This is a genomic window from Azospirillum canadense (assembly GCF_025961225.1).
Taxonomy (GTDB): domain Bacteria; phylum Pseudomonadota; class Alphaproteobacteria; order Azospirillales; family Azospirillaceae; genus Azospirillum; species Azospirillum canadense.
Genome location: NZ_JAOQNG010000001.1, coordinates 1,662,501 through 1,772,633 on the forward strand (window position 1 = coordinate 1,662,501; position 110,133 = coordinate 1,772,633).

General features: G+C 67.0%; 115 protein-coding genes, 4 tRNA genes and 1 riboswitch (2 of these 120 running past the window's edge). Of the genes, 59 read left to right on the forward strand and 60 right to left on the reverse strand.

The window, feature by feature from the left end; translation table 11 throughout:
* On the reverse strand, positions 1-178 hold the 5' portion of the coding sequence (locus M2351_RS07850; RefSeq protein WP_264655546.1) for a hypothetical protein. Its footprint begins 74 nt before the window's first position; 178 of the gene's 252 nt are visible here — the first part of the coding sequence; its start codon is at positions 176-178; its stop codon lies beyond the left edge, outside the window.
* 212 nt (positions 179-390) lie between these two features.
* Between M2351_RS07850 and M2351_RS07855 the strand changes: the two genes are divergently transcribed.
* Positions 391-1,590 (forward strand): IS256 family transposase, encoded by a 1,200-nt coding sequence (locus M2351_RS07855; RefSeq protein ID WP_264654291.1) that lies wholly within the window; start codon positions 391-393, stop codon positions 1,588-1,590.
* A gap of 10 nt (positions 1,591-1,600) precedes the next feature.
* Here the strand turns inward: M2351_RS07855 and M2351_RS07860 are convergent, their stop codons facing one another.
* A complete protein-coding gene (locus tag M2351_RS07860) occupies positions 1,601-2,164 on the reverse strand; it encodes a hypothetical protein (protein WP_264655547.1) in 564 nt (187 codons plus the stop codon).
* A gap of 95 nt (positions 2,165-2,259) precedes the next feature.
* Here M2351_RS07860 and M2351_RS07865 point away from each other — a divergent pair, with 95 nt between their 5' ends.
* The 9 genes from M2351_RS07865 to M2351_RS07905 all read left to right on the forward strand — a co-directional run bounded on the left by M2351_RS07865 (position 2,260) and on the right by M2351_RS07905 (position 10,285).
* Entirely contained in the window at positions 2,260-3,030 is a 771-nt protein-coding gene (locus M2351_RS07865; protein WP_264656851.1) for an SDR family oxidoreductase, read from the forward strand.
* 342 nt (positions 3,031-3,372) lie between these two features.
* Positions 3,373-5,376, forward strand: a complete 2,004-nt coding sequence (uvrC, locus tag M2351_RS07870) for an excinuclease ABC subunit UvrC (RefSeq protein WP_264655548.1) — start codon at positions 3,373-3,375, stop codon at positions 5,374-5,376.
* A gap of 48 nt (positions 5,377-5,424) precedes the next feature.
* Positions 5,425-6,036 carry a CDP-diacylglycerol--glycerol-3-phosphate 3-phosphatidyltransferase gene (pgsA, locus tag M2351_RS07875; protein ID WP_264655549.1) on the forward strand — a complete coding sequence of 204 codons (612 nt, stop codon included), beginning with the start codon at positions 5,425-5,427 and terminating at the stop codon, positions 6,034-6,036.
* A gap of 124 nt (positions 6,037-6,160) precedes the next feature.
* Positions 6,161-6,673 (forward strand): molybdopterin-guanine dinucleotide biosynthesis protein B, encoded by a 513-nt coding sequence (gene mobB, locus M2351_RS07880; protein WP_264655550.1) that lies wholly within the window; start codon positions 6,161-6,163, stop codon positions 6,671-6,673.
* Between the two features lie 167 nt (positions 6,674-6,840).
* Positions 6,841-8,106 (forward strand): molybdopterin molybdotransferase MoeA, encoded by a 1,266-nt coding sequence (moeA, locus tag M2351_RS07885; protein WP_264655551.1) that lies wholly within the window; start codon positions 6,841-6,843, stop codon positions 8,104-8,106.
* A complete protein-coding gene (moaD, locus tag M2351_RS07890) occupies positions 8,106-8,357 on the forward strand; it encodes a molybdopterin converting factor subunit 1 (RefSeq protein ID WP_209773993.1) in 252 nt (83 codons plus the stop codon). The genes moeA and moaD overlap by 1 nt, the downstream gene beginning before the upstream one ends.
* 14 nt (positions 8,358-8,371) lie before the next feature.
* Positions 8,372-8,830, forward strand: coding sequence for a molybdopterin synthase catalytic subunit MoaE (gene moaE / locus M2351_RS07895; RefSeq protein WP_264655552.1), 459 nt, complete (start codon positions 8,372-8,374; stop codon positions 8,828-8,830).
* Positions 8,831-8,930: 100 nt separating this feature from the next.
* Entirely contained in the window at positions 8,931-9,578 is a 648-nt protein-coding gene (locus M2351_RS07900) for an MORN repeat-containing protein (protein WP_264655553.1), read from the forward strand.
* Positions 9,579-9,652: 74 nt separating this feature from the next.
* Positions 9,653-10,285, forward strand: coding sequence for a LysE family translocator (locus M2351_RS07905; RefSeq protein WP_264655554.1), 633 nt, complete (start codon positions 9,653-9,655; stop codon positions 10,283-10,285).
* A 4-nt stretch (positions 10,286-10,289) separates the two neighbouring features.
* Here the strand turns inward: M2351_RS07905 and M2351_RS07910 are convergent, their stop codons facing one another.
* The gene (locus M2351_RS07910) at positions 10,290-11,462 is read right to left on the reverse strand and encodes an alpha/beta hydrolase (protein WP_264655555.1); all 1,173 of its coding nucleotides are present in this window, start codon (positions 11,460-11,462) and stop codon (positions 10,290-10,292) included.
* Between the two features lie 188 nt (positions 11,463-11,650).
* Between M2351_RS07910 and M2351_RS07915 the strand changes: the two genes are divergently transcribed.
* Complete coding sequence (locus M2351_RS07915) at positions 11,651-12,121, forward strand: hypothetical protein (protein WP_264655556.1); 471 nt, start codon at positions 11,651-11,653, stop codon at positions 12,119-12,121.
* On the opposite strand, the gene M2351_RS07920 is transcribed toward M2351_RS07915, so the two are convergent.
* Complete coding sequence (locus tag M2351_RS07920; RefSeq protein ID WP_264655557.1) at positions 12,099-12,689, reverse strand: GNAT family N-acetyltransferase; 591 nt, start codon at positions 12,687-12,689, stop codon at positions 12,099-12,101. The genes M2351_RS07915 and M2351_RS07920 overlap by 23 nt on opposite strands.
* A gap of 139 nt (positions 12,690-12,828) precedes the next feature.
* On the opposite strand from M2351_RS07920, the gene M2351_RS07925 reads away from it, so the two are divergent.
* Together M2351_RS07925 and M2351_RS07930 are read left to right on the forward strand one after the other, a co-directional pair.
* The gene (locus M2351_RS07925) at positions 12,829-13,896 is read left to right on the forward strand and encodes a glycosyltransferase family protein (protein ID WP_264655558.1); all 1,068 of its coding nucleotides are present in this window, start codon (positions 12,829-12,831) and stop codon (positions 13,894-13,896) included.
* Between the two features lie 210 nt (positions 13,897-14,106).
* Entirely contained in the window at positions 14,107-14,280 is a 174-nt protein-coding gene (locus tag M2351_RS07930; protein WP_264655559.1) for a hypothetical protein, read from the forward strand.
* Between the two features lie 231 nt (positions 14,281-14,511).
* Here the strand turns inward: M2351_RS07930 and M2351_RS07935 are convergent, their stop codons facing one another.
* Both M2351_RS07935 and rpoH read right to left on the reverse strand, forming a co-directional pair.
* Entirely contained in the window at positions 14,512-15,858 is a 1,347-nt protein-coding gene (locus M2351_RS07935; RefSeq protein WP_264655560.1) for a globin-coupled sensor protein, read from the reverse strand.
* Between the two features lie 231 nt (positions 15,859-16,089).
* Positions 16,090-16,980, reverse strand: coding sequence for an RNA polymerase sigma factor RpoH (gene rpoH, locus M2351_RS07940; RefSeq protein WP_264655561.1), 891 nt, complete (start codon positions 16,978-16,980; stop codon positions 16,090-16,092).
* Positions 16,981-17,485: 505 nt separating this feature from the next.
* Here rpoH and M2351_RS07945 point away from each other — a divergent pair.
* The gene (locus M2351_RS07945) at positions 17,486-18,007 is read left to right on the forward strand and encodes a GNAT family N-acetyltransferase (protein ID WP_264655562.1); all 522 of its coding nucleotides are present in this window, start codon (positions 17,486-17,488) and stop codon (positions 18,005-18,007) included.
* 210 nt (positions 18,008-18,217) lie between these two features.
* On the opposite strand, the gene M2351_RS07950 is transcribed toward M2351_RS07945, so the two are convergent.
* Both M2351_RS07950 and M2351_RS07955 read right to left on the reverse strand, forming a co-directional pair.
* Positions 18,218-18,628 (reverse strand): MucR family transcriptional regulator, encoded by a 411-nt coding sequence (locus M2351_RS07950; RefSeq protein WP_264655563.1) that lies wholly within the window; start codon positions 18,626-18,628, stop codon positions 18,218-18,220.
* 58 nt (positions 18,629-18,686) lie between these two features.
* Positions 18,687-18,962 (reverse strand): HU family DNA-binding protein, encoded by a 276-nt coding sequence (locus M2351_RS07955; protein ID WP_209769052.1) that lies wholly within the window; start codon positions 18,960-18,962, stop codon positions 18,687-18,689.
* Between the two features lie 363 nt (positions 18,963-19,325).
* Between M2351_RS07955 and M2351_RS07960 the strand changes: the two genes are divergently transcribed.
* A complete protein-coding gene (locus M2351_RS07960) occupies positions 19,326-20,318 on the forward strand; it encodes a TerC family protein (protein ID WP_264655564.1) in 993 nt (330 codons plus the stop codon).
* Positions 20,319-20,363: 45 nt separating this feature from the next.
* On the opposite strand, the gene M2351_RS07965 is transcribed toward M2351_RS07960, so the two are convergent.
* The gene (locus M2351_RS07965; protein WP_264655565.1) at positions 20,364-20,831 is read right to left on the reverse strand and encodes an HAD family hydrolase; all 468 of its coding nucleotides are present in this window, start codon (positions 20,829-20,831) and stop codon (positions 20,364-20,366) included.
* A gap of 88 nt (positions 20,832-20,919) precedes the next feature.
* Between M2351_RS07965 and M2351_RS07970 the strand changes: the two genes are divergently transcribed.
* Together M2351_RS07970 and M2351_RS07975 are read left to right on the forward strand one after the other, a co-directional pair.
* Positions 20,920-22,017, forward strand: coding sequence for a polysaccharide pyruvyl transferase family protein (locus tag M2351_RS07970; protein ID WP_264655566.1), 1,098 nt, complete (start codon positions 20,920-20,922; stop codon positions 22,015-22,017).
* 29 nt (positions 22,018-22,046) lie between these two features.
* Positions 22,047-23,471 (forward strand): FAD-dependent oxidoreductase, encoded by a 1,425-nt coding sequence (locus M2351_RS07975; RefSeq protein ID WP_264655567.1) that lies wholly within the window; start codon positions 22,047-22,049, stop codon positions 23,469-23,471.
* A 34-nt stretch (positions 23,472-23,505) separates the two neighbouring features.
* Here M2351_RS07975 and M2351_RS07980 read toward each other — a convergent pair whose 3' ends face one another.
* A complete protein-coding gene (locus M2351_RS07980) occupies positions 23,506-24,432 on the reverse strand; it encodes a hypothetical protein (RefSeq protein ID WP_264655568.1) in 927 nt (308 codons plus the stop codon).
* 156 nt (positions 24,433-24,588) lie between these two features.
* The gene (locus tag M2351_RS07985; protein ID WP_264655569.1) at positions 24,589-25,872 is read right to left on the reverse strand and encodes an NAD(P)/FAD-dependent oxidoreductase; all 1,284 of its coding nucleotides are present in this window, start codon (positions 25,870-25,872) and stop codon (positions 24,589-24,591) included.
* Positions 25,873-26,056: 184 nt separating this feature from the next.
* On the opposite strand from M2351_RS07985, the gene M2351_RS07990 reads away from it, so the two are divergent.
* The 8 genes from M2351_RS07990 (at position 26,057) to M2351_RS08025 (ending at position 34,538) form a co-directional block, all read left to right on the forward strand.
* Complete coding sequence (locus tag M2351_RS07990; protein ID WP_264655570.1) at positions 26,057-27,400, forward strand: glutamine synthetase family protein; 1,344 nt, start codon at positions 26,057-26,059, stop codon at positions 27,398-27,400.
* Between the two features lie 190 nt (positions 27,401-27,590).
* Positions 27,591-28,691, forward strand: a complete 1,101-nt coding sequence (locus M2351_RS07995; protein ID WP_264655571.1) for an extracellular solute-binding protein — start codon at positions 27,591-27,593, stop codon at positions 28,689-28,691.
* Between the two features lie 97 nt (positions 28,692-28,788).
* Positions 28,789-29,940 (forward strand): ABC transporter ATP-binding protein, encoded by a 1,152-nt coding sequence (locus M2351_RS08000; protein ID WP_264655572.1) that lies wholly within the window; start codon positions 28,789-28,791, stop codon positions 29,938-29,940.
* Entirely contained in the window at positions 29,937-30,860 is a 924-nt protein-coding gene (locus M2351_RS08005; RefSeq protein ID WP_264655573.1) for an ABC transporter permease subunit, read from the forward strand. Before M2351_RS08000 ends, M2351_RS08005 begins: the two co-directional genes overlap by 4 nt.
* Positions 30,857-31,690, forward strand: a complete 834-nt coding sequence (locus M2351_RS08010) for an ABC transporter permease subunit (RefSeq protein ID WP_264655574.1) — start codon at positions 30,857-30,859, stop codon at positions 31,688-31,690. Before M2351_RS08005 ends, M2351_RS08010 begins: the two co-directional genes overlap by 4 nt.
* Positions 31,691-32,088: 398 nt before the next feature.
* Positions 32,089-33,105, forward strand: coding sequence for an agmatine deiminase family protein (locus tag M2351_RS08015; RefSeq protein ID WP_264655575.1), 1,017 nt, complete (start codon positions 32,089-32,091; stop codon positions 33,103-33,105).
* A gap of 131 nt (positions 33,106-33,236) precedes the next feature.
* Positions 33,237-33,536 (forward strand): hypothetical protein, encoded by a 300-nt coding sequence (locus M2351_RS08020; RefSeq protein WP_264655576.1) that lies wholly within the window; start codon positions 33,237-33,239, stop codon positions 33,534-33,536.
* A gap of 174 nt (positions 33,537-33,710) precedes the next feature.
* On the forward strand, positions 33,711-34,538 hold the full coding sequence (locus M2351_RS08025) for a PP2C family protein-serine/threonine phosphatase (RefSeq protein WP_264655577.1): 828 nt from the start codon (positions 33,711-33,713) through the stop codon (positions 34,536-34,538).
* A gap of 33 nt (positions 34,539-34,571) precedes the next feature.
* On the opposite strand, the gene M2351_RS08030 is transcribed toward M2351_RS08025, so the two are convergent.
* Positions 34,572-35,438, reverse strand: a complete 867-nt coding sequence (locus M2351_RS08030; RefSeq protein ID WP_264655578.1) for a DUF4384 domain-containing protein — start codon at positions 35,436-35,438, stop codon at positions 34,572-34,574.
* A 240-nt stretch (positions 35,439-35,678) separates the two neighbouring features.
* On the opposite strand from M2351_RS08030, the gene M2351_RS08035 reads away from it, so the two are divergent.
* Positions 35,679-36,854, forward strand: a complete 1,176-nt coding sequence (locus M2351_RS08035) for a hypothetical protein (RefSeq protein ID WP_264655579.1) — start codon at positions 35,679-35,681, stop codon at positions 36,852-36,854.
* Positions 36,855-36,860: 6 nt separating this feature from the next.
* Here M2351_RS08035 and M2351_RS08040 read toward each other — a convergent pair whose 3' ends face one another.
* The 14 genes from M2351_RS08040 to M2351_RS08105 form a co-directional block, all read right to left on the reverse strand.
* Entirely contained in the window at positions 36,861-37,658 is a 798-nt protein-coding gene (locus M2351_RS08040) for an MBL fold metallo-hydrolase (RefSeq protein ID WP_264655580.1), read from the reverse strand.
* Positions 37,655-38,452 carry a TatD family hydrolase gene (locus tag M2351_RS08045; protein WP_264655581.1) on the reverse strand — a complete coding sequence of 266 codons (798 nt, stop codon included), beginning with the start codon at positions 38,450-38,452 and terminating at the stop codon, positions 37,655-37,657. Before M2351_RS08045 ends, M2351_RS08040 begins: the two co-directional genes overlap by 4 nt.
* Before the next feature lie 6 nt (positions 38,453-38,458).
* Positions 38,459-40,009 carry a methionine--tRNA ligase gene (metG, locus tag M2351_RS08050; RefSeq protein ID WP_264655582.1) on the reverse strand — a complete coding sequence of 517 codons (1,551 nt, stop codon included), beginning with the start codon at positions 40,007-40,009 and terminating at the stop codon, positions 38,459-38,461.
* A gap of 81 nt (positions 40,010-40,090) precedes the next feature.
* Positions 40,091-41,209: a DNA polymerase III subunit delta' gene (locus tag M2351_RS08055; RefSeq protein ID WP_264655583.1), complete on the reverse strand. Its 1,119-nt coding sequence runs from the start codon at positions 41,207-41,209 to the stop codon at positions 40,091-40,093.
* Between the two features lie 102 nt (positions 41,210-41,311).
* Positions 41,312-41,767 carry a DUF2147 domain-containing protein gene (locus tag M2351_RS08060; RefSeq protein ID WP_264655584.1) on the reverse strand — a complete coding sequence of 152 codons (456 nt, stop codon included), beginning with the start codon at positions 41,765-41,767 and terminating at the stop codon, positions 41,312-41,314.
* A gap of 28 nt (positions 41,768-41,795) precedes the next feature.
* Positions 41,796-42,440, reverse strand: a complete 645-nt coding sequence (gene tmk, locus M2351_RS08065) for a dTMP kinase (RefSeq protein WP_264656852.1) — start codon at positions 42,438-42,440, stop codon at positions 41,796-41,798.
* Between the two features lie 5 nt (positions 42,441-42,445).
* The gene (locus tag M2351_RS08070; protein WP_264655585.1) at positions 42,446-43,642 is read right to left on the reverse strand and encodes a D-alanyl-D-alanine carboxypeptidase family protein; all 1,197 of its coding nucleotides are present in this window, start codon (positions 43,640-43,642) and stop codon (positions 42,446-42,448) included.
* Positions 43,643-43,685: 43 nt separating this feature from the next.
* On the reverse strand, positions 43,686-44,636 hold the full coding sequence (locus tag M2351_RS08075) for a septal ring lytic transglycosylase RlpA family protein (RefSeq protein ID WP_264655586.1): 951 nt from the start codon (positions 44,634-44,636) through the stop codon (positions 43,686-43,688).
* Positions 44,637-44,752: 116 nt separating this feature from the next.
* Positions 44,753-45,451: a YdcF family protein gene (locus tag M2351_RS08080; protein WP_264655587.1), complete on the reverse strand. Its 699-nt coding sequence runs from the start codon at positions 45,449-45,451 to the stop codon at positions 44,753-44,755.
* A gap of 299 nt (positions 45,452-45,750) precedes the next feature.
* Positions 45,751-48,417 carry a valine--tRNA ligase gene (locus M2351_RS08085; RefSeq protein ID WP_264655588.1) on the reverse strand — a complete coding sequence of 889 codons (2,667 nt, stop codon included), beginning with the start codon at positions 48,415-48,417 and terminating at the stop codon, positions 45,751-45,753.
* 58 nt (positions 48,418-48,475) lie between these two features.
* Positions 48,476-49,171, reverse strand: coding sequence for a DUF2497 domain-containing protein (locus M2351_RS08090; RefSeq protein WP_264655589.1), 696 nt, complete (start codon positions 49,169-49,171; stop codon positions 48,476-48,478).
* 97 nt (positions 49,172-49,268) lie between these two features.
* On the reverse strand, positions 49,269-50,678 hold the full coding sequence (locus tag M2351_RS08095; protein WP_264655590.1) for a TolC family outer membrane protein: 1,410 nt from the start codon (positions 50,676-50,678) through the stop codon (positions 49,269-49,271).
* 2 nt (positions 50,679-50,680) lie between these two features.
* A complete protein-coding gene (locus M2351_RS08100; protein WP_264655591.1) occupies positions 50,681-51,007 on the reverse strand; it encodes a rhodanese-like domain-containing protein in 327 nt (108 codons plus the stop codon).
* Positions 51,008-51,101: 94 nt separating this feature from the next.
* Positions 51,102-51,758: a protein-L-isoaspartate O-methyltransferase family protein gene (locus M2351_RS08105; RefSeq protein WP_264655592.1), complete on the reverse strand. Its 657-nt coding sequence runs from the start codon at positions 51,756-51,758 to the stop codon at positions 51,102-51,104.
* Positions 51,759-52,008: 250 nt separating this feature from the next.
* On the opposite strand from M2351_RS08105, the gene M2351_RS08110 reads away from it, so the two are divergent.
* The 3 genes from M2351_RS08110 (at position 52,009) to M2351_RS08120 (ending at position 52,746) form a co-directional block, all read left to right on the forward strand.
* Positions 52,009-52,082, forward strand: a tRNA-Cys gene (locus M2351_RS08110).
* Positions 52,083-52,271: 189 nt separating this feature from the next.
* Positions 52,272-52,347, forward strand: a tRNA-Asn gene (locus tag M2351_RS08115).
* Between the two features lie 189 nt (positions 52,348-52,536).
* On the forward strand, positions 52,537-52,746 hold the full coding sequence (locus M2351_RS08120) for a hypothetical protein (RefSeq protein WP_264655593.1): 210 nt from the start codon (positions 52,537-52,539) through the stop codon (positions 52,744-52,746).
* A gap of 32 nt (positions 52,747-52,778) precedes the next feature.
* Here the strand turns inward: M2351_RS08120 and M2351_RS08125 are convergent, their stop codons facing one another.
* Positions 52,779-53,015, reverse strand: coding sequence for a hypothetical protein (locus tag M2351_RS08125; protein ID WP_264655594.1), 237 nt, complete (start codon positions 53,013-53,015; stop codon positions 52,779-52,781).
* Between the two features lie 144 nt (positions 53,016-53,159).
* The gene (locus M2351_RS08130) at positions 53,160-53,336 is read right to left on the reverse strand and encodes a hypothetical protein (protein ID WP_264655595.1); all 177 of its coding nucleotides are present in this window, start codon (positions 53,334-53,336) and stop codon (positions 53,160-53,162) included.
* 189 nt (positions 53,337-53,525) lie between these two features.
* Here M2351_RS08130 and M2351_RS08135 point away from each other — a divergent pair, with 189 nt between their 5' ends.
* From M2351_RS08135 to M2351_RS08170, 8 genes are all read left to right on the forward strand, one after another.
* The gene (locus tag M2351_RS08135; protein WP_264655596.1) at positions 53,526-54,557 is read left to right on the forward strand and encodes a S1C family serine protease; all 1,032 of its coding nucleotides are present in this window, start codon (positions 53,526-53,528) and stop codon (positions 54,555-54,557) included.
* Between the two features lie 88 nt (positions 54,558-54,645).
* On the forward strand, positions 54,646-55,272 hold the full coding sequence (locus M2351_RS08140) for an NUDIX domain-containing protein (RefSeq protein WP_264655597.1): 627 nt from the start codon (positions 54,646-54,648) through the stop codon (positions 55,270-55,272).
* Positions 55,273-55,390: 118 nt separating this feature from the next.
* The gene (locus tag M2351_RS08145; RefSeq protein WP_264655598.1) at positions 55,391-56,395 is read left to right on the forward strand and encodes a cysteine synthase A; all 1,005 of its coding nucleotides are present in this window, start codon (positions 55,391-55,393) and stop codon (positions 56,393-56,395) included.
* Between the two features lie 27 nt (positions 56,396-56,422).
* Complete coding sequence (locus tag M2351_RS08150) at positions 56,423-57,130, forward strand: alanyl-tRNA editing protein (protein ID WP_264655599.1); 708 nt, start codon at positions 56,423-56,425, stop codon at positions 57,128-57,130.
* A gap of 26 nt (positions 57,131-57,156) precedes the next feature.
* Entirely contained in the window at positions 57,157-58,029 is an 873-nt protein-coding gene (sseA, locus tag M2351_RS08155; RefSeq protein WP_264655600.1) for a 3-mercaptopyruvate sulfurtransferase, read from the forward strand.
* Between the two features lie 2 nt (positions 58,030-58,031).
* Complete coding sequence (locus tag M2351_RS08160) at positions 58,032-58,484, forward strand: GNAT family acetyltransferase (protein WP_264655601.1); 453 nt, start codon at positions 58,032-58,034, stop codon at positions 58,482-58,484.
* Positions 58,460-59,092 (forward strand): GNAT family N-acetyltransferase, encoded by a 633-nt coding sequence (locus tag M2351_RS08165; RefSeq protein ID WP_264655602.1) that lies wholly within the window; start codon positions 58,460-58,462, stop codon positions 59,090-59,092. The genes M2351_RS08160 and M2351_RS08165 overlap by 25 nt, the downstream gene beginning before the upstream one ends.
* A gap of 92 nt (positions 59,093-59,184) precedes the next feature.
* Positions 59,185-60,087, forward strand: a complete 903-nt coding sequence (locus M2351_RS08170) for a DMT family transporter (RefSeq protein ID WP_264655603.1) — start codon at positions 59,185-59,187, stop codon at positions 60,085-60,087.
* A gap of 7 nt (positions 60,088-60,094) precedes the next feature.
* Here the strand turns inward: M2351_RS08170 and hisC are convergent, their stop codons facing one another.
* From hisC to M2351_RS08195, 5 genes are all read right to left on the reverse strand, one after another.
* Complete coding sequence (gene hisC, locus M2351_RS08175; RefSeq protein ID WP_264655604.1) at positions 60,095-61,183, reverse strand: histidinol-phosphate transaminase; 1,089 nt, start codon at positions 61,181-61,183, stop codon at positions 60,095-60,097.
* A 129-nt stretch (positions 61,184-61,312) separates the two neighbouring features.
* Positions 61,313-62,095 (reverse strand): amino acid ABC transporter ATP-binding protein, encoded by a 783-nt coding sequence (locus M2351_RS08180; RefSeq protein ID WP_319801876.1) that lies wholly within the window; start codon positions 62,093-62,095, stop codon positions 61,313-61,315.
* A 20-nt stretch (positions 62,096-62,115) separates the two neighbouring features.
* Positions 62,116-63,219: an amino acid ABC transporter permease gene (locus M2351_RS08185; RefSeq protein WP_264655605.1), complete on the reverse strand. Its 1,104-nt coding sequence runs from the start codon at positions 63,217-63,219 to the stop codon at positions 62,116-62,118.
* Between the two features lie 5 nt (positions 63,220-63,224).
* A complete protein-coding gene (locus M2351_RS08190) occupies positions 63,225-64,421 on the reverse strand; it encodes an amino acid ABC transporter permease (protein WP_264655606.1) in 1,197 nt (398 codons plus the stop codon).
* Positions 64,422-64,618: 197 nt separating this feature from the next.
* Positions 64,619-65,641 carry an amino acid ABC transporter substrate-binding protein gene (locus M2351_RS08195; RefSeq protein WP_264655607.1) on the reverse strand — a complete coding sequence of 341 codons (1,023 nt, stop codon included), beginning with the start codon at positions 65,639-65,641 and terminating at the stop codon, positions 64,619-64,621.
* Positions 65,642-65,895: 254 nt separating this feature from the next.
* Here M2351_RS08195 and metC point away from each other — a divergent pair, with 254 nt between their 5' ends.
* A complete protein-coding gene (gene metC / locus M2351_RS08200) occupies positions 65,896-67,074 on the forward strand; it encodes a cystathionine beta-lyase (protein ID WP_264655608.1) in 1,179 nt (392 codons plus the stop codon).
* A 36-nt stretch (positions 67,075-67,110) separates the two neighbouring features.
* Positions 67,111-67,524, forward strand: a complete 414-nt coding sequence (gene hisI, locus M2351_RS08205) for a phosphoribosyl-AMP cyclohydrolase (RefSeq protein WP_264655609.1) — start codon at positions 67,111-67,113, stop codon at positions 67,522-67,524.
* Between the two features lie 470 nt (positions 67,525-67,994).
* Here hisI and M2351_RS08210 read toward each other — a convergent pair whose 3' ends face one another.
* From M2351_RS08210 to M2351_RS08225, 4 genes are all read right to left on the reverse strand, one after another.
* Positions 67,995-68,267, reverse strand: a complete 273-nt coding sequence (locus M2351_RS08210) for a DUF6460 domain-containing protein (RefSeq protein WP_264655610.1) — start codon at positions 68,265-68,267, stop codon at positions 67,995-67,997.
* Positions 68,268-68,765: 498 nt separating this feature from the next.
* Positions 68,766-68,842: transfer RNA gene (locus M2351_RS08215), tRNA-Arg, on the reverse strand.
* A gap of 11 nt (positions 68,843-68,853) precedes the next feature.
* Positions 68,854-69,150 (reverse strand): ETC complex I subunit, encoded by a 297-nt coding sequence (locus M2351_RS08220; RefSeq protein WP_264655611.1) that lies wholly within the window; start codon positions 69,148-69,150, stop codon positions 68,854-68,856.
* Between the two features lie 50 nt (positions 69,151-69,200).
* Positions 69,201-69,277 (reverse strand) — tRNA-Pro (locus M2351_RS08225).
* 161 nt (positions 69,278-69,438) lie between these two features.
* Between M2351_RS08225 and M2351_RS08230 the strand changes: the two genes are divergently transcribed.
* Positions 69,439-69,951, forward strand: a complete 513-nt coding sequence (locus M2351_RS08230; RefSeq protein ID WP_264655612.1) for a hypothetical protein — start codon at positions 69,439-69,441, stop codon at positions 69,949-69,951.
* Here the strand turns inward: M2351_RS08230 and M2351_RS08235 are convergent.
* The 7 genes from M2351_RS08235 to M2351_RS08265 all read right to left on the reverse strand — a co-directional run bounded on the left by M2351_RS08235 (position 69,913) and on the right by M2351_RS08265 (position 76,567).
* Positions 69,913-71,145, reverse strand: a complete 1,233-nt coding sequence (locus M2351_RS08235; protein WP_264655613.1) for an ABC transporter permease — start codon at positions 71,143-71,145, stop codon at positions 69,913-69,915. The genes M2351_RS08230 and M2351_RS08235 overlap by 39 nt on opposite strands.
* A complete protein-coding gene (locus M2351_RS08240) occupies positions 71,142-71,873 on the reverse strand; it encodes an ABC transporter ATP-binding protein (protein ID WP_264655614.1) in 732 nt (243 codons plus the stop codon). The genes M2351_RS08235 and M2351_RS08240 overlap by 4 nt, the downstream gene beginning before the upstream one ends.
* Positions 71,863-73,500, reverse strand: a complete 1,638-nt coding sequence (locus M2351_RS08245; protein ID WP_264655615.1) for an HlyD family secretion protein — start codon at positions 73,498-73,500, stop codon at positions 71,863-71,865. The genes M2351_RS08240 and M2351_RS08245 overlap by 11 nt, the downstream gene beginning before the upstream one ends.
* A 101-nt stretch (positions 73,501-73,601) precedes the next feature.
* On the reverse strand, positions 73,602-74,075 hold the full coding sequence (locus tag M2351_RS08250) for a DUF192 domain-containing protein (RefSeq protein ID WP_264655616.1): 474 nt from the start codon (positions 74,073-74,075) through the stop codon (positions 73,602-73,604).
* A gap of 82 nt (positions 74,076-74,157) precedes the next feature.
* Complete coding sequence (locus M2351_RS08255; RefSeq protein WP_264655617.1) at positions 74,158-74,712, reverse strand: hypothetical protein; 555 nt, start codon at positions 74,710-74,712, stop codon at positions 74,158-74,160.
* Positions 74,709-75,284 (reverse strand): hypothetical protein, encoded by a 576-nt coding sequence (locus tag M2351_RS08260; protein ID WP_264655618.1) that lies wholly within the window; start codon positions 75,282-75,284, stop codon positions 74,709-74,711. Before M2351_RS08260 ends, M2351_RS08255 begins: the two co-directional genes overlap by 4 nt.
* 143 nt (positions 75,285-75,427) lie before the next feature.
* A complete protein-coding gene (locus tag M2351_RS08265; RefSeq protein WP_264655619.1) occupies positions 75,428-76,567 on the reverse strand; it encodes an acetoin utilization protein AcuC in 1,140 nt (379 codons plus the stop codon).
* 101 nt (positions 76,568-76,668) lie between these two features.
* Here M2351_RS08265 and M2351_RS08270 point away from each other — a divergent pair, with 101 nt between their 5' ends.
* From M2351_RS08270 to M2351_RS08290, 5 genes are all read left to right on the forward strand, one after another.
* Positions 76,669-77,427 (forward strand): DUF1194 domain-containing protein, encoded by a 759-nt coding sequence (locus M2351_RS08270; protein ID WP_264655620.1) that lies wholly within the window; start codon positions 76,669-76,671, stop codon positions 77,425-77,427.
* 37 nt (positions 77,428-77,464) lie between these two features.
* Positions 77,465-77,571: riboswitch (TPP riboswitch) on the forward strand.
* Positions 77,565-78,344 carry an ABC transporter ATP-binding protein gene (locus tag M2351_RS08275; RefSeq protein ID WP_264655621.1) on the forward strand — a complete coding sequence of 260 codons (780 nt, stop codon included), beginning with the start codon at positions 77,565-77,567 and terminating at the stop codon, positions 78,342-78,344. (Overlaps the previous riboswitch by 7 nt.)
* Positions 78,341-79,102 carry an ABC transporter permease gene (locus tag M2351_RS08280; RefSeq protein WP_264655622.1) on the forward strand — a complete coding sequence of 254 codons (762 nt, stop codon included), beginning with the start codon at positions 78,341-78,343 and terminating at the stop codon, positions 79,100-79,102. Before M2351_RS08275 ends, M2351_RS08280 begins: the two co-directional genes overlap by 4 nt.
* 4 nt (positions 79,103-79,106) lie before the next feature.
* On the forward strand, positions 79,107-80,051 hold the full coding sequence (locus M2351_RS08285) for an ABC transporter substrate-binding protein (RefSeq protein ID WP_264655623.1): 945 nt from the start codon (positions 79,107-79,109) through the stop codon (positions 80,049-80,051).
* A gap of 152 nt (positions 80,052-80,203) precedes the next feature.
* A complete protein-coding gene (locus tag M2351_RS08290; RefSeq protein WP_264655624.1) occupies positions 80,204-81,028 on the forward strand; it encodes a universal stress protein in 825 nt (274 codons plus the stop codon).
* Between the two features lie 16 nt (positions 81,029-81,044).
* On the opposite strand, the gene M2351_RS08295 is transcribed toward M2351_RS08290, so the two are convergent.
* From M2351_RS08295 to M2351_RS08330, 8 genes are all read right to left on the reverse strand, one after another.
* Positions 81,045-82,019 (reverse strand): branched-chain amino acid ABC transporter permease, encoded by a 975-nt coding sequence (locus M2351_RS08295; RefSeq protein ID WP_264655625.1) that lies wholly within the window; start codon positions 82,017-82,019, stop codon positions 81,045-81,047.
* A gap of 3 nt (positions 82,020-82,022) precedes the next feature.
* The gene (locus tag M2351_RS08300; RefSeq protein WP_264655626.1) at positions 82,023-82,910 is read right to left on the reverse strand and encodes a branched-chain amino acid ABC transporter permease; all 888 of its coding nucleotides are present in this window, start codon (positions 82,908-82,910) and stop codon (positions 82,023-82,025) included.
* A 91-nt stretch (positions 82,911-83,001) separates the two neighbouring features.
* Complete coding sequence (locus M2351_RS08305) at positions 83,002-84,219, reverse strand: ABC transporter substrate-binding protein (RefSeq protein WP_264655627.1); 1,218 nt, start codon at positions 84,217-84,219, stop codon at positions 83,002-83,004.
* A 61-nt stretch (positions 84,220-84,280) separates the two neighbouring features.
* The gene (locus M2351_RS08310; protein ID WP_264655628.1) at positions 84,281-85,003 is read right to left on the reverse strand and encodes an ABC transporter ATP-binding protein; all 723 of its coding nucleotides are present in this window, start codon (positions 85,001-85,003) and stop codon (positions 84,281-84,283) included.
* Positions 84,996-85,751 carry an ABC transporter ATP-binding protein gene (locus tag M2351_RS08315; protein WP_264655629.1) on the reverse strand — a complete coding sequence of 252 codons (756 nt, stop codon included), beginning with the start codon at positions 85,749-85,751 and terminating at the stop codon, positions 84,996-84,998. Before M2351_RS08315 ends, M2351_RS08310 begins: the two co-directional genes overlap by 8 nt.
* A gap of 101 nt (positions 85,752-85,852) precedes the next feature.
* Entirely contained in the window at positions 85,853-87,142 is a 1,290-nt protein-coding gene (locus M2351_RS08320; protein ID WP_264655630.1) for a cation:proton antiporter, read from the reverse strand.
* Positions 87,143-87,400: 258 nt separating this feature from the next.
* Positions 87,401-87,874 carry a MarR family winged helix-turn-helix transcriptional regulator gene (locus M2351_RS08325; protein WP_014240398.1) on the reverse strand — a complete coding sequence of 158 codons (474 nt, stop codon included), beginning with the start codon at positions 87,872-87,874 and terminating at the stop codon, positions 87,401-87,403.
* A 538-nt stretch (positions 87,875-88,412) separates the two neighbouring features.
* Positions 88,413-89,474: an enoyl-CoA hydratase/isomerase family protein gene (locus M2351_RS08330; RefSeq protein WP_264655631.1), complete on the reverse strand. Its 1,062-nt coding sequence runs from the start codon at positions 89,472-89,474 to the stop codon at positions 88,413-88,415.
* A gap of 254 nt (positions 89,475-89,728) precedes the next feature.
* Between M2351_RS08330 and M2351_RS08335 the strand changes: the two genes are divergently transcribed.
* Genes M2351_RS08335 through hemB form a run of 3 tightly spaced genes read left to right on the forward strand, consistent with a single transcriptional unit; the run spans position 89,729 to position 92,577 of the window.
* A complete protein-coding gene (locus M2351_RS08335; RefSeq protein ID WP_264655632.1) occupies positions 89,729-90,637 on the forward strand; it encodes a diacylglycerol/lipid kinase family protein in 909 nt (302 codons plus the stop codon).
* A 17-nt stretch (positions 90,638-90,654) separates the two neighbouring features.
* Positions 90,655-91,503 (forward strand): metallophosphoesterase family protein, encoded by an 849-nt coding sequence (locus tag M2351_RS08340; protein WP_264655633.1) that lies wholly within the window; start codon positions 90,655-90,657, stop codon positions 91,501-91,503.
* 60 nt (positions 91,504-91,563) lie between these two features.
* Positions 91,564-92,577 (forward strand): porphobilinogen synthase, encoded by a 1,014-nt coding sequence (gene hemB, locus M2351_RS08345; RefSeq protein WP_264655634.1) that lies wholly within the window; start codon positions 91,564-91,566, stop codon positions 92,575-92,577.
* Positions 92,578-92,583: 6 nt separating this feature from the next.
* Here hemB and M2351_RS08350 read toward each other — a convergent pair whose 3' ends face one another.
* From M2351_RS08350 to dapA, 3 genes are all read right to left on the reverse strand, one after another.
* Positions 92,584-93,612 carry a methyltransferase gene (locus M2351_RS08350; RefSeq protein ID WP_264655635.1) on the reverse strand — a complete coding sequence of 343 codons (1,029 nt, stop codon included), beginning with the start codon at positions 93,610-93,612 and terminating at the stop codon, positions 92,584-92,586.
* Between the two features lie 114 nt (positions 93,613-93,726).
* Positions 93,727-94,203: an SsrA-binding protein SmpB gene (smpB, locus tag M2351_RS08355; protein WP_264655636.1), complete on the reverse strand. Its 477-nt coding sequence runs from the start codon at positions 94,201-94,203 to the stop codon at positions 93,727-93,729.
* A 34-nt stretch (positions 94,204-94,237) separates the two neighbouring features.
* Positions 94,238-95,113, reverse strand: a complete 876-nt coding sequence (gene dapA, locus M2351_RS08360; RefSeq protein ID WP_264655637.1) for a 4-hydroxy-tetrahydrodipicolinate synthase — start codon at positions 95,111-95,113, stop codon at positions 94,238-94,240.
* 30 nt (positions 95,114-95,143) lie between these two features.
* On the opposite strand from dapA, the gene M2351_RS08365 reads away from it, so the two are divergent.
* Positions 95,144-97,168, forward strand: a complete 2,025-nt coding sequence (locus M2351_RS08365) for a lytic transglycosylase domain-containing protein (RefSeq protein ID WP_264655638.1) — start codon at positions 95,144-95,146, stop codon at positions 97,166-97,168.
* Between the two features lie 328 nt (positions 97,169-97,496).
* Positions 97,497-97,724: a hypothetical protein gene (locus tag M2351_RS08370; RefSeq protein WP_264655639.1), complete on the forward strand. Its 228-nt coding sequence runs from the start codon at positions 97,497-97,499 to the stop codon at positions 97,722-97,724.
* A gap of 34 nt (positions 97,725-97,758) precedes the next feature.
* Here M2351_RS08370 and mltG read toward each other — a convergent pair whose 3' ends face one another.
* The 5 genes from mltG to fabD form a co-directional block, all read right to left on the reverse strand.
* Positions 97,759-98,751 (reverse strand): endolytic transglycosylase MltG, encoded by a 993-nt coding sequence (mltG, locus tag M2351_RS08375; protein ID WP_264655640.1) that lies wholly within the window; start codon positions 98,749-98,751, stop codon positions 97,759-97,761.
* A gap of 28 nt (positions 98,752-98,779) precedes the next feature.
* Entirely contained in the window at positions 98,780-100,042 is a 1,263-nt protein-coding gene (gene fabF / locus M2351_RS08380) for a beta-ketoacyl-ACP synthase II (protein WP_264655641.1), read from the reverse strand.
* Between the two features lie 88 nt (positions 100,043-100,130).
* Positions 100,131-100,370 (reverse strand): acyl carrier protein, encoded by a 240-nt coding sequence (locus M2351_RS08385; RefSeq protein WP_014240383.1) that lies wholly within the window; start codon positions 100,368-100,370, stop codon positions 100,131-100,133.
* Between the two features lie 172 nt (positions 100,371-100,542).
* The gene (gene fabG / locus M2351_RS08390) at positions 100,543-101,280 is read right to left on the reverse strand and encodes a 3-oxoacyl-[acyl-carrier-protein] reductase (RefSeq protein WP_264655642.1); all 738 of its coding nucleotides are present in this window, start codon (positions 101,278-101,280) and stop codon (positions 100,543-100,545) included.
* An 8-nt stretch (positions 101,281-101,288) separates the two neighbouring features.
* Complete coding sequence (gene fabD / locus M2351_RS08395) at positions 101,289-102,230, reverse strand: ACP S-malonyltransferase (protein ID WP_264655643.1); 942 nt, start codon at positions 102,228-102,230, stop codon at positions 101,289-101,291.
* 378 nt (positions 102,231-102,608) lie between these two features.
* Between fabD and rpsF the strand changes: the two genes are divergently transcribed.
* The 9 genes from rpsF to M2351_RS08440 form a co-directional block, all read left to right on the forward strand.
* On the forward strand, positions 102,609-103,046 hold the full coding sequence (rpsF, locus tag M2351_RS08400; protein WP_264655644.1) for a 30S ribosomal protein S6: 438 nt from the start codon (positions 102,609-102,611) through the stop codon (positions 103,044-103,046).
* Entirely contained in the window at positions 103,047-103,319 is a 273-nt protein-coding gene (gene rpsR, locus M2351_RS08405) for a 30S ribosomal protein S18 (protein WP_014240379.1), read from the forward strand.
* 39 nt (positions 103,320-103,358) lie between these two features.
* Positions 103,359-104,315 (forward strand): YybS family protein, encoded by a 957-nt coding sequence (locus M2351_RS08410; RefSeq protein WP_264655645.1) that lies wholly within the window; start codon positions 103,359-103,361, stop codon positions 104,313-104,315.
* A complete protein-coding gene (rplI, locus tag M2351_RS08415; protein WP_264655646.1) occupies positions 104,315-104,881 on the forward strand; it encodes a 50S ribosomal protein L9 in 567 nt (188 codons plus the stop codon). Before M2351_RS08410 ends, rplI begins: the two co-directional genes overlap by 1 nt.
* Before the next feature lie 239 nt (positions 104,882-105,120).
* Positions 105,121-106,380 carry an SAM-dependent methyltransferase gene (locus M2351_RS08420; RefSeq protein ID WP_264655647.1) on the forward strand — a complete coding sequence of 420 codons (1,260 nt, stop codon included), beginning with the start codon at positions 105,121-105,123 and terminating at the stop codon, positions 106,378-106,380.
* A gap of 176 nt (positions 106,381-106,556) precedes the next feature.
* Positions 106,557-108,089: a replicative DNA helicase gene (locus M2351_RS08425; protein WP_264655648.1), complete on the forward strand. Its 1,533-nt coding sequence runs from the start codon at positions 106,557-106,559 to the stop codon at positions 108,087-108,089.
* Positions 108,067-109,200: an alanine racemase gene (gene alr / locus M2351_RS08430; RefSeq protein ID WP_264655649.1), complete on the forward strand. Its 1,134-nt coding sequence runs from the start codon at positions 108,067-108,069 to the stop codon at positions 109,198-109,200. Before M2351_RS08425 ends, alr begins: the two co-directional genes overlap by 23 nt.
* On the forward strand, positions 109,200-109,976 hold the full coding sequence (locus tag M2351_RS08435; protein ID WP_264655650.1) for an MlaE family ABC transporter permease: 777 nt from the start codon (positions 109,200-109,202) through the stop codon (positions 109,974-109,976). The genes alr and M2351_RS08435 overlap by 1 nt, the downstream gene beginning before the upstream one ends.
* 10 nt (positions 109,977-109,986) lie before the next feature.
* Positions 109,987-110,133 carry the beginning of an ABC transporter ATP-binding protein gene (locus tag M2351_RS08440; RefSeq protein WP_264655651.1) on the forward strand. The gene runs 657 nt beyond the window's last position, so the window shows 147 of its 804 coding nt (coding positions 1-147); it begins with the start codon at positions 109,987-109,989; its stop codon lies off the right edge, out of view.

Consider the following 110,133-nt stretch of genomic DNA (forward strand, 5'->3'; position numbering starts at 1 on the left):
CCTCCGGGGCTGGGGCAATGTCCCAGATCCAGTGGAGGTCAGGTTCCGGGAGGCGCATACCCCAAAGCGAGTCCTCCCGCCTGATCACTCGCCCATCCTTCAGCCACAGGCTTTCCGTATCGGAAAACAGCACCGGCCGGTCGGCGACGCTGGCAAGCCAAGTCAGGTGGCTGCGCATCAGCACTTGGGCGAATGCAGCCCGCACGCCGGCCGGTATGGCTGGATGCTTCGATCGCGTCCCACCGCGTGGTGTCTGAGGCGTGAGGCTGGCCCGCCGGAGCGCTCCCCCATAGCTGGCGCAGGCGGGCCGGCCGTTCGGGAGCGGCGGTCACCGTGTTCTTCGGCTAAGTTGAGGTTGCTTAACGACCATCAACCAAGACGGAGACCACGATGACCGAGGACAGGATCGCTCTTCAGGAGCTGATTGGGAAGAGCGCCGATGCCGACTTTCTGCGCGAGATGGTCGGCTTCGCCGCCCAGCGCCTGATGGAGCTGGAGGTGGAGAGCCTGTGCGGCGCCGGGTATGGCGAACGCAGCGAGGACCGCCAGACCAAGCGCAACGGCTACCGGGAGCGGACCTGGGAGACGCGCGCCGGGGCCATCGACCTGCGCATCCCCAAGCTGCGGCGCGGCTCCTACTTCCCGGCCTTCCTGGAGCCGCGCCGCACCGCGGAGAAGGCGCTAATCGCGGTGATTCAGGAGGCCTACGTGCAGGGCATCTCGACGCGCAACGTCGATGATCTGGTCAAGGCGATGGGCATGACCGGCATCTCCAAGAGCCAGGTCAGCCGCCTGTGCCAGGACATCGACGAGCGCGTGCAGGCGTTCCTGAACCGGCCGCTGGAAGGCGACTGGCCCTTTGTGTGGCTGGATGCGACCTACGTGAAAGTGCGCCAGGACGGCCGCATCGTCTCGCTCGCCGCCATACTGGCCATCGGCGTCAACAGCGATGGCCGGCGCGAGGTGCTGGGGCTCGGCCTCGGGCTGTCGGAAGCCGAGACCTTCTGGACCGATTTCCTGCGCACCCTCACCCGCCGGGGCCTACGCGGCGTAAAGCTGGTGATCGCCGATGCGCATCTCGGGCTGAAGGCCGCCGCTTCCAAGGTGCTGGGCGCCACACTTCAACGCTGTCGTGTTCATTGCATGAGGAATCTCCTCGCCTGCGTCGGCAAGGCGCACCAGACGATGGTCGCGGCCACCATTCGCACCGCCTTTGCCCAGGAGACCGCTGAGGCGGCGCATGAGCAGTGGCGCCGGGTGGCCGACAGCCTGCGGCCGCGCTTTTCCAAGCTGGCGGCGCTGATGGACGAGGCGGAGTTCGACGTGCTGGCCTACATGAAGTACCCCAAGGACCTGCGCACCAAATTGCACAGCACGAATCCTCTGGAGCGGCTGAATGGCGAGATCAAGCGGCGCACCAACGTCGTCGGCATCTTCCCTGGCGAAGGGGCGGTTGTGCGCCTCGTCGGCGCCTTGCTGCTGGAGCAGCATGATGAATGGGCGGTGGCCCGGCGCTACATGACCATGGAAAGCCTGGCCGAGCTGTGCCACCCTCACACCCCTGATCCGCTGTCCATCGCAGCGGAGTAGACCGGCGGCCTCAACCCGCCGAAGAGCACAGAGGCCCCCTCAGACACCACGCCTCGGGGCACGATCGATGCTTCCGTTCGATCACATCCAGCGGCATGATCGGAAGCTGCGACAGAAGGTTGCAGGACACGGCAAAGGCAAACCGCTCACCGGGGAGGTTGGGCGGGGCCGGATCGGGCAAGGAAAGGCTCCCCGGCGGCATCCGGTCAAGCGCTGCCAGCGCGCCGGTGACGTCGGCGGTCAGCAGACGGACATGGCCGAACCGGCGCGCCGCCCGGCGGACGGACCAAGTGTGGAGCATGTCCACGAGCACCACCTCGTCAAACCGTTCCGCAAGCAGGGGAAGCGGAACCTCAATCAGCCGGCCCGAACCCGCGACCAACGCCCGCCCCCCTTTCGGCAGATCACGGATTGCGTCGGCGATGAAGCGGTGGCAGCACGCGACGTGTGGCTCCCAAACCGCTCGCTGACGCCGGTGTCGGGCGCCAAGCGCGACCATCTCGCCCAGATAGCCGTGGCGGCGCGCCAGGAACGGGCAGGGGGTGGTCAGGTATTCCAGCGCTTCGCGAAGCAAGCTCCGTCATCTCCCCCTGCTTGTGAACCGGTGCACGATCCGGCTTTGGAAACTGGCCCCTTGACCGGAAACCGATGCAGGGTACCTATGGCGGCATGGTCGAGATCAAGAGGAAAGCGGCCCTGGTCACAGGAGCCGGAAAGCGGATCGGGCGAGCCATCGCGCTCGATCTCGCGGCCCAGGGTTGGGCGGTTGGGGTTCATTACCTGAATTCCCGAAAGGACGCCGATGCCGTCGTCACCGAGATCGCGGAGCGTGGCGGTATCGCCGCGGCGTTCCACGCCGATCTTGAGCGCGAATCGGACGTGCAGACGCTCGTGCCGGCGGTCCTGGAACGGCTGGGCGCGCTGACCCTGCTCGTCAACAACGCCTCGCGCTTTGAACGGGACGATGTGGTGGATGTGACGCGAGAGTCCTGGGACCGCCACATGGAATCGAACCTCCGCGCGCCTTTCGTGCTCAGCCAAGCCTTCGCGGCGCAACTGCCAGCTGACGCGCGCGGCCTGATCGTGAACATCTTGGACCAGCGGGTCTGGAATCTGACCCCGCATTTCATCAGCTACACGCTGTCGAAGGCCGGCCTGTGGACGCTGACGCAGACGCTCGCCCTGGCTTTGGCCCCGCGCATCCGGGTCAATGGCATCGGGCCCGGCCCAACCCTGCGCAGCGTGCGCCAGACGGAAGAGGAGTTCGCGGACCAGCGCGATTCGACGCCGTTGCAGCGCGGCACGTCGCCGGAGGAAATCTGCGCCGCCCTGCGTTTCCTGATCCATGCGCCGGCAGTGACTGGGCAGATGATCGCGCTGGACGGAGGTGAGCATTTGGGATGGGCGCAACCCAGCCGTGGTTTTGTCCCGATCGAGTAAACCGGTGGTGCAGAGCGCCGCGCGACCGCGCCTTTTACACAGAGGCGGCGCGTTCCGCAAGAGGCGCTAGTGGCCGCGCTGCATTTTTCTGTTGAGAGACAGAACCGCATCCCTAGCCGGAATGATATGCAATGAAATCAATGGGTTGCAAATGGAGCTTAAAAATTAGGCAGATGCCAGGAACCCCTTGCGCCGCCTCGCTCCAAACAAGGTAACCCGCAGGTTATCGACACACTTATCCACAAGAGTCGTGGATATCCATCCGGCACCCACCCCATTGGATTTAACTCTTCCGGCGAGGGGACGGTTGACCCAGCCGGCTTGCTCAACGACATTCGGACCATGGCCGACACCGCACCCGAACACACGGAACTCGCCCTTACCGAGCCTTCCGCCGAGACCCTGTCGCCGGACACTCCAGCGCCGTATGCCGATGTGCCGGACACCGGGGCGCAGCCGGACGCCACCTCGACAGCGCGCACGCGCCGCCGCCCGGCCGATCTGGCCCGCGGCGTGGAGGTGATCCGCGAGCACCTGAAGACCCTTCCGCAGACGCCCGGCGTCTACCGGATGCTCGCCGGCGACTCTACCGTGCTGTATGTCGGCAAGGCGAAGAACCTGAAGCGCCGGGTGTTCAACTACACCCAGGTCAACCGCCTGCCCGTGCGCCTCCAGCGTATGGTGTCGGAAACGGAAACCATGGAGTTCGTCACGACCCACACGGAGGTCGAGGCGCTCCTCCTCGAATCGAACCTGATCAAGCGGCTGATGCCGCGCTACAACGTGCTGCTGCGGGACGACAAGACCTTCCCGCACATCATGATCACCAAGGACCACGACTATCCCCAGCTGACCAAGCACCGCGGCGCGCGGTCGCGCGACGCCGACTATTTCGGGCCCTTCGCGTCAGCCGGCGCGGTCAACCGGACCATCACCGCCCTGCAGCGCGCCTTCCTGCTGCGCAACTGCGCCGACACGGTGTTCGCGGCGCGCACGCGGCCCTGCCTGCAGTACCAGATCAAACGCTGCACCGCGCCCTGCGTCGGCCGTGTCAGCCCGGAGGAATACCAGGCACAGGTCAACCAAGCGCGCGCCTTCCTGTCGGGCAAGAGCCGCGACATCCAGACGGAGTTCGCGGCCCGGATGACCGAGGCGGCGGAGGCCATGGACTATGAGACGGCAGCGCGCTACCGCGACCGTATCCGCGCGCTGACGGCGGTCCAGGCCCACCAGGACATCAACGTCGAGGGCGTAATCGAGGATGCGGACGTCATCGCCGCCTATGCGGAGGGCGGGGTGACCTGCATCCAGGTCTTCTTCTTCCGCGGCGGGCGGAACTACGGCAACCGCGCCTATTTCCCCAGCCATGACAAGTCCGCCGAGACCGAGGAAGTGCTGGCCGCCTTCATCGCCCAGTTCTACGAGAACAAGGCGGCTCCCGGCCTCGTGCTGGTCAGCCACGAGCTGCCGGAGTTGGACCTGTTGACCGAGGCGCTGTCGCTCCGCGCCGGCCACAAGGTGGAGTTGGCCGAACCGAAGCGCGGCGACAAGCGCCGGATCGTCGAGCACGCGCTGACCAACGCGCGGGAGGCGCACGGGCGGCGGCTGGCCGAAAGCTCCTCCCAGGCGCGGCTGCTGGACGGCGTGGCGGCGGTCTTCGGACTGGACGGCCCGCCGCAGCGCGTCGAGGTCTACGATAACTCGCACGTCCAGGGGGCGCACGCCATCGGCGCCATGATCGTGGCGGGGCCGGAGGGCTTCATCAAGAACGCCTACCGCAAGTTCAACATCAAGACGGAAGGGGCGGCCGGCGACGACTTCGCGATGATGCGCGAGGTGATGGCCCGCCGCTTCGGCCGCGCGGTCAAGGAGGATCCGGAGCGCACCCAGGGCACATGGCCCGACCTCGTCCTGATCGACGGAGGGCAGGGGCAGCTGAACGTGGCGCTGGAGGTGCTGGCGGAACTCGGCATCGACGACGTGCCGATGGTGGGCATCGCCAAGGGGCCCGACCGCGACGCCGGGCGGGAGCGATTCTTCATGCCCGACCGCGCGCCCTTCCAGATGGAAATGCGCGACCCCGTCCTGTATTTCCTGCAACGCCTGCGCGACGAGGCGCACCGTTTCGCCATCGGAACCCACCGGGCCAAGCGGACCAAGGCGCTCGGCAAGTCGATGATCGACGAGATCCCGGGAATCGGCCCTTCGCGCAAGAAGGCGTTGCTGCACCATTTCGGCAGCGCGGTCGCCGTGTCACGCGCCGGGTTGGCTGACCTGGAAGCCGTGGAAGGGATCAGCAAGGCCGTTGCGAAAAAGATATACGATCATTTCCATTCCGATGGTTAGAATGAGTCCGCCCGGCCCGCGACCCATCCGCTTTTCGAGTTCCGATCGATGCTGACCAGCCTGCCAAACCTCCTCACCCTGTCACGCATTGTGGTGATTCCCGTGGTGGTCGGGCTGTTCTACGTGCCGGAGGCTTGGGCGGCCTACACGGCCTGTGGGCTGTTCGCGGCGGCCTGCATCACTGACTATTTCGACGGCTATCTTGCCCGTGCGTGGGAGCAGGAAAGCGTCATCGGCAAGTTCCTCGATCCCATCGCGGACAAGCTGCTGGTCGCCGCGACGCTGATCATGCTGGTCGCCTTCAAGCGTCTGGCCGGCGTGTCGGTCCTGGCCGCCGTGGTCATCCTGCTGCGCGAGGTGCTGGTCTCCGGCCTGCGGGAGTATCTGGCGGGCCTGAACGTCGGTGTCCCGGTGACCTGGCTCGCCAAGTGGAAGACGACGATCCAGATGGTCGCGCTGGGCTTCCTGATCGTCGGCGACTATGGCCCGGTGGACATCCCGGTCACCCTTATCGGCACGCTGGGCTTGTGGGTGGCGGCAATCCTTACCTTCGTGACCGGCTGGGACTACATGCGCGCCGGGCTGAAGCACATGATGGCGCACCAACCGGTGAAGACCCCGAAGGGTTCCCCCGCCAACCCCGCGCGCACGCCGGGCTGAGCCTTTTCCATCCCGCGGCATTCCCCCGAAAAGGTTTGTCCGTTCGCAGGCCCGCGTGTTTCTGCTATGTGACGCCCAACAGCCCCGGGACCACGGGGCGGCATGCGGGAGGATAGGGGCTTCCATGAAGATGTTCGGCCTGACGGGGTGGAGCGGCAGCGGCAAGACGACCCTGATCGTCCGCCTGATCCCCGCGCTGATCCGCCGCGGCCTGACCGTCTCGACGATGAAGCACGCCCACAAGGGCTTCGACATCGATCATCCGGGCAAGGACAGTCACAACCACCGGATGGCGGGTGCGACCGAGGTCCTGGTCAGCTCGCCCCGGCGCTGGGCGCTGATGCATGAGATCCGGAACGACGAGCCGGAACTGACGCTGGACGAACTTCTGCCGAAGATATCGCCCGTCGACCTGCTGCTGATCGAAGGCTTCAAGCGGGAGCCGCACGAGAAGATCGAAGTGTGGCGTGAGGCGGTCGGCAAGTCCCTGATCGCCCGCGACGATCCTTCCATCGTCGCGGTCGCCAGCGACGGGCCGGTGCCGAAATCGCCGGTCCCGGTGCTCGACCTCAACGATGAGGAAGCCGTGGCTGCCTTCATCGTGGAACGATGCGGGCTAAAGGGCAGGGTGGTCTAGTAACCAGGGAGTGTGGTGAGGTTTCCGGCAAACCACAGAGACACGGAGACACAGAGGGGTGCCTTCTCTGTGTCTCCGTGTCTCTGTGGTGAATTCCCGAGCCTTATTCCGCACAACGCCGTACAACGGCCTTCGCAGCGGTAGTACCCGCGGATTAGAGTGATCCCATGGCTCAGCTCAGCAACGATTGCTTCGCCTTCGGCGGCGAGATGATGGCGGTGGACAAGGCGCTCGCCCTTCTGGCGGAGCGGGTCGGCCCCGTGGCGGGGATCGAATCCGTCGGGCTTGCCGAGGCGTTGGGGCGGGTGCTGGCGGAGGATGTGGTGGCGCCCTTTGACGTGCCGCCGCACGACAATTCCGCCGTGGACGGCTACGCCGTTTTTTTCGACGACTTGGCGCCGGATGAGAAGACGGTTCTGCCGGTGACGGGCCGCGTCGCCGCCGGCCACGCGCTTGGCCGGGACGGACGGCACGGCGAGGCGGTGCGCATCTTCACTGGCGCGCCCATGCCCGCCGGATTCGACACCGTGCTGATGCAGGAAGACTGCCAAGCGGACGGCGACCCCGAGGGCGGGCAGGTTGCGATTCCCGCGGGCATCAAGCGCGGCGCGAACCGCCGCCTGGCCGGCGAGGATATGCGCAAGGACACCACCGTGCTCGCCGCGGGCCGGCGGTTGCGGCCGGAGGATGTCGGGCTGCTGGCATCGCTCGGGCGGCGGGAGGTCGCGGTGCGCCAGCGCCTGCGCGTCGCCGTCTTCTCCACCGGCGACGAGGTGCGGGAGCCGGGGGTGCCGCTCGACGCCGGCTGCATCTACGACGCCAACCGCTTCGCCCTGATCGCCGCGCTGCGCCAGCTTGGCTGTGCGGTGACGGATCTCGGCATCCTGCCCGACCGGCGCGAGGCGATCCGCGACGCGCTGGGCGACGCGGCGGAGCGGCACGACGCGCTGATCACGTCGGGCGGCATGTCCACGGGGGAGGAAGACCACGTCAAGGCGGCGGTGGAGGCGCAAGGGGCGCTGCACTTCTGGCGGCTCGCCATCAAGCCGGGGCGCCCGGTGGCGCTGGGCACCGTCAAGGGCTCGGTCTTCGTCGGCCTGCCGGGCAACCCGGTGGCGGTGATGGTCACCTTCCTGCGCATCGCGCGGCCGATCCTGCTGCGCCTGATGGGGGCGGCCGAGGACGCGCCGGCCTTGTTCCCGCTGCGCGCCGGATTTACCTACAAGAAGAAGGCCGGCCGCAGGGAGTATGTGCGGGCGACGCTCGCGCGGTCTGCGGACGGCGTCCTGACCGCGGTCAAGCACCCGCGCGACGGGGCCGGTATCCTGTCCTCCATGGTCGAGGCCGACGGGCTGGTCGAGCTGCCGGAGGACATCACCCGCGTCGAGCCCGGCATGGCCGTGGATTTCCTGCCTTTCAGTGAGGTTCGGTGATGAAGGTCCTCTATTTCGCCTGGCTGCGGTCCAAGATCGGCGTGGCGACCGAAACGTTCGATCCGCCGGCGGAGGTGACGGACGTCGGCACGCTGGTGGAGTGGCTGAAGACCCGCAGCCCGAAGCACGCCGACGCGCTCGCCAATTCCAAGGTCGTGAAGGTCGCGGTGAACCAGGAGCATGTGGCCTACGACCACCCGGTGTCCGCCGGCGACGAGGTCGCGCTGTTCCCGCCCGTGACCGGCGGCTGAGGAGAGATGACGCCGTGACGGTGAAGGTGCAGCGCGAGGATTTCGACGTCGGGGCCGAGTTGGCCGCCATGACCCGCGGCAAGACGGCCATCGGGGGCGTGACCCTGTTCGTCGGGCTGGTGCGCGACATGGCCGGCGGTTCGTCGGTCAGCGCCATGACGCTGGAACACTATCCGGGGATGACCGAGAAGCAGTTGGAGGCGATCGAGGCGGAGGCGCGCGCCCGCTGGCCGCTGGACGACGCGCTGATCATCCACCGCTACGGCCGGCTGGAGCCGGGCGACCAGATCGTGCTGGTCGCCACCGCCAGCGCCCACCGGGGCGCGGCCTTCGACAGCTGCCATTTCCTGATCGACTGGCTGAAGACCAAGGCGCCCTTCTGGAAGCTGGAGGCGACGCCGGAAGGCGAGCGCTGGGTCGAGGCGAAGGACTCCGACGACGACGCGGCGGCGCGCTGGGCCAAGGAATCCTGAGCGAATCCGACATGGGATGAGGCGCGGGCCACAGCCCGCGTCGGATTGCCGGTCTAGGCTCTCCCCCTCGCAACGACGCGAGGTTCCGGAGGGACCGATCATGCGCACCAGCCCCGTCCTTCTTGCGGCCTGTGCCCTGCTGACCATTCTGGCCGTCGGCCGGGGAAACGCCGCGGAAACGGTGCTGACCGATCGGGAGAGCGGCTGCCGGGTTCGGCTCCAGCAGCCAGCGGACGGCAAGACCATCCGCTGGACCGGTCCCTGCCGCCAGGGATTCGCCTATGGCGGCGGCGTGCTGGAATGGTTCCGCGATGGCGAACCGGCCGGCTGGGCCGAGGGCACCTTCGCCGACGGGCGGCTCGAAGGCCCGGTCCGCCTGGAGTGGGAGGACGGAAAGGCCTTCACCGGGCGCTTCCGGCGCGGGCAGGCGTCCGGCCCCGGAATCCTGACCTTCCCGGAAGGGCACCGCTATGTCGGGACCTTCGACCGTGACCGGCCGACCGGGAAGGGGGAGTTCATATCCTCCCTCGGAACCCGTTACAGCGCGCGGGTCGACGGGGCGGGGAACGTGTGGCCCGGCGTGATGCTCGGCCCGTCCCCCGGCTCCGAGGCTGCCGACATCCCGACGTCCCGGCCGCCGCAACGCCAGCCGCAGACGCTGGACGAATGGCTGCGCGAACCGCCGCCCGTGCCGGACCTCCGCCTCTCGGAGCGGCCGCCGCCCGGCAGGGCCATGCCCAATCGATAGGCAGACCTGCGCCCGGCGCAATTGCCAAGCCGAAGCCGCCATGGTCCCATCCCGTCCCATTCGAGGAGATGGCGATGAGCTGGCAGACGCTCGGTTTCTTTCTGGTGACGGCCTTCGTGGTGTCGATGACGCCCGGACCCAACATGCTGCTGGCGATGAGCCTCGGCCTGCGCTACGGCGTTCGCCGTGCCGCCTGGGGCGGGCTCGGCATGTGCGTCGCCCTGACCATCCTCGCGACGCTGTCGGTGCTCGGCCTTGGCGCCCTGCTCCAGGCGTCGGAGCCGGCCTTCCTGACGGTGAAGTGGCTGGGCGTGGGTTACCTGACCTGGCTCGGCATCGCGTCCTGGCGCGCCCCGATGGAGCCGGGCGCCTCGGGCGCCAACGGCGCCGCGGTCGAGGAAAGCTCGGCTCTTCGGCTGTTCCTGCGCGGCCTGTTCGTGGCCTTCAGCAACCCCAAGGCCCTGGTCTTCATGGCGGCGCTCTTCCCGCAATTCATCGAGCCGTCGGCCCCGCTCGGCCCACAGCTCGCGGCGCTGGTCGCTATCATGGTGGTGGTGGAGTTCGGCTGGATCATGGCCTACGCGACCGGCGGCAACAGCATCGCCTCCCGCCTGTCCAGCGCCACCGCCACCCGCACGCTGAACCGCCTGACCGGCGGCCTGATGATCGGTGCCGGCGGGCTGCTTGCGCTCGCCCGCCGGCTGTAACGGATCAGTTCACGCGGCGCAGGGTCGTTTCCAGGCGGCCCTTGCCCGACCGTTCCAGCCATGTCGCGGCCAGCCGGCCGTCGGAGCGGACGTGGTAGCGCAGCGTGTTCCGGCCCTTCTCGTCGAAGACCAGCTCGTCGTTCTCAATGCGGCCCTTGCGGCGCGCCCGCTCGATCGTCTGATCGGGCTCCATGCCCGGACCCAGCACGTAATCGGCATAGACCGTGTCGCCGTCCACCTTGTCCACTGACAGGGCGACTTCGCGACCGTTGATGTAGGCGCCGTACCAGGTGCCGAGGAAGGGGCGGGCGCCCCCGGACGCCGGCTCCGAGGCGCCGCTGCGCGGGCCGGTCGCCGCGGCCTGCATCAGTTCGGCGCTGGGTGTGCGGCCCCAGGCCTCGTCGCAGGACGGGTCATTGGGAACCGGCGGCGCCTCCGCGAAGCGGACGATGCAGGCCCCAAAGCGGCGCACGAACATGCCGGTGTTGGCCGCGCCGTGTCCGGTCAGCAGGGCCGGCTGGTCGACCACGAGGTTGTCGAGGCCCCGGGAGGCCAGGATGCTGCGCGACGGTTCGCCGCGCCCGCCCGGATCGAAGTCGTCGCCATGGAAGAAGAACAGCATGACCCGCGCGCTGCGGACGCTGCGCAGGATCGGCCAGAGCTGGGTCGCGTTGTCGCGCCAGCTGTCGTAAGCCTCCGAAAAATTACCGAAGGCGGCTGGTGCCGTGCCGACGACCGCGTCGATCCGGTCCGTCTGCCCCGCCGCCATCAGCGAGATGAACGCCCCGAAGGACTGACCGCTGAGGACCACGCGCTGGTAGCCGCGTCCCTTCAGTTCCTCGGCGTAGGCGGCGAGCGCCCGTGAGCTGTTGGGCAGCGTGTCGCTGACCCGCATCCGGTCGAGCCGGAACACATCCCAGCCGGCGTCGCGCAGCGCCTTCATGTAGAGCGGGGTGGGGGCGTTCGAATCCTCCGTCTCCACCGACCGTCCGTGGCTCCACACCACGGCCCCCCGGGCTTTGTTGGGGCCGAGTTGCGCCTCGTCCCCATAGGCTGGGTTCAGCCTGATCTGCGCCGAGGCCGTGTGGGCCGCCCCCAGCAACGCCGCAAGCAACGCCGCAAGCAACGCCGCCGCCGCAATAAGTCCGAGCAGTGCCTGTCCGAAAGTCCGCGTCATCCTTCAACGCTCCAGTCTGCGAGCGGTCGAAGGATTGCCTGTTATGGTTAATTCAACCTTTCCCGCTCGGCATGGCCGTTTTTTGTCACGGCTCGATGACGACGCGCGTCGTGATATTGAGAATGACTCGCATCTTCTCTGGGGATGGGTTACCGTGCGCCCTGGCTTTCCCGACGGGAGGACGAAGCATGGGCGAGATGACGGGTGAGGGGCGGTTGTCGCCTTGGGCGGTGGGAGATCTCACCCCCGCAGAACGGGCCGTGCTGACCGGGTTCCGGCAATGGTTCCGGCATGGCACCGCCGGCGGCATGGCCGCGATGCGCGCCGGATTCGATGTCGCCGGCGTCCCGTCCACGGCGCTGCTGCCCCTGTTCGCGCTGCTTGGCTGCTTCGCCGTTGCCCAGGCACGCCGCCCGGACATCCGCCCACCGTCCAGCCTGCGCGTCGGCGCCGACGAGATGGCGCTGCTGGACGCCCTGGCCGCCGTTCAGGCCGGCGAGCCCGATTCCGCCGCTCAGGTTCTCGATCGGTGGTTGCCAATAATGGCGCTGTGCGTCGCGACGGACGCCGCGCGCGAACTGGCCCATGTCCTGGATGGAGCTTGCATCCGCCTGCCGCGCCGGCGCGCGGCGCGCCTTATCGCCCTGGCGGCGGAGTAGCGGCCCAGGAGGATATGGCAGCCGGGTGCCAAGCCGTATCCCGCCGCAGCACCTTGCGCAGAATCCACTGGTCGATGGCAACCTGCACCACATCGCCGTCCGGGGTGCGGTAGGAATACCGGCCCCGCTCGGTTCCGCAGGCCTCATAACCAAGGCGGTCGTAGAAGCCGAGCACGCCCGCGTTGTCGCGGTCCACGCCAAGCTCAGCCTCGGCATAGCCGTAGTCGAGAACGGCTGCTTCGCCGGCCAGGATCAGGCGCGTACCAAGCCCGAGCTTGCGGAACGGCGCGAACACGCGCAACGCCCACAGGGTGCCGCGTTTCAAGGAGCGCTTGCGCAGGAAATCAACGCACAGCTGGCCGGCGGGAAAGCCGTTGACCTCCGCCACCAGCAGCGCCCCTTGCCCGCGTTCCTGCGTGCGGAAGGCCGTGGCGATGATTTCACGGTGGGGCGTGTGCAGCCCGAACCATTCCAACTCCGGCAGGTCTTCGCGACGGGCACGACGGATCGTGACGGGCAGCGAGACCACCCCGTCCATCGTGGTGGCCGTTGTGATGGCGGTGTCCATGGCTCCTCCGTAACTCCGGCCTTCTGCCGATGTGAACGGCGCGATGGCGAAGCGCGTTCCCTTGCGCTGCCGTCGCCGATGAACCGGCACCCCATTGTTCGCGTTGTTGGCTCGCCTGAACCAAACAGGGAGGGGATGCGTGGACACGCTGTGGCCGCCGGAGACGGCCGATTTGCTCGACCGGGCGGCGACGCTTCTGCGGAATCGCCACGTGCGCGAAAGCCTGGACCTGTATGACCGCGCGCTGTCCCTCGGGGTCGATCCGCTGGCCATCGGGGGCGAGCGGTGGAAGGCCCATATGCTGCTCGGCGACTTTGAATCCGCCTGGACCGTCAGCGATGCGGTTCTCGCCCAAACGCCTCCGGACGGTTTCAATCCCACCGACCGGCCGTTTCATCAACGACCGGTTTGGAGCGGTCGGCCGTTCGATGGGGAAGCGGTGCTGGTGCGCTGCTATCATGGGCTGGGCGATATCGTGCAGTTTTCCCGTTACCTGCCGCTGGTCGCCCGGCGTGCCGCTCGCCTCTGGGTGCAGGCGCCGGTTGCCGTCCACGCCCTGCTGTCGGGCATTCCCGGCGTGGACGGGTGGCTGCCGCTGTCCGACAACGTTCCGATGCCTCCCTACACCGTGCAGGCGGAGTTGATGGAGCTTCCCTTCGCCTTCCGGACGAGTATGGCGTCACTGCCCGCGCCCGCAACCCGCATCACGGTCGACCCCGCGCACGTGGCGGCACAGAAGGCCCGGCTGAGCCGCCGCGGACGGATCAGCGTGGGGTTGGCCTGGGCTGCGGGCGCTTGGGACGGGGGCCACCGGTCGCTCCCTCCCGACCTCCTTCGCCGTCTGACCGATGCACCCAATGTGGATTGGGTCTGCCTCCAACGGGGCACGCCGCTGGGGAAGGCCGCGTCTCTGCCCTTCTGCGACACCGGCACCCGCAGCGAGGATTTGGTGGACACGGCGGCGATGATCCGGGCCGTCGACCTTGTCCTGACGGTAGACACGGTGGTGGCCCACCTGGCGGGTGCCCTCGGCGCCCCGGTCTGGACAATGCTTCACCACGAGGCCGACTGGCGCTGGTTGCTGGACCGCGACGACAGCCCCTGGTACCCGACGATGCGCCTGCTCCGCCAGCCGGCCGCGAGCGATTGGTCGGCGGTCGTCGAGCGTGCGCGGGCAGATTTGGCAACCACAGCGAACGGATATTGAGCGACGCAAAGCCGGCATCGGTTCCATTCGAACACTGTGCAAAGCGGCTTTGGTGCCACTTTCCGGCCGACCAGTATGAACCGAAAGCAACCGGGAGACTATGACCTACGTCGCCTTGACGCTCTCCGCGTGTCCTGACAGAGTCTGAACAAACGACCCTGGACCGGAGCAGCACAAGGCCGGCCGGGATCTGCGATGGAGGACAAGGCCATGATGAGAATCGTCAATCTGAGCCGCACAGGCCTTTTCGTCGTGATGCGCAGTGGCTCCCTGACGTCGCTGGCGGGCCGCACGCACTGGCGTTCGCTGGACGAGGTGTGGTCGGCCGTCCGGTCGGAAAACGCTCCGGTCAGCGACTTCGTCGTCCACACGTCCGTCGCTTGACCGCTTGGCGTCTCTCGACGAAGCGTCACGATCTCACGAAAAACGGGCGCCAACGGTCCCTGGAAGGCCGATGGCGCCTGTTTGCTTTTGCCTATTCCCAGCTGTCATGCGGCCGGCGCATGAACAGTTTCATGATCGGCCGGCCGGATGACGCTTTCGCACATGGCTGCGCCATGTGCTGTCGGGTTTGAACCGAAGGCGTTTGATGGAAGCCATCAAACGCCTTCGGCATCAGCCGGCGCGAACCCGCGCGAGGAAGCGGTCCACCTCGCTGCGCAGGGTGGTGGATTGCCGGGTCAGCTCGTTTGTGGCGCCGAGCACGTTGCGGGCTTCGCTTCCCGTGTCGGCGGCCGACGAGTTCACCCGCACGATCGTCTCGCTCACCTCGCGTGTGCCGATGGAGGCCTGCTGGACGTTGCGGGCAATTTCCGTGGTCGCCGCACCTTGCTCCTCCATCGCCGTCGCGATCGACGTCGAGATCTCGTTGATCCGCGAGATCGTCTCGGAAATGGAGCGGATCGCGCCGACGGCCTCCTGGGTGGCGCCCTGAACCGCGCCGATCTGGGAGTTGATTTCCTCGGTCGCCTTGGCGGTCTGGTTTGCCAGGCTCTTCACCTCGCTCGCCACGACGGCGAAGCCTTTGCCGGCCTCACCCGCGCGCGCCGCCTCGATGGTGGCGTTCAGCGCCAGCAGGTTCGTCTGGCTGGCGATGTCATGGATGAGCTTCACGACTTGCCCGATCTTGCTGGCCGCGTCGGCAAGACCCTGGACGGTGTTGTTGGTGCGCTCCGCCTGCGACATCGCCTCGCTGGCGATGGCTGCGGACTGGGTCACCTGATGGCTGATCTCGCCGATGGAGGCGGTCAGCTCCTCCGCGGCGGCCGCAACCGTCTGGATGTTCACGGACGCCTCTTCCGCGGCTGCGGCCACCTGCGTTGACTGGGCGCTGGTCTCCTCGGCCGTTCGGGTCATGTTCTGCGCGGTGGACTGCAGTTGCTGCGCGGCGGAGGCCACGGCCTGCACCACACCCTTGACCTCGCGCTCGAACGAATCGGCGGTGCTGCCCAATTCGCGGGAGATGATCGCCGCGGTGTTCAGGTCGACATAGACCGACGTCGCGAGATCCATGTCGAGGAACACCGCCTTGTTGATCGCCTGGAGCAGCTGGGCCAGCTTTTCCGGCTTCTTGCGGTAAACCTGGGCAGCCAGATCGATCAGCTTGTTCATGGTGAAGCAATAGGCGCCCATGTACCAGCGCGGCTCCAGGCCGATTCGCTGATGGGCCTGACCGATCTTGAGAACCTGCGCCATATAGGCGTCGTCGAAGGTGCCGGTGAAGACGTTCTTCAACCAATGCTGCTTCTGCATGTCGCGCGCACGGCCGACCGTGGTCGGGTTCGCCAACAGCGTCGATATTTGCGGAACGGTGCGGAGATAGCCGTAGAAGTCTTCCAGGATTTGGTCGATGCGCTGCGCCAGATAGGGCTGGAATTCCCGGAGGACGGACTTCGTGGATTCGTCGATACGAAGGAACGCAATGCGCTCGACAATGGATTGGGTCTGGCCAGCGTGCGACATGGAGCGACTTCCCCGCGAAAAAGTTCGGCCTAAGGATAACGCAATTTGTATAGAATGCAAAGCAATCCACCCTGCGGAAAAGACTATGACGTCAGTTGGGGGTTGTGAAAACGGTCCGCTTTGTCGCAGCCTCATTGCATGTGAAAAAAAATCCGGCGGTGCCGTGGGGCAACCGCCGGATGGGTGTGTGAAACGGTGCGGGAAGGCCGGTGTGGCCGGGATTTGTGCCGGTCAGGCGGCCGCGTGGGCGGCCGGGCGGCGCAGCGCCTGCGCGGCGCTCAGCACCGCTTTCTGCAGCTTCTCGAACGCACGGACCTCGATCTGCCGGACCCGCTCCCGCGAGACGCAGAACTGCTGGCTCAACGCCTCCAGGGTGGAGGGATCGTCCTTCAGCCGACGCTCGAACAGGATGCGCCTTTCACGGTCGTCCAGCCGTTCCAGGGCTTGGCCGACGAGGCGACGGCGCAACGCCAGCTCGTCCGCGTCGGCAATTACGATCTCCTGCGTCGGGCGGTCATCCGCCAGAAGCTCAAGCCAGTTGGTCTCGCCGTCGCTGGACAGGGTCGCGTCCAGGGAGCTGTCGTTGGACGACAGGCGGCGGTTCATCTCCACCACCTCCAACTCCGGAACGTCCAGCTCGGTGGCGATGGCGGTGACGGTCTCGGGCGACAGGTCGCCCTGCTCCAACTCCTGCATCTGGCTTTTCAGGCGGCGCAGGTTGAAGAACAGCTTTTTCTGCGCGGCCGTGGTGCCCATCTTCACGAGCGACCAGCTGTGCAGGATGTATTCCTGGATGGCCGCGCGGATCCACCATGTGGCGTAGGTTGCGAAGCGGAAACCGCGCTCCGGATCGAATTTTTGGGCCGCCTGCATCAGGCCGACATTGCCTTCCGCGACCAGATCGGCCAGCGGCAGGCCGTAGCCGCCGAACCCGCGGGCGATCTTGATCACCAAGCGCAGATGGCTGCCCACCAGCCGTTCCAGGGCCACGGAGCTTCCGCGATCGCGCCAGGCGACCGCCAGTTCACGCTCCTCGTCCGGGGCCAGAATGGGGAACCGCTTCGATTCCTCGACGTATCGGGACAGGCTGGCGTTCTCACCAGTCAGGAGTTTCTTGAGCACTCCAAGGCCTCCTCTCTCCAACGCTCCACCGTCGTCGTGACACCATCCCCTTTCGGTGAGCGTGCGTCGGACGCTCATCGTTTCGGCCTTATGTTTCTCGGGAATTTGCCGAAATTATCCAGGAATGCATCAATCTGACTAGATTACTGTGCCGCCCACACCAAGTCGGATCAAGCCTGGAAACGGCATTGCAGCAATATTTTTCGGCGTATATCCGAGCTATTCTGCTGCCGCGACAGGCGTTCTGGCAGGGCGAACTTTTGTACCAGCCACCAGAGGTGGACGACTGACGTTTGGATGACCGGATATTGAGGCTGCCTTCCTTTGGGCGGCTCTCGGCCATTTGGGAGGGCTCGGTGCTTCGGACATCGGCCATCCGGCTGTGCGCACCTCGGTCGAAGGTCAGTGGCCACCGGGCGAGCATGGTGGATCGGGCTCCGGTTGCCGTGCCTATTCAGCGTGCGCCGACCGTGTTATGTGCGGTGCGCCATTTGGAGAACCGGTCATGATCGTCCGCGATAGCCGTCCCGAGGATGTTGAGCGCATCCACGCCATCTACGCCCACCACGTGCTGACCGGTTCGGCGTCCTTCGAGGAGGTGCCGCCCGACGCCGTGGAACTTGGGCGGCGGCGCTTGGATGTGCTCGATCGCGGATTGCCCTACGTGATCGCGGAGATCGACGGAAAGGCCGCCGGATACGCCTACGCCGGGCCGTACCGGCTGCGCGCCGCTTATCGCTTTACGGTGGAGGATTCGATCTACATCGACCCGGCCTTCATCGGGCGTGGCCTGGGGCGGGCGCTGCTGGAAACGGTGATCGAGCGCTGCACGCTGGCTGGGTGCCGCCAGATGGTCGCGGTGATCGGTGACAGCGCCAATGAATCCTCCATCGGCCTGCACCGCCAACTGGGATTCGAGCCTGCGGGTGTTCTCAAATCGGTTGGATTCAAATTCGGCCGTTGGGTTGACAGCGTCCTGATGCAACGCCCCCTCGGCACCGGCGACGCAACTCGTCCGAACGGATAGGGAAGGGGAACAATAAAAAGGGCCGTTGGAAGAACCAACGGCCCAAGTTTGGGAGGAAACGTTCCAGAGGCGTATGAGGAAAGTCTATGCCGCGCTGCACAATGGAGCCATAGGCAGAATGTCGCAGATGAGGCATCGCCACCCCTGAAACGGCAACGGGCGCACCCATGAGGTGCGCCCGCGAAGACCGGCCCGGCAAAGGCGAGGACGTCAGTCCTGCGTCACGCGCTTGCGGCCGAGCCCGAGCTTGGTGGCCATTTCCGACCGCGCCTTGGCGTAGTTCGGCGCGACCATCGGATATTCCGCCGGAAGGTTCCACTTCACGCGGTATTCGTCCGGGGTCATGTCGTAGACGGTCTTCAGATGGCGCTTCAGCATCTTCAGCTTCTTGCCATCCTCCAGGCACACGATGTAGTCCGGCGTCACCGACTTCTTGATCGGCACGGCGGGCTCAAGCGCGGCCTTGGCCGGCGTGGCCTTTTCCTCGCCCAGGCCGCGGAAAGCCGTCTGGACGTTGTTGATCAGCGACGGCAGGTCGCCGACCGACACGGTGTTGTTGCCGACATAGGCAGCAACGACCTTTGCGGTCAGTTCCTGCAGTTCCGAAGATTCCATGGACATTGCGGCGCTCCGTCGCGATCCGATGTGGCGTGGTCCGGTTGGGCTTGATCCGGTTTGGTCAGTCGTTCACCGCGTCGCGCAACTGCTTGGCCGGCTTGAACTTCGGCGCCTTGGAGGCGGCGATCTTCACGACGTCGCCCGTGCGCGGGTTGCGGCCCTCGCGGGCGGCGCGCTCGGCAACCTCGAAGATGCCGAAGCCGGCCAGACGAACTTCCTCACCACGGCCCAGAGCCGACGAAATGCCTTCGAACACCGACTGAACGACCTTGGCGGCTTCGGTCTTCTTGATGCCCGCGCTGGTCGCGACGGTTTCGATGAGTTCGGCCTGGTTCATTGGACAACTCCTTGGGCTCGTTTGATTGAGGAATTTTCCGTGTTATTGGCAGAAGGAAACCATCGGCACAAGAGCGAAGCCAGGAAAAGCAACCGTAAGTGTTTTCGTGCCGCCGAATTCTTGCAAGAACTGTGGCCCGGATGCATCAAGCCGCCCAGGTCGCCATACCCCCGGCTGCGCGGTGCACCGCGACGCGCCCGGAAACCGCACGACTCGCGACCGTCCGGGGCTTGAACCGGGGCTCAAGCACACCACCTCGAAGGCGTTCGGGTCCGGGCCCCTCTGGCGGCTGAGGCGTCAGCCGCGATGTCGGACACCTCTTGAATCCACTGCAGACGCAGCGCAATCAAGCGGGTCCTTTCCATGGATTCCCTCCTGAGCCTTGTCCTCTTCGATTTTATGGGAAAGCCGGCCTGGCTGTGGCTTTCCTTTCTGGGCATCGTGCTTGTCCTGCTTGCCTTCGACCTCGGCGTGCTGAACCGCCGCGACCACGAGATCGGCGTCAAGGAAAGCCTCCGCCTGTCGGCCTTCTACATCACCGTCGCCCTGCTGTTCGGCGGCTGGGTCTGGTGGTCCATGGGCGAGACGGCGGCGGTCCAGTACTACACAGGCTTCTTCATCGAGAAGAGCCTGTCGCTGGACAACGTCTTCGTCATCTCGCTCATCTTCAGCTACTTCGCCGTACCGCGGGACCTTCAGCACCGGGTGCTGTTCTGGGGCATCCTGGGCGTGATCGTCCTGCGCGGCCTGATGATCGGCGCCGGTGCCGCGCTGGTCAGCGAGTTCCACTGGGTCCTCTACGTCTTCGGGGCGTTCCTGCTGGTCACGGGCGTGAAGATGCTGTTCGCCGTGGACCAGGAGCCCGACATCGCGGGCAACCCGGCGCTGCGCTTCCTGCGCCGTCACCTGCGCATCACCGACGGCTTTCGCGGCCATCGCTTCTTCGTCCGGGAGCCGGTGACGGCCGGCGGACCGCCGCTGCTGGCGGCCACGCCGCTGTTCCTGGCATTGATGATGATCGAGTTCGCCGACCTGATCTTCGCGGTCGACAGCGTGCCGGCGATCTTCGCGATCACCACCGATCCCTACATCGTCTACACCAGCAACATCTTCGCCATCCTCGGCCTGCGCGCCCTGTATTTCGCGCTGGCGGCGATGGTGCACCGGTTCCGTTATCTGAAATACGCGCTGGCCCTGGTGCTGGTCTTCATCGGCGGCAAGATCTTCTACACGCAGTTTTTCGGAAAGCCGGATCCGCTGCTCTCGCTTGGCGTGACGCTGGGCCTGATCGCCGGCGGCGTCGTGGTCTCGCTGCTGAAGACCCGCAGCGAAGCCCGGCACGCCGCGGCCGAGTGAACGCCGGTGTTGGGGGAGGGGGTCGAAAGGCCCCCTCGGTCGGACTCACCCGGCGAAGCCGAGGCGCTTCAACTCGGCGATGGACGACTTGGCGCCGCTGTGCAGGACGAACAGGCCGCCCGCGGCCAGCCAGGGCTCCCGCGCCTTTTCCCGGTCGTCGACCAGTACCTTGCCGGGGCCGCCATACTTGAACTTGTCCTTGGCCATGCAGGTGATGACGCGGACGTGCGAGCCCAGCATGTGGGCGACCCAGCGCCGCTTCTGCTCCGGCGCCCAGGACCCGAGCGGCAAGCCGGTGAGGATCACCGGCTCGAACGGCTCGCAGAACCGCCACAGATCCTGCGCGTCGTGCATGAACTCCAGCGTGCCGAAGAAGTCGGGATGGCGGGACAGCTCGCGCCACATCACCTTCATCGACAACTCCTCCGGCCGCTTGCCGGTGACCGCCTTCACGCCACGGTCGAAATCGGCCAGCACCCCGTCGAGGTCGAGAAACAACTCAAGCGTCGCCATCAGCTTTCCTTCCTCCGGTGGGCGAAACCATAGCGGCCTCGGGGAACCTTCGCCAGCCGGTCAGGTTGCTCGCCAAACGGGGGGCACCATGACGGTCATCGGCATTTCAGGGTCCTACGGGGGGCTTAACCTCGGGGACGAAGCGATTCTCACATCCGCGGTGGAGCAGCTGCGGGCGACGGTCCCGGGCGTGGAGGTGGTGGTCTTCACCCGCAACGCCCCGCACACCCGCGCCAACCACACGGTGGACCGGGTGTTGAACCCCCGCGAGGCGATGCGCGACGAGATCACGCCGGAGGTGGAGCGGCTCGACCTCCTGCTGCTCGGCGGCGGCGGGATCCTCTACGACAGCGAGGCGCAGACCTACCTGCGGGAGGTCACCATCGCTCAACGGCTGGGCATCCCGACCTACACCTACGCCATCGGCGTGGGCCCGCTGAAGGACCGGGTCGAACGCGACGCCGTCCGCGAGGGGCTGGACCGCATGGCCGGCATCACGGTGCGCGAGCAAAGCGCCAAGCGGCTCATCGAGGAGATCGGCGTCCATGTTCCGGTGACCGTCACTGCCGACCCGGCCCTGCTGCTGACGTCGGAGCCCTTCACCGACGCCATGCTGGCGGAAGCCGGCATCCCGCGCGACCGACCGCTGGTCGGCTTCTCGGTGCGCGAACAGGGGGCTGCCGCTCCGGAACTGTCGGAGGCGGCCTACCACCAGCTTCTGGCGGAGGCGGCGGACTACATCGTCGAACGGTTCAGCGCGGACGTCGTCTTCGTGCCCATGGAGCGCGCCGACGTGCGGGAGGCGCACCGCGTCGTCGGGCGCATGACCCTGCCGGAACGCGCCCACCTGCTGAAATACCGCTACGCGCCGCGGCAGATCATCGGCCTGATGGAGCATTTCCAAATGGCCGTCGGCATGCGGCTGCATTTCCTGATCTTCGCCGCGATCACCGGCACGCCGCTGATCGCGCTGCCCTACGCGTCGAAGGTCTATGACTTCCTGACCTCGCTGGGGTTGGAGCCGCGGGCGACCGTGGCCCACACCACCGCGGGGACCTTCCTGGCCGATCTCGACCGGCTGTGGGACCACCGGGCGGAGCAGACGTCGCTGCTCCGCGACCGGCTGCCGGTCCTGCAGGACCGCGCCCGCAGCACGGCGTCTCTTGCCGTCAAGGTCGTGCGGTAGGGAGGAAGAACGTCCGAAAGGAGAATGGAGTGCCAGTCCTGAAACGGCCGGCCAAGCCGGAATCCATCACGCTTCCGCCCCGCCGCGCGACCAAGGTGGCGCGCTGCCAGGTCCTGGTCGTCGGGGGCGGTCCCGCCGGAATCGGCGCCGCCATCGGGGCGGCCCAGTCCGGCGCCGACACGATCCTGGTGGAACGCTACGGCTTCCTGGGCGGCAACGCCACCGTGGCCCTGGTGATGCCCTGGATGAGCTTCTACACGCAGCGCGGCTCGGTCGCGGTGGTGGACAACACCCGGCTGATGCCGCAGGACCACGGGCCGGGCGAGCCCGTCGTGGGTGGGGCGCTGGCGGTGATCCTGGGGCGGCTCTACGCCAGCGGCGGCGCCGTCCCGCCGTCGCCGGACACCGGCTTCACCGTGCCCTTCGATCCGGAGGTGCTGAAGATCACCGCCCAGGAGATCCTGGACGAAGCGGGGGTGCAGGTGCTGCTGCACGCCTTCGCCTCGACCGTTCTGGGGGAGGCGGGCAAGCCGAACGCGGTGGTGTTCGAGACGAAATCCGGCCCGGTGGTGATCGAGGCCGACTGCATCGTGGACTGCACCGGCGACGGCGACATCGCCGCGCTGGCCGGCTGCGACTACGAGGTCGGGCGGGAGGAGGACGGGCTGACCCAGCCCATGACCCTGATGTTCCGCATGGTCGGCTTCGACCATAACGCCTTTTCCGACTTCGTCCGGCAGAACCCGACCCAGTGGCGCGGCGTCCACGGCCTGTGGGATCTCGTCTCTAAGGCCACGGCCAACGGCGACCTGAACCTGGCGCGGGAGGACATCCTGTTCTTCGCGACCACCCATCCGGGGGAGATCGCGGCGAACTGCACGCGCGTCACCGGCGTGCTCGGCACCGATGTCTTCGACCTCACCTGCGCGGAGTGGGAAAGCCACCGGCAGGCTGCCCAGATCGCCAATTTCCTCCGGAAATATGTTCCGGGCTTCGCCGACGCCTATGGGTGCCAGACCGGTACGGCCATCGGCATCCGCGAGACGCGGCGGATCGTGGGCGAGTATTCCATGACCGTGGACGACGTCCTGGGCGCCCGGAAGTTCGACGACGCGATCGCCCGCGGCACCTACCCCGTGGACATCCACAGCCCGACCGGTCGCGGCACGGTGCTGAGGCGCGTGCCGTCCGGCGAGTGGTACGAGGTGCCGATGCGCTCGCTGCTGCCCAAGGGGGTGGACAACCTGCTGGTCGCCGGCCGCTGCATTTCCGGCAGCCACGAGGCGCACTCCTCCTACCGCGTGACGCCGACCTGCATGGCGACGGGACAGGCCGCCGGGGTCTGCGCCGCCATGGCGTCGCGACGCGGCGAGCGTCCGCGCGACATCCCGGTCGGCGCCGTGCAACGGGAACTGCTGCGCCAGGGCGCGTTGCTGCGCGATCCGGGGGCGTGAAGCTGGGCGCGAAATTGGGCGGTGACGGCGCGCGCTACTTGCGCTCCCACACCTTGGTTTCGATGTAGCGGTTGGCGAGGAAGCGGTAGGTCTGCTTCTGAAGCTGTTCGATGGCCATGGAGCGTTCGACCGGCGTGCCGTCCCACGCCTGGAGCAGTTCTTCCCACTCCAGCAGTCGGGCGCGCAGGTCGTCGCGGATCTTGCGGATGAAGCGCACGGTGGTCTCGAAGGCCTTCAGCGCGCCGAAAATCTCGCCGGTCTGCGCGTCGGCCTGTTCGAAGATGGCGTCGTACTCCTTCACCGGCTTGCGCAGAAGCCCCTGCATGCGGGCGATCTCGCTGCAGAAGGTGCGATCCGTCCGGTAGATTTGCGTCAGCTTCGCCAGGTTGTCCCCGATGCCGCGGATGTGGTGGAACCGGTCGCGTAGGGCTTCGATGTAGGACAGCTCCTGCGCCAGATCGTCGATGCGGTCGGCCAGATACTGCTCGGAATTCTCCTTCAGCCCCAGCTTTTCCGCGATTTCCTTGAAGGCCGTCTTCACGCGGGTTTTGGTCTGCGGATCCTCGACGACCTGCTCCAACTCATCGGCGTCGACGACGATCATCTCGCTGCCGGTGATCCAGGAGACGAGCTGCACGGTCAGGCGTCCCTTGGCGATCAGCCGGTGCTTGTCGTCCACCGACCAGGAGGCCCGGCCGTCCAGCAACTCGCCGGGGATCTGCTCCCCCGGGCGGATCTGCTTCACGAAGTTCAGGCCCTTCGCGACAAGCCCCAGCAGCTTGGAATCGGGGCTCCCGTCGGCGATGTCGAAGGATTCCATCAGCGTGGTGAAGGAAAGCGCCGCCTTCAGGTCGCCCAGCGTGATCTGCAACACCGGCTGCTTGGTTGCCGGATCGACGAAGAAGAAGGCGCCGGAGATGCTGAAGACCTTGTGCTGGAAATCGAAATGCGTGTCGCGCATCGACGGGGGAGCCGCCGGCGCAGTGGCAGCGGCCGGCGATGGCGTCGCTCCTTCGGGTGTCGGCGGCGCAGGGGCGGGCGCCGAGTCAAGGCCGGAGGCGTTTTCGGATGCGTCGGTCATGCTCGGTAAGGCCGCCGGGATTGTTGAGACGCCAGCCTACAGCAGATCCCGCAGCCGGAACCAGAGCATCGCGAGGACGAGCGCCGGCGTCCGGAACCGCCGCCCGCCGGGGAAGGGCAGGTGCGGTATGCGGGCGAAGACGTCGAACCGCCCGGCCTGCCCCCGGACGGCCTCGGCCATCACCCGGCCGGCCATGCCGGCCAGCGCCACGCCGTGGCCGGAATAGCCGTGCGCGTAATAGGTCGTCGGCGACAGCCGTCCGACCTGCGGCATGCGATTCACCGTGATGGCCACATGCCCGCCCCAGAAATAGTCCACCGCCGCGTCCCGCAGCTGCGGGAACACCGCCAGCATCTTGGACCGCATGGTCAGGCGCAGGCCGGGCGGGTCCATGCCGGAGTAGCTGACCCCGCCGCCGAACAGCAGCCGGTGGTCGGCGGAGCGGCGGAAGTAGTTCAGGACGAAGTTCATATCGCTGATCGCCGCGTTGGTCGGCAGGATGGACGAGACCGTTTCCTGCCCAAGCGGCTCCGTCGCGATCAGGTAGGTGGCGACGGGCATGATCATCGAGGCCAGCGACGGCGCCAGCGTGCCCAGATAGGCGTTGCCGGCCAGCACCAGGAAGCGCGCCTTGACCGACCCCTGGTCGGTGGTCGCCCGCGGCTCCGCCCCGGTGTCGATTCGACTGACTCGCGAGTCCTCGAAGATGCGGACACCCGCCTGGACCGCGGCGTCGCCCAGTCCCAGGGCGTAGTTCAGCGGGTGCAGGTGGCCGCTGCCCATGTCGAGCAGGCCGCCGATGTAGGCGTCCGACCGCACCACCTCGCCCACGGTGCCGCGGTCCAGCACCCGCACCTTGTCGTAGCCGTAGCGCCCCTGCATTTCCGCCTCCAGGGCGGCGACGTCGGCCATGTGGCGCGGCTTGACCGCGGCGTAGGCGAATCCCCAGGTGAGGTCGCAGGCGATCCGGTGCCGCGCGACCCGGTCGGCCAGCAGGGCCTTCGCATCCTCGCCGAGGTCCCAGAGGCGTCGGGCGTCCTCCCGGCCGACCCAGCGCTCGATGGTCGCCATCGACTTGTTGTAGCCGGTGATGATCTGCCCGCCGTTGCGGCCCGACGCCCCCCAGCCCACGCGATGGGCCTCCAGCAGGATGACGTCGAACCCCTGCTCGGCCAATTCCAGCGCGGTCATCAGGCCGGTGTAGCCGCCGCCAACCACGCAGACGTCGCAGGAGAGGTCTCCCTCCAGCGCCGGGTGGCGCGGCGAGTGCGGATTCGCAGTGTCGGCGTACCACGAGCGGAGATAGGAGCGCTTCGGCATGGATGGCAGTTAGGGGAGGGCGCCCCGGCCCGTCAATCCTTCCGATGGTGCCGCCCGCCATCGCCACGCCTTCTGGACAGGATCCGCCATCGCCTCTGGCGCGGCGATGGGGTTCGGGATCATAGTAAGGGTGTCGTCCACAGAAGGGAGGGGCTGCCCACCGTCCGGTGCGGTCCATACGTTCATGGGTTTCATGGAAGACTTCATCAAGAAGAACCGCATCACCGAAGTGGAATGCCTCGTGCCCGACATGTCGGGCATCGCGCGCGGCAAGATCGTTCCGGCCGAAAAGTTCCTGCGCATCCTGCGCGACCGCGGCCTGCGGCTGCCCGAGGCGATCTTCGTCCAGACGGTCACCGGCGAGTATCCGGAGGACGACACCGTTACGTCGGACGAGAATTCCGACATCTACATGATCCCCGACGAGCGGACGATTCGCTTCGTCCCCTGGTACGAGGAGCCGACGGCGCAGGTCATCACCGACTGCGTCTACGCCGATGGCAGTCCGGTGAACTTCTCCCCGCGCCACGTGCTGAAGCGCGTGCTGTCGCTGTACGAGGAGCGCGGCTGGAAGCCGCTGGTGGCACCGGAACTGGAGTTCTTCCTGGTTCAGGTCAACAAGGACCCCGACTACCCGCTGGTACCGCCGATCGGGCGCAACGGCCGGGTGGAGAGCGGGCGGCAGGCCTTCGGCATCGACGCGGTCAACGAGTTCGACCCGATCTTCGAGATGGTCTACGACTTCTGCGAAGCGCAGGACATCGACATCGACACGCTGACCCACGAGGCAGGCGCCGCGCAGATCGAAATCAACTTCAACCATGGCGACGCGCTTGAGCTGGCCGACCAGGCCTTCCTGTTCAAGCGCACAGCGCGTGAGGCGGCGTTGCGCCATCAGGTCTACGCGACCTTCATGGCCAAGCCCATGCAGAACGAGCCGGGCAGCGCCATGCACATCCACCAGTCCGTGGTGGATGCCGACTCCGGCCGCAACCTGTTCTCCGAAGCGAACGGCGCCGACAGCCCGCTGTTCATGGCGCACGTTGCCGGCCTTCAGAAATTCCTGCCCTACGCAATGCCGCTGCTGGCGCCCAACGTGAACTCCTACCGGCGCCTGGTGCCGAACTCCGACGCGCCGATCAACGTGCACTGGGGCCGCGACAACCGCACGACCGGCCTGCGGGTCCCGGTGTCGCAGGCCGATTCGCGCCGTGTCGAGAACCGCGTGGCCGGCGCCGACGCCAACCCCTACCTCGCCATCGCCGCGTCGCTCGCCTGCGGCTATCTCGGGATGACCCTGGGGCTGGAGCCGACCGATCCGGTGAAGGGCTCCGCCTACCGGCTGGCCTTCACGCTGCCGCGCCACCAGGGCGACGCCTTGCAGAAGTTCAACGCCTGCAAGCCGCTGAAGGAGATCCTGGGCGAGAAGTTCGTGGACGCGGTCACCTGCGTGAAGGAGGCCGAGTACGAGGCCTATCACCGGGTCATCAGCTCGTGGGAACGCGAGAACCTTCTGCTGAATGTTTGAGCAGGCCTGCCCCCTCTTTGAGCCCTGAGGATGGAGGGGGCATTTCGCCCCGCATAGGCCCCCGCATACCGTTGACAACCACCCCTTTCGTGGGTGCAATAGCGCCCGCGCTGGGGACGCCGTGTGGAACGCGCCGCACCCCTGTCGAACGGCCAAGATTCGAACGACCAAGAACTCGGGGGCTACCTGAATGAAACGTTTCGCTCTCAGCGTCATCGGCGCGGTCGCCGCCGTCGCCCTGGCTGGCCCCGCAATGGCCCAGGCCAAGAAGCCGGTCAACATCTACATCTGGAATGACTATCTGGGTGATTCGACGCTGGCCGACTTCACGAAGGCCACCGGCTACGAGACCAAGGTCGACCTGTACGACAGCCTGGAACTGCTGGAGCAGAAGGTGCTGGTCGGCAAGTCCGGCTATGACGTGATCGTCCCGACCGCCGAGCCGACGCTGTCGCGCATGATCCAGGCGAAGGTCGTCGCCCCGCTCGACAAGTCGAAGATTCCGAACCTGAAGAACGTCGATCCGAAGGTTCTGAAGCTGCTGGAGAACTCCGACCCCGGCAACAAGTTCGCCGTGCCCTACCTCGGCGGCACCGTCGGCATCGCCATCATCCCGGAGAAGATCAAGGCCGTCGCCCCCGACGTCCCGCTGGACAGCTGGGACCTGATCTTCAAGCCGGAGGTCGCCAAGAAGGTCGCCTCCTGCGGCATCACCGTCATGGATTCGGCCATCGACGTGATCCCGTCGGTGCTGAACTACCTCGGCCTCGACCCGAACTCCGAGAAGAAGGAGGATCTGGACAAGGCCGAGAAGGCGCTGCTGGCCGTCCGCCCCTACATCAAGCAGTTCGTGACCGGCGGCAACATCAACATCCTCGCGGCCGGCGACGCCTGCGTCGTGATGTCCTACAACGGCGACGCCATCCAGGGTGCCGCCCGCGCCGAGGAAGCCAAGAACGGCGTGAAGGTCGAGTACGTCACCCCGAAGGAGGGCGTGCAGGTCTGGTGGGACACGCTGGCCATCCCGGCCGACGCCCCGAACAAGGCCGGCGCCTACGACTACATCAACTTCATCCTGGATCCGGCCAATATCGCCGCGATCTCCAACAAGGTGAACTACGCCAACGCCGTGCCGGCCTCGCTGGCCAGCGTCGACGAGTCGGTGAAGTCCAACCCGGCTGTCTTCCTGCCGGAGACCAGCAAGGTGAAGCTGTTCTCGCTGAAGCCGATCAAGCAGGCCACCGACCGCGCCCGCACCCGCGTGTGGACGAAGGTCAAGACCGGCAAGTAAGCTGGGCATACGAGAGCACGAACATCGAAGCGCCCCGGCCGATCCCATTGCGGGAACGGCCGGGGCGTTCCCTTGAAAGGACGCCGAAGAGGACCCGATGGCCGTCCAGCCGATCCGCAAGCCCACGCGCCTGGAACCCTGGCAAGACCCCGGCCAGACGCCCTACGTGCGCATCGAGAAGGTGACCAAGGCCTTCGGCGACTTCGTCGCCGTGGATGACGTCAGCCTGTCGATCTACCGCGGGGAGTTCTTCGCCCTGCTCGGCGGGTCGGGGTCGGGCAAGACCACGCTGCTCCGCATGCTGGCCGGGTTTGAGACGCCGACCGAAGGCAAGATCTTCATCGACGGCGTCGACATGGCCGGCATCCCGCCCTATGAGCGGCCGGTCAACATGATGTTCCAGAGCTACGCCCTGTTCCCGCACATGACGGTGGAGCAGAACGTCGCCTTCGGCCTGAAGCAGGACAACGTGGCGAAGACCGAGATCCGGGAGCGGGTGGGAGCGATGCTCGATCTCGTCCAACTCGGCCGCTTCGCCAAGCGCAAGCCGCACCAGCTCTCCGGCGGGCAGCGGCAGCGCGTGGCGCTGGCCCGCTCGCTGGTCAAGCGGCCGAAGTTGCTTCTTCTGGACGAGCCGCTGGGCGCGCTCGACAAGCGCCTGCGCGAACAGACCCAGTTCGAGCTGGTCAACATCCAGGAGAAGCTGGGCGTCACCTTCATCGTGGTCACCCACGACCAGGAGGAGGCGATGACCATGTCCAGCCGCATCGCCGTCATGAACCACGGCGTCATCGCCCAGACCGGCACGCCGACCGAGATCTACGAGTACCCGCAGTCGCGCTTCGTGGCTGAGTTCATCGGCTCCGTGAACATGTTCGAGGGCAGGGTGGTGGAGGACCAGTCCGACCACGTCCTGATCCGGTCGGAGGACGCGGGCTGCGACCTCTACATCAACCACGCCGTCGCCGTACCGTCCGGCGCCACCGTCGGCGTGGCCGTACGCCCGGAGAAGATCGCGCTGAGCAAGGAGCCGCCGGCGGGAGCCGACGGGCGCAACGTGGCCACGGGAATCGTGCGTGAGATCGCCTACCTCGGCGACGTGTCGATCTATCTGGTGGAGTTGAAGACCGGCAAGACCGTGCGCGTGACCGCGCCCAACCTCGTGCGCAGGACCGAGATGCCCATCACCTGGGACGACGAGGTCTACCTGACCTGGCGCCCCTTCGCCGGCGTAGTGCTCGCTCAATGATCAACCGTCTCCGCCGGATCGGGCTGTGGGGGCGCGGGGCGGTGCTGGCCGTCCCGTTCCTGTGGCTTCTGCTATTCTTTCTGGTGCCGTTCCTGATCGTGTTCGGCATCAGCCTGTCGGAATCGGTCATCGCGCAGCCGCCCTACGCGCCGCTGGTGCAGTGGCTGGTCGACGAAGACGCCGGCACGACGAAGCTGCAGCTTCTGCTGAACCTGTCCAACTACCTGCGGCTGGGCGGGGACGACCTGTACGTCCTCGCCTATCTGAACTCGGTCAAGATCGCGCTGATCACCACCGTCTTCTGCCTGCTGATCGGCTACCCCATGGCGTATGCGATCGCGCGGGCGGAGCCGGCCAAGCGCGGGCCGCTGATGATGCTGGTCGTCCTGCCCTTCTGGACGAGCTTCCTGATCCGCATCTACGCCTGGATCGGCATCCTGAAGGCCAACGGGGTGATCGACAACCTCCTGCGATGGACCGGCCTGACGACCGAGCCGTTCGAGCTTCTGTACTCGGACTGGGCCGTCTACATCGGCATGACCTACTGCTACCTGCCCTTCATGGTGCTGCCGCTGTACGCCACGCTGGAAAAGATGGACCCAACGCTGCTGGAGGCCGCCGCCGACCTCGGCTGCCGGCCCTGGAAGGCGTTCCTGACGGTGACGCTGCCGCTGTCGCTGCCGGGCATCATCGCCGGCTCCCTGCTGGTCTTCATTCCGTCGGTGGGCGAGTTCGTGACGCCGGAGCTGCTGGGCGGTCCGGACACGCTGATGATCGGCCGCGTGCTGTGGAACGAATTCTTCGCCAACCGCGACTGGCCGGTGGCCTCGGCGGTGGCCATCGCGCTGCTGCTGTTCCTGGTGGTGCCGATCATGATCTTCCAACACGTGCAGGGCCGTGAGGCAGAGGCGGGGCGATGAAACGGATGGGCTTCCTGTCCTGGGCTCTGTGGTTCGGCTACGCCTTCCTGTACGTGCCCATCGTCCTGCTGATCGTGTACTCCTTCAACGAGTCGCGCCTCGTCACCGTGTGGGGCGGCTTTTCGACGAAGTGGTACGCGGAGCTGCTGCACAACGACCAGCTCCTCAGCGCCGCCTGGCTGTCGCTGGAGGTCGCAGCGATGTCGGCGACCGTGGCCGTCGTGCTGGGCACCATCGCCGGGCTGGCGCTGGCGCGCTTCGGGCGGTTCCGCGGCCGGACTCTGTTCGGCGGCATGATCACGGCGCCGCTGGTCATGCCCGACGTCATCACCGGCCTGTCGCTTCTGCTGTTGTTCGTGGCGCTGGAGCAGCTGATCGGCTGGCCGGACGGGCGCGGCGTGACGACGATCACCATCGCGCACACGACCTTCACCATGGCCTACGTCGCCGTCATCATCCAGTCGCGCCTCGTCAGCCTGGACGAGAGCCTGGAGGAGGCGGCGATGGACCTGGGCGCACGCCCGGCCAAGGTCTTCTTCGTCATCACGCTGCCGATCATCGCCCCGGCGATCGTCTCCGGCTGGCTGCTGGCCTTCACCCTGTCGCTGGACGACGTGGTGGTGGCCAGCTTCGTCTCCGGTCCCGGTTCGACCACGTTGCCGATGGTCATCTTCTCCAGCGTGAAGTTCGGCATCAGCCCACAGATCAACGCGCTGGCGACCCTGATGGTGACGGTGGTCTCAGTCGGCATTTTCATCGCCAGCTTGATCATCAACCGGCAGGAACGGCAGAAGCAACGCGACGAGCAAATGGCCGTGCAGGGCGGCTGAATCGCCGGCCCGGAGGGAACCCATAGGAGCTATGCCACAAGGCCGCAGTCGACGGGGTGGCCGCAGGCTGTTGTTTTGTCTATGTTGTAGGCATCTGCAACAGCGAATGAGGCCGTATCGTGCGCGCGCTCTTATGGTTTCCCATGCTTCGACTCGGTTTTACGATGCCTTTCGCGGCCCCGGCCCAGACCTCTTCGGCCCGGCGCCGCTATTCGGACCGCCCGCCGTCCTCCCGCCGCCCGTCCTCCCGCCGCTGAGCGGTTGAGCGCTAGCCCTTCCGGGCCTTTCGGTGGCCGTTGCCAAATCCGCCGTCCCATGGTTAGGGTGAACTGAGACATAAATCGCTCAGGCCAATGGATTATGGCCAGCGTACTACAGGATCGGCGGGAGATTTTGAAATGACGACACCGGCGGCGAACGGCTTCTACATGCCGGGCGAGTGGGAACGGCACGCGCGCTGCTGGATGGCGTGGCCGTGCCGCCCGGAAACCTGGCCCACCGGGGCCTTCGACGCCGCCACCGCCGCCTACACCGAGGTTGCGCGGGCCATCAGCCGGTTCGAGCCGGTGACCATGGTCTGCGATCCCGCCGATGTCGCCGAAGCCTCGCTCGCCTGCGGGCCGGGTGTCGAGATCCTGCCGCTGCCGATCAGCGATTCCTGGATTCGCGACACCGGCCCCAGTTTCGTCACCGACGGGAAGGGGCAGGTCGCCGGCGTCCACTGGCGCTTCAACGCCTGGGGTGGCAATTACGCGGACTGCGAAAAGGACCAGCACGTCGGCCGTCTGGTGCTGGAGCATCTGGGGCTGCGGTGCTTCGAGGCTCCGCTGGTCATGGAGGGCGGTTCGTTCCATGTGGACGGGCAGGGCACCCTGCTGACCACGGAGCAGTGCCTGTTGAATCCCAACCGCAATCCGAATTTGAGCAAGGCGGAGATCGAGGAGCAATTGAAGGACCAGCTCGGCGTCTCCACCATCATCTGGCTTGGCGAAGGCTACCAGGACGACGAGACCGACGGCCATATCGATGAGATCGCCTTCTTCGTGAAACCCGGCGTCGTCATGGCGATCACCACCGATGACCCGGGCGACGCCAACTTCAAGGCGTTCCAGGACAATTTGGACCGCTTGAAGCGCGCCCGCGACGCCCAGGGGCGCGAGCTGGAGGTCATTCCCGTCCGGCAGCCCGCCCGTCGCGATGAGAACGGCGTGCGCCTCACGCTGTCCTACACGAACCTGTACATCGCGAACGGCGGCATCGTCATGCCGGCCTTCGAGGATCCGGCCGACGACGACGCCTTCCGCGTCGTGCGCCGTGCCTTTCCGGATCGGGAAGTGGTCCAAATTCCGGCGCTGGACATCGTGCGGGGCGGTGGCGGCATTCACTGCATCACCCAGCAGCAGCCGGCCGGCTGACCGACAACGGAAGATCGGCCGGCCGTCGCAGCACGCGGAAGGCGAGGGAAGGGCGGGCATTCGCCAATGGTTCCTCTCCATTGCTCGAATCGCGTCTTGATTAGGGATGTGCGAAGGCGCATCTTCTGGGCATGCAGTTGAACCCGGTCATCGCGCCCCCGGTGGCGAAACCGCAACCGCCGATCACCCCGGCGGCGCAGATGGCCATGTCGCCTGCGGTTCAGGCGGCGCAGCAGACGACCGCGACCGTTCGGACGCAAACGCTTCAGGCTCCGCAGGCGGTGGGGAAGGCGGAAAACCCGCGGGACACGCGCAACGCCACCCAAACCGGGCAGGCGCTGGACACGCAGGCCGCGGCCGCAAACGCGCGCACCAACGGTCAGGGCTACGGCGCGCGGACGCGCGGGTCGCTGCTCGACGTCAGCGTCTGACAGAGACCGTCATAGCCCCCCTCCCGCCTAACCTTGGCGGGCAAAACACCAGAATTCCCGAATCCGGCTGTATCTTTCCCGTGGCTTGCGCCATTATCGGGTGCGGATGGCTGATACTTCTTCGCCTTCCTTGCCCTGTCATCGTGCGCCTGCGATTCTGGAGCTGCCCGCCGGATGTTCTATTCCGCCTTTCAAATGATCGCCGCCGGACGAACCGACGTCGGTCGGACGCGGTCGCGCAACGAGGACAGCTTCCACCTCAATCCGGACGCCGGCTTGGCGGTGGTGTGCGACGGCATGGGCGGCCACGCGGGCGGGGACATCGCCAGCCGGACGGCTGTGGAGGCCATCGCCGATTTCATCCAGGAATTTCACCCGGCCGAGGCGGCAAAGACCGGCACGATCACGCCGCCGGACGACGATTGCACGCTCTCCGAATCCCATTCGGTCGAGCCCGCCGTCCAGAACGCCGTGTCCGTGGTTCGTTCCGCCGTGCAACTGGCCAATCGCCGCATTCACGCGCTGAACGCCGAGCGTGGATTCGTGGAGGGGCGCGGCATGGGCACCACCGTGGTCGGGCTTTGGCGGGTTCCGGGAACGGGCAAGCTGGTCGCTTTCCACGCCGGTGACAGCCGCCTCTACCGCCTGCGCGACGGGGAATTGCGTCAGGTCACCCGCGACCACAGCCTTTACCAGCTCTGGCTCGACAACGGCCGCCGGGGCACGGCGCCACAGCGGAACATCATCGTCCGGGCCCTGGGCACCGGGGAACATGTGGACCCCGACATCACGGTCCTGTCGATTCTTCCGGACGATCTGTTCCTGCTGTGCTCCGACGGCCTGAACGGCATGGTGCCCGACGCTGCGTTGACCCGCATCCTCAGCCGGGAACCGCGGCCGGGACCCGAGGAAAGCTGCATCCGCTTGATCGATACCGCCAACCAGGCCGGTGGACACGATAACATCACCACCATCGTGTCGTGGTTCGCTCCGCGCGCATAACCGAGGCGCCGCCTGCGATCATCAAACCGCCGATCACCAAGCCTCGGTCGCGATGAAGCGAGCGTCCGCCAGCGCACCGGGGCCGGCGGCGTCCAGGACACGTTTCAATTCGGGCAGATAATCCGCCGCAGTCTCCGCTTCCGGCCGCGGTGTCGTGAACAAGGGCAGGGCGCTTGCCACGACGACGAGGAGTTCATCGCCGAACGGCGGCCCGATGGTCCAGAATCGGCCGCCGGACTTGCGATCGCCAAGGTGTCGAACCGCGCGCGGTTCGACCCGGCTGCTGGTTTCCATCGGATTCGGCAGCAAATGCACGACGTTGCCGTCCGTGGTGAAGTAGTCCACCTGCAGATGAGCCGGGAAATCCGGAGCCGCGATGTCCAAGACCAGGCTTTGGCCGGCGCGAAGGGGCGTTCCCTGGGCTTCCAGGCGAATCGACACCGGGGTTGCTGCGGCTGCGTTCGTCCGCCGCAGGGGTTCGAGCACCGACAATGGTTCGCAAAGGGCAGGGGCACCGTACCGAACCGCGTCTTCCGCCTGTTGACCCGGTGCATAATCCCGCAGGATGGTGGCGACAATATTCTCCCGCCGGGACGCTGCGATCGTGCCGACGACCATGACCCGTCCATCACTGGTCTCAGCACCGAGAACGCCGCAACGCACCGTCCGCAAGGCGGCGCGCAACGCTTCCAGATCCAGAGCAGCCGGTCCAGTTGTGGATTGCGGCTCGTCCATGATGGGATTTGCGGCGTCCGGCGATTCGATGCGTCCGCCGTTACCCCTCGCTTGAGACCATGCGGAGTGGCAAAGCATCAGAATCGCGGCAGCCACAGCGACGTGGGCAAGGTATGGGCCAAAAAAGCCCGAAGCCTTGCCGAGCCTGCGCGTTTTGCCGGTCACGCCGCTTCCTCTGCAAACACGTCTGGTCCGCCACATCCAGTCCTTTGTACAGCGTTTCCGAAACGCCTCCAAGGGAGGAGCATACCCCTATGCGCGACCGGACGAGTGGATCGTATAACCGTGATTATGGAAAATGATGTTCGGCGATGGAGCAGGGCGCTTTTCCATCCCTTCCGGCGGCGGTCCCGATGGACTATGGTCCGGCCCTCTTTTGCGCCATCCTATCGAAGGCTGTTTCGAATGGCTCGATCGTCGTGGATTTTCGGCTCCGCGCTCGCCTTTTGTCTTTTGCCACTGTCCGCGGGCGCGCAGACGCCCGACTGCACCAAGGCTTCGTCAGCCGCAGACCGAACGGTGTGCGGCAGTCCCGACCTGAAGGTTGCCGCCGAGGACGTGGCGACGACGTTGCGCGACGTCCTCGACTACACGCCCACCACGGACCGCGATGCCATCCAACGCGCACAGCAGGCGTTCTTGGCAGAACGGGAACGCGCCTGCACCGATAAATCCGCCGTCGCCGCATGCCAGAAGCTGTACGAAAAGCGCTCCGCCGACCTCGCGGACCAGAATACGGCGGCCCAAAAGAAGCTCTCCGCGCTCGTTGCCGGCATCCCCAAGGATCCGAAGGCCGTCGCCGCGGCGCTTCAGCGCTATGACGGCGCGGCGGCAAAGGCGTGGCTCGTCTATCTCCATCACACTGGCGCCGTGCCTGCGGCCGACAAGGAAGATCGGATCCGCAAGCTGGTCGGCACGGTCATCGACAACGGCCTGCCGAACGATCCCTATCTTCTTGAAGAGATGAAGAATCTCAGCGACGTTGCGACCGCGCCGACGGGCACGATGCTGCTGTTCCTGCGCCACGTGCTGTCCACGACGGAAATGGACGCGCCGTGCTTCCTGTTCACCAAGCACGGGCAGCCGGCGTTTGAAGCCTTCGGCGCCTTCTGGGGCAATTCCCGCGACGAGTCTCCGGGGCTGTGCTCGCCGCCGTCATCGATCTTCGACCTTCCGGAATGGAAGAAGATCGCCGACCGCATGGACCCGGCCATTGAGCCTGCGCTGGAGGAACGCGGAAGCATCCGCTACGGCTACGAACGCCAGTTCGAGGTCGACGACCTCCAGGCCTCCCTGGTTCCCAGCACCCTGCTGGAGGCGCCGCAATCGATCGAAGCCCGCAAAATGGCTGAGCAGCGCCAAAAGGCCGTGGCCGCGTTCCGCGCCTGGAAAGACTTCGACGTCTGGCCGGAGGCCGACTACAAGGCGGCGGTCACCGCCCTACCCTCCGCAATCGCTGCTACGGCAAAGGTTTACCGGGAAAAGTTCAACCTTCTTCCCCAGGTCGCCGACCAAGCCGCCCGAGCCGCCGGTGACCGTTTCGTGGCCGGCCGCCTCGGTCTGATCATGCCGGACGACTGAGCTGTTTCAGAGGGTGATCACGAGCCCGTCGTAGGCGGGCTCAACACCCGGCGGGAGAATCTTGCACACGGTGTCGTAATCCATCGTCTGGTCCATGTGGGTCAGGTAAGCGCGTTTGGGCTTGACCCGCGCGATCCACTCCAACGTGAGCCCAAGATGGGCGTGAACCGGATGCGGCGGCTCGATCCGGCAGCAATCGACAACCCAGACCTCCACACCTTCCAACGCGGCGAACGCATCCTCGCCGAGGCGGACCACGTCGGTCGAATAGGCAAAATTCCCAATGCGATAGCCGGCGGTCTTCGAGTAACCGTGATCCTGCATAAAGGGCACAACGGACTGCCCACGGACCGAGAAAGCGCTCTCGACCGGATGCGGGGCGAGCACAGGGCGATAGTAGGGATCGCCCGGCCGCAACGGCTCGAAGCAGTAGCCGAACCGGCTTTGTAACTCGGCGAGGTGTTCCGGAAGGGCGTGGGCGGCGATGGGCGCGTGCATCACCCGGCAAAGTTCGCGCAGCTCGTCGATTCCGTGGCTGTGGTCCGCGTGCGTGTGGGTCCACAGCACGGCGTCGAGGCGGTGGACGTCGGCGGACAGGAGCTGCTGGCGCAGGTCCGGCGAGGTGTCGATCAGGATGCTGACGGCGCCCTGCCCCTCCCCGCCCAGGCATTGCTCCACAAGAACCGACGGGCGCAGACGCCGGTTCTTCGGATTCGTGGGGTCGCAGGTGCCCCAGCCCTGGGCGATCACTGGAACGCCGCGCGAGCCACCGCAGCCAAGGACCGTGACCCGCATGGACGTCATGCGGCGGCCTGCCGGGACGGGTCGGCGCGGTCGAATAGGCGGAAGAAATTTTCCGTGGTGTGGCGTGCCAGATCGGCCGCGTCGACGCCCTTCACCTCCGCCACGCAGGCGGCGGTGTGGGCAACGTAGGCGGGTTCGTTGCGCTTGCCGCGGAACGGCACCGGAGCCAGATAGGGGGCGTCGGTTTCCACCAAGATGCGGTCGAGCGGAACGTCGCGAACGATGTCCCGCAGCTCCTCCGACTTCTTGAAGGTGACGATGCCGGACAGCGACAGGGAGAAGCCGAAATCCAAAGCGTCTTCAGCGAGTTGCCGGCCGGAGCTGAAGCAGTGCAGCAACCCCTTCACCGGTTGGCCGCCCGCCTCTTCCCGGACGATCCGCATGGTGTCGTCGTCGGCGTCGCGGGTGTGGATGATCAGCGGCAGGCCGGTCTCGACGCTGGCGCGGATGTGCCGGCGGAAGCATTCCTGCTGAACGTCGCGCGGGCTCTTGTCGTAGAAGTAGTCGAGGCCCGTTTCGCCCAAGCCGATCACCTTCGGGTGCTTCGACAGCTCCACGAGCCGCTCGACGGTTACGCCGTCGATTTCCTCCGCGGCCTGGTGCGGATGGACACCGAGCGAGCACAGCACGTCGTCGTACCGCTCCGCCACCGCCAGGATGCGGTCGAAGCGCGACAGGTAGGTGCAGATGGTGACCATCCGCCCCACCCCCGCCTGCCGGGCGCGGTCAACGACCGCGTCCAGTTCCTCGGCGAAGTCGGGGAAATCGAGATGGCAGTGACTATCGACCAGCATCGTTCGTCAGCTCTTCGCTTCTTCCACATAGCGCGGGAAGACGCCCTGCGGCGCCGGCAGCGCCGTCCCGGCGACCAAGGCGCCGCCCGAGCCCAGCCGGTCGAACCCGCGCGCGTCCGACCCCTGCCCCAGCTGTTCCAGGATCTTCGCCGACGCGTCGGGCATGATCGGCTGGGTCAGGATGGCGAGGTGGCGCACCGTTTCCGCCAGCACGTAGAGGACCGTACCCATGCGCGCCGGATCGGTCTTCTTCAGCGCCCAGGGGGCCTGCTCGTCCACATAGCGGTTCGCGTCGCCGATCACCGCCCAGATCGCGTCCAGCGCCTTGTGGAAGGCCTGCTGGCCGATCTCCGCGCGGACGATGGGCAGCAGGTTGTAGGCGGAACCCAGCAGCGCGTTGTCGGCCTCCGTGAAGGAGCCCGGCTGCGGCACGGCGGCCCCACAGTTCTTGTTGATCATCGACAGGGACCGCTGCACCAGGTTCCCGTAGTCGTTGGCCAGGTTGCCGTTGATGCGCTGGACCATCTGCTTGTGCGAGAAGTCGCCGTCGTTGCCGAACGGCACCTCGCGCAGCAGGAAGTAGCGGGTCTGGTCAAGACCGTAGGTGTTGACCAGGGTCTCCGGCGCGATGACGTTGCCCAGCGACTTCGACATCTTCTGGCCTTCGATGGTCCACCAACCGTGCGCGAAGACGCGCTTCGGCGGCGCGAGCTTCGCGGCCATCAGGAAGGCCGGCCAATAGACGGCGTGGAAGCGCAGGATGTCCTTGCCGACCATGTGCAGGTTGGCCGGCCAATATTTGGCGTACTCCCCGCTCTCGTCGGGATAGCCGACCGCGGTGATGTAGTTGGCGAGCGCGTCGAGCCACACGTACATGATGTGGTCGGGGTTGCCGGGAACCGGGATGCCCCATTTGAAGGTTGTGCGGCTGACCGACAGGTCCTTCAGCCCCGACTTTACAAAAGCGATGACCTCGTTGCGCTTGCCTGCCGGGGCGATGAAGTCCGGGTTCTTCTCATAGAACTCCAGCAGGCGGTCCTGCCAGGCGGACAGGCGGAAGAAATAGGACGGTTCCTCCACCCACTCGCACTCCGCACCGGTCGGGGCGATCTTCTTGCCGGTCGGCGAGGTCGTCAGCTCGTCCTCGCCGTAGAAGGCCTCGTCGCGGACCGAGTACCAGCCGGCGTAGGAACCGAGGTAGATCTCCCCGGCGGCTTCCAGCCGGCGCCACAGGTCCTGGACGGACGTGATGTGCCGCGGCTCCGTCGTGCGGATGAAGTCGTCGTTCGAGTAGTTCATCAGCGAGACGAGGTCGCGAAAGTTCTTCGACACGCGGTCGGTGAACTCCTGCGGCGCAATCCCGGCGTTCATGGCCGACTTCTCGACCTTCTGGCCGTGTTCGTCCGTGCCGGTCAGGAACTTCACGTCATAACCGTCGAGCCGCATGAAGCGGGCCAGCACGTCGCAGGCGAGCGTGGTGTACGCGTGCCCGATGTGCGGCACGTCGTTCACATAATAGATCGGAGTCGTCAGGTAATAGGTCTTCGACCCGGTCATGTCCGATGCTCTCCCGAGAGTTCGCCGGCCCGGCCCCGGGCCGGATCGGATACGCGTGTCATTGTCGATTAAGTGGCGTCTCTATGTGGCCGCCGCTTCAAGCGTCGCCAAGGCGTTCAGGACCACCTGCTTGCGATCGAGGTTGGCCGATTCCGCACGGGCGAAGAGGCGCGGGACCTTTTCCCACACCTCCACCCAACGTTCAAGGCCGCGGGCGTTGGCCAGCCGGGTCATCAGCGCGGCCTCTCCCGCCACCACCTCCGCCGGCCAGGCGCCGCGCGCCAGGGAACGGGCGAAGCGGGCCAACCACCAGACCAGCAGTTCGGTCGCCGTCTCGTACAGCCCTTCATCCTGTTTGCGGGTCAGCTTGTCGCCGAAGGCGTGGGCTGCGGCGATGTCCAGGCGCGGCAGCGTGCCGAGCAGCCCCATAAGCTCGCGGTAGAGGTCCAGCCCACCGGCGTCGGCGAGGTCGATGGCGCGGCCGATGCTGCCCTCCGCCAAGCGGGCAAGCGCCGCGCGGTCCTCGTCGACGAGGTCAGGCCTGTGCTTTTTCAACAGGTTAAGAACCGTTTCCTCAGGCAAGGGATGAAGATTGAGCTTGCGGCAGCGCGAACGGATGGTGGGCAGCATGCCGCCCGGATTGTCGCTGACCAACAGCAGAAGGGCGCCCGGAGGCGGCTCCTCCAGAATTTTAAGAATAGCGTTCAAACCACTGAGATTCATGCGATCCGCGCCGTCGATCACCGCCACGCGCCAGCCGCCTTCGGCGGAGGTCTTGCGCAGGAATGGGCCGATCTTTCGGACGTCGTCCACGGCGATGTCGCGCTTCAGGCGGTCGCGCTTCTCGTCGCGCTGCCGTTCCACGGTCAGCAGGTCGGCGTGGCCGCCGGACGCGACGCGCCGCGCAACGGGGTGGTCGGGCGCCAACACAAGCGACGTGGGCGCCTCCGGCGCACCGAACAGCCCGACCTCCGCCACGCCTTGTCCCTGGGCCAGGACGAAGCGCGCGAAACGGAAGGCCAGCGTGGCCTTCCCGATGCCGGGCGGACCGCCGACCAGCCAGGCGTGCGGCAGCCGACCGGAATTCCAGGCATCGAGCAGAAGCCGCTCGGCATCCTCGTGACCGGTCAGGTCAGGGTTTCGGCGCGGCACGAGGGCATCGTCCTCGACCACCGGCTCCGGTGCGCGGGCGCGGCTCACCTCAGTGGACCTTTTCGAAAGGGATCATGACGTTGCGCACAGTGGCTCATCCGGCACGTCCGGTCCAGCCCTGTCTCGCGCGGGATGGTTCTCGCGGGATGGTCATCGGCAGCGTTGCTGACTGTCCGGCGCGCGGCTCCAATGATCGGTCCGGCCAAGGAGCGGAATGCCGATGTAACCGCGCAGGCTGAGGTGATCCGGCCCTTCCGGCGTGATCGTCCCGCTGTAGGTGTTCCCGGATTCCGGGTCGTAGAGCCACCCCCCGGTCCAGCCGCCGTCCCGGCGGCGGAAGTTGCCGATCATGAGCAGCCCGCACAGGCGCCGCGCCCGCTGGGCCTCGTCGGGATTCTTGCTGTCCAGCCCGGCGTCGGCGCCCGTCCGCTTCTCGACGTACCAGACCAGGCGGCCGCACAGGTCGGGGCCGCAAGGATACAGTTCCACCGCCGCTTGTTGGTCCGACGTGCGCCAGAGTCCGTAAACGTCCTCCGGCGCCGCGACCGCGACGGCATGGGGAATGACCAACAGAAGCACCACGCCGACAAATGCCCTGATCCCCATGACCACCTCCACAACCGCAACGCCGCGATCAGGAGATGGTCACTCCAAGCCGCCGGGTCACGGCGTCAAGAATGCTGGCCTGCACCGACTCGATGGGATGGGATGCGTCGATGACCGCGCACCGTTCCGGCTCCCGCGCTGCGATGTCGAGGAATCCGTCGCGCAGCCTGCGATGAAAGTCGATGTCCATGCGTTCGTATCGGTCCTCGCCGCCGCGCCGGCCGATCGCGCGGGACAGACCAACCTCGACGGGCAAGTCGAGGATCAGCGTCAGGTCCGGGCGGAAGTCGCCCAGCGCGGTGGACTGAAGCGCGCCGACCAGATCGCGCCCGAGACCAAGCCCATAGCCCTGGTACGCCATGGTGCTGTCGAAGAATCGGTCGCAGATCACCCATCGACCGGCATCCAGCGCCGGCCAGACGGTGCGTTCCAGATGGTCGCGCCGAGCCGCCGTGTGCAGCAGCGCCTCCGTCACCGGTCCCCAGCGCCCGGTTTCACCGGACACCAGCAGGGCGCGGATTTCCTCCGCGCCCTTGGAACCGCCGGGTTCGCGGGTCACCACGACCTCCTTGCCGCAGGCGGCCAAGGCGTCGGCGAGCAGCCGGATCTGGGTCGATTTCCCGGCCCCCTCGCCGCCTTCCAGCGTGATGAAGCGCCCGCGCGCCGTCGACATGCTCATCAGCTCGCGCCGAAGACGAGGAACTTGGCGGCGGCGATCGCCCGGCCGACGAAGCCCAGCTTCTCGACGTCCTGCGCCGCGATGACCGGCACCTCCTTGCCCGGGAAGCCGGGGGCCGAGATGACGACCTTGCCGATCACGTCGCCCTTCTTGACCGGGGCGGCGACCGGGGCGCTGCTGACCAGCGACACCTTCATGCCGGCGCGGTCGGCACGGGCCATGGTGACCTTCATGTCCTCCGGCACGGTAGCCGGGACGGTGTCCTGCGCCCCCAGCCAGACGGGCACCTGCTCGATCGTCTCACCGGCCTTGAACAGGGCGTAGCTGGCGAACTCGCGGAAGCCCCACTCGATCAGACGGGCGGACTCGTCGGCGCGGGCCTGCATGCTCGGCAGGCCGTTGACGACCAGGACGAGGCGCCGCCCTTCCCGCTCACCCGACGCGGTCAGGCCGTAGCCGCCGGCGTCCGTGTGGCCGGTCTTCATGCCGTCGACGTTGATGCCGCGGTACAGCAGCGGGTTCCGGTTGCCCTGGGTGATGCCGTGGTACTTGAACTCCCGGATGGAATAGTAGTGGTAGTATTCCGGGAAGTCCTTGATCAGCCGCTCCGCCACCAACGCGATGTCGCGCGCCGTCATGTAATGGTTCGGATCCGGCCAGCCGGTGGCGTTGGTCAGGTTGCTGTCCTTCAGGCCCAATTCCTTGGCACGCTTGTTCATGCGCTCCGCGAATGACGGCTCGGACCCGGCCAACCCTTCGGCCAGCACGATGCAGGCGTCGTTGCCGGACTGGACGATCACGCCCTTGATCAGGTCATCGACCTTGATGTTGTTGTGCAGCTCCACGAACATCTTGGAGCCCTGCATGCGCCACGCGCGCTCCGACACCGGAAGCGAGCTGTCGAGCGACAGGCGCCCTTCCTTGATGCCTTCGAAGACCATGTACATGGTCACGATCTTGCTCATCGACGACGGCGGCATGCGCTGGTCGGCGTTCTTCTCGAACAGGACGGTGTTCGAGGTGACATCGACCAGGATCGCCTGCTTGGCGATGGTCTCGATGCTGGCGGCCTGAGCCACCGGCCCCAGGCCCGCCGCAAACAGCGCAACCGCCAAGCCCATCGCTGTGCGGCCCATCGCGATGCGTGACGGGAAAAAGCGGCGGCGGGCAACGCGGCTGCGGACGACAGCGACCATGACAACTCCCTTCGGAACTCCGAAACGCTCTGGTTACGAGCGATCAATCAACCACGATTTTGGCGTCGGTAAGGCCGGCCTGAATGACTTGGTTCAGGACGGCGTCTGCGGATTCCACGCTGTTCAGCGGGCCGACCCGAACCCGCTGCAGCCTTTGCCTCCCGGCGACGGTCGGCGTGACCTGGGCAACCTGCCCCATCGTGGCCAATTTGGCGCGCACGCGGGTCACGTTGTCCAGATTGCCGAAGGCGCCGACCTGAACATAGATCTGCTCGTACGGCTTGACCGGCAACTCCGCGACGACAGGTGCAGGAACGAAGCGGCCTTCCACCACGCTGCCGGGCACGGTGCTCGGCACCGGAACGGCCGCGGCTGCGACCGCAGCGGGGCTCGGCCGATTGGGGCCGCCGCCTTCCGCAAGCTCCACCCGGCCGCGCGGAGCGGGCTTCGGCGCGGGACCGTCGGTTTCGGCCAGGATGGTGGCGGGCGTGCCCTGGCGCGCGGCGGCGACGATGGCGCGGCTTTCCTCCGCCAGGATCTGGACCCGCACCTTGGCGGTCCCGACCCCGTCGAACCCCAGCAGCTGGGCGCCGCGCCGCGACATGTCGATGATGCGGCCGTTGGCGTAGGGACCGCGGTCGTTGACGCGCACGACGATGGACCGGCCATTGTCGAGGTTGGTCACCCGGACGAGGCTCGGCATCGGCAGCGTCTTGTGCGCCGCGGTCAGTTCGTTCTGGTCGTACTGCTCGCCGTTGGCGGTGATCTTCTCGTGAAAGCCCGGCCCGTACCAGGAGGCGATGCCGGTCTCGTCGTAGGAAAAGTCCTCCGACGGATAGTACCAGACTCCACCGATCTGGTAGGGCTTCCCCACCTTGTAGATGCCGCTTTTCGGCAATCCCGCGGAGGGCGAAGGCGGCTTCGACGCGCACGCGACGAGCGACAGTGCCCCCAGGAGCACCACCGTCCCTCTCAGCATGTGCGCCCAACGCATCCCTTCACCCCGCAAAATCTAGTGGCGGCACTCTAACTGAGTTACCCCGGAACGCCAACACCGCAGCGGCGGCGTCCCATCGAAGTCGCAGGGGGTGCAAAAGGAAATGTTGCGGGTCAGGGACCGGGAAACAGGCTGTCGGTGCGGCCCATCGCCCGGTAGGCGACCAGCCCGACCCACTCCCGCACTGAGTCGCGCAGCGTCTCCATTTGCAGATCAAGGTCGAACCGGGTGTAGGGCCGGGCGCCGGACCGCGTGCGGTAATCGACGGGATAGGGAATGACCGGCCAGCCGACCTTGCGGAAAATTCCGACGGCGCGCGGCATGTGCATCGCGGATGTCACCAGCAGCCACGTCTCACCCGCGCTCGGTTGCACCATCCGTTGGGTGAGGACGGCGTTCTCCCAGGTGTTCCGGGACTGGTTCTCATAGACCACGGTTTCCGGATCGATGCCGGCCTGCACGAGCGCGGCCTTCAATGGGATGTCCTCGGTCGCCTCCGGCTCGAACAGCTGGCCGGTTCCTCCGGTGAAGACGTGCCGGGCCGTCGGGAAACGGCGGATCAGGTCGGCGAAGGCCAGCACGCGCTCCGCCGCGTTGTTCAATGACGGCTCGTTCCGGTCGAGCGACAGGTACGGGTTCACGCCGCCGCCCAGCATGATGATGCCATCGATATGGTCGGGAAGCGACGGTTTGGCGAACCGCTCCTCCAAAGGCAGCGCGACCAGGGAGGAAAGCGGGGTGGCGGTGATCAGCAGGAACCCAAGCGTTGCAGCGACGACGAGCCGCCGGCCCAGCCGGACGTGACGCCGCATAAACAGAAGAATCGTCCCGACGGTAAGCACCAGGACGAGAAAGTTTCCGGGCGACACCAGCGGCCAGAGCAGTTTTGACAGAACGAACGACAAAGCGGCCCCCCTGCCCCCTTCAGCCTCGCGGCAGAATACGCGTGCACCGACCATCATGCCCGCAAATCATTCACGACGCAAAAGAACGCACAACTAAGCCCGGACAGCGGCGCCACCAAGGGCGCGGCAGTGTCCAGAAATCCAAAGAAAAAGGGCAGCGGCCGAAGCCCCTGCCCTCCTTCATCAGCCAGCCGACCGGCGCGCCATCACGCCGCCAGCATTTCCAGCGCCTTCTGCAGCTTGCCGCGGGCCTGCTCGGCGGCATCGCGGCGGTCGCGCTGCTCCTCGATCACTTCTTCCGGGGCCTTGGCGACGAACTGCTCGTTGGAGAGCTTGGCGTCGATCTTCTTGATCTCCCCGGCGAGCTTCTCGATCTCCTTGGTCAGGCGACCGCGCTCCTTGTCCAGGTCGACGATGCCTTCCAGCGGCAGGATCAGCGTAGCCTCGTCCAGCACCGCCTGGACCGCGCTCTTCGGCACGGCGCCGGACAGCGGCTCGGCGCCGGCCAGCCGGCCCATGCGCAGGATCAGCTCGCGATGGGTGTCGAGCCGCTTCAGACTCTCCGGACCAGTGTCCTTCAGCTTCAGATCGATCTGCGCCGCCGGCGGCACGTTCATCTCCGACCGCATGGAGCGGACCGAGGAGATCAGCCGCACCACCCAGTCCATCTCGTCACGGGCGGCTGGGTCGATCAGGTCGGCACCGTGCTGCGGCCAATCGGCGGAGATCAGGCGGCTGGCCCGCTCCGGCGACAGCTGCTCCCACAGCTCTTCCGTGATGTAGGGCATGATGGGGTGGAGCATGTGCAGGATCTCGTCCAGCACCCAAGCCGTCGTCGCGCGCGTCTCGGCGATTGCCGCCTCATCCGAGCCGTTCAGGATCGGCTTGGTGAACTCCAGGTACCAGTCGCAGAAGGTGCCCCAGGTGAAGGCATAGGCGGTGTTGGCCGCCTCGTTGAACTTGTAGGCCTCGATGGACTCGCCGACCTTCTTCGCCGCCTCGGCGAGCGCGCCGACGATCCAGCGATTGACCGTTTGCGTCAGGCCAACCGGCTTGAAGCCGGCCACCGGCGCCACGCCGTTCATCTGGGTGTAGCGCGCGGCGTTCCACAGCTTCGTCGCGAAGTTGCGATAGCCCTCCACGCGGCTGACCGCCAGCTTGATGTCGCGGCCCTGCGCGGCCATGGCCGTCAGGGTGAAGCGCAGGGCGTCGGTGCCGTACTGGTCGATCAGTTCCAGCGGGTCGATGACGTTGCCCTTGGACTTCGACATCTTCTGGCCCTTCTCGTCACGGACCAGGGCGTGGATGTAGACCGTCCGGAAGGGCACGTCCTTCATGAAATGCAGGCCCATCATCATCATCCGGGCGACCCAGAAGAAGATGATGTCAAAGCCGGTGACCAGGACGTCGGTCGGGTAATAGCGCGCCAGATCCGGGGTCTGGTCCGGCCAGCCGAGCGTGGAGAAGGGCCACAGCGCCGACGAGAACCACGTGTCCAGCACGTCCTGGTCACGCGTCAGTTCCACGTCCTTGCCATAATGCGCCTTGGCCGCGGCGATGGCGGCGTCCTCCGTTTCCTCGACGAAGAAGTGCCCGTCCGGACCGTACCAGGCCGGAATCTGGTGCCCCCACCAGATCTGGCGGCTGATGCACCAGGGCTGGATGTTGCGCATCCACTCGAAGTAGGTGTTCTCCCACTGCTTGGGCACGAACACGGTCTTGCCGGTCTCCACCGCCTCGATGGCCGGCTTGGCGAGGGTCGCGGCGTCCACGTACCACTGGTCGGTCAGCCAGGGCTCGATGGCCACGCCGGACCGGTCGCCGTGCGGGACCATGTGCGTGTGCGGCTCGATCTTCTCCAGAAGGCCAAGCGCTTCCAACTCCGCAACGACCTTCTTGCGCGCCTCGTAGCGGTCGAGGCCACGGTAGGCCTCCGGCACGTCATCGCCGGTGATCCGGGCGTCGCGGTCCATGATGTTGATGGCGGCCAGCCCGCAACGCTTCCCGACCTCGAAGTCGTTGAAGTCGTGGGCCGGCGTGATCTTCACGGCACCGGAGCCGGTCTCCGGATCGGCGTACTCGTCGCCGACGATCGGGATGCGGCGGCCGACCAGCGGCAGGACCACATGCTTGCCGATCAGGTCCTTGTAGCGCTCGTCCTCCGGATGGACGGCGACGCCGGTGTCGCCCAGCATCGTTTCCGGGCGCGTGGTGGCGACGACGATGAAGCGGTCCGACTCGCCCTCGCCCCCAGTGTTTTCAATCGGATAGCGGAAGTGCCAGAGGTTGCCCTTGATCTCCTTCTGCTCGACCTCAAGGTCGGAGATCGCGGTGTGCAGCTTGGGGTCCCAGTTGACCAGCCGCTTGTCCTTGTAGATCAGCCCCTGCTTGTGCAGTTCCACGAACACCTTGCGGACGGCGCGGCTCAGCCCCTCGTCCATGGTGAAGCGCTCCTTCGCCCAATCGGGCGAGGCGCCGAGGCGGCGGAGCTGGCGGGTGATGGTGCCGCCGGACTCGGCCTTCCACTCCCAGACCTTGTCGATGAAGGAGTCGCGGCCGAAATCGTGGCGTGTCTTGCCGTCCTTGGCGAGGTTGCGTTCCACCACCATCTGCGTCGCGATGCCGGCGTGGTCGGTGCCCGGCTGCCAAAGCGTGTCGCGCCCGCGCATGCGGTTGTAGCGGATCAGCACATCCTGGAGCGTGAAGGTCAGCGCGTGCCCCATGTGCAGGCTGCCGGTTACGTTCGGCGGCGGCATCATGATCGTGTAGGGCGCGCCGTTCGACTCGGTGTTCGCCGCAAAGGCGCCGGACTCTTCCCACAGTCGGTAGTGCTTTTCCTCGACCTCGGCGGGGCGATACGTCTTTTCCAACATCACCAGAAACTTTCGCTTACGATCTTGACCGGGAAATCAGGGGTGGGCGGATCGCCCTTTAGAATTTTTGGGACCGCCGGATCATCCGGTCGATCTCCTGCTGCACGAGCCGTTCAACGATGGTCGGCAGGTTTTCGTCCAGCCATTCCTTCAGCAGCGGCTTCAACAGCTCGCGGACCACTTCCTCCACGGTCCGCACGCCGACCGGCATCGGGCCGATGGAGAGGTCGTCGCCGAGCTGGCGCGCCAGATGCGTGAAATGATGCGACGACTCCTCGGCGACCCGGCGAGAGATCAAACCGTCGTCGATGTCCTGCGCGCGCGGGCGGTGGCGCGGGGGCGGCGGGGGCTCGTCGTCCTCGAAATCGTCGAAGCTCGGGACCGGGCGGCGCGCGGCCGGTCGCGGCGGCGGGGGCGGCTCGGGCTCATCGTCGTGGAAATCCGGCTCCGGAACGGCCAGCGGCTCCGGAAAGGCCGGTTCATCGCGCCACGGGTCGGGGTCGTGGTCGGGCTCGTCCACGTCCACCACGGACCCGTCGTCGCGCACCATCTGCGTCAGTTCGAGGATGTCATCCTCTTCCGGAAGCGGAGGCGGCGGAGGGGGCGGCGGCGGAGGTGGGGGTGGCGGCGGTGGAGGCGGAGGTGGGGGTGGTGCCGCTTCCGCCTTCGCCGGTTCGCCGTCCTCGGAGATGATGCGGCGGATGGAGGCGAGGATCTCCTCCATCGACGGTTCTTGCTGGCCTTTATCGCTCATCGTGGCAAATCCGGGACGTCATCCTGTGCGGACACTAGGGCAGGCTCCGGTAAAAAGCCACCAGACAAAAACGGCCCGCCGGGGCGGGCCGCTTCGATCACTCCGGCACGCCGGTGCCGGTCCACTTGTTCCGCACCTGCTGGTAATGCGTGTCCGGATTGTAGTACTGGACCGGAAGGCTGAGTTGCCGCGCAGTCAACTGTCCGATCGCGCCCAGGACGGTGAAGGCCTGGACCATTTCGTTTCGCTGCGCCTGCACGAGGTTCACGCGGGCGTTGAGCAGTTCCTGCTCCTGGTTCAGCACGTCGAGGACGGTGCGCGAACCGACCTGCGCTTCCTGGCGCACGCCTTCCAACGCGATTTCCGCCGCGCGGATCTGCGAATTGAACGATTCGATGCTGGCGCGGGCGGCCTGGAGCCCCTGCCATGCGCTGATCGCCGACTGCACGGACTGGGCCCGCGCGTCCTCGATCTGCAGACGCGCCTGATTCGCGGTGTGCTTCGCCTCGCGGGTCAGCGCCTCGGGCAGGCCGGCTTGGTACAGCGGGATCGTCACCTGGGCGGTGAACTGGGCGCTGTCCAGCCGGCGCGTATCGATTCCGCTCGACGTGGACGCATCCCACGAACGCTGGGCCTGCGCCGACAGGTTGGCCGACGGCAGAAGCCTGCCGAACTGCTGGTCGACGGCCTCGCGCTGCGCCTGCTCGGTGTAGGACGCGGCAAGGACCGACGGGTTGTTCGCACGCGCCATCTCGACCACCTCATCCAGGGTGGCCGGCAGCTTGAAGTTCGGCTTGGGCGCCTTGAGGTTGCCCGGCATCGAGCCGACGGTGCGCTCATAGGCGGCGCGCGACGCCTGCAGGGTGCCCTCGGCGGTGATGCGCGAGGCGATCGACGCGGCCAGACGCGATTCGGACTGGCTCACGTCGGTGCGGGTGTACTCGCCGACGCGGAAGCGGTCGCGGGCGGCGTCGAGCTGGCGACGCAGCACCTGCTCGTTGTTCGCCTGGAGTTGCAGGAGCGCTTGGTTCTGGACCACGTCCAGATAGGCGGTCGCCGCGGTCAGCAGAGTCTGCTGTTCCGTGGCCAGCGTGCTGGCACGCTGGGCTTCGACGGTGCGCTCGGCCCGGCGGACGGCGGGGCCTACCGTGGCGTCGTAGAGCGGCTGGGTCGCGCTAAGACCTACGGATTTCGGGTTGACCTGCGTTCCGATCGTCGCCGACGCTCCGGCCGACCGGCTGTAGACGTCCTGGCTCGTGATGTTACGGCCGACGTTGGCGGTCGCCCGCACGGTCGGACGATAGCCGGAAAGCGCCTGTGGCACGCTTTCGTCGACCGCGCGCTGGCGAGCGCGCTGGGCGCCGAGCGCCGGGTTGCTGGCGTAAGCCTGGGCGAGCGCCTCCTGGAGCGTCTGGGCGGACGCGCTTTCCATGGCACCCGCGAACAAGACGCCCATCGTCAGGGTCGTCGTCAGCAAATGGCGCGCGAAACGGCTTCGCACAGTCATGTTCAGTAGACCTTCATGTTCGGGTCGATTCGGCGCGCCCAGGCATCGACACCGCCGTTCAGATTGCTGGCGCGGTCGAAACCCTGGGAACGCAACCACATGGTCACCTGCGCGCTCCGGCCCCCATGGTGGCATACGACCACGATGTCGCGATCCGTCGGCAACTCCCCAACCCGCCGCGGCACGGAACCCATGGGAACGTGCAGGCTGTCGGGGATTGCGCAGATGGCCACTTCATGAGGCTCGCGAACGTCGAGCACCAGCGGGTCTCCTCCGGATTTGCGGATTCGGTCGAGGTCTTCGACCTCCATCTCAATCGGCGCCGGCATGGGTCGGTTCTCCGCTGCGTGCCGCCGTGACGCGGCCGTTGCAAGGCGAGGTGATCGGTTACAAACGTGATGATCTTAGAATGAAAAACGGGATTTAGAAAACGAACTTGGGTTTTGCCTCGAATCCGGGCAGCGGGCGCGAATGCGCCTCGAAAAGAACCCGGCCCGACACGACGCCGCCGATGCGCTGGTAGAGCTTCACCTCGCCCACCCCGCGATCGCCCATGACCGTCGCGATGAGACGGCCGCCGTTGGCCATCTGCCCGGTGATCGCTTCCGGCACCTCGGCCACGAGGCCTTCGATGACGATGACGTCGTAGGGGGCCTTGGCCGAATACCCGTCCGTCAGCGGGCCGGTCACCACGGACGCGTTGACCGCGCCGAGTTCGGCGAGCGCCTTGCCGGCACGCTGTGCGAGAGTGGCGTCCGACTCGACGCCGACCACGGTCGCGGCCAGCCGTGCCAGCACGGCGGTCGAGTAGCCGGTGGCGCAGCCGATGTCGAGGACGGTGTCGGTTTCCTCCACGCCCACTTCCTGGAGCATGCGGGCGAACACCATCGGCTCCATCAGGTAGCGACCGTTTCCGATCGCGATGTCTTCATCCACATAAGCGATGCCCCGCGCCGCCTGCGGCACGAACACCTCACGCGGGATGTCGAGCATGGCTTCGACCAGGCGGTGGTCGGTGACCTTGTTCGGGCGAATCTGCCCCTCGACCATGTTGAGACGGGCGGCGGCGTATTCTGACATGGCGGTCGCTTATTGATTTGGTGGATGGGCGCGGCACCAAGCCATGCGGGACGGCTTCGTTGCCTTGTCGCGTATATATCTTCAAAACGGCATGAACACAACGCCACACGGGATGCCGAAACCGTACGGGATGCGGCGGGCCTCGCGGGATGCAGCCTGGAACGCAGCAAGGCGCTTGACCGCCCCTGCGAAGCGCAGTATACGTCCGCACCCACGCTGCGGTGCCCCTTCACGGGGTGCCAACAGGGATGGCGCGGTGGCAGAGTGGTGATGCAGCGGACTGCAAATCCGTCAATGCCGGTTCGATTCCGGCCCGTGCCTCCATCCTTCTTTCCTTGAACAATTTGTCGATGATTCGTCGCCGTGCAGGACTGACCTGCAGCGGCGCGTTTTCGTGTCTTCACGGACCGCTCCGGCGATGAGAAATCAAACCGCATTTTTTGTCATCAAAAGGCTTGGCAAGCGTCCGAGGGTTCGCTATAACGCCGCCCACGCCGACAACGGCGCGACTGATCCCGGTTAGCTCAGTCGGTAGAGCAGCGGACTGTTAATCCGCGTGTCGCTGGTTCGAGTCCAGCACCGGGAGCCACTTTGAAAAAGGCCAAGTTCCTTTGCGGAACTTGGCCTTTTTCCTTTGCTCATACTCCAATCGGCCTTGGCCGAAAGAGTAGGCCGTGCTGTCCGACCGTCGGATGCGGCGCCCCTGCCCCATACCCACATCCAATCCCAGGGTTATCGATTTCGGCACCTGGGCGTGTATGGCGGCGGAGGGTGGTCCGTGACACTTCAGGACGAACACACTCAATCCAATGGACCAGCCGACGGGCCGGACGGCTGGGATGCCGTCGGGGCCTTGTTCGTCGTTCTGGTCGTCATGATCATCGTCGTGGCGATCCTGGAGGCGGACCGGCGCCAGACGCAGGCGGGTGGAGAATTCTTCCTGCCGGAAAGCCGGCGGACGATGGTGATGGCGCCGCTGCCTCGCTGAAGGAGCGCGGGCGCCACGTCATTATTGACCGGTCAGGCGTCCTGGTCGTCGTAGATGATGCGGTCGTCCGCGGAGTCGCCCGCCGGCTCGCCGATGTCCCGCTTCCACTCGCCGCACCAGTCCGTGGACAGCGTGATCGGAAACCGGCCTTCCGGGTCGCGTGGGGTCACGACGGGCGGGAACCGCCGGCACAACCCCTTCGGGCCGCGCTGGCGGATGCCCTGCCCTTCCCAGAACAGGCACGTGTAGCAGCTGTCGATTCGCTTCATCGCGGGGGCGCTCTCCTGAACAAGCGGCGCCGGCTGACGGACCGGCACGCAACGCCGCCAGTGTCGGCCAGCCGGCGTCCCCGCGTCGATGGAGAAATGGACACATGCCGGCGTCGAAGCCCCAGCGTCAGGATGCAGCGGGGTTTACTCGTGCCGGGGCTTCGCAACGCGCAGCTCGTCCGAATTCTGGACGTAGAAGGCCTTGATCTCCGCGTCCAGTTCACGGCGGCGCCGTTCGTCCTGCGATCCGGCCGGCGCGTCGGCCAGACGTTGGAACTCCTCGACGGCCCGTTCGAGGTCGCGTTCGGTGTTGATGGGCATGTCGGCTTCCTCCGTTGTCTCAGTCCCGGGTAACACCCGCGAGGGGCCGCTGGTTTCATTTCAGGCGGTCCATCCCGATCTCCACTTGCCCGATCTCCACTTGATGGTGACGTCCGCGCTCTCATCTCATTCCTGTGGACCGCGTGACGGCCGGCCGGCCCGACTCGGATCCCGGTAAGGGAGGGACGCATGACGGGTCGCTGGCGCCGCATCTCCTGGACCATGCTTCTCCTGAACGGGTTTCTCCTGACCGGAACCCTTATCGGCAATTTGGCGGTGACGCTCGGAGAGGCCTCGGCGGACGAGTTGAACGCGGAAGCCCTGGCCCGCGCCGTCGTGCGGATCAACGCCACCATCCTCCCCGACGCGCAGAGCGCCCAAACCTTGGGAACCGAGCGGGAAGGCACGGGTGTGGTCATCGACGGGTCCGGCCTGATCCTCACCATCGGCTACACCGTCGTCGAGGCGGCTCAAATCCAGGTCACCACCGGCGATGGCCACGGCTATCCGGCCGAATTGGTCGCCTACGACCAGTCGACCGGCTTTGGGCTCGTCCGCGCCGGCCTGGACTTCGCCGCGAGTCCGATGCGGATCGGCGACTCGGAGTCCCTGAAGGAAGGCGATGCCGCGCTGGTGCTGAGCCGGCACGGTCCGCAGCCGGTCCAGCCGGTGCTGGTCGTCGGCAAGCGGGAGTTCGCCGGCTATTGGGAATATCTGCTGGACGAGGCGATCTTCACCAGCCCGCCCATCGCCGGCTTCAACGGCGCGGCGCTGGTCGACCGCAAGGGCCAACTGGTCGGCGTCGGTTCGCTGATTCTGCGTGACGCCATGCCCGGTCACGCCACGGTGGCCGGCAACATGTTCGTGCCGGTGTCCGCGCTGAAGCCGATCCTGTCCGACCTCCTGGCCTACGGCCGCCGGCAGGAGCCGCCCCGCCCCTGGCTGGGCGTGACCCTGCGCGAAGAACAGGGCCGCCTGCTGGTCGAGCGGGTGACTCCGCAGAGCCCGGCCGAATCGGCCGGGGTCAAGGCCGGCGACCAGATCGTCGGGGTTGGCGGGCAGCGCTTCTCCAGCCTCGCCGACTTCTACCGGAAACTTTGGGGCCTCGGCCCCGCGGGTGTCGCCGTCCCGCTGGAGGTGATGCGCGGCCCGAAGCTCGAACCGGTGACGGTTCGGTCGGTCGATCGGTACCGGACGCTGAAGCTCAATCCGACGTTCTGACGCAGCGACGGCGCCTCGCCCCTGGCGGTCGGATGCGCTACATCCTTGGCTCGACCAGCCGCAGAACGCGCCAAGGAGACGAGCGCCCATGAGTGATCGGGGAATCGGCAATCATCCGGACATCGACGTCGTCGAGAAGAAAACCGCCTACGACGGCTATCTCCAGATCGACGTCTACCGCCTGCGCCACAAAAAGTTCGACGGAAGCTGGACCGACGTGCTGCCCCCGCGGGAGGTCTGCGTCCGCGGGCAGGCCGTCGGGGTGCTGCTCTACGATCCCGACCGCGACAGCGTGGTGCTCATCGAACAGTTCCGCGTCGCCGCCGCTGCGGCGGGGGGGCCGGCCTGGTTGACGGAGATCGTCGCAGGCCTGCTGGACGAAGGCGAAACCCCAGAGGACGTGGCGCGGCGTGAGGCCCGGGAGGAAGCGGGCTGCACCGTGCAGGAGATCGAGACGATCTGCGACTACTTCCCCAGCCCGGGCGCCTATGACGAGCACGTCACCGTCTTCTGCGGCCGGGTGGACTCGGCCGGGATCGGCGGCATCGGGGGGCTTGAGGAAGAGCACGAGGACATCCGCATCAGCGTCGTGCCCGCAGACGAGGCCATCCGCCTGCTCGACGAAAACCGGCTGAACAACTCCATCGCCATCATCGCGCTGGGCTGGTTCGCCCGCCACCGCGATCGGCTGCGCGCGCAGTGGCGGCAGGGATAAGCCTCCGCATTTACATTGTGGCGTTGTTCAATGCTGCATTTCACGAGGTCCGCTTGAATTCCCCGAACGGGGTGCCGATAGTGTTGCGGAGATTTTCATTCGACTCGGGAGAGACTCCGTGGACATCCGCACCGGCTTCATCGGCTCGATCGGCAACACGCCGCTGATTCGGCTGGAAGGCCCATCGAAGGCCACGGGATGCGAGATCCTTGGCAAGGCGGAGTTCCTGAACCCCGGCGGATCGGTGAAGGACCGCGCGGCCCTGGCCATCGTTCGCGACGCGGAACGCCAGGGCCTGCTGCGCCCCGGCGGCACCATCGTGGAGGGCACGGCGGGCAACACCGGCATCGGCTTGGCGCTGGTCGGCAACGCCCTGGGGTACCGCACCGTCATCGTCATGCCGGAAACGCAGAGCCAGGAGAAGAAGGACATGCTGCGCCTGATCGGCGCCGACCTTCGCCTGGTTCCAGCGGTCCCCTACTCCAACCCCGACAACTACGTGCGCTATTCCGGCCGTCTGGCCGAGAAGCTGGCGAAGACGGAGCCGAACGGCGCCGTCTGGGCCAACCAGTTCGACAACGTGGCGAACCGCGAAGGGCACCGCCTGACCACCGGGCCGGAAATCTGGTTCCAGACGGAAGGCCGGATCGACGCCTTCACCTGCGCCGTCGGCAGCGGCGGCACGCTGGCCGGCGTCGGGCTGGCGCTGAAGGAGCGCGACCCGAACGTCCGCATCGTCCTGGCCGACCCGATGGGCGCCTCGCTCTACAATTTCTACGCCCATGGCGCGCTGAAGGCCGAGGGCAGCTCGATCACCGAAGGCATCGGACAGGGCCGCATCACCGCGAACCTGGAAGGCGCGCCGGTCGACCAGGCGATCCAGGTCACCGACGAGGAAGCGTTGCCGGTCATCTTCGACCTGATCAAGACGCAAGGCCTCGTGCTCGGCGGGTCGTCGGGCATCAATGTCGCGGCGGCCATGCGCATCGCCCGCGAGATGGGGCCGGGCCACACCATCGTGACGATCCTGTGCGACGGAGGGCAGCGGTACCAATCGAAGCTCTTTAATCCGGCATTCCTCCGTGAGAAGAATCTGCCCGTGCCTGACTGGCTGGACTCCTAAACCCACCGAGGACCCCCAAGAGGAATCATGGAGCTGATCTTCCGCGAGGACGCCTACGCCAAATCCTGCTCCGCCACCGTCGCGTCCGTGGATGAGCGGGGCATCCGCCTGGACCGCACGGTCTTCTACCCCAACGGCGGCGGGCAGCCGGGCGACACCGGCCTGCTGCGCCACGCCGGCGGTGAGGTGCGGATCATCGACACGGTGAAGGGCGACGGCATCGACGACGTGGTCCATGTGCCGGAGCCCGGAAGCGCCCTGCCCGCCCCCGGCACGCCGGTCGAGGCGGAGATCGATTGGGACCGGCGCCACCGCCACATGCGCATGCACACGGCGCTGCACCTCGTCTGCGCCGTTTTGCCGGGCGCGTCGATCACCGGCGCCCAGGTTGGCGCGGAGCGCAGCCGCGTCGACTTCAACCTTCCCGCCGAGGCATTGGACAAGGACGGCATCGCCGCTGCGCTGAACACCCTGATCGCCGCGGACACGCCGGTCGGCTTCCTGTGGATCACCGACGAGGAGTTGGACGCCAACCCGGACCTGATCCGCACGCTGACGGTGAAGCCGCCACGCGGCTATGGTCGCGTGCGTCTGGTGGACATCGCCGGCGTCGACCGCCAGCCCTGCGGCGGTACGCATGTGGCGCGGCTGGGCGAGATCGGTATGCTCGAGGTCCTGAAGATCGAGAACAAGGGCAAGCAGAACCGGCGCGTCGTCGTCGCGCTGAAGGACTGAAAAAGAATCGAGAGGAAGACCGCGCCATGACCGAATCGCTTCCCGGCCCGATCGTGTCCACGGACTGGCTCAGCCGCAACCTGGGCGCCGCCGACCTGCACATCCTCGACGCGTCGTGGTTCATGCCGGGATCGGACCGCGACCCTCGGGCCGAGTTCGCCAAGACCCACATCCCCGGCGCCGTCTACGTGGACATCGACGAGGTGGCCGAGCCCAACACCCACCCGCTGCCGCACATGGTGCCGGACGAGGCGACTTTCGGCGCCAAGGCCGGCGCGCTGGGCGTCGGGAACGACGACACGGTGGTGGTCTACGACAGCGCGGGCATGGCCACGGCGGCGGCCCGCGTGTGGTGGCTGTTCCGCCTGTTCGGGCACGCGCGTGTCGCCGTCCTGGATGGCGGGCTGCCGAAATGGCTTGCCGAAGGGCGCGAGACGGCATCCGGATCCGCTACCCCGGTTGCAAAGCCCTTCACCGCCCGTTTCCAGCCCGCCTTGCTCCGCCGCGTTGACGACGTGCTCGCCAACATCGACCGCCGCGACGACCAGGTCGTGGATGCGCGCGCGGCCAATCGCTACGAAGGGGCGGTGACGGAGCCTTGGCCCGGCCGCCGCAGCGGCCGCATTCCCGGCAGCCTGAACCTGCCCTTCAACGAGCTGATCGACCCCGCGACCAAGACGCTGCTTCCCGCGGACGCGATTGCCGCTCGGGCAAAGGAGTCAGGCATCGACCTCGGTCGCCCGGTGGTCGCCTCCTGCGGCAGCGGGGTCACCGCCTGCGTGATCGCGCTCGGCCTCGCGGCGGCGGGGAAGGACGACGTCGCGGTCTATGACGGCTCCTGGGCGGAATGGGGGCTCCGGCCGGATCTGCCGCTGGAAACCGGTCCGGCGGCGCGCTGATCATGACGACGTCGGCCAGGGAGCCGGGCGGCTGGACCATCCGCCCGTTCGCCGAGGGCGACCAGGACGCCGTCGTCGCGCTGTGGAGCGCCTGTGGCTTGCTGGTGCCCTGGAACGACCCGGCGGCGGACATCGCCCTGGCCCTGTCCAAGCCGAGTTCGACCATCCTGGTGGGCACGGAGAACGGCCGGCTCGTGTCCTCGGTGATGGTCGGACACGACGGGCACCGTGGCTGGTTCTATTATCTGGCGGTCGACCCGGCCTGCCGGGGCCGCGGCTATGGCGCTGCCATGGTCGCGGCGGCGGAGCGCTGGCTGGCGGATGCAGACATGCCCAAAGCGCAGTTGCTTGTGCGCGAGACGAACCGCAGGGTGATGGCCTTCTACGAGCGGCTGGGCTACGCCGCGTCGCCCGTTACCATGATGCAGAAATGGCTAAAGACACCTTCTCCCTGACGCCGGCTTCCCTGGCCTCCTCGCGGATTCCCGTCGCCGTCCCTCCCGGTTGCTTGTCGGTCATCGTCACCTACCTGGAGATGCCCACCCCGCCGACCCACGCGCCGCTGCCGCGGCCGGCCGGGGACGTCGCGCTGGTGCGGGCGAATTCGCCGACGGCGTCTTTCTACCGCTATCTCTACGACACGGTTGGCGAGCCGTGGCTGTGGCACGAGCGCCGGCGCATGCCCATGCCGGACCTCGGCCGCATCGTCACCGACCCGCGGGTCGAGGTGTGGGTGCTGTACGTGAACGGCACGCCCGCCGGATTCGCCGAGATCGACCGGCGGGAAGCCGACACCGACCTCGCCTATTTCGGCCTTATCCCGGATTTCATCGGGCTGAAGCTTGGCCCCTGGCTGCTCGACACGGCGATTCGGCTGGCGTGGCAGGGCAACACGAAGCGCCTGCTGGTCAATACCTGCACGTTTGACCACCCGAAGGCGTTGCCGCTCTACCAGTCCATGGGTTTCGTTCCGGTCCGCCATGTGACTCGCGAAATCCACGATCCGCGCGTCCAGGGATGGCTGCCGCGCACGGCGGCCCCGCACATTCCCATCATTGAGTAGCCACCGGCCCCGCCGGATCGTTATCCCTCCAACGCGCTGCACCGCACAAATTCGGCGGGCGGCGCGCCAGGCCATGCATTGGACCGACCGTGATGCTCAAGGGTACCGTCTTCGCCTTCCTGGCCTTCGCGGTCTTCGCTTGGGGCGATGCCGTGGTGAAGGCCATCGGGCACGGGCTCGACCCCTTCGAGGTGACCTTCATCGGCTATCTGTTGCCGTTCCTGCTCTCGCCCGTCTTCATGCGGAAGGGCGACCGGCTTGGGCATCTGTTCCGGTGGAACCGCCCTTGGCTGATGGCACTACGGCTGCTGTTCGTCGCCATCTCGACCCCGCTCAGCGTCATGTCCTTCCGCAGCCTGCCCTTTGCGGAGGCTTTCGCGCTGCTGTTCCTGATGCCCAGCCTCGTGACGGTAATGTCCATCGTCGTGCTGAAGGAGCCGGTGCGCTGGCGCCGCCGGCTTGCGGTCTGCGCGGCGTTCGTCGGTGTGCTGATCGTGGCGCGGCCGGGGTTCCGCGAATTGCTGCCCGGCCACTTCGCCGCGATCGGCTGCGCCTTTGCCTCGGCCGCGACGGTCGTCACCGGCCGGATGATGGGGCAGACGGAGCGGCGCTTCACGCTGATCGGGACGGTCTTCCTGTCCACCGCGCTGCTGTCCGGCGTGCTGATGGTGCCGAACTTCACTTGGCCGACGCCCGGCCAGTGGGTCCTCGCCCTGTCCTTCGCCGTGACGACCTTCGCCGCCCAGGCCCTGTTCACCCTGGCCGCGACCTACGCACCCGCGGAGCGCGTCGGTGCCGCGCAGTACAGCCAGATCCTCTGGGCGCTGGCGATTGGTGCTGCCTTCTTCGATGAATGGCCGGACGTCTGGTCACTGGTGGGCATCGCCATCGTGGTGGGGTCGGGCCTGTTCATCTTCGCGCGCGAACAGGCGGTGCACCACGACGCAGTGCCAGAAGCCAGCCCGGTGCCGGTCCCGGTGAGCGGCAAGCCCTGAGAGACGATCAGCTGAGGATTTCGCCGAGCGCCGCGACCAGCGCGCGGTTCTCCTCCTCCCGGCCCACGGTGATGCGCAGGCAGTCGGTCAGCCCATAGTCGTTCACCGGCTTCACCAGGATGCCCCGACGGGCCAGATGGTCCAGGACAGCCTGCACGCCAAGCGACGGGTCGGTGGGAATGCGCGCCAGGATGAAGTTGCAGACGCTGGGGTAGACCCGCACGCCCACCTGCTCCAGTTCATGACTCAGCCAGGGCAGCCACGCGCTGTTGTGGGCGTAGGTCGCCTCCTCATGCTCTCTGTCGAGCACGGCGGCGGCCGCGGCGGCTTGGGCGGCGATGCTGACGTTGAAGGGCCCGCGCGCCTGATTGATCGCCTCGATGACCGCGGCCGGACCATAGGCCCAACCGACCCGCAGCCCGGCGAGCCCGTGCATCTTGGAAAAGGTCCGGACCATCAGCACGTTGTCGCAGTTCTCCACGACCTCGGTGCCGTCGCTGTAGTTGTCGCGCCGGCAATAATCGGCGTAGGCCGAATCGAGCACCAGGAGCGTGTGCGGCGGCAGGCCGGCGCGCAGGCGCTGCACGGCTTCGGTCGGGATGTAGGTGCCGGTGGGGTTGTTCGGGTTGGCGAGGAAGCAGAGCTTCGTCTTCGCGTTCGCCCGGTCGATCATCGCCTCGACGTCCACCACGAGGTCCCGCTCCGCCGCGATGACCGGCGTGGCGCCGGCGGCGCGGATGGCCTTCATGAAGCCGCGGTAGCCGTGCTCATGGCACAGAACCTCGTCGCCCGGGCCGGCGAAGGCCTGCGTGACGAGGTGAATCATCTCGTCGGAACCGGCGGCGCAGGTGATGCGATGGGGATCGATGTCGTACCGCTGACCGATGGCCCGCCGCAGCTGATCCTGCGCCCAGTCCGGGTAGCGGTGGATCTGGCCGGCAGCGTGCCGGTACGCGTTCAGCGCCTTCTGCCCCGGTCCCAGCGGATTCACCGTCAGGGACAGATCGACCCACGCCGCGCCCCCGTCCTGCGGCGGTCGGGCGGGCCGGTAGGGCTTGATCTGCCCGATGCCGGGGCGTGGGCTCAGAAGCTCCATGACGCGGTCTCCGTTGTGCAACGCATCGACAGCACGAACGGGCCGCATTCAACCGGAAAACGGCGCTACCCGCCAGTGCTCTGTGCGGGTTGCGCCGTTTGTCGCGCCGCAATCAGCGGCGTATCGCGATCAATGATTCAGGATCTGGCTGAGGAACAGCTTGGTACGGTCGGACTGCGGGCTGTTGAAGAACTCGTTCGGCGTGTTCTGTTCGACGATCTCGCCGCGGTCCATGAAGATGACGCGGTCGGCGACGGACTTGGCGAAGCCCATTTCGTGCGTGACGCACAGCATGGTCATGCCGTCTTCGGCCAGCCCGATCATGACGTCCAGCACCTCCTTCACCATCTCCGGATCGAGCGCCGAGGTCGGCTCGTCGAACAGCATGACCTTCGGGTTCATGCACAGCGACCGGGCGATGGCGACGCGCTGCTGCTGGCCGCCGGACAGCTGGCCGGGGTACTTGTGCGCCTGCTCGGCGATGCGCACCCGGTTCAGGTACTTCATCGCCAGCTCCTCCGCCTCCGCCTTCGGCTTCTTGCGGACCCAGATCGGCGCCAGGGTGCAGTTCTCCAGGACCGTCAGGTGCGGGAACAGGTTGAAGTGCTGGAACACCATGCCGACTTCGCGGCGGACCAGCTCGATGTTCTTCAGGTTGCCGGTCAGCTCGATGCCGTCGACGACGATGTTGCCCTTCTGGTGCTCCTCCAGCCGGTTCAGGCAGCGGATCAGCGTCGACTTGCCAGATCCCGACGGGCCGCAGATGACGATCCGCTCGCCCTTCTGGACCGACAGGTTGATGTTCCGCAGGACGTGGAACTCTCCGTACCACTTGTGCACGTCCTGGCACCGGATGACTTCCCCGCCTGCCGGGAAGGTGCGCTTGGTGCTCACGGCTTCGGCCATGCTCATGTCTAACCCCTTTCCCTTTTTTAGCGGCGGTGACCGCGACGCAGATCGCGTTCAAGCTTTTGGCTGTACTTGGACATCGAGAAGCAGAAAACCCAGTAGATGACGCCGATGAACAGGTACGCCTCGCGGTAGAAGCCGCGCCACGCCGGATCGGACAGCGCCGCCTTGGCGGTGCCGAGCAGGTCGTACAGGCCGATGATGATCACCAGCGAGGTGTCCTTGAAGAAGCTGATGAAGGTGTTCACCAGCGGCGGGATGGAGATGGCGAGCGCCTGCGGCAGGATGATCTTGCGCATCGCCTGCCAGTAGTTCAGGCCCAGCGCGTCGGCCGCTTCGTACTGCCCCTTGGGGATCGCCTGCAGGCCGCCGCGGATGGCTTCGGCCATGTAGGCCGCGGCGAACATGATGAAGGCGATCTGCGCGCGCAGCAGCTTGTCGATGTTCACGCCGGTCGGCAGGAACAGCGGGAACATGACGGAGGCCATGAACAGCAGGCTGATCAGCGGAACGCCGCGGATCAGCTCGATGTAGGTCACCGACACGACGCGGATCGCCGGCAACTGCGACCGGCGGCCGAGCGCCAGCAGGATCGACGCCGGGAAGGCGACGGACAGGCCGATCACCGACAGCATCAGCGTCAGCGGCAGGCCGCCCCACAGCGTGTTCTCGACGTAGCTGAGGCCGAACACCCCGCCCCACATCAGGATCGCCACGGCGGCGATGCCGAGGACCCAGGCCAGCCCAAGCCACGGCTTCCAGAAGCGGCGGTCGCAGCTGACCAGGACCAGCGCGATGATGATGGCGATGGTCACCAGCGGGCGCCACTGCTGCTCGTACGGGAAGGTGCCGAACAGGATGAAGCGCAGCTTCTCGCTGACGAAGGTCCAGCAGGCGCCGCCGTTCGCGCGGCACTCCTGGGGCGTCGTGCCGATGGCGTTGGCGTGGAAGATCAGCCAGTCGAGCAGCGGCGGAATCGCCCGCGCCAGCCCGTAGAAGATCAGGATGGTGAGGAGCGCGTTGTACCAGCTGTTGAACAGGTTGTTGCGCAGCCACGCGATGGGGCCGACGGTGTTGGACGGCGGCCGTTCGTCGGGGATACTTCCGGTGTGGACGTTCTCAGTCATGGCCGTCAGCGCTCCACCAGCGCGATGCGCTTGTTGTACCAGTTCATGAAGATCGAGATGCCGAGGCTGATCGTCAGGTAGGTGCCCATGATCATCGCCACGCCTTCGATCGCCTGGCCGGTCTGGTTCAGCGTCGTGTTGGCGATGGAGACGAGGTCCGGGTAGCCAATGGCGAGCGCCAACGAGCTGTTCTTGGTCAGGTTCAGGTACTGGCTGGTCAGCGGCGGCACGATCACCCGCAGCGCCTGCGGCAGGACCACGAGGCGCAGCGTCCGCCCGCTGTTGAGGCCGAGCGCCCGCGCGGCTTCCGTCTGGCCCCAGTTCACGGCGATGATGCCGCTGCGCACCACCTCGGCGATGAAGGCCGCGGTGTAGACGGTCAGGCCGGTCAGGATCGCGAAGAACTCCGGCGAGATCACCGAACCGCCGCGGAAGTTGAAGCCCGCCAACTGCGGGACGTCCAGCGCCGTCGGCGCGCCGCCCGCGATATAGGCGATCAGCGGAAAGACGATGACGAGGCCAAGCGTCGTCAGGCCCGTCGGGAACGGCAGGCCGGTCCGCGCCTGGCGCGTCTTCGCCCAGCGGTGCACGAAGATGGCCACGATCACCGCCAGGGCGAGCGCGAATCCCATCTCACCCCAGACCGGGTCCGCGACGGGAACCGGCACGAACAGCCCGCGCTGCGACAGGAACACGCCCGGAATCGGGTTCAGCGCCTGGCGCACCGGCGGCATGCTGTCCGACACGATTGCGTACCAGAAGAACAGCTGCAGCAGCGGCGGGATGTTGCGCACGATCTCGACATAGGTCGAGGCGATCTTGGCGATCAGCCAGTTGCTCGACAGCCGCGCGACGCCGACCAGCGTTCCCAGCACCGTCGCCAGGATGATGCCGATGACCGACACCTTCAGCGTGTTCAACACCCCGACCAGGAAGGCCCGGCCGTAGGTGTCGCGCGGCGAATAGTCGATGAGGCTCTCGCCGATGCCGAAGGACGCCTCCCGTTCCAGGAAGCCGAAACCCGTGGCGATGGAGCGCCGCGACAGGTTGTCGAGCGTGTTGTGAATCAGATACCAGCCCACCGCGACGACGATGCCGACCACCAGAACCTGGTAGAAAACGGCACGCACCGTCGGGTCGCTGAGGGAAAACGATGAACCACCCTGCGCGCCGCGCACGGTGTCCCGGGTCTCGCTCGCCACGGTTCTCTCCCCTCACCATCGTGCCGTTGCCCGCGAGCCACCTCCCAAGGTCAGCCGCGGTCACGCGCCACGAAACGACATCTCCCAAACGGAGGGCGACGCAGGCCTTGCTTTTTTCCGCCTTTCGCGCCGTCGCATCCGTGATCAAAAGACGAACCGCCCGCCTCCCTGCAGGCGGGCGGTTCCAGACCAGACCCTTACCGAACTGGCATCGCGTACTGAAGGCCGCCGTTGGTCCACAGCGCGTTCAGGCCGCGCTCCAGCTTCAGCGGGGTCTTCGGGCCGACGTTGCGATCGAAGATCTCGCCGTAGTTGCCGACCTTCTTGATCACGTTGTAGGCCCACTTCTCGTCGAGGCCGAGTGCCTTGCCCATGCCCGGCGACACACCCAAGAGGCGCTGGATTTCCGGGTTCTTGGTGCTGACGAACTCGTCAACGTTCTTGGAGTTGATGCCCGACTCCTCCGCCTGGATCGACGCGTAGACGACCCACTTGACGATGTCGAACCACTGGTCGTCGCCGTGACGGACGGCCGGGGCCAGCGGCTCCTTGGAGATGATCTCGGGCAGGATGACGTAGTCGTCCGGGTTCGGCGCGACGCCGGCGCGGGTGCCGGCGAGGCCCGACGCGTCGGTCGTCAGCACGTCGCAGCGGCCGGCGAAGAAGGCGGCGTTCACCTCGTCGTTCGACTCGATGACGACCGGGTTGTAGGACATGTTGTTGGTGCGGAAATAGTCCGCCAGGTTCAGCTCGGTCGTCGTGCCGGACTGGACGCAGACGGTGGCGCCGTTCAGCTCCTTCGCGCTCTTCACGCCGAGCTTCTTGTTCACCATGAAGCCCTGGCCGTCATAATAGGTGACGGGCGCGAAGTTCAGGCCGACCGAGGTGTCGCGGGTCAGCGTCACCGTCGTGTTGCGCGACAGCAGGTCGACCTCGCCCGACTGAATGGCCGGGAAGCGCTGCTGCGCCGACAGCGGTGTGAACTTCACCTTTGTCGGGTCGTTGAAGAGAGCGGTCGCGACCGCGCGGCAGTAATCGACGTCCAGGCCGGTCCAGTTGCCGGCGCTGTCGGGGTTGCCGAAGCCCGGAAGCCCGGCGTTCACGCCGCATTGGACAAAGCCGCGCCCCTTGACGGCGTCCAGCGTCGGACCGGCCTGCGCGGTGGTCACGGCGCCGAACACCAGTGCCGCGGCAGCCGCGGCGAAAAGTCCCGATTTCATCGTTAAGCTCCACCCTGTTTATGCGTTTTTACGCTTTCGGTGTTTGCAATGCCGGCCCCCTGCGGGGGTCACGCGCATATCACAAGAGTGCACCAACAGGATCGGATTTGTCCAATCCTCCGTGGGCGCGACAGTAAGTTTAGCCATCCCTTACAGAGGCTTAAGACACCGTCCGATGGTCGGATTCTTCTATGGCCGATGGCTTCCCGGGATGCCAAGATGGTCCAACCATCGCCGTTATTGCGGAAAGACCCATGAAGGACGCACAAAAAGATACAATTCTGAGTCACGCCGGGCGCAACCCGCGTGGGAATCATGGAATCGTCAATCCGCCGGTCTATCACTGCTCGACCGTCCTCTTCCCGACTTTGGCGGAACTGGAAGCGAGCGACCGGACACCGTTCGAAGGCGTCCATTACGGCCGCATGGGAACGCCGACCTCCTACGCCTTCGAAGAGGCGGTGGCCGAACTGGAGGGCGCCTTCAAATCGGTCAGTGTCGGATCGGGCCTGAACGCCATCGCGACGGCTCTGCTCGCCTTCACCAAGGCGGGCGATCACGTCCTGATCACCGACAGCGCCTATGGGCCGACCCGGCGCTTTGCCAATGACAGCCTGGCCGCCTACGGCGTCGAGGTGGAGTTCTACGACCCGACCATCGGCGAGGGCATCGCGCGCCTCCTGAAGCCGAACACCAGCGTCGTCTTCCTCGAATCGCCGGGGTCCCTCACCTTCGAGGTGCAGGATGTTCCGGCGATCGCGGCGGCGGCGAAGGCGGTCGGCGCCACCGTGATCATCGACAACACCTGGGCGACGCCGCTTCTGTTCCAGCCGTTGCGCCACGGGGTGGACGTGTCGATCCACTCCGCGACCAAATACATGGTCGGCCACGCCGACGCGATGCTCGGCGTCATCTCCTGCGCCGACGAGGCGCACTGGCTGGCCGTGAAGAAGGCGGCGACGCGTACTGGCGCCTGCGCGGGCCCGGACGACCTCTTCCTCGGCCTGCGCGGCCTGCGGACGCTGTCCGTCCGGCTGAAGCAGCACGAGGCAAACGCGCTGGCGCTGGCCGAATGGCTGTCCAAGCGGCCGGAAGTGACCCGCGTCCTGCACCCCGCCTATCCCGAATGCCCGGGCCACGCGCTGTGGAAACGCGACATCGGCGGGTCTTCCGGGCTGTTCTCGGTCGTCATGAAGGCGGTGCCGAAGGTGGCGCTGGCCGCGATGCTCGACCATATGGAGCTGTTCGGCATGGGCTACAGCTGGGGCGGGTTCGAGAGCCTGATCCTGCCGGTCCGTCCGGGCGCCATCCGCTCCGCGACGCGCTGGGACGACCCGGGCATCGTCCTGCGCCTGCACGCCGGGTTGGAAGCGGCCGACGACCTGATCCGGGATCTCGATAGCGCTTTCGCGCGTCTGAACCATGCCCTTTAAGCGGCCCTTTAACGGCTGATAAACGAGGAATTTTCCATGACGGACGCCAAAGCGTTCGACGACGTGATCGCCGCCATCGCCTTCAACGCCGACGGGCTGGTGCCCGCCATCGCGCAGGCCGAGGGAACGGGCGAGGTGCTGATGATGGCATGGATGAACCGCGACGCGGTTCTGGAAACGCTGGAAACCGGCCGTGTCTGCTATTGGTCGCGCTCGCGCGGAGGGCTTTGGCGGAAGGGCGAGACGTCCGGCCAAGTGCAGCGCCTGAAAGATTTCCGGATCGACTGCGACGGTGACACGCTTCTGCTGATCGTGGAGCAGGACGGCGTCGCTTGCCACACCGGCCGGCGAAGCTGCTTCTTCCGCTCCGTGCGGGGCGAGACGCTGGAAACCAACCAGGAGGTCCAGACCGATCCGTCCGTCCTCTACGGCCACAGCCACAAGCATTGAACGGGTTTCGCTGCAATGCCGAAGAACCTTTGATCTATGTCAAGGTTCCAGGTGGGATGGGTGAGGTACAACCCTCTTGTCTCTAACCCTCCCTGTATTCGACTATGCCGGTGGTTCCCATGGAACCTCCGGCTATTTTTTTGTGTGCGAACGGGCTTCGCCGCGCAGTGAAATTTCAAAAATTAGCGGGTTTTGATATAGATCAACGAACCGGATATGCCAATCGGCTAGATAGGGGTTGTCTCTAACCCTCCCTGTATTCACTTAACCGGAGATTCCTTGGAATCTCCGGTTTTTTCTTGCCTGTGCCCGGGTTGACTGGCGCGGTGCGCTTTCACGACCATGGTTGATTTGGATCAAGGCCGGGGGGCTGATGAAAGGCCTAAAACACTCAGGTCTCTAACCCTCCTTTTTTTATTCTTGGAGGCTTCGGCAACGAAGCCTCCAATTTTTTTACCCTGGGTATCGGCTCAGAGGCGGTGCCGGCTGCGCGACCACCGCAACACGACACCGAGGAGGGACAGCGGCACGACGATCACCGCGCCGATCAGGATGTAGGGCACGGCCCAGCGGAAGGCGTCCAGAAGGGAGACCAGCGCGTCGCGCGACAGCGAGGCGATGTCCCGGATCGTCACCCATGTGTTGGTCAGGATGTTCGCTGGCGTGATGTCCAGGAAGGACAGCACGAGGCCGACCACGAAGCAGAGCAGCAACGTTCTGACGATCCAACCGAACAAGGCCATTCCTCCAACCAAGCGCGCCGCCTCTCCCGACGCGGAGGCGGGTACCCGCTCGTTAAACGCAGGTGCCCAGCGGCTGTTCCGGATTCGGACCACCGGAAGCTGGGCGGTAACATGGACATCATCAGCGCTTCCGCAAGGGAAGCGGACGCACCGACGCTCCGCAAAAGTTGTTTGTCGTCGGCCCTTTCGGATTATCCCCAGAATCTGTGGATAACTTTGTGGACGAGCGTGAAAGTATGGCACCTCCGCCGAGAGTTGCCCTCTCTGCCACCAATTTGGGCAATGCTGCACACGCTCAGTGGCCCTGCAATTCCGCCTGTTTTGTCAACGCGCTGACCACGGACAGGGTGTCGCGCGGAAAATACGCCCACCCTACCCCGCATGGGGATAACTGTGTTGCCAACTGCGGAATCACGAACGCGCCCAAGGGCAATCGCCCCTGAGCGCAGTGAATTTTCCATGTCGACTTTTTCAACCAGCGCGCGTTGCGCACCGGGATGGCGACCCCAGCAGGGCTCGAACCTGCGACCTATCGCTTAGAAGGCGATTGCTCTATCCAGCTGAGCTATGGGGCCCCGGCCCGAGGTCAGAAACGCGGCCGATCGGTGCGGAAGTTGTCGGCGTAATTGCGCGGGCGGACACGGCGCACCGGGGCATCCTGGACGGTGTAGTCCCACCCCTTGCGCTGGGCGAAGGCAATGGCCTCCTCCTGCGTTTCGAAGCCGATCTTCACCTGATTCAGGGTGTCGCCCGAGCTGATCCAGCCCATCAGCGGCTCCGGACGGCGCGGAGTCTCGATTTCGTATTCGAGTTGCCAACGATGCGTCTTCGCGCGCCCGGACTGCGTGGCCGCTTTGCTCGGCTGGTAGATCCGGACCTTCATGACGCGGCATCTCCTCTGATACGTGTGCGTTGCATCTTCGTTCACGTTCTTGGTCGGGGCGCCCGGATTCGAACCGGGGGCCTCCAGTACCCAAAACTGGCGCGCTACCAGACTGCGCTACGCCCCGACGACGCGGAGTGGAATACACGAACCCCGCGAGAACAGCAAGGAGCAGGCGCGACTATCCGACTGGGCAGCCCGTCCGTATGATGTAGCACGGCGCCGGCCATGCCGCACTGCGTCCTTCCGCCACCATCCGCCCGCAACCTATCTTTCCCGCAGACCGGAATGCCCGCGCCCCGCCTCGCCCTTTTCGTGCCGAATCTGGACGACCACCCGCCCCAGCACGCCATGGTCGTTCTCGCCAACCACCTGCACGGACGGGGGATCGCGATCGATGTGGTCGCCCCGATGGGCGGCGGACCGCTTCGCACAGCGCTCCGGCGCGGAATCGGCCAGATCGACCTTGCGAAGCGCCATACGCGCACATCCGTCCTGGCGCTGGCGCGCATCCTCGCGGAACGGCGTCCGGCGGGCCTGCTGGCGCCGGGGGGCGATGCCGGCTTGGTTGCGGTGGCGGCCGCGATGCTGTCGCACACCGGGACGCGCGTGGTGCTCATCGGCCGCGCCTCGGACGAGGATGGTGGGATGCGCGCCCTCCTGAGCCGGTTCCTGCTCCCGCGGGCGGCGGCGAGGCTTGAGGGCTCCGGCGATTCGTACGACCTTGCCGAGCGCTGCCTGGGCGCCCTCGGGCTGCCACCGTCATTCGTGGCGCAGGGCGTCGATGGGGTTCAGCAGTGAGGCGCGCCGCGCCGGGTAGAGGCCGAAGAACACCCCGACGAGGCCGCTGACCACCACCGCCAACACCACGGCGTCCATCTGGATCAGTGTCGGCCAGCCAGCGAGTTGCGCGACCACCACCGCCGTGCCGACGCCGACGACCACCCCGATTCCCGCCCCGATGATCGACAGGGTGGTCGATTCGATCAGAAACTGCATCAGGATGTCGCGCCGCCGCGCACCCACGGCGAGGCGCAGCCCGATCTCCCGCGTGCGCTCAGTGACGCTCACCAGCATGATGTTCATGATGCCGATGCCGCCGACCAGCAGCGACACGGCCGCCACCGCGGCCAGCAGGAAGGACAGGGCGCGGGAGGAAGCGTCGCGCGTCGCCGCCACCTCCGACAGGTCACGCATCCAGAAATCGTCGTCCTGGCCGGAAACCAGCCGGTGCCGCTGGCGCAGCAACTCCCGAATCTGAACCTGCGCCTCGTTCAGGTCGGCGCCGTCACGCATCTTCACGACCATGGTGTGGACGAAGCGCGGGTTGGACTTCGCCATGCCGGGGATGTTGCGCTTGGCCATGGACAGCGGCACGAAGATCACGTCGTCCTGGTCCTGCCCCTGCGTGTTCTGCCCCTTCTCGCCCAGCACCCCGATGACGGTCATCGGCGTGGAGGAGACGCGCACCTGCTCGCCCACCGGATCGCCGCCGCCGAACAAGTTGGTGACCACCGTCCGGCCCAGCAGGACCACCTTGTTGGCCTGCGTCACGTCCTCGTCGGTGATCGCGCGGCCCTGCACGACCGGCCATTCCCGTGCGTCCAGATAGTCGGGCGTGATGCCGAACAGCACGGTGCCCCAGTTCTGGCCGGCGGCCACGATCTGCAACCCCCAGCGCACCGACGGGGCGGCGATCAGCGCGCCCGGAATCTCGGCCACCACCGCCGCCGCGTCGTCCGCCGTCAGGGAGGAGGCGGTTCCCGCCCCCAGCTTCACCCCGCCGCGCACGACGCTCCCCTGCCCCACCATCAGCAGGTTGGTGCCCAGGCTGGCGATCTGCCGCAGCACCTGGTCGCGTGCGCCCGCCCCGACGGCGACCATGGCGATCACCGCCGCCACGCCGATGACGATGCCCAGCATGGTGAGCGCGCTGCGCAGTGGATTGGCGCGCAGCGCATCGAGCGCGGTGCGGATCGAATCGAGCGGGTTCACGCCGCGACCTCCTCCGGAACCTGCCGGCGGTCGTCCACCAGACGCCCGTCGCGGAAGGTCAGCACGCGGCCGGCGAAGCGCGCCACGTCGGGCTCGTGCGTCACCAGGACGATGGTGAGGCCACTGCGGTTCAGCCGCTGGAACAGTGCCATGATCTCCAAACTGGTGGCGGTGTCCAGCGCCCCCGTCGGTTCGTCGGCCAGGAGGAGGACGGGATCGTTGACCAGCGCCCGCGCGATGGCGACGCGCTGCTGCTGCCCGCCGGACAGCTGGGTCGGCCGGTGGTGCCCGCGCGCCTCCAGCCCCACCGCGGCCAGCGCGGTGCTGGCCCGCGCGTGGCGCATCGCCCGGTCCACCCCGGCGTAGACCATCGGCAACTCGACGTTGGCCTGGGCCGACTGGCGGGGCAGCAGGTTGAAGGACTGGAAGACGAAGCCGATCTTGCGGTTCCGCACCGCGGCCAGCGCGTCCGCGGCCAAGCCGCCGACCTCCTGCCCGTCGAGCCGGTAGCGGCCGCCGTCCGGCCGGTCCAGGCAGCCGAGCAGGTTCATGAAGGTGGACTTGCCCGACCCGGACGGCCCCATGACGGCCACGAACTCGCCCCGCCGCACCTCGGCGGACACGCCGTCCAGCGCCCGCACGGTGTGCGGCCCCATGGCGTAGGCGCGCACGAGGTTTTCGACGGCGATCAGCACCGGCGGGGTCTCAGAAGGGGCATCAGAATCCAAGGCGCGGCCCCCGGCGGCTGTCGGTCCCGCCGGGCAGGATACCGACGATGACCTCTTGCCCCGCCGTAAGGCCGCCGGACACGACCTCCGTGAAGCTGCCGTCGCTGATGCCGAGCCGGATGGGAACGCCCACCGGCGCGCCCCCGGCGCCGGGCACCCAGACCGTCCGCGCGGCCTCCGCGCCGGAGCGGCTGGCCAGGACCGTCTCGAATCGGGCGCGCTGGTCGGGACCGAGCGCTGCGGCGACGCGCTCCTCCGCGCGGGCGCGGATGTCGCGGGCCTCCGCGCGACGGCGTTCCGGGTCGCCGGCTTCGGCGCCCAGGGCCTCGAAACGGTCGCGGGCGTCGGCGACAATGGCGTCCAGCTCCTTCCGCTTGGCCTCGCCGAGGGAAAGCTCGTCGGACAGCGCCTTCACCAGGGCCGCCAGCGCCTGGGCGCCGCGCCCGCCGTTCGGGCCGCCGAGCGTCGGCGTCGGGGCCAGCGCGTCGGCCGTCGCCTCCACGCCCGGCGGACGAAAGCGCAGGGCGGCGTTGGGCAGCTTCACCACCCGTTCCCGCTCGTTGACCGTGATGCTGAGGTTGGCGGTCATGCCGGGCAGAAGCCGCAGGCCCGGATTCTCCACCGTAATGACGGCGATGTAGGTGACGACGTTCTGGTCCTGGTTCGGCGCGAGCCGGACCTGGGAGACGGTACCGCCGAACACCTCGCCGGGGAAGGCGGTGACGGTGAAGCGCACCGGCAGCCCCTCGCGCACGCGACCGATGTCGGCCTCGTTGATGTTCGCCAACACCTCCATCTGGCGCAGGTCCTGCGCGATTGTAAAGAGGGTGGGCGCGGACAGGCTGGCCGCCACGGTCTGGCCGATGTTGATGGCGCGGTTCACCACCACCCCGTCGATGGGCGAGCGGATCACCGACCGCTTCACGTCCACCTCGATGAGCTGGAGCGCAGCCTCCCGCTGGGCGATTTGGGCGCGCGCCACCTGGACCTGCGCGTTGGCCACCTCCAGGGACGCCTCGGCCGACGCCAGCCCGGCCTCCGCCTGCTGCTTCTGCGCGGTGCTGGACGCCAGCTGCGCGCGGGCGCTGCGCGCCGCCGTCTCGGCCTTCTCCAGGTCTGAGGTGGAGACGACCCCGCGCCCGCGCAGCTCCTGCCGGCGGCCGAGGTCGCGCTCCGCGTCCTTGAGGGCGAGGTCGGAGCGCAGGATCTGCGCTGCCACGTTGGCGACGTTGGCGCGGGCGTTCGCGACCTCGGCCCGCGCCCGGTCAAGCTGCGCCACCTGCTGGTTCAGCGTCGCCTTCGCGGCCTCCAGGTCGGCGCGGGCCTGGGCGAGCCGGGCGTCGAGCTGGTCGCCGTTCAGCCGGGCGAGCACCTGCCCTTCCCGCACTTGGCTGTTGAAGTCCGCGTACAACTCCGCGATTTGGCCGGACAGCTGGGAGCTCACCTCCACCGTCACCAGCGCGCTGAGGGCGCCGGTCGCGGTGATGCTGCTGACGAGCGGCCCTTCCTCCACCCGCGCGGTGCGGTAGGCCGGCGCAGGCTCCGCCTGGGCCAGCACGAAATAGGCGGACAGGCCCCCCGTGCCCAGCAGGACGACCGCCACCATGGTGAGGAAACGCCGCGTCATCACCCTCCCCCGTGGATGCCCAGGTCCCCGGCATTCCGGAAACCACTGTGGGCATTTCCCGCGGCGAAGTCACGCGGTCCGCAGGGGGCCTCGCGGAGGGTTTACTTCGCGGTGCCGAAGGCCTTGTAAAGCACGCGGTCGCCGGCGTGGATGCCCAGGCGCGCGCTCATGCCGCCGTTGATCTCCAGGATGCCCTTCACCGGCCCGGCGGAGTTGACCGCGTCGAGCGACTGCGGCACTGCGTTCTGGTGGATGTTGACCACCTTCCCGTCGGCGCCGATGAAGATCATGTCCAGCGGGATCAGCGTGTTCTTCATCCAGAAGCTGGCCGGCTGCGGCCGGTCGTAGAGGAACAGCATGCCGGCATCGGGGGCGAGCTTTTCCCGGAACATCAGCCCCTGCATCTGCTGCATGGGCGTTTCCGCCAGCTCGATGTCGAAGCGGTAGTGCCCGCCGGCCGCGGTTTCGATGACCAGGGACGAGCGCGCAAAGGTCTCCAGCGCCGCCGCTGGAAGGGCCGTCAGGAGAATCGCCACGCCGAAGAAAAGGCCCCGCAGGACTCGTCCGATCCCCATCCCTGCAATCATCGCACCCAACCCGAGTTGAATCCTTGTGGATCGGGACGATGCCGCCGCGCCGGCCGCCTGTCCAGTGCCGTCACGCGGCGGGCCGGTCGGCGGCCGATGCATAGAGATTTTCCTTCACAGCCGTCACCGACCGGATCTGGTAGCCGGGCCTGGCGCTGAACCGGCGCGCCGTGCGTTCCGAGGCCTCCCGCTCGGACTCGGCCCAGACCAGATACTCGCGCCCGCGTGCCCAGTCGACCGCCAGCGGGTGCATGGCGTCGATTTCCCCAATCTGCGTGTTCACCACGGTGACCAGCCATTCCTTGTCGCTCGGGTTGCGGCGGTCGGTGAGGATCAGCATCTGCGGGCGGCGCCTGGCTTTGGCCTCGGCGAGGCGGCACTGGATGTCCGACTGCTTCTTCCGCGCCTCGACCGTCTCGGCGAGGATCGACTCGATCTCCTTGGTCAGGGCCTCTTCCTCGCGCTGGAGGCGCGTCAGCGTCGCCTCCAGCTTGCCGGTGGTGTCGCGGGCGGCACGAACGCGCGAGCGGGACTGGGCCATGCTGCCCTCCATCATCAGCAGCACGTTGCCGAGCCATGCGCCGATGGCGATGATCGCCAGGATGATCAGGAAGTTGATCATCATGTCGCGGTGGCCTTCGCCCTGGGCGCGCCGGCCTTGCGCGGCACCGGCGACCGCGGAAAGGTGGTCGTGAAACCCATCTTGAAGGGAAAGGCGACCTCCACCAGCTGCTTCGCCTCGTCCATGTTGGACGCCCAGACCTCCGCGACGTTGGCGCAGCGCCAGATCGGGTTGACCTGCGCGCGCTCCCCGGCGGCGCGGGCGGCCGACGACGCTTTCTCCTGCGCGATGGTGACCAGGAACTTGGTCAGGCCCGCCTGGGGATCGCCGACCTCGTGCACGAACAACGGCGGCTGCTCGGCGATTTCGGCGATGGCGCGCTCCATCTTGCGGTTGTCGGTGTCGACCCGGTGCTTGTCCGAGGCGACCTGGTTGCGGCGCTGGACCATGACGTTCACCCGGTCCTGGACGTCATGGGCCTGCGCATGAAGCACGTAGATGCGGTTTTCCAGCTTTTCCAGGCCTGCGCTGCGCAGGAGGAAGCCGGGCAGGAAGTCCTTCATCATCATGGCCACGGGAACGGCGACCAGCATCATCACGGCAATGGCGACAAGGAGCAAAGTGGTGTTCGACATCGTCCTGCCCCTCCTTCCTTTTGCCGATGGTCATACCGCTGCTTCGCCGTTCCTTCGGCAAGGCGAATCGGAGTCGAAGAGTCACCGATTCGCCTTGAAAGGTCAACGCGCCGTCGCCGCGCCGACGGGCGGCCAAACGGCAATCACCCCATGGGCATAGCTCCTTCCATGACCGCAGCGACAACGCGCCGCACGGCGTCGCGGACGGGTCCCGGCCGGGGTGCATCCGCCAGTGTGTTGAACCAGTGCTCCGGCGGGTTCCGCCCGGCGGCACGGTGCCATGTCAGGCCGCGCAGGACGCGCTCCGCGTCCGGGGTCGGCGGCACGGCGGGATCGATTCCGTTCAGCACGGCCCACACCCCGGCCCAGCAGCGCCCGACGGACCACGGGTTGTACCCGCCGCCACCGACCACGAGCATCTTCGGGGCGAGCCCCATCAGGTCCCGCACGGCGCTCCACAGCGCAGTGTTGGACAGCTCCAGCCGGCTGAGCGGGTCGTCGGCCAGCGCGTCGGAGCCCGTCTGCACCACCACCACCTGCGGCCGGAAGGAGCGGCCGAGCGGCAGGACGGCGTTTACCATCAGGTAGGCCAATTCCGTGTCGTTGAAGCCCGGCGGGACCGGCAGGTTCCGCGCCATGCCGCCGCCCCGGTCCTCCGCCTTGCCCGTGTAGGGCCAGCGCCCGTCCTCGTGCACCGACAGCGTCAGCACACGGTCATCATGGGTGAAGGCGTACTCGACCCCGTCGCCGTGGTGGGCGTCCAGGTCCACGTAGTAGACGCGCTCCACCCCGGCGTCGAGCAGCGCCAGGATGCCCAGCACCGGCGCATTGAGGTAGCAGAAGCCGCTCGCCCGGGCCGGGTGCGCGTGGTGCGTGCCGCTGGCGGGGCTATAGACGATGCCGGCCTCGGTCTCCACCAGCAGCCTGGCGGCGAGGATCGCAGCGCCGGTGCTGATGGCCGGGCGCCGGTACATTTCCGGGAAGACCGGGTTCTCCAGCCGGCCGAGGTTGTAGCGCTCCCCGGTCTCCGCATCGACACGCTGGACCGCCTCGGCGCGGTGGAGGGCGGCGATGTAGTCGGGCGTGTGGAAGCGGGCCAGCTGGTCGGGCGTCGCTTGCGGGCTGTCGCGGTAGACCGGGTCCGGCAGCCAGCCCATGGCGCGGCTGAGGTCGATGGTGGTCGAGACCCGCGGGATCGCCAGCGGGTGCTTCGGGCCGTAGCTGGAGCCCCGGTAAATCTCGCTGCCGAGGAAAAGCGGGGGCGTGGACGTCGGTGTGGTCATGGGGTGTTGAGGTGGCGTGACCCGGGCTTTTCGTCAACGCTCCCTTGCCCCACCCCCGTTCCGCCCTTCTTTCATCAAGGGACGCCGGGGAGGGTCGCGCAATGACGGGTTACGGCCGGATCGCGGGCTTGGTGCTTCTGCTGATGCTGCTGGCGGCAGGGCTGGCGGCGGCCCCCGCCCGCGCGGACGAGCCGGTCGACCTGGAACTCGTGCTGGCCGTCGACGTGTCCGGCAGCGTCGATCCGGAAGAGGCGCGGCTTCAGCGCGACGGCTATGTCGGCGCGCTGACCAACGCCAAGGTGCAGGCGGCGATCCACGGCGGGCCGTACGGGCGCATCGCGGTCGTCTATGTCGAGTGGGCCGGCGACAGCTTCCAGCGGATCGTCGTTCCCTGGACTCTGCTGAGCGACCCGACGAGCATCGAAGCCTTCGCGTCCTCCGTCGCCGAATCGCCGATCGCGTCGGCGCAATGGACCTCCATCAGCGGCGCCATCGACTTCTGCGCCCGACTGTTCGAGGACAACGGCTTTGAGGGCACCCGGCGGGTGATCGACGTGTCCGGCGACGGGGTGAACAACCGCGGCCGCCCGGTGGAGTGGGCGCGGGACCAAGCCGTGGCCGCCGGGATCACCATCAACGGCCTGCCCATTCTGAACGACCGCCCGAACCCCTGGGGCGGGTCGCCGACGCTGGACCTCGACGGCTACTACCGCGACCACGTGATTGGCGGGCCGGGCGCCTTCCTGATTCCCGCCGTCAACTTCGAAGCCTTCGCCGACGCTATCCTTGCCAAGCTGCTGCTGGAGGTGTCCGGGCGCACGCCGGACGCTTGGCCGGGAACCGATCTTGCCGCCCGCTGAGCCTTGCCCGGCGGTCACCAACTTGTCATAGTCGCGGTCCTTCACTGGGGGGAGCCGATGGTCGGCTGAGAGGTCCCGAAACGGGACGACCCCTGGAACCTGATCCGGATCATGCCGGCGAAGGGATCAGTGAGCCGATGAACGCGCCCGAACTCCCGAACGCCGTCCGCCCAAATGCCCTTGCGCCTGCCCCGCTGTCGGTGACGGTGACCGGCGCACGGCTGACCTATGGCGGGACGGAGCTGTTCGCCGATCTTTCCCTGACTGTCGAGGCGGGGGTCACCACCGGACTCCTGGGGCCGAGCGGAGTCGGCAAGACCACGCTGCTGCGCATGGTCGCCGGCCTCGCCGATCCGGAGCCGCCGACGGTCATCGAGGCGCGCGACGGCGCCCCGCTGCACGGCCGCGTCGCCTACATGGCGCAGCAGGACCTGCTGCTTCCCTGGCTGACGGTGCTCGACAACGTCCTGCTCGGCGCGCGGCTGCGGCATGAGCGGCGGTCGCCCGACCTTGTCGCCCGCGCCCGCGCGCTGCTGGAACAAGTCGGGCTCGCGGGACGAGAAACGGACCGGCCCGCGACGTTGTCCGGTGGGCAGCGGCAGCGCGTCGCCATCGCGCGCACGCTGATGGAGGACAAGCCGTTGGTCCTGATGGACGAGCCCTTCTCCGCGCTCGACGCGCTGACCCGCCTGCGCCTCCAGGACGTGGCGGCGTCGGCGCTGGCCGGGCGCACGGTGCTGATGATCACCCACGACCCGCTGGAGGCGCTGCGGCTCGGCCACCGCATCCACGTGATGACCGGCCGGCCGGCCACGGTCGGACCGGCGCTGGAACCTCCCGGCCGGATACCCCGTGCCGTGGACGATCCGGCGCTTCTGGCCTTGCAGGCGGAGTTGCTGCGGAGGCTGGCGGGATGAGGGTGGTCCGCGCGCTGATCACCGCCGCGGTGCTGCTGGCGCTGTGGCAGGGCGTCGTGTCGCTCACCGGTGTGCCGCGCTACATCCTGCCCGGGCCGCTGGCCGTCGCCGACGCGCTGCAACGGCAGGCGCCGCTGCTGGTGCAGCACGGGGCGACGACGCTGACCGAGATCCTGCTGGGCCTCGTCCTCGGCGTCGCGCTGGGCGGGGCAAGCGCCCTGACGCTGGCGAGCTTCCGCACGGCGCGGCGCTGGCTGATGCCGTTGCTGGTCGTCAGCCAGGCGATCCCGGTCTTCGCGCTGGCGCCGCTGCTGGTGCTGTGGCTCGGCTACGGCATGGCGTCGAAGGTCGCCATGGCGGTGCTGGTCATCTTCTTCCCCGTCACCACCGCCCTGTTCGACGGGCTGCGCCGGACGGAGCCCGGCTGGCTGGATCTGGCGCGGACCATGGGCGCCTCGCGCCGGTCGGTGCTGTGGCACATCCGCCTTCCGGCAGCATTGCCCGCCTTCGGGTCCGGCCTGCGCGTCGCCGCCGCCGTGGCACCGATCGGCGCGGTGATCGGGGAGTGGGTCGGCTCCTCCTCCGGCCTCGGCTACCTGATGCTGCATGCCAACGCCCGCATGCAGATTGACCTGCTGTTCGCGGCGCTGGCGGTGCTGGGCGTCTTCGCGGTGGCGCTCTACGCCGCGGTCGACGCGCTGATCCGCCGGGCCCTGCCCTGGCAACCCGACACGCACCCTACTGAGGAAAAGGACTGACTTCATGAAACGGACATTCGCGGCGGCGGCGCTCGCCGCCGGCCTTCTGACCGCACTTCCGGCCGCGGCGCAGGACAAGTTGACCGTGCTTCTGGACTGGTTCGTGAACCCCGACCACGCGCCGCTGGTGGTTGCGCAGGAAAAGGGCTTCTTCAAGGACGCCGGGCTGGACGTCACGCTGACCGCCCCCGCCGACCCCAACGACCCGCCGAAGCTGGTCGCCGCCGGGCAGGCCGACCTTGCCATATCCTACCAGCCGCAGCTGCAGATCCAGGTCGGCGAGGGGCTGCCGCTGGTGCGCGTCGGAACGCTGGTCTCCACGCCGCTGAACTCGGTCGTCGTGCTGCGGGACGGGCCGGTCAAGACGATCAAGGACCTGAAGGGCCGCAAGGTCGGCTTCTCGGTCGGCGGGTTCGAGGACGCGCTGCTCGGCGCCATGCTGGAGAAGCACGGGCTGACCCTGAAGGACGTGGAACTGGTGAACGTCAACTTCTCCCTCTCCCCGGCGTTGCTGGCGGGTCAGGTCGACGCGGTGGTCGGTGCCTTCCGGAACTTCGAGCTGAACCAGATGGACATCGAGCGGCATCCCGGCCGCGCCTTTTTCCCGGAGGAGGAGGGCGTGCCGGCCTACGACGAGCTGGTCATCGTCGCCAACAAGGACAAGGTGGCCGGCGATGGCCGCATCAAGCGCTTCCTTGATGCGGTGGAGCGCGCGACCTTCTATATCCTGAACCATCCGGAGGAGGCGCAGGCCGCCTTCATCAAGGACCGGCCGGAGCTGAACGACGACCTGAACCGCCGCGCCTGGGCGGACACGCTGCCGCGCTTCTCGCACAGCCCGGCGGCGCTGGACGCAACCCGCTACACCCGCTTTGCCGAGTTCCTGAAGGCGCGCGGGCTGATCAAGGCCGTGGAACCGGTGGAGCGGTATGCGGTGGTGGTGAAGTAGGGAGCGCACTCAAAATCCCCTCTCCCTGCTCCGCAGGGAGAGGGGGCTTACGCCAGCCCGTTGCCATTCGGCCTTGTTGGACGTTACCTATGTTCCTCAGGGGAGCGCCTACGGATTGTGGGCGAACGAAGCCGGAAACAACGGGTGGGGACATGCCGATCAAGACCATTCTCCTTCACATGGCCAACGATGACCGGCACGGCGCGCGCCTACAGGCGGCGGTCGGGCTCGCGGAGCGCTTCGGCGCCTTCGTCGAGGTGCTGTATGTGGCCACACCCGTGTCCATGCCCGCCGCGGTCACCGGCCGCGCCGCCTCCTACGGCTACATCGCCGAGGCGACGGCCATCGCGCATGAGAAGGCGGAGCAGATCGAGCAGGAGGTGCGGCAGGCGCTGAAGGACTGCTCCTACTCCTGGGCTGTGGTCGAAGGCGACCATGTGGAGCTGCTGGCGGAGCGGGCCACCTACGCCGACCTCGCCATCGTCACGCAGAGCCAGGGCGACAGCTTGGACGACCGCGTGGTGCTGCACGTGCCCGACCGGCTGCCGTTGGAGACGCCCTGCCCGACCCTGGTCCTGCCCCACGCCTTCGCGCCGGACGCGGCCATCGGGCGCCACGTCGTGATCGCCTGGAAGAACACGCGCGAGGCCGGGCGCGCCGTGCGCAACGCCATGCCCTTCCTCCAGGCGGCGGAGAAGGTCACGGTGCTGACCATCGACCCGCCGGGCCACACGCTCGACAGCGGCCGCGACCTGATGGTCTGGCTGGAGCGGCACGGCGTGCGCAGCCATCATCAGGCCAACATCCACCAGGGCGGCGATGTGGGCGAGGTCATCCTGACCTGCGCCCGCGATGTGGACGCCGACCTGCTGGTGATGGGCGCCTATGGGCACTCCCGCCTGCGGGAGATGGTGCTGGGCGGCGCCACGCGCACGGTGCTGGGCGAACTCGCCCTGCCCGCGCTGATGTCTCATTGATGGGTGTGAAGCGCCGTTACCCGCGGCGCTTCATACGGGCGGCGATCTCGCCGACGATGCCGCGACGGAAGACCAGCACGCAAACCACGAAGATCGCGCCAATGACCACCGGGACCGGGAGATTGGTGGCGGCCAGATAGTTCTCCAGCGTGACGACCAGAGTCGCGCCGATCACCGGGCCGAGCAGCGTGCCCAGGCCCCCCAGCAGGGTCATCAGCACCACCTCGCCCGACATCTGCCACTGCACGTCGGTCAGGGTCGCCAACTGGAAGACGATCGCCTTGGTGCCGCCGGCGAGGCCGGCGAGGCTCGCTGACAGGACGAAGGCCAGCAGCTTGTACTGGTCGGTGCGGTAACCGAGCGAGATGGCGCGCGGCTCGTTCTCGCGGATCGCTTTCAGCACCTGCCCGAAGGGCGAGTTCACCGTGCGCCAGATGACCAGGAAGCCGAACAGGAACACCACCAGCACGGTGTAGTACATGGTCAGCGGCTGGCTGAGGTCGAAGACGCCGAACAGGGTGCCGCGCGGCACCGCCTGGATGCCGTCCTCGCCATGGGTGAAGGGCAACTGCAGTGCCATGAAATAGACCATCTGCGACAGCGCCAGCGTGATCATGGCAAAGTAGATGCCCTGGCGCCGGATCGCCAGCAGCCCGAAGACCAGCCCCAGCGCTGCGGAGAACAGGGCACCGAGCAGAATCCCGACCTCCGGCGGCAGGCCCCAGACCTTCACTGTGTGGGCGGTGATGTAGGCCGCCCCGCCGAAGAAGGCGGCGTGGCCGAAGGACAGCAGGCCGGCGAAGCCGATCAGCAGGTTGAAGGCGCAGGCAAACAGCGCGAAGCACAGCACCTTCATCAGGAACACGGGGTACAGCAGGAACGGCGCGCCCAGCAGCACCAAAAGCAGCACGCCCATGGCGAGCAGGCCGGGCGTGGCCGGGCCGGTGGCGGACGCGGTTTCGCGGCTGACGGCGTGGGTGTCGGTGGCCATGCTTTACCTCTCCCGCCCGAACAGGCCGGCGGGCTTGATCATCAGCACCACGGCCATGATGACGAACACCACAATGTTGGACGCCTCGGGGTAGAAGACCTTCGTTAGGCCCTCCAGCAGCCCGAGGCCGTATCCGGTCAGCACGGCGCCGAGGATGGAGCCCATGCCGCCGATCACGACCACCGCGAACACGACGATGATCAGGTTGGAGCCCATCAGGGGGCTGACCTGGTAGATGGGGGCCGCCAGCACGCCGGCGAGCCCGGCCAGCGCCACGCCGAACCCGTAGGTCAACGTGACCATGCGCGGCACGTTGATGCCGAAGGCCTGGACCAGCACCGGATTCTCGGTGGCTGCGCGGAGATAGGCGCCGAGTTGCGTCCGCTCGATCGCGTACCACGTGGCAAGGCAGACGACCAGTGACGCCGCGACCACCCAGCCGCGGTAGTTGGGCAGGAACATGAAGCCCAGGTTCTGGCCGCCGGTCAGTTCCCGCGGGATCGGATAGGGTTGGCCCGACACGCCGTAGAGGTGGCGGAACAGACCCTCGATCATCAGGGCAATGCCGAAGGTCAGCAGCAGGCCGTAGAGGTGGTCGAGCTTGTAGAGCCGGCTGAGCAGCGACTTCTCCAGCAGCACGCCGACGGCGCCCACGGCCAGCGGCGCCAGAAGAAGCGCCCACCAATAGCCGATTCCGACCTGCGTCATCAGCAGCCAGGCGAAGAAGGCGCCCAGCATGTACAGCGCGCCGTGGGCGAAGTTGATGACGTTCAACATGCCGAAGATGACCGCCAGCCCGAGGCTGAGCAGCGCGTAAAAGGATCCGTTGATCAGCCCCAGCAGAAGCTGACCGAACAGCGCCTGGGGCGGGATGCCGAAGATGGTGGGCATGGCTGGCCTCCCTGGCTCGCGCTATAGCCTCTCCCTTATGAAGGATGCCGCCCCTCCCCGCAGAGCGGGAGAGGGACGGCCGGGTGACGGGTTACTGGCTGGCGATCTTGCAGCCGCTCTCCGCGACGGTGGCGAAGGCCTCGTCGCCGGGGATGGTGCGGATGATCTGGTAATAGTCCCACGGGCCCTTCGATTCGGAAGGCTTCTTCACGCGGGCCAGGTACATGTCGTGGACCATGCGGCCGTTGGCGAGGATCTTGCCGTTCTTGGCGAACATGTCGTTCACCGGCATGGTCTTCATCTTCGCCGCGACCGTCGGGCCGTCGTCGGTGCCTGCCGCTTCGACCGCCTTCAGGTAATGGCGGACGGCGGAGTAGCTGCCGGCCTGGACCATGGTCGGCATCTTGCCGGTCTTCTCCATGAACTTCTTCGACCAGGCGCGCTTCTCGTCGTCCATGTCCCAGTAGAATCCGGTGGTCAGCACCAGATCCTGCGCGACCTGAAGGCCGAGCGCGTGGACGTCCGACAGGAAGATCAGCAGGCCGGCGAGCTTCTGCTGGCCGCTCTGCGTCAGGCCGAACTCGGACGCCTGCTTGATGGAGGTGATGGTGTCGCCGCCGGCGTTGGCCAGCCCGATGACCTGCGCGCCCGACGACTGGGCCTGGAGCAGGAAGGAGGAGAAGTCCGCCGTGTTCAGCGGCGCGCGGACCGCGCCCTTGATGGTGCCGCCGGCCTTCTTCACCTCGGCCGAGGTGTCAGCCTCCAGCTGGTGGCCGAAGGCGTAGTCGGCGGTGATGAAGAACCAGCTCTTGCCGCCTTCCTGCACCATGGCGCGGCCGGTGCCGACGGCCAGCGCGTGGGTGTCGTAGGCCCAGTGGAAGCCGGTGGGCGAGCAGGCGCTGCCGGTCAGGCTCGACGTCGCGGGGCCTTCCATCAGGAAGATCGTCTTCTTCTCGCGCGTAACCTCCTGCACCGCAAGCGCGACGCCGGAATTCGGCACGTCGACGATGACGTCCACGTTGTCGCGGTCGATCCACTGGCGCGCGAGGTTGGAGCCGATGTCCGGCTTGTTCTGGTGGTCGGCGGCGATCACCTCGATCGGTTTGCCGAGCACCTTGCCGCCCATCTCCTCCACCGCCATCTTGACGGCGACGACGGAGCCCTCGCCGCCGAGGTCGGCGTACAGGCCGGAGCGGTCGTTCAGCACGCCGATCTTCACGACGTCGCCGGACACCTTGCCCTGCTGGGCCTGCGCCGTGCCGACCGAAAGAGCCGCGAGCGCCGCGCCGACGAGCAGTTGTTTCACCATTCTTGTTCTCCCCATTCGTTGATTATGTCTCGTCCGTTGAGTGTGGACGTCGATTTCACCATCAGACCCCAAGGTATTCGTGGAGTTTCTCCATGTTCTGGGCGAGCTGGTCGTTGGGAATCATGTCCACGACCTGCCCTTCCTCCATCACGTAGTGACGGTCCGCGATCGTGGCGGCAAAGCGGAAGTTCTGCTCCACCAGCAGGATCGTGAAGCCGCGCTGCTTCAGCTTGCGCACGGCGACTCCGATCTGCTCGATGATCACGGGCGCCAGTCCTTCGGTCGGCTCATCGAGAAGGATCAGGTTGGCGCCGGTGCGCAGGATGCGGGCGATGGCGAGCATCTGCTGCTCGCCGCCGGAAAGCCGCGTGCCCTGGGTGGAGCCGCGGCCCTGGAGATTCGGGAACAGCTCGTAGATCTGCGGGACGGTCATGCCGCCCTCCTTCACCACGGGCGGCAGAGTCAGGTTCTCGTCCACCGACAGGCTGGCGAAGATGCCGCGCTCCTCCGGCACATAGCCGATGCCGAGGCGGGGGATTTTGTGCGGCGCCATGCCGATCAGCGGCTGCCCCTGGAACTTGATCGATCCCGTGCGCTTGCCCACGATCCCCATGATGGAGCGCATCGTGGTCGTCTTGCCGGCGCCGTTGCGGCCCAGCAGCGTCACCACCTCCCCCTGCCGCACCTCCAGGCTGACGCCGTGCAGGACATGGCTTTCGCCGTAGAAGGCGTGAAGGTCGTCGACCTCCAGCATGGCGGTGCGGCTGTGCGAGGCATCAGGCATGGCCGGTCCCCATGTAGGCTTCGCGAACCCGCGGGTGGCGGGACACCTCGGCGTAGGGCCCTTCGGCCAGGATCTCGCCGCGGGCCAGCACGGTGATCCAGTCCGACAGGTCGGAGACGACGGACAGGTTGTGCTCCACCATCAGGATGGTCCGGTTGGCCGAGACGCGCTTGATCAGCGCCGCGATTCGCCCGATGTCCTCGTGCCCCATGCCGGCCATCGGCTCGTCGAGCAGCATCATCTCCGGCTCCAGCGCCAGGGTCGTCGCGATCTCCAGCGCGCGCTTGCGCCCGTAGGGAAGCTCCGCCGCCGGAAGCTGGGCGTAGACGGCCAAGCCAACATCCTCCAGCAGCTCATAGGCGCGGCCGTTCAGCCGGTTCAGCACCGATTCGGACGTCCAGAAGCGGAAGGAGTTGCCGAGCGGCCGTTGCAGCGCGACCCGGACATTCTCCAGCACCGTCAGATGCGGAAACACCGCCGAGATCTGGAAGGAGCGGATGATTCCCATCCGCGCGACGTCCGCCGGCTTCACCGCCGTGATGTCCGTCCCGTTGAACAGGATTTGCCCGGTGCTGGGTTGGAGGAATTTGGTCAGAAGGTTGAAAACGGTGGTCTTGCCGGCCCCGTTCGGACCGATGAGCGCGTGGATCGACCCGCGTTGGACGCGCAGGCTGACGTCGCGGACCGCGACGAAGCCGCGGAACTCCTTGGTCAGGCCACGCGTCTCCAGAATGACGTCACCCGACATGTCCTCCCCGTTCCCTTATATGCGGCGCTCCTGGCGGGGCCGCTTGTTGTTGGTTCCGGATCACAGATGATTTGTGACGCTGATAGCTTACGGAAAGAACATCATTCCGTCCATCCGGAACGACCAAGTGTGTGACATTCCACCACAGGCCCGCGCCGCGCCCCCTCGCGCGCCCGGTCGAGCATCCGCATCACCGGCGTCACCGTGGTGCCGTGCACGACGATGGACACCAGGACGACGAAGCCGACCAGGGCCCAGAGCTGGTTCGGCACCCCGAAATGCGCGGCGTTGAGCGCGAAGGCAAGGTAGTAGAAGGAGCCCATCCCGCGGATCCCGAAGAAGCCGATGGCCAGCTTCTCCCCCATCGGCATGGCGACGCCGGACAGCCCGACCATCCCCGCCAGGGGGCGCACGGCGAACAGGATCAGCGATGCTGCCAGGACGTCGCTCCACCCCAAGGGCAGCAGCAGCCCATGGGCCACCGCCCCGCCGAACAGCACGAGCAGGAGCATCATCAGCAACCGCTCGGTCTGCTCGATGAAGTCGTGCAACTTGTCATGGTACTTGTGATTGCGTTCCTCATGCCGCAGCGACAGGGCGGCGACGAAGACGGCCAGGAAGCCGTAGCCGTGCACCAGCTCCGTCATGCCGTAGGCGATCAGCGTGATGCCCAACGACACGAACCCGTCGCCTGTGCGCGACAGCTTCGCCCGATTCGGCAGGCGGAAGGCGACGATGCCCAGCACCTTGCCGACCAGCCAGCCCATGCCGACGCCCGCCGCCAGCTTCCACAAGACGTCGAACGCCAGCCATTCAAGCGTCCATGCGCCGGGCTCGGGGCTGTTCAAAGCCATGGCGATGGCGAGGTTGGTGAAGGGGAAGCCCAGGCCGTCGTTCAGCCCCGCTTCCGACGTCAGGCTGAAGCGGATCTCGTCCTCCTCCCCCGACCGGGGCGGCCCGACCTGGACGTCAGAGGCGAGCACCGGGTCGGTCGGCGCCAGGGCGGCGCCCAGCAGGGCGGCCGCCGCGACCGGCAGGCCGAGCACCCACCAGCCGATCAGGCCGATCGCCAGGATCGACAGCGGCATGGTGACGCCGAGCAGCAGCCACGTCACCTTCCAGGCCCGCCGGCCGAGCGGGCGGTCGAGCTTCAGCCCGGCCCCCATCAGGGCGACGATGACGATCAGCTCCGTCAGCCGCTCCGCCGCTGCCGGGTATTGCAGCGGGTCGGGCGCCTGCAACCCCGGCGCCTGGAAAACCAGGAAGCCGAAGGCCACGCAGACGATGGGGAGCGACAGAGGCAGTTCCTTCAGCACCATCGGCAGCCAAGCCACCATCAGGATCAGGAACCCCAGGCAGACCAGGGCGACGATGTAGGAGGACATGAACATCCGAACGGCTGCGTTCACCTGCGAACGACAACGCGAAAACGGACAGGTCGGCACGGATGATGGCCGGTCAGCTGCCGTGCGGCGCCGGCAGCCCCCGGACCGGAACTCCCGGATTCCGGGCAGAAAAAAAGCGGCCACGCGTGGCCGCATACCGACTCGCGGCGCGCCCCGGGGCAAGATGCCCGGGGCGCGCCATCAAACGCAGGAGCCGGAAACCGCGGTCGTGCAGCCCTCGAACCGGTTAAGCCGGGGGCGCAATCAGGCCGCGGAGGTCAGCGGAAACCCGCTGTAGTCGAGCGAGGCCGACCAGAAGCGTTCGAGCTTGCGCAGGGTCTCGTTCGCCTTGACCAGTTCCTCGTCGCTGAAGCCAGCCTTCTCCAACGCCGTCAGGTGGCGCTCGAACATGCGGCTGATCTTCTCGCGGAGATCAAGGCCCTTCTCGGACAGGCGGACGCGCACCGACCGGCGGTCGTGCGGCGAACGCTCCTGCCCCAGATAGCCGTTCTCGACCATCTTCTTGACGTTGTACGACACGTTGGAGCCGAGATAATACCCGCGCGCCGTCAGCTCGCCGACGGTCATCTCGTCCTCGCCGATGTTGTACAGGATCAGGCTCTGGACGTTGTTGATGTCCTGGATACCGAGCCGGTCCAGCTCGGTCTTAAGCACCTCGAGAAAGTGACGGTGGAGCCGTTCGATCAAGAGGATGCTTTCGTAATAGGGTTTGCGCACCGCGGTCTCCTTTGGCTCGTACCGGACGTGGGCCGACCTGTGGCCATTCCGGGTCCTTAAGATGAGATTAACCGATCATTCGACCGTAATCATCTCAATAATGCCGGAAAAGCCCATTCTGCACGTCCTGAGTTGCAGAATTGAAGCCCGGGCACGCCGGCCACTTCGCAAAGCGAAGGTTTCGCCGCCCCTGCCCGTTCATTCGTTCTTTGTCATGAGCACACGCATCTTGCGGCGCTGCGGCGACGGCAAACGCCCCCAATGTGGAATTTCGGTCTCCCGGCGCGGCCGTTCCTGTCCGGACGCCTTGCCCGTCCGGCCGCACGCCGCGCCTGATCTTCCCCGCCGCCGCTTCCTGCATCACCGCCCTCCCCCCTCCGGCGTCTTCTTCGTTGCCCGCCGGTTCCGACAACCGGCGCGTTTGAGACAAGTCCCGCAGGGATTTCCCGATACTAACGCAAAAGGACGCGGAAAGTGCCCGCGTCTTTGCACGTTCTAAGTGCGATTTAGGGTCACTTAAGCACCCGCAATGCACCGCTTATTCGGAGAAGGTCAGGTCGCCGCCGGCCGGGACCGCGAAATGCCGTTCCACGTCGGCGTCGGCAACCTCGGCGAGCGACGCGGGGTTCCAGCGAGGGTTCCGGTCCTTGTCCACCAGCGCTGCCCGGATGCCCTCGTAGAAGTCGTGCCCGGCGAGGAAGGCAAGGCTGAGGCGCAGCTCCTGCACCATGCAGCCGTCGAAGTCCAGCCGGCCGCCGCGGCGGATGGCCTCCAGCGTGACCTTCAGGCTGGTCGGGGACACGCGCTTCAGCGTGGCGAGCTGGCCGGTCGCCCACTCCGTGCCCTCCGCCTCCAGCGCCGCGACGATCGCCTCGACCGTGTCGTGGGCGTAGCAGCGGTCGATGGCCTCGCGGTTGCTGGTGACCGGCGGTTCGCCCGCCGATTCCGCGTGGCGCGCGATCACCTCGCCGGCCGGCACGCCGTCGGCGAGGGCGGCCACCAGCGCCTCCAGCTTCGCGCTCGGCACGAAGGCGTCGGCGGCGTTGACGGCCAGCATGTCCGTCGCCTTCAACCGATCACCGGTCAGGCCCAGCCACGTCCCGACCTCGCCCGGCAGGCGCGGCAGGAAGTAGGTGCCGCCGACGTCGGGGTAGAGGCCGATCCCCGTCTCCGGCATGGCGAACATCGTGCGCTCCGTCACCACGCGGTGGGTGCCGTGCTCCGACAGGCCGACGCCGCCACCCATGGAGATGCCGTCGATCAGCGCGACGTAGGGCTTGGGCAGATTCTTGATCAGGCGGTTGAGGACATACTCCTCGCTGAAGAAGGCGCGGATGCCGGCACCGTCGCCGCGCCCCTCGCGGACGGCCTTGCCCGCCTCGTACAGGCTGACGACATCGCCCCCGGCGCAGAAGGCCTTCTCCCCCGCGCCCTGGATGACCACCGCCTTAATGGCCGGGTCGGCCGCCCAGGCGCGCAACTGCGGATCGAACAGGCGAATCATGCCCAGCGTCAGGGCGTTCAGCGCCTTCGGGCGATTGAGCGTCACGAGCCCGATAGAGCCACGGCGTTCGAACAGGATCTCGGCGGCGTCGGTCATGGTTGTCGTTGCTTCCCGATTCGTGTTGTTGGGGCAGATTGTTGGGGCGGAGTTGTTTTTGCGCCGCGATGATAAGGGCATGGTGCGGTGTGTCAAACCGCCTGTGACGGATGCCGGCGATGGGCGCCTGCGTGCGGATGCGACGGAACACCGCCCCGGCTTTAGCCGTTGCGCGGCACAGCTTATGCCGAAGATCGGCTGCACCGCGGAAGGACGCGCACCTCCATGACGATCACAAGCCGGGCGACCACCGGATGAAGACCGCCATCATCCTGAACCGATCCGCGGGCACGCTGGCCGGCCAGCCGATCGACGACACCGTCGCCGCGATCCGCCATGCCTTCGAGAAACACGGGGCGGAGGTGGAACTGGCCGCCACCGAGCCGGCCGCCTGCCGGGACGAGATCCGCCGGGCCATCGACTCCGACGCCGAGGTGGTGGTGGTGGGTGGCGGCGACGGGACGATCCACACCGCGGCCAACCTGCTGCTGCCGACCGGCAAGGCGCTGGGGGTCCTGCCGCTCGGCACGCTGAACCTGCTGGCGCGCGACCTGCAAACTCCGCTGGACCTCGACGCCGCCTTCCACGCGCTGGCCGAGGGCGAGATGCGGGCCATCGACGTGGCGGAGGTGAACGGCGAGCTGTTCCTGAACAGCTCCGTCCTCGGCTTCTACCCGAACGTCGTGCAGGAGCGGGAGGAGAAGCGCAAGCGGCACCGCCTGCTGAAATGGCCGGCCATGGGGGTGGCGCTGGCCAAGACGCTGTACCGGCTGCCACTGCTCGACGTGCGGATCGATTGGGGCGAGGGGCCGCGGCGGGTGCGCACCCCGGTGCTGGTGGTGTCCAACAACCCCTACGACGGGGAGGCCGGCAGCATGCTGCTCCGGCGCAACACGCTCGATAGCGGACAGCTGGGCGTCTATGTGGCGCGCCACCGCGACGCGTGGGGCCTGATGCGGCTGATGGGCCGCAGCATGATGGGAACCTGGCAGCATGATGAAGAGTTGGAGACGTTGACGGCCACGCAACTGACGGTGCACAGCCGGCGCCGGCGGTTGAAGATGGTCAACGACGGGGAGGTGCGGCAGCTGGAGCCGCCGCTGAACTACCGCATCCGCCACAAGGCGCTGACGGTGCTGGCCCCCCGGCGCAACGGAACGTGAGGGGGGCGTAAGGGGCCGTGAAGACTCTGGCGCACATCTCCGACCTGCATTTCGGGCGCATCGATCCGCGCGTGGTCGAAGGCCTGCTGTCCGACCTGACGGCCCGGCAGCCGGACCTGATTGTCATTTCCGGCGACTTGGTGCAGCGGGCCAAGGCCAGCCACTTCCGGCAGGCGCGCGCCTTCCTGCAACGCCTGCCCTTCCCCTATCTGGTCGTGCCGGGCAACCACGACATCCCCGTCTACAACGTGGTGCGCCGGTTCCTGAACCCGCTCGGCAATTACAAGCGCTATATCAGCAAGGACCTCAGTCCCTTCCACATCGATTCGGAGGTCGCGGTCCTGGGCATCAACACGGCCCGGTCGGTGATCATGGACTTTTCCGAGGGGCGGATGAACAAGGCCCAGATCCGCCGAATCCGGGAGGTGTTCTGCGAGCTGCCCAACACCGTCTTCAAGGTGCTGTTCACCCACCATCCCTTCCTGCCGCCGCCCGATGCGCCGAAGACGAAGCTGGTCGGCCGCGCCAAGCTGGCTCTGCCTGCGCTGGAGGCCTGCGGGGTCGACCTGTTGCTGGCGGGGCACCTGCACCGGGCCTATTCCGGCGACATCATGACTCATCACACCCAGGTGGCGCGGTCCATCCTGGTGGCGCAGGCGTCCACCGCCACATCGACCCGGCTGCGCAACGAAGCCAACGCCTACAACCTGATCACCATCGCCCAGCCGCGCGTGACCTTCGAGGTGCGGTCGTGGGAAGGGGCGGCGTTTACCGGCGGGCTGGTCTCCACTTGGCGGAAGGACGGGCAGCGCTGGGCGCTGGAAATGCAGGACACGGGATTCAGACCTGTCAGCGGTGCGGCTTGAGTCGCCGGCGCCAAGAGGCGTAGGATCGCCGCGCACGTAATAAGAGCACTCAGGTACCCGATGTCCGCCTCGCACTTCCGGTCCCAGGCCGCCTTCCCGCGCACGCGCCTTCGCCGCAACCGCGTCGACGCCTGGACCCGCCGCCTCGTCGCCGAACACACCCTGACCGTTGACGACCTGATCTGGCCGGTCTTCGTGATCGAGGGCGAGAACCGGCGCGAGCCGGTCGCCTCCATGCCAGGCGTGGAGCGGCTGACCATCGACCTGCTGATCGAGGCCGTCGGCGAGGCCGGCAATCTCGGCATCCCCTGCGTGGCGCTGTTCCCGGTCGTGGGTTCCGAAGGCAAGTCGGAAGACGCGGCGGAGGCCTACCGGCCGGACAACCTGATGAACCGCGCCATCCGCGCGCTGAAGACCGCCGTCCCGCACGTCGGCATCCTGGGCGACGTGGCGCTGGACCCCTACACCACGCACGGTCACGACGGCATCCTGCGCGACGGCTACATCCAGAACGACGAAACGGTCGAGGTGCTGGCCCGCCAGGCCCTGTCGCAGGCCGAGGCCGGCGTGGACATCATCGCGCCGTCGGACATGATGGACGGCCGCATCGGCATCATCCGCGACCGGCTGGACACGGGCGGGCACGAACTGGTCCGCGTCTGCTCCTACGCCGCCAAATACGCCTCGGCCTTCTACGGCCCGTTCCGCGACGCGGTGAACTCCGGCAATTTTCTGAAGGGCGACAAGAAGACCTACCAGATGAACCCGGCCAACACCGACGAGGCCCTGCACGAGGTCGCGCTCGACCTCCAGGAAGGCGCCGACATGGTGATGGTGAAGCCGGGCCTGCCCTATCTGGACGTCATCCGCCGCGTGAAGGACACCTTCGCCGTCCCGACCTTCGCCTACCACGTGTCGGGCGAATACGCGATGCTGCGCGCGGCCGCCCTGAACGGCTGGCTGGACTACGACAAGGCGCTGATGGAGACGCTGACCGGCTTCAAGCGCGCCGGCACCGACGCGATCCTGACCTACGGCGCCGTGGACGCGGCGCGGCTGCTGAAGCGGGGGTGAGGCCCCCTACTTCGGCGTCCCCTTCCACACCTGGAACTGCGGCGTTTCCAACAGCAAGTCGGCGTGGCCGAAGGCGGTCTTGAACAGCTTTCCCACGCCGGCCGTCCGCTGCGTGACCGCGACCAGGGAGCCGCGCAGCTTCAGGTACTGCTTGGTGCCGGCGACTAGCGCCTCCAGCATGCCGAAATCCTCGTCCTTGCCGCGGTGGAGCGGCGGGTTGGACAGGATCAGGCCGAAACGCTCCCGCGCGCCCAGACCGGACAGGCCGTCGCTCAGCACACACTCGGCGTCCGGTACGTTCTGGCAGGCGGCGTGCAGGGCGACGGCATCGACGTCCAGCAGGGTCAGCTTGGCGTCCGACACGCGCTCCCGCACCGCCCGCGCGATTACGCCGGCGCCACAGCCGAAGTCCAGCACGGCCGTGCCCGCCGCAATCTCCGGCAGGACCTGAAGCAGGCATTCCGTGCCGGCGTCCAGGTGCCCGTGCGCGAACAGGCCGGGGTAGGAGACGAGGTCGAACGGCCGATCAATTCCCGGAACGCCCACGGCGATGGTCTCGCGCCAATCCTCCAGGTTCCCCCGGGCGGAGGCGGCGGTGCGGCGCGTTTCGAGGACGCGGGCGCGGCGCTTGATGGCCAGCGTTTCCAGCCCGTCCAGCAAGCCGTCGAAGCGCTTTGGGGCGGAGGTGATGCCCTCGTCGTTGCTGCCGACGATCCACAGCGGCGCGCCGCTGGGCAGGCGCGCGGCGAGCGCGTGCAGCGCCATCTCGAACGCCGCCCAGCCGCGCGGCAGGCGCAGCACGGCGCCGTCGAACCCTCCGTCCGCGGGCCACGCCGCGGCCGGCTTGCCATCGAGCGCGAGCCGGTTCCAGGAGGAAACCTCCGCCCCGCCCTCTTTGAGCGCACGCGTCATTGCGCCGTCCGTGTCGCCGGCGACGAGGATGCGCCCCTGCGGGCGGCGTTCGGCGAAAAGGTCGGCGGCGACGCCGGACACGGTGGCTTCCCGGTCGCCGGCGCGGTTGGACAAGCGGCTCAAATCAATTCTCGTCGGTGGTCTTTGTAGCAAAGGATTTCACCACAGAGACACGGAGACACAGAGAAAGCACGCTCTCTGTGTCTCCGTGTCTCTGTGGTGAATTCGTTCCTTCCTTCAGCCTTTTTCGCGCATCAGGCGGGCCTTGTCGCGCTGCCAAGTCCGTTCCTTTTCGGTCTCGCGCTTGTCCTGCTTCTTCTTGCCCGTCGCCATCCCGACCTCGACCTTGGCGATGCCGCGGTCGTTGAAGTAGACCGACATCGGGATCAGCGTGATGCCCTTCTGCTTGATGGCGCCCATGAGCTTGTTCAACTCACGGCGGTGCACAAGCAACTTGCGCGGCCGCTTGGTCTCGTGCTGGAGCCAGCGGCCGGCCTGCCCGTACTCCGGGATGTACGCGTTGAAGAGGTACAGTTCTCCGCCCTTCAGGCCGGCGTACGCCTCGTTGATGCTGGCACGCCCGCCGCGCAACGACTTCACCTCGGTGCCGGTCAGGATCAGACCGGCCTCCAGGGTGTCTTCGATGAAGAAGTCGAAGCGTGCGCGACGGTTCTGTGCCGCGATGCGCCTTGGTTCGGGCTCGCGGGGGGCCACGTTTTTCTCCTCCTCCGCGGGTTGGCGCCGTCCCTTAGGACAGCACCCCCGCCTTCGTCATGGCCTCGCGGACGATCGTCCGCGTGTTCTCCGACGCGGCGACCAGCGGCAGGCGAACCTCGTCCGTGGACTTTCCGAGCAGACTCGCGGCGTACTTCACCGGGGCCGGGCTCGTCTCCACGAACATCGAGTCGTGCAGCGGGGTCAGCAGGTCGCGGTACTTGAACGCGGTCGCGTAGTCGCCGTTCCGCCAGGCGTTCTGCATGGCGGCGCACTGAGCCGGCGCAATGTTCCCGGTCACCGAGATGCAGCCGACGCCGCCCTGCGCGTTGAATGCGAGCGCGGTCGCATCCTCGCCCGAAAGTTGAATGAAGTCGGGACCGACCTCGTTCACCAGGCGAGCCGGGCGGGCGAGATCGGCGGTCGCGTCCTTCACGCCGATGATGTTCGGCAACTTCGCAAGACGCGCCATCGTTGCCACCGACATATCCACGACACTGCGGCCGGGAATGTTGTAGATAACGATCGGCAAATCCGCCGCGTCATGGATCGCTTTGAAATGCTGGTACAGACCTTCTTGCGTCGGCTTGTTGTAATAGGGAGTCACCACAAGCGCCGCCGTGGCGCCCGCCTGCTTGGCGTGGCGGGTGAGGGAGATCGCCTCCTCGGTGGAGTTGGAGCCGGTGCCGGCGACGACCGGGACCTTTCCGCCCGCAGCCTCGATGCACAGCTCGATGACGCGGTTGTGCTCCTCGTGGGAGAGGGTCGGCGACTCGCCCGTCGTGCCGCACGGGACGAGGCCGTGGGTGCCCTGCGCAACCTGCCACTCGACGAAGGACTGGAAGGCGGCCTCGTCCACTTTCCCGTTTTTGAACGGGGTCAAAAGAGCGACGATGGAACCGTACAACATGCCTGCCACCTCCGACGGACTGCAAGAAAAGTGTCGCGCACCTTAGCCGCACGCGTGCCCCTGGGCAAGAGTGCCCGAATCTTCACCCGCGCCCCGCTGCCGCTTGCTGCGGCCGCGCTGGCCGGATTCCTCCTCTGCACCCTTCCCATGGCCCTTCCGGCTGAGGCAGGAAGCCTGACCGCGCAGGATCTGGCCGTTTACCGGCAGGCCTTCAAGGCCGCCGACAACGATCGGCTGGACGAGGCGCTGGACATCGCCGGCCAAGCCAAGGACCGGCTGCCCGCCAAGGTGCTGCGCTGGATGGCGCTAGCCACGCCGGGCGGCGGCAGCTTCGACGAGATCGCGGCCTTCATCCGCGAGAACGGCGACTGGCCGAACCAGGCCCAGCTGCGGCGTCAGGCCGAGAAGGCGATGCCCATCGACCTGGACGAGGACAAGGTGCTCGCCTGGTACAAACAGTACCCACCGCTGTCCAACGAAGGCTTCATGCGCTACGCCGACACGCTGCTGGCGACCGGCAGCGCCGAGCGGGCCGTGAAGATGGTGCGCGACCGCTGGGTGGAGGCGAGCTTCAGCGCGTCCGACGAGGAGGAATTCCTCGCCCGCTACCGCTCCCACCTGCGCCAACAGGACCATAAGGCGCGCATCGACCGGCTGCTGTGGGAGAAGCAGGAGGCGGCGGTGCGCCGCATGCTGCCCTTCTTCGACGATGCCTACGACCGGCTGATCGAGGCGCGGATCGCGCTGGACGGCGACGCGCGCAACGCCGACGCGGCGATTGCCAAGGTGCCGGACAGCCTGCGCAACGATCCCGGCCTGCTGTTCGACCGCGCCCGTTACCGCCGTCGCAAGGGCGACGACGCCGGCGCCCTGGAGATCATCACCCAGGCGCCCAAGGACATGGGTCGCCCGCAGGCTTGGTGGACGGAGCGTCACATCCTGGCCCGCCGCGCCATTGAGAAGGGCGACCACAACCTCGCCTACCGGCTGGTGAAGGCGCACGGCCAGACCGAGGGCAACGGCGTCGCGGAGGCGGAGTTCCTGGCCGGCTTCCTCGCCCTGCGTTTCCTCGACGACCCGTCGAGCGCCTTCGGGCATTTCCATAAGCTCTACCGCTCCGTCGGCGCGCCGATCAGCAAGGCGCGCGGCGCCTATTGGTGCGGCCGGGCGGCGGACGCATTGGGCGAGACCGCCCAGGCGAAGGACTGGTACGCTAAGGCGGCCCAGTACGGCACGACCTTCTACGGCCAGCTCGCCGCACGCCACACCGACAGCAGCGGCCGCATCGCCCTGCCGGCCGAGCCGCGCGTGTCCAACGCCGAAGCGACCGCCTTCGAGCGGCGCGAGGTGGTGCGCGTCACCAAGCTGCTGGCGGAGATCGAGGGCAAGGACAACGAGCGGGTGACCGCCTTCCTGCGCCGCATCAGCCTCGATTCGAGGGATCCGTCCGCCTACGTGCTGGCCGCCAAGCTGGCGCGAGAGGTCGGCCGGCGGGATCTCGCCGTCGCGGCGGCCAAGGACGCGGCGCAGAACGACGTCTTCCTGGTCGAGGCCGGCTACCCGATGATCGAGGCGCGCCCCTCGGCGCCGGAGATTGCCCTGGTCCACGCCATCATCCGGCAGGAGAGCACCTTCAACACCGGCATTGTCTCGTCCGCCGGGGCGCGTGGCCTGATGCAGCTGATGCCGGGGACGGCGCAGCTGGTGGCGACCAAGCTGGGCATCAAGCACAACAACGCCATGCTGACCGCCGATCCCGAATACAACGTGAAGCTCGGGTCGGCCTACCTCGCCGACATGATCGACCGTTTCAACGGCTCCTACATCATGGCCATCGCCGCCTACAACGCCGGCCCGACGCGGGTGCGGCAGTGGATCGACTCCTACGGCGACCCGCGTGGCGAGGCGATCGACCCGGTGGACTGGCTGGAGCTGATCCCGATCTACGAGACGCGCAACTACGTCCAACGCGTGATGGAGGCGATGCTCGTCTACCGTGCCCGCATCCAGGGCGCCAAGGCGGACCTGAACCTCGATCGCGAACTGCGCCGATAAGCGCTTTCGCTCCCGAAAAGCATTGTTCGCAGGCCCTCTTCCGCGTCCTGCGGGAGAGGGGGGCTACGCTTCTCTGTCGTTCTTTGCAGCATAGTTCCGCCTCTTTTCTGTCTCATTTGAAGCCCCAAAGACGCCACACCAGCATTCGAACGATGGGGCACAGACGAATCGAAAATGTTTTGAATCGGGAACTTGTCGTCGAAAGTGTTAATCCGTTATTCTCTTGCCGGGATTAATTGCATTTAATCTTCTATTAACCGTAACTCGCCATAACTCCCCTCACACGGACGCCTAGCGTCATCACCACTCCGTGAAATGGGAGCAAGACATGCCCGCACCGAAAGTCGCCGATGAAGTCCGCAAGGCCTGCCGAATCCATGCCCGCCTGCTGGACGCCTTCATCGCCATGACCGAACAGGAGCTGGCGCAGCTCACCCCCGGTTTTGCGGAGGAGAGCCTTGTGGAATCGCTGGAAAAGATGCGCGCCGCGCGCAAATCCTACGGCGGGCTTGCCGGCGTGATGGCCGTGGACGTCGAAACGTCCAACGCCGCCTGACCGCCGCCCGGGTGAGGAGCGGCCGCTCGGCCGCTCACTCCGGCGCCGTTTCTCCGCCGCCGTTCTGGCGGCGCTGGACGTCGCGCCATTTGGCGACGTTCTTGTTGTGGTCGGGCAGCGTCTTGGCGAACACATGGCCGCCGCCGCCGTCTGCGACGAAATACAGGAACTCATGCCGTTCCGGATGCAGGGCCGCCTGGATGGACGCCCGGCCGGGATTGGCGATCGGTCCCGGCGGCAAGCCGGTCACCTGATAGGTGTTGTAGGGCGATTCAACCTTCCAGTCGTTGCGCGTCAGCGCCCGCCCCAATTCCCCGGCCCCGTCCGTCAGCGCGAAGATGACCGTCGGGTCGGACTGCAGCTTCATGTCGGCTTGCAGCCGGTTCACGAAGACGCCTGCGACCTTGCCCCGCTCCGCCGGAATGCCCGTCTCCTTCTCGACGATGGAGGCCAGTGTCAGCGCCTGCTGGGGCGTGTCGAAGGGCAGATTCTGGTCGCGCGCCTTCCACGCCTCGGCCATCGCCTGGTCCATGGCGTGCTGCATGCGGTCGATCAGGCCCGCGCGCGTGTCCCCGTAGGAATAGTGGTAGGTTTCAGGCAACAGGTTGCCGTTCTTCGGCACCGCCTTCAGCTCGCCCGACAACGCCGGTTCCTTGTCCAGCAGAGCCACGACCTGGGCGGAGGTCAGCCCCTCCGGCACGGTGAAGCGGCGGACGACCGTGTGGCCCTGCCGCATCATCTCCAGAATGCCGTCGATGCTGATGCCGGCCGGAAAGGCGTATTCACCGGCCTTCAGCGGACCGGTGAACTTCGCCCCGGCGACGAACAAAAGCGGGGAGTCGATGACACCCGCGTCGTCCAGCGTCAGCGCGATTGCTTCCAGGCCGCTGCCGCGCGCGATCACCACCGTTTCGGCGTGGTCAAGCGGTCCGGGGGCCATGACTCGCAAGGCCCCCCAGAACGCGATACCGCCTGCGGCCGTCAGCGCGACGAGCCCGGTCGCCGCTATGCGGAGGCCCCAGCCCATGGGCTGACTCCTCAGGTCACATCGCCCCTCAGGCGAATTCCTTGAACACCAGCGAGGCGTTGGTCCCGCCGAAGCCGAAGGAGTTCGACAGGGCGGCGCGCACGCGGCGCTCCTGCGCGACCTTCGGCACCAGGTTGACGCCGAGGCAGCTCTCCGACGGGTTCTCAAGGTTCAGCGTCGGCGGAACGATGCTGTGGTTGATCGCCTTGATCGAGTAGATCGCCTCGACCGCGCCGGCCGCGCCCAGCAGGTGGCCGATCGCCGACTTGGTGGAGGACATGGCGACCTTGTCCATCGCCTCACCGAACAGACGCTTCACCGCGCCCAGCTCGATCTCGTCGCCGAGCGGCGTCGAGGTGCCGTGGGCGTTGATGTAGTCGATGTCCGCGGGCTCCAGCCCGGCGCGCTTCAGGGCGCCGCGCATGGCGCGGAAGCCGCCGTTGCCGTCCTCCGCCGGGGCGGAGATGTGGTAGGCGTCGCCAGACATGCCGTAGCCGACGACCTCGGCGTAGATGTGAGCGCCGCGCTTCTTGGCGTGCTCCAGCTCCTCAAGGACGACGACGCCTGAGCCTTCGCCGATGACGAAGCCGTCGCGGTCCTTGTCGTAGGGGCGGGAGGCCTTGTCCGGCGTGTCATTGAAGTTGGTGGACAGCGCGCGCATGGCGGCGAAACCACCGACGCCCAGACGGCTCACCGCGGCTTCGGTGCCGCCGGCGACCATCACGTCGGCGTCGCCCAGCATGATCAGCCGGGACGCGTCGCCGATGGCGTGCGCGCCGGTCGAGCAGGCGGTGACAACCGCGTGGTTCGGGCCCTTGAAGCCGTGCTGGATGGAGATGTGTCCGGAGGCCAGGTTGATCAGGCAGGCCGGAATGAAGAAGGGGGAAATGCGGCGGGGGCCCTTCTCGTGCAGAGTGACCGCACCGTCGGCAATGCCCGGCAGACCGCCGATGCCGGAACCCACCATCACGCCGGTGAGTTCGCGGTCCTCTTCCGTCTGCGGCACCCAGCCGGAATCCTTAATGGCTTCCTGGGCGGCGGCGATGGCGTAGATGATGAAATCATCCATCTTCCGCTGGTCCTTCGGCGGAACGAAGGCGTCCGGATTGAACGATCCGTCGCCCTCCCCGCGCGGGACCTGCCCGGCAACCTTCGAGGCCAGGTCGGAGGCGTCGAAACCCGTGATGGCGCGGATGCCCGATTGGCCGGCGATCAAACGCTCCCAGTTGAGCTTATGGCCGACACCGAGCGGCGTGACCAGACCAAGGCCGGTAACGACGACACGTCTCATGGGGTATTCCTTGACCTTTCCTCGAGTAACTCAGCGACGGCCAGGCCTCCGGTGAAGAGGTGCCTGGCCCTCTCAGCGCCTACGCCGGTCAGGCGGCGGCGTTCGCCTTGATGAAGTCGATGGCGTCCTTGACCGTCAGGATCTTCTCCGCGGCGTCGTCCGGAATCTCGCAGCCGAACTCTTCCTCGAAGGCCATCACCAGCTCGACCGTGTCCAGGCTGTCGGCGCCCAGGTCGTCGATGAAGGAGGCGTTCTCCGTCACCTTCGACTCCTCGACCCCGAGGTGGTCCACCACGATCTTCTTCACGCGCTCGGCGACATCGCTCATTTTTTCAGACCTTCCAATCCTTGAGACCGCTCGGGCGAATGTGGCGGACCCACCACGCAAGGCGCGCGTGCCGTCCTGCCGCAAAAAGTCCCGTCCGATAACACATTTTAACAGCCTTGACCAGCGCCCGCGGGAGCCGGCCTTTTGCTGTGGTTCAGGCGACGATTCCGCCTCAGATCATGGCCATGCCGCCGTTGATGTGCAGCGTCTGGCCGTTGACGTAGGCGGCCTCTTCGCTCGCCAGGTACACGACCCCGGCGGCGATTTCCCCCGGCTCGCCCATGCGGCCGGCGGGAATGGCGGTGAGCAGCTTGTCCTTCTGCTCGGAATTCAGGGCGTCGGTCATCGCCGTGGTGATGAAGCCGGGCGCTACGCAGTTCACGGTGATCCCGCGCGACGCGACTTCGGCCGCCAGCGACTTCGACATGCCGATCATGCCGGCCTTGGAGGCGGCGTAGTTGGCCTGGCCGGGGTTTCCGGTCACGCCGACGATGGAGGTGATGCCGATGATGCGGCCCCAGCGGCGCTTCATCATGCCGCGCATCACGGCGCGGGACAGGCGGAAGGCGGCCGTCAGGTTGACGTCGATCACCGACTGCCAGTCGTCGTCCTTCATGCGCAGCGCCAGCTGGTCACGCGTCAGGCCGGCGTTGTTGACCAGGATGTCGATCTGGCCCAGCGCCTTCTCGGCGTCCTTGGCCAGCGTCTCCGTCGCGGCGGCGTCGGCGAGGTTGCCCGGCACCACAACGGCGCGGTCGCCCAGTTCGGCTGCCAGAGCCTCCAGCGGGGCGACGCGGGTGCCCGACAGGGCGACGGTGGCGCCCTGCGCGTGGAGGGCGCGCGCGATCTCGGCGCCGATGCCACCGGAAGCCCCGGTCACCAGCGCCTTCTTGCCGGTCAGGTCGAACATGGAAAGCCTCACAGCGTCTTCAGGAACGATTCGACGTCGGCCGGGCCCTGCACGGACGTGCCGGCCAGTTCCTTGTCGATGCGCTTGGCAAGGCCCGACAGCACCTTGCCCGATCCCAGTTCAACCAGCGAATCGACGCCCTGCTCCTTCATGAAGAGCACGCTTTCGCGCCAGCGGACCATGCCGGTGACCTGCTCGACCAGCAGGCGGCGGATCGTGTTGGGGTCGGACACGGCCGAAGCGGTGACGTTGGCGACCACCGGAACCTGCGGCGCGCTGATCGTCACGTTGGCGAGCGCTTCCGCCATGGCGTCGGCGGCCGGCTGCATCAACGGGCAATGGAACGGAGCGCTGACCGGCAGGCGTACCGACCGCTTCAGGCCCCGTTCCGCCGCCAGCATGATGGCGCGGTCGATGGCCTCGGCGTGGCCGGAGATGACCACCTGCCCCGACGAGTTGTCGTTGGCAACCGTGCAGACGTCGCCCTGTGCGGCGTCCGCGGCGATGGCCTGCGCCTGTTCCAGTTCCGCGCCCAGCAGGGCGGCCATGGCGCCCTGGCCCACCGGAACGGCCTTCTGCATCGCCTGCCCGCGCAGCTTCAGAAGGCGCGCGGTGTCGGCCAGCGAAAAGGCTCCTGCGGTGCAGAGCGCCGAATATTCACCGAGCGAGTGACCGGCGACGAAAGCGGCGTGCTTGCCGAAGTCGAGCCCGCCCTGGTCCTTCAGCACGCGCATGACCGCGACGCTGACGGCCATCAGGGCCGGCTGGGCGTTCTCGGTCAGGGTCAGGTCGGCGTCCGGCCCTTCGAACATCAGGCGGGACAGGCGCTGGTTCAGCGCGTCGTCAACCTCTTCGAAGGTGAGCCGCGCGACCTCGAACGCCTCGGCCAGCTCGCGGCCCATGCCGACGGCTTGGCTGCCCTGGCCCGGAAAGACGAACGCCCTGGTCATGCTGTCTTGGAACCCTGCTGAAGGCGCGCCGTCCGTCGGCACCGCCGTTGAATTGGGCGACAGTCATACCCTGCCTTTTGTGCAAGTCAAGCGACAGCCAACGCTGAAAGCCAATAGCGTGCGACTTGTGGCATCTTTTTCCGCATGGCGGCCGGCAAGGACGCCCGGTGGAACCCCTTTATATAAGGTGTCGCGATCGTCGCCTTGCGGGGTGCGCGCGGCGGGCCGTGAAAGCGCTTGCCCGGCAAGGGCTTTTGTGCATACTGCGCCGCTTCACAACTCCTTGCCGACGGCATGCCGCCGGCTAGGCCCGGGCGGCTGGCCATTCCATCGGGGAACGGATGCAGCGCCGGACCATGAACAGCCATGGGGAGTACAATGGCTCTTTACGAGTGCGTGCTGATCGCGCGCCAGGACATCTCGGCCGCCCAGGCCGAGCAGCTCGGTGAGCAGTTCGCCCAGATCATCCGCGACAACGGCGGCCAGGTCACCAAGACCGAATACTGGGGCCTGAAGACGCTCACCTACAAGATCAAGAAGAACCGCAAGGGTCACTACACCCTGTTCAACGTCGACGCCCCGGCCGCCGCCGTCCTGGAGATGGAGCGGAACATGGGCATCAACGAAGACGTGCTGCGCTTCCTGACTCTCCGCGTCGACGCGCTGGACGCCAACCCGTCGGTGATGATGCAGAGCCGCGGCGAGCGTGGCGACCGCGGTGACCGCGGCGACCGCGGCCCGCGCCGGTTCGACGATCGTGGCCCGCGCCCGCCGCGCCGCCAGGAAGCCACCGTTGCCGAAGGGGAGAACGCCTAAATGTCCGACAAGCAGACCTCGGGCGCTCCCGCCCGCACCGGCGGTGGCCCGCGCCGTCCGTTCTTCCGCCGCCGCAAGACCTGCCCGTTCTCGGGCGCGAACGCCCCGGCGATCGACTACAAGGACGTCAAGCTCCTGTCCCGCTTCATCTCCGAGCGTGGCAAGATCGTGCCGAGCCGCATCACCGCGGTTTCCGCGAAGAAGCAGCGCGAGCTTGCTCGCGCCATCAAGCGCGCCCGCTTCCTGGCCCTGCTTCCCTACGTGGTGAAGTAAGGACCGGACAGCGGACGACGAAGGCATAAGGTGCCCCCAATGGCCACGACCCTGGCCGCCCCGCTGGCGGCTGCCATCGGCGTCGGCGTGGTCAGCGCGATGTTCTACCTCTCCGTCCTGTTCGGCGGGGTGGGTGCGCTGATCCTGGGCTATCTGGCGCCGCTGCCGCTGTTCCTCGCGGGACTGTGGCTCGGCTCCACCGCCGCCATCATCGCCGGAATGGCGGGGACAGTGGCGGTCCTGGCGGTGTCGTCCAGCCTGCTGGTCGCGCTGGCCTACCTGGTGACCGGAGCCTTTCCGGTCATGCTGGTGGTTCGGCAGGCGATGCTGGCGCGGACGGGCGCTGATGGGGGCATCGAATGGTATCCTCCGGGCCGGCTTCTGATGGGGCTGGTCGGGATGGGACTGGCGGCCCTCCTGGGGGCTGCGGTTCTGACGCTCGACCAGCCCGGTGGGCTGGAAGGGGCGGTGCGCGAGACACTGGCCCGCATGACGGACCAGATCTTCGCAACGCAGGGCCAGCAGGCCCCGGATCCGCAGGACTTCTGGATGGCCGAGGTGTTGCCGGGCCTCGCGGTGATCTCATGGCTGACCATGACGATCGTCAACGCGGCCCTGGCCCAGGGAGCGCTGATGCGGTTCAACCGCAACCGGCGCCCGCCCATGCGGCTGGTCGACCTGGAATTGCCGGCCTGGTTGGCGCCGGTGTTCCTGGGGGCCGTGCTGGTGGCGTCGGTGACACCGGATGCGGTGTCGTTCCTGGCGGTGAACACCGCACTGGTCCTGGCGCTGCCCTTCGCCTTCGTCGGGCTTTCGGTGGTGCATGCAGCGGCCCGCGGGCGGTCGGCCAAGGTGCCGGTCCTCGTCGGGTTCTACATGTTCCTGTTTCTTTTCGGTTGGCCGATCGTGCTGATGGTCGGCCTTGGCATGATCGAGCAATGGATTGGGCTGCGTCGCCGTTTCCGGACCGCCGGCCCCGATCAGGAGGACGAGTGATGGAAGTTATTCTGCTGGAGCGGGTCGAGAAGCTCGGCCAGATGGGCCAGGTCGTGAAGGTGCGGCCGGGCTTTGCCCGCAACTATCTGCTGCCGCAGAAGAAGGCGATGCGCGCCACCAAGGCGAACATGGCCGTCTTCGAGAAGCAGAAGGCCCACTTGGAGGCCATGAACCTGGAGCGCCGCAAGGACGCCGAGCAGGTCGCCTCGCAGATGGGCGACGTGACGGTCGTGGTGATCCGCCAGGCCGGTGAGACCGGCGTCCTGTACGGCTCGGTGACCCCGCGCGACGTCGCCGACGCGCTGGCCGCCGCCGGCTACAAGGTCGACCGCAAGCAGGTCATCATCGAGCAGCCGATCAAGACGCTGGGCCTGTTCAAGCTCCGCGTCGTCCTGCACCCCGAGGTCGCCGTCACGGTCACGGTGAACGTCGCCCGGTCGCAGGAAGAGGCCGAGCTGCAGCGGGCCCGCGGCGGCATGGTCACCGCCGCCGACCTGCGCGACGAGGAAGACGAAGTCGAGGAGGCCCCCGAGGCCACCGAGACCGAGGACTCCGAGCAGGCGTAAGCCGCCCGCTCATCGGATTCGGTCCGCTCGTCCGGAAGCCGCCCGCCCCTCCAAAGGGGGTGGGGCGGCTTTCCGCATTTTGGGCCCCGGGCCGCTTTCTCGCAGAATCGAATCGCCTCTAAGTCTATGGGCATGCGTCTGATGCGCAGCAGCATCGTCCGTTGGAAACGTTGCCATGCCCATTTCCGCGTCCGACCTTCCTCTCACGTGAGATGCGATGGCTCATGCGGAGGAACGGTATGCTGCTCGCCCGCCTGCTCAACCCCGTCGTCACCACCGGCGCCTTCGACATCATTGATGCCGACGGCCACGCCCATCGCGTCGGGAAGGGCACGCCGACCTTAGCGCTGCGCCTGCACGACAAAGCCGTGCAGCGCGACCTTGTGATCAACCCGCGCATGCGCTTCGGCGAGGCCTACATGGATGGCCGGCTGTCCATTGACGGCGGCACCATGTACGACTTCCTCGACGTGCTCTGTTCCGGGCCGGAGAACGTGCAGGGCGTGCTGGGAACGATCCAGGAAGCCCTCGGCCCCATGCTGCGCGTCGCGCAGCAGCACAATCCGCTGAAGCGGTCGCGCAAGAACGTCGCCCACCACTACGACCTGTCGCGGGAATTCTTCGCGCTGTTTCTTGACCGCGACATGCAATATTCCTGCGCCTACTTCCCAACGCCCGAGACCAGCCTGGACGACGCGCAGGAGGCCAAAAAGCGCCACATCGCGTCGAAGCTGCTGCTGCGGCCGGGCATGCGCGTGCTCGACATCGGCTGCGGCTGGGGCGGCATGGCCCTGTACCTCGCGCGGACGACGGGTGCCGACGTCACGGGCATCACCCTGTCCACCGAACAGCTCGCCGTCGCGCGGGAGCGGGCGGCGAAGGCCGGCCTGTCCGACCGGGTGCGATTCGAGCTGCGCGACTACCGCCTGATGGGCGGCACCTTCGACCGGATCGTCTCTGTCGGCATGTTCGAGCATGTCGGCAAGCCCCACTACGGCGCCTTCTTCGCAAAGGTCCGCGAGCTGCTGGCCGACGACGGCGTCGCCCTCCTGCACGCCATCGGCCGCTCCGACGGGCCGGGTGCGACCAACCCGTGGATGCGGAAGTATATCTTCCCCGGAGGCTATTCCCCTGCCCTGTCCGAAGTGATCCCGGCGGTCGAGAAGGCCGGCCTGTGGAGCACGGATGTGGAGATCCTGCGCCTCCACTACGCCGAGACGCTGCGCCACTGGCGGGAGCGTTTCCTGGCGCGGTGGGACGAGGCGAAGGCCATGTACGACGAGCGGTTCTGCCGCATGTGGGAACTGTATCTGGCGGGGTCGGAGATCGCCTTCCGCTACCAGGGGCACATGGTGTTCCAGGTGCAGCTCGCCCGGTCGGTCACCGCCGTGCCGATGACACGCGACTACATGGTCAACACCGAACGGGCGCTGCTGCACCCGACGCCGGTCGCCGTCCCGCAGCCTGTGGACAATGAGCCACGCCGTCACGCCAGTTAAGGCGTCCGCGGCGATCCATCCGCGCTTCTGGGACCGCATAACCCGCTGCCGGCCAAGCCGTTTTCGGGTTATCCCCAATCTTCCCATCCTGTGGAAGAAAGTTATCCACACGATTTCGAGGACACCGTCGCCGATCGCACAGCTAAGCTGCCCTGCCCTTTGGTAGAGTGCCAGCCATGGACGACAAGACCACCCAGCTTTTCGAGCCGCGTTCCCTGGACGGCGGCTCTTCCCGTGCCGGCGCCGTCAAGCCCACGGCCGAATACCGCACGCCGCCTCACAACGAGGAGGCGGAGCAGGCGCTTCTCGGCGCCATCCTGGTGAACAACAAGGCGTACGAGAAGGTCGGCGAGTTCCTCCGCGCCGAGCACTTCTACGACCCGGCCCACCAGCGGATCTTCGGCGCCATCGCCAAGATGGTGGAACGCGGCCAGATCGCGAACCCGGTCACGCTGAAGGCCTATTTCGACAACGACCCGGAACTGGCCCCGGACGGCGGGGCGAGCTACCTGGCGCAGCTGGCGGGCAACGTGGTCACCGTCGTCAACGCCGGCGACTACGGCAAGACGATCCACGACCTGTTCCTGCGCCGGCAGCTGATCGAGGTCGGCACGGACATGGTGAACGAGGCGTACCAGCACGACCTGGACGTCGACGCCATGGACCAGATCGAGACGGCGGAAAAGCAGCTGTTCGACCTCGCCTCCACCGGCGACGTGCGCGGCGGCTTCGTCGCCTTCTCCGAATCGCTGAAAGCGGCCATCGAGACGGCAGAGACGGCCTTCCGCCGGTCGAGCCACGTCACCGGCGTGACGACGGGGCTGAGGGACATGGACCGCAAGTTGGGTGGCCTGCACCCGTCGGACCTGATCATCCTGGCCGGTCGTCCGTCCATGGGCAAGACGGCGCTGGCAACCAACATCGCCTTCAACGCCGCCAAGGCCTATATGCGCACCAACGGCGGCGAGGGCGCGCCGGTCGGCTTTTTCTCGCTGGAAATGTCGGCCGAGCAGCTGGCCACCCGTATCCTGGCCGGCGAGGCGGAGGTGTCGGGCGACAAGATTCGCCGCGGCGAGATCAAGGACAGCGACTTCCCCAAATTCGTGGCGGCGAGCCAGGATCTGAGCCGCGTTCCCTTCTTCGTCGACGACACGCCGGCCCTGACCATCGCCGCGGTGCGCACCCGTTGCCGCCGGCTGAAGCGCACACACGGGCTGGGCATGGTGGTGGTCGACTATCTCCAGCTGCTGCGCGGCAGCTCAACCAAGGGCAACGAGAACCGCGTGCAGGAAATCTCGGAGATCACCCGCGGCCTGAAGGCCATCGCCAAGGAGCTGGAAGTCCCCGTCCTCGCCCTGTCGCAGCTGAGCCGCGCGGTCGAAATGCGCGAGGACAAGCGTCCGCAGCTGGCCGACCTGCGCGAATCGGGCTCCATCGAGCAGGATGCCGACGTTGTGATGTTCGTTTACCGCGAACAGTACTATCTTGAGCGCGCCGAACCGGCCCGCCGGCCGGAAGAGACGGAGGACAAGTACAACGACCGCTACGCCAACTGGCAGAATCGCTACGCCGAGGTCCACAACACGGCCGAGGCGATCATCGCGAAGCAGCGCCACGGCCCGATCGGCAGCGTTCGGATGTTCTTCGACGGACAGTTCACCAAATTCGGCGACCTCGACACGACCCATGATTTCGGACCTACGGAGTGACCCGGCGCAACGCGCCGGCGCGGTTCTGACCATCGACCTCGGCGCGGTGGTCGCCAACTGGCGTTCCTTGCGCGACCGGGTGGCTCCGGCCGAATGCGCGGCGGTGGTGAAGGCCAACGCCTATGGCCTTGGGGTGGAGCGGGTCGTTCCGGCGCTCGCCGCCGCCGGCTGCCGGACCTTCGTGGTTGCCCAGTTTGAGGAGGCGCTTGCGGTCCGCGCCGTGGCGCCGGACGCGCGGATCCTGTGCCTCGGCGGCCTGCCCGCCGGGACCGCGCCGGACTTCACGGCGAACCGCATCCTTCCGGTTCTGAACCACCTGGGCGACATCGCCGCGTGGCAGGCGCACGCCCGGGCGCAGGGTGCACCCCTGCCCGCGGTCGTCCACATCGACACGGGCATGAATCGACTCGGGCTCGGCCCGGACGAGTTGGACATCCTCGCCGGCGACCTCGGCCGGCTGGAGGGGGTCGACGTCCGCGTGTGGATGACGCACCTTGCCTGCGCCGAGGCCGAGTCGCCGATGAACGGCCGGCAGCTGGAGGCTTTCCGCGCGGCGGTCGCGCGGCTTCCGGCGGCGGAGCGCAGCTTCGCCAATTCCTCGGGCATCTTCCATGGCCCAGCCGCCCATTTCGACCTCGTCCGGCCGGGCTGCGCGCTCTACGGCGTGAATCCGACACCCACCGTGGCGAACCCGATGCGGGGCACCATCCGCCTCGACGCCCGCGTGCTTCAGGTGCGCAGCGTTGACAGTGCTATGACCGTTGGATACGGTGCGACGCACCGCGTTGAAGCGAGAGGCAAAATCGCAACCATCGCAGTGGGTTATGCCGACGGATACCTACGCTCGCTCAGCGGGCGCGGGCATGTGTTCGTGGACGGCGTGGCCGCACCGGTGGTTGGTCGGATTTCGATGGATCTGGTTACGGTGGACATCAGTCACCTCCCCGACGGCGCGGTCACGCCCGGCGGGCTGGTCGAGTTGATCGGCCCCAACCGCCCGGTGGACACCGTGGCGGACGAGGGCGGCACCATCGGCTACGAGATCCTCACCTCCCTTGGCGCGCGCTACCACAGGGTCTATCGCGACCCGCCGTCGCCTGAGGTCGCTTGATGGGTTTCCTTGCCGCCACCGGCCGGGCCTTCCTGGTATTCCTGGAAGCGACCGGAAAGCTCGGTCTGTTCACCATCGCCGCGCTGTCGCACTGCGTCCGCCCGCCGCTGTACCCGCGGCAGATCCTGCGGCAGATGATCGACATCGGCTACTACTCGCTGCCGGTGGTGGGGCTGACCGCGCTGTTCACCGGCATGGTGCTGGCCCTGCAAAGCTATTCCGGCTTCTCCCGCTTCCAGGCGGAGGGAGCCATCGCCACCGTGGTGGCGTTGTCGGTGACGCGCGAGCTTGGACCGGTGCTGGGCGGCCTGATGGTCGCCGGGCGCATCGGTGCCTCCATGGCCGCCGAAATCGGAACCATGCGCGTGACGGAGCAGATCGACGCGCTGTCGACGCTGTCCACCAACCCCTACAAGTACCTGGTGGCGCCGCGCCTGCTGGCCGGCCTGACCATGCTGCCGATTCTGGTGCTGGTGGCGGACATCATCGGCGTGTTCGGCGGGTTCCTGGTCGGCGTCTACCGCCTGAACTTCAACCCGTCCTCCTACATCAGCCGCACCTGGGAGTTCCTGGAGCCGATCGACGTCATCTCCGGCCTCGTGAAGGCGGCGGTGTTCGGCTTCGTGGTGGCGCTGATGGGCTGCTACCACGGCTACCATTCCCGCGGCGGCGCGCAGGGCGTCGGCACGGCGACCACCAACGCGGTGGTGTCGGCCTCCATCCTGATCCTGGTGTGGAACTACCTGATCACCGGCATCTTCTTCTCGACGAAATGAGCGAAACCCTATGACCGCCACCGTGTCCCAGGTCCCCCCCGCTCATCCGCCGAAGATTTCGCTGAAGAACGTGCACAAGCGCTTCGGCCCGAAGGTCGTGCTGAACGGCATCGACCTGGAGGTCGGGCGCGGCGAGTCGCTGGTGGTCATCGGCGGG

What these genes read in the sequence shown, in the direction of transcription:
- M2351_RS07855 (WP_264654291.1), top strand. Translation starts at nt 391, where the DNA reads ATGACCGAGGACAGGATCGCTCTTCAGGAGCTGATTGGGAAGAGCGCC.
- M2351_RS07865 (WP_264656851.1), top strand. Translation starts at nt 2,260, where the DNA reads ATGGTCGAGATCAAGAGGAAAGCGGCCCTGGTCACAGGAGCCGGAAAG.
- uvrC (WP_264655548.1), top strand. Translation starts at nt 3,373, where the DNA reads ATGGCCGACACCGCACCCGAACACACGGAACTCGCCCTTACCGAGCCT.
- pgsA (WP_264655549.1), top strand. Translation starts at nt 5,425, where the DNA reads ATGCTGACCAGCCTGCCAAACCTCCTCACCCTGTCACGCATTGTGGTG.
- mobB (WP_264655550.1), top strand. Translation starts at nt 6,161, where the DNA reads ATGAAGATGTTCGGCCTGACGGGGTGGAGCGGCAGCGGCAAGACGACC.
- moeA (WP_264655551.1), top strand. Translation starts at nt 6,841, where the DNA reads ATGGCTCAGCTCAGCAACGATTGCTTCGCCTTCGGCGGCGAGATGATG.
- moaD (WP_209773993.1), top strand. Translation starts at nt 8,106, where the DNA reads ATGAAGGTCCTCTATTTCGCCTGGCTGCGGTCCAAGATCGGCGTGGCG.
- M2351_RS07900 (WP_264655553.1), top strand. Translation starts at nt 8,931, where the DNA reads ATGCGCACCAGCCCCGTCCTTCTTGCGGCCTGTGCCCTGCTGACCATT.
- M2351_RS07905 (WP_264655554.1), top strand. Translation starts at nt 9,653, where the DNA reads ATGAGCTGGCAGACGCTCGGTTTCTTTCTGGTGACGGCCTTCGTGGTG.
- M2351_RS07910 (WP_264655555.1), bottom strand. Translation starts at nt 11,462, where the DNA reads ATGACGCGGACTTTCGGACAGGCACTGCTCGGACTTATTGCGGCGGCG.
- M2351_RS07915 (WP_264655556.1), top strand. Translation starts at nt 11,651, where the DNA reads ATGGGCGAGATGACGGGTGAGGGGCGGTTGTCGCCTTGGGCGGTGGGA.
- M2351_RS07920 (WP_264655557.1), bottom strand. Translation starts at nt 12,689, where the DNA reads ATGGACACCGCCATCACAACGGCCACCACGATGGACGGGGTGGTCTCG.
- M2351_RS07930 (WP_264655559.1), top strand. Translation starts at nt 14,107, where the DNA reads ATGATGAGAATCGTCAATCTGAGCCGCACAGGCCTTTTCGTCGTGATG.
- M2351_RS07935 (WP_264655560.1), bottom strand. Translation starts at nt 15,858, where the DNA reads ATGTCGCACGCTGGCCAGACCCAATCCATTGTCGAGCGCATTGCGTTC.
- M2351_RS07945 (WP_264655562.1), top strand. Translation starts at nt 17,486, where the DNA reads ATGATCGTCCGCGATAGCCGTCCCGAGGATGTTGAGCGCATCCACGCC.
- M2351_RS07950 (WP_264655563.1), bottom strand. Translation starts at nt 18,628, where the DNA reads ATGTCCATGGAATCTTCGGAACTGCAGGAACTGACCGCAAAGGTCGTT.
- M2351_RS07955 (WP_209769052.1), bottom strand. Translation starts at nt 18,962, where the DNA reads ATGAACCAGGCCGAACTCATCGAAACCGTCGCGACCAGCGCGGGCATC.
- M2351_RS07960 (WP_264655564.1), top strand. Translation starts at nt 19,326, where the DNA reads ATGGATTCCCTCCTGAGCCTTGTCCTCTTCGATTTTATGGGAAAGCCG.
- M2351_RS07965 (WP_264655565.1), bottom strand. Translation starts at nt 20,831, where the DNA reads ATGGCGACGCTTGAGTTGTTTCTCGACCTCGACGGGGTGCTGGCCGAT.
- M2351_RS07970 (WP_264655566.1), top strand. Translation starts at nt 20,920, where the DNA reads ATGACGGTCATCGGCATTTCAGGGTCCTACGGGGGGCTTAACCTCGGG.
- M2351_RS07980 (WP_264655568.1), bottom strand. Translation starts at nt 24,432, where the DNA reads ATGCGCGACACGCATTTCGATTTCCAGCACAAGGTCTTCAGCATCTCC.
- M2351_RS07985 (WP_264655569.1), bottom strand. Translation starts at nt 25,872, where the DNA reads ATGCCGAAGCGCTCCTATCTCCGCTCGTGGTACGCCGACACTGCGAAT.
- M2351_RS07990 (WP_264655570.1), top strand. Translation starts at nt 26,057, where the DNA reads ATGGGTTTCATGGAAGACTTCATCAAGAAGAACCGCATCACCGAAGTG.
- M2351_RS07995 (WP_264655571.1), top strand. Translation starts at nt 27,591, where the DNA reads ATGAAACGTTTCGCTCTCAGCGTCATCGGCGCGGTCGCCGCCGTCGCC.
- M2351_RS08000 (WP_264655572.1), top strand. Translation starts at nt 28,789, where the DNA reads ATGGCCGTCCAGCCGATCCGCAAGCCCACGCGCCTGGAACCCTGGCAA.
- M2351_RS08005 (WP_264655573.1), top strand. Translation starts at nt 29,937, where the DNA reads ATGATCAACCGTCTCCGCCGGATCGGGCTGTGGGGGCGCGGGGCGGTG.
- M2351_RS08010 (WP_264655574.1), top strand. Translation starts at nt 30,857, where the DNA reads ATGAAACGGATGGGCTTCCTGTCCTGGGCTCTGTGGTTCGGCTACGCC.
- M2351_RS08015 (WP_264655575.1), top strand. Translation starts at nt 32,089, where the DNA reads ATGACGACACCGGCGGCGAACGGCTTCTACATGCCGGGCGAGTGGGAA.
- M2351_RS08020 (WP_264655576.1), top strand. Translation starts at nt 33,237, where the DNA reads ATGCAGTTGAACCCGGTCATCGCGCCCCCGGTGGCGAAACCGCAACCG.
- M2351_RS08025 (WP_264655577.1), top strand. Translation starts at nt 33,711, where the DNA reads ATGTTCTATTCCGCCTTTCAAATGATCGCCGCCGGACGAACCGACGTC.
- M2351_RS08035 (WP_264655579.1), top strand. Translation starts at nt 35,679, where the DNA reads ATGGCTCGATCGTCGTGGATTTTCGGCTCCGCGCTCGCCTTTTGTCTT.
- M2351_RS08040 (WP_264655580.1), bottom strand. Translation starts at nt 37,658, where the DNA reads ATGACGTCCATGCGGGTCACGGTCCTTGGCTGCGGTGGCTCGCGCGGC.
- M2351_RS08045 (WP_264655581.1), bottom strand. Translation starts at nt 38,452, where the DNA reads ATGCTGGTCGATAGTCACTGCCATCTCGATTTCCCCGACTTCGCCGAG.
- metG (WP_264655582.1), bottom strand. Translation starts at nt 40,009, where the DNA reads ATGACCGGGTCGAAGACCTATTACCTGACGACTCCGATCTATTATGTG.
- M2351_RS08060 (WP_264655584.1), bottom strand. Translation starts at nt 41,767, where the DNA reads ATGGGGATCAGGGCATTTGTCGGCGTGGTGCTTCTGTTGGTCATTCCC.
- tmk (WP_264656852.1), bottom strand. Translation starts at nt 42,440, where the DNA reads ATGTCGACGGCGCGCGGGCGCTTCATCACGCTGGAAGGCGGCGAGGGG.
- M2351_RS08070 (WP_264655585.1), bottom strand. Translation starts at nt 43,642, where the DNA reads ATGGTCGCTGTCGTCCGCAGCCGCGTTGCCCGCCGCCGCTTTTTCCCG.
- M2351_RS08075 (WP_264655586.1), bottom strand. Translation starts at nt 44,636, where the DNA reads ATGCGTTGGGCGCACATGCTGAGAGGGACGGTGGTGCTCCTGGGGGCA.
- M2351_RS08080 (WP_264655587.1), bottom strand. Translation starts at nt 45,451, where the DNA reads ATGCGGCGTCACGTCCGGCTGGGCCGGCGGCTCGTCGTCGCTGCAACG.
- M2351_RS08085 (WP_264655588.1), bottom strand. Translation starts at nt 48,417, where the DNA reads ATGTTGGAAAAGACGTATCGCCCCGCCGAGGTCGAGGAAAAGCACTAC.
- M2351_RS08090 (WP_264655589.1), bottom strand. Translation starts at nt 49,171, where the DNA reads ATGAGCGATAAAGGCCAGCAAGAACCGTCGATGGAGGAGATCCTCGCC.
- M2351_RS08095 (WP_264655590.1), bottom strand. Translation starts at nt 50,678, where the DNA reads ATGACTGTGCGAAGCCGTTTCGCGCGCCATTTGCTGACGACGACCCTG.
- M2351_RS08100 (WP_264655591.1), bottom strand. Translation starts at nt 51,007, where the DNA reads ATGCCGGCGCCGATTGAGATGGAGGTCGAAGACCTCGACCGAATCCGC.
- M2351_RS08105 (WP_264655592.1), bottom strand. Translation starts at nt 51,758, where the DNA reads ATGTCAGAATACGCCGCCGCCCGTCTCAACATGGTCGAGGGGCAGATT.
- M2351_RS08125 (WP_264655594.1), bottom strand. Translation starts at nt 53,015, where the DNA reads ATGAAGCGAATCGACAGCTGCTACACGTGCCTGTTCTGGGAAGGGCAG.
- M2351_RS08130 (WP_264655595.1), bottom strand. Translation starts at nt 53,336, where the DNA reads ATGCCCATCAACACCGAACGCGACCTCGAACGGGCCGTCGAGGAGTTC.
- M2351_RS08135 (WP_264655596.1), top strand. Translation starts at nt 53,526, where the DNA reads ATGACGGGTCGCTGGCGCCGCATCTCCTGGACCATGCTTCTCCTGAAC.
- M2351_RS08140 (WP_264655597.1), top strand. Translation starts at nt 54,646, where the DNA reads ATGAGTGATCGGGGAATCGGCAATCATCCGGACATCGACGTCGTCGAG.
- M2351_RS08150 (WP_264655599.1), top strand. Translation starts at nt 56,423, where the DNA reads ATGGAGCTGATCTTCCGCGAGGACGCCTACGCCAAATCCTGCTCCGCC.
- sseA (WP_264655600.1), top strand. Translation starts at nt 57,157, where the DNA reads ATGACCGAATCGCTTCCCGGCCCGATCGTGTCCACGGACTGGCTCAGC.
- M2351_RS08160 (WP_264655601.1), top strand. Translation starts at nt 58,032, where the DNA reads ATGACGACGTCGGCCAGGGAGCCGGGCGGCTGGACCATCCGCCCGTTC.
- M2351_RS08165 (WP_264655602.1), top strand. Translation starts at nt 58,460, where the DNA reads ATGGCTAAAGACACCTTCTCCCTGACGCCGGCTTCCCTGGCCTCCTCG.
- M2351_RS08170 (WP_264655603.1), top strand. Translation starts at nt 59,185, where the DNA reads ATGCTCAAGGGTACCGTCTTCGCCTTCCTGGCCTTCGCGGTCTTCGCT.
- hisC (WP_264655604.1), bottom strand. Translation starts at nt 61,183, where the DNA reads ATGGAGCTTCTGAGCCCACGCCCCGGCATCGGGCAGATCAAGCCCTAC.
- M2351_RS08180 (WP_319801876.1), bottom strand. Translation starts at nt 62,095, where the DNA reads ATGAGCATGGCCGAAGCCGTGAGCACCAAGCGCACCTTCCCGGCAGGC.
- M2351_RS08185 (WP_264655605.1), bottom strand. Translation starts at nt 63,219, where the DNA reads ATGACTGAGAACGTCCACACCGGAAGTATCCCCGACGAACGGCCGCCG.
- M2351_RS08195 (WP_264655607.1), bottom strand. Translation starts at nt 65,641, where the DNA reads ATGAAATCGGGACTTTTCGCCGCGGCTGCCGCGGCACTGGTGTTCGGC.
- metC (WP_264655608.1), top strand. Translation starts at nt 65,896, where the DNA reads ATGAAGGACGCACAAAAAGATACAATTCTGAGTCACGCCGGGCGCAAC.
- hisI (WP_264655609.1), top strand. Translation starts at nt 67,111, where the DNA reads ATGACGGACGCCAAAGCGTTCGACGACGTGATCGCCGCCATCGCCTTC.
- M2351_RS08210 (WP_264655610.1), bottom strand. Translation starts at nt 68,267, where the DNA reads ATGGCCTTGTTCGGTTGGATCGTCAGAACGTTGCTGCTCTGCTTCGTG.
- M2351_RS08220 (WP_264655611.1), bottom strand. Translation starts at nt 69,150, where the DNA reads ATGAAGGTCCGGATCTACCAGCCGAGCAAAGCGGCCACGCAGTCCGGG.
- M2351_RS08230 (WP_264655612.1), top strand. Translation starts at nt 69,439, where the DNA reads ATGCCCGCGCCCCGCCTCGCCCTTTTCGTGCCGAATCTGGACGACCAC.
- M2351_RS08245 (WP_264655615.1), bottom strand. Translation starts at nt 73,500, where the DNA reads ATGACGCGGCGTTTCCTCACCATGGTGGCGGTCGTCCTGCTGGGCACG.
- M2351_RS08250 (WP_264655616.1), bottom strand. Translation starts at nt 74,075, where the DNA reads ATGGGGATCGGACGAGTCCTGCGGGGCCTTTTCTTCGGCGTGGCGATT.
- M2351_RS08255 (WP_264655617.1), bottom strand. Translation starts at nt 74,712, where the DNA reads ATGATGATCAACTTCCTGATCATCCTGGCGATCATCGCCATCGGCGCA.
- M2351_RS08260 (WP_264655618.1), bottom strand. Translation starts at nt 75,284, where the DNA reads ATGTCGAACACCACTTTGCTCCTTGTCGCCATTGCCGTGATGATGCTG.
- M2351_RS08265 (WP_264655619.1), bottom strand. Translation starts at nt 76,567, where the DNA reads ATGACCACACCGACGTCCACGCCCCCGCTTTTCCTCGGCAGCGAGATT.
- M2351_RS08270 (WP_264655620.1), top strand. Translation starts at nt 76,669, where the DNA reads ATGACGGGTTACGGCCGGATCGCGGGCTTGGTGCTTCTGCTGATGCTG.
- M2351_RS08275 (WP_264655621.1), top strand. Translation starts at nt 77,565, where the DNA reads ATGAACGCGCCCGAACTCCCGAACGCCGTCCGCCCAAATGCCCTTGCG.
- M2351_RS08280 (WP_264655622.1), top strand. Translation starts at nt 78,341, where the DNA reads ATGAGGGTGGTCCGCGCGCTGATCACCGCCGCGGTGCTGCTGGCGCTG.
- M2351_RS08285 (WP_264655623.1), top strand. Translation starts at nt 79,107, where the DNA reads ATGAAACGGACATTCGCGGCGGCGGCGCTCGCCGCCGGCCTTCTGACC.
- M2351_RS08290 (WP_264655624.1), top strand. Translation starts at nt 80,204, where the DNA reads ATGCCGATCAAGACCATTCTCCTTCACATGGCCAACGATGACCGGCAC.
- M2351_RS08295 (WP_264655625.1), bottom strand. Translation starts at nt 82,019, where the DNA reads ATGGCCACCGACACCCACGCCGTCAGCCGCGAAACCGCGTCCGCCACC.
- M2351_RS08300 (WP_264655626.1), bottom strand. Translation starts at nt 82,910, where the DNA reads ATGCCCACCATCTTCGGCATCCCGCCCCAGGCGCTGTTCGGTCAGCTT.
- M2351_RS08305 (WP_264655627.1), bottom strand. Translation starts at nt 84,219, where the DNA reads ATGGTGAAACAACTGCTCGTCGGCGCGGCGCTCGCGGCTCTTTCGGTC.
- M2351_RS08310 (WP_264655628.1), bottom strand. Translation starts at nt 85,003, where the DNA reads ATGCCTGATGCCTCGCACAGCCGCACCGCCATGCTGGAGGTCGACGAC.
- M2351_RS08315 (WP_264655629.1), bottom strand. Translation starts at nt 85,751, where the DNA reads ATGTCGGGTGACGTCATTCTGGAGACGCGTGGCCTGACCAAGGAGTTC.
- M2351_RS08320 (WP_264655630.1), bottom strand. Translation starts at nt 87,142, where the DNA reads ATGTTCATGTCCTCCTACATCGTCGCCCTGGTCTGCCTGGGGTTCCTG.
- M2351_RS08330 (WP_264655631.1), bottom strand. Translation starts at nt 89,474, where the DNA reads ATGACCGACGCCGCCGAGATCCTGTTCGAACGCCGTGGCTCTATCGGG.
- M2351_RS08335 (WP_264655632.1), top strand. Translation starts at nt 89,729, where the DNA reads ATGAAGACCGCCATCATCCTGAACCGATCCGCGGGCACGCTGGCCGGC.
- hemB (WP_264655634.1), top strand. Translation starts at nt 91,564, where the DNA reads ATGTCCGCCTCGCACTTCCGGTCCCAGGCCGCCTTCCCGCGCACGCGC.
- dapA (WP_264655637.1), bottom strand. Translation starts at nt 95,113, where the DNA reads ATGTTGTACGGTTCCATCGTCGCTCTTTTGACCCCGTTCAAAAACGGG.
- M2351_RS08370 (WP_264655639.1), top strand. Translation starts at nt 97,497, where the DNA reads ATGCCCGCACCGAAAGTCGCCGATGAAGTCCGCAAGGCCTGCCGAATC.
- mltG (WP_264655640.1), bottom strand. Translation starts at nt 98,751, where the DNA reads ATGGGCTGGGGCCTCCGCATAGCGGCGACCGGGCTCGTCGCGCTGACG.
- fabF (WP_264655641.1), bottom strand. Translation starts at nt 100,042, where the DNA reads ATGAGACGTGTCGTCGTTACCGGCCTTGGTCTGGTCACGCCGCTCGGT.
- M2351_RS08385 (WP_014240383.1), bottom strand. Translation starts at nt 100,370, where the DNA reads ATGAGCGATGTCGCCGAGCGCGTGAAGAAGATCGTGGTGGACCACCTC.
- fabG (WP_264655642.1), bottom strand. Translation starts at nt 101,280, where the DNA reads ATGTTCGACCTGACCGGCAAGAAGGCGCTGGTGACCGGGGCTTCCGGT.
- fabD (WP_264655643.1), bottom strand. Translation starts at nt 102,230, where the DNA reads ATGACCAGGGCGTTCGTCTTTCCGGGCCAGGGCAGCCAAGCCGTCGGC.
- rpsF (WP_264655644.1), top strand. Translation starts at nt 102,609, where the DNA reads ATGGCTCTTTACGAGTGCGTGCTGATCGCGCGCCAGGACATCTCGGCC.
- rpsR (WP_014240379.1), top strand. Translation starts at nt 103,047, where the DNA reads ATGTCCGACAAGCAGACCTCGGGCGCTCCCGCCCGCACCGGCGGTGGC.
- M2351_RS08410 (WP_264655645.1), top strand. Translation starts at nt 103,359, where the DNA reads ATGGCCACGACCCTGGCCGCCCCGCTGGCGGCTGCCATCGGCGTCGGC.
- rplI (WP_264655646.1), top strand. Translation starts at nt 104,315, where the DNA reads ATGGAAGTTATTCTGCTGGAGCGGGTCGAGAAGCTCGGCCAGATGGGC.
- M2351_RS08420 (WP_264655647.1), top strand. Translation starts at nt 105,121, where the DNA reads ATGCTGCTCGCCCGCCTGCTCAACCCCGTCGTCACCACCGGCGCCTTC.
- M2351_RS08425 (WP_264655648.1), top strand. Translation starts at nt 106,557, where the DNA reads ATGGACGACAAGACCACCCAGCTTTTCGAGCCGCGTTCCCTGGACGGC.
- alr (WP_264655649.1), top strand. Translation starts at nt 108,067, where the DNA reads ATGATTTCGGACCTACGGAGTGACCCGGCGCAACGCGCCGGCGCGGTT.
- M2351_RS08435 (WP_264655650.1), top strand. Translation starts at nt 109,200, where the DNA reads ATGGGTTTCCTTGCCGCCACCGGCCGGGCCTTCCTGGTATTCCTGGAA.